Source organism: Terasakiella sp. SH-1 (assembly GCF_004564135.1).
Classification (GTDB): domain Bacteria; phylum Pseudomonadota; class Alphaproteobacteria; order Rhodospirillales; family Terasakiellaceae; genus Terasakiella.
Map to the genome: position 1 here is coordinate 2078185 of NZ_CP038255.1, position 115343 is coordinate 2193527.

98 protein-coding genes, 1 tRNA gene and 1 pseudogene (2 of these 100 only partly in view) are annotated in these 115343 nt (G+C 47.5%); 37 read left to right on the forward strand and 63 right to left on the reverse strand.

The genetic code is table 11. The features are described from left to right. Together E4K71_RS09555 and E4K71_RS09560 are read right to left on the reverse strand one after the other, a co-directional pair. Nucleotides 1-1560, reverse strand: partial view of a transporter substrate-binding domain-containing protein gene (locus tag E4K71_RS09555; protein WP_135078989.1) — the 5' end (the start) only. The gene continues 4254 nt to the left of window position 1, outside the view; the window shows 1560 of its 5814 coding nt (coding positions 1-1560); it begins with the start codon at nt 1558-1560; its stop codon lies off the left edge, out of view. A gap of 35 nt (nt 1561-1595) precedes the next feature. Then, the gene (locus tag E4K71_RS09560) at nt 1596-2345 is read right to left on the reverse strand and encodes a transporter substrate-binding domain-containing protein (RefSeq protein WP_135078991.1); all 750 of its coding nucleotides are present in this window, start codon (nt 2343-2345) and stop codon (nt 1596-1598) included. 148 nt (nt 2346-2493) lie between these two features. Between E4K71_RS09560 and E4K71_RS09565 the strand changes: the two genes are divergently transcribed. From E4K71_RS09565 to E4K71_RS09590, 6 genes are all read left to right on the forward strand, one after another. Then, complete coding sequence (locus E4K71_RS09565) at nt 2494-3048, forward strand: SiaB family protein kinase (protein WP_135078993.1); 555 nt, start codon at nt 2494-2496, stop codon at nt 3046-3048. Nucleotides 3049-3063: 15 nt separating this feature from the next. Next, the gene (locus tag E4K71_RS09570) at nt 3064-3453 is read left to right on the forward strand and encodes a DUF1987 domain-containing protein (protein WP_135078995.1); all 390 of its coding nucleotides are present in this window, start codon (nt 3064-3066) and stop codon (nt 3451-3453) included. A 2-nt stretch (nt 3454-3455) separates the two neighbouring features. Next, nucleotides 3456-4484 (forward strand): adenylate/guanylate cyclase domain-containing protein, encoded by a 1029-nt coding sequence (locus E4K71_RS09575; RefSeq protein WP_135078997.1) that lies wholly within the window; start codon nt 3456-3458, stop codon nt 4482-4484. A 317-nt stretch (nt 4485-4801) separates the two neighbouring features. After that, a complete protein-coding gene (locus tag E4K71_RS09580) occupies nt 4802-5350 on the forward strand; it encodes a hypothetical protein (RefSeq protein WP_135078999.1) in 549 nt (182 codons plus the stop codon). Nucleotides 5351-5453: 103 nt separating this feature from the next. Further along, a complete protein-coding gene (locus tag E4K71_RS09585; protein ID WP_135079001.1) occupies nt 5454-6608 on the forward strand; it encodes a tetratricopeptide repeat protein in 1155 nt (384 codons plus the stop codon). 158 nt (nt 6609-6766) lie between these two features. Next, nucleotides 6767-7174 carry a hemerythrin domain-containing protein gene (locus E4K71_RS09590; RefSeq protein WP_135079003.1) on the forward strand — a complete coding sequence of 136 codons (408 nt, stop codon included), beginning with the start codon at nt 6767-6769 and terminating at the stop codon, nt 7172-7174. Here the strand turns inward: E4K71_RS09590 and E4K71_RS09595 are convergent. Beyond that, nucleotides 7171-8214, reverse strand: a complete 1044-nt coding sequence (locus tag E4K71_RS09595; RefSeq protein WP_135079005.1) for a response regulator — start codon at nt 8212-8214, stop codon at nt 7171-7173. The two genes, E4K71_RS09590 and E4K71_RS09595, sit on opposite strands and share 4 nt — an antisense overlap. A gap of 363 nt (nt 8215-8577) precedes the next feature. After that, nucleotides 8578-8952 carry a response regulator gene (locus E4K71_RS09600; RefSeq protein WP_135079007.1) on the reverse strand — a complete coding sequence of 125 codons (375 nt, stop codon included), beginning with the start codon at nt 8950-8952 and terminating at the stop codon, nt 8578-8580. Nucleotides 8953-9163: 211 nt separating this feature from the next. Between E4K71_RS09600 and E4K71_RS09605 the strand changes: the two genes are divergently transcribed. Further along, entirely contained in the window at nt 9164-10903 is a 1740-nt protein-coding gene (locus E4K71_RS09605) for an ATP-binding protein (RefSeq protein WP_135079009.1), read from the forward strand. A 10-nt stretch (nt 10904-10913) separates the two neighbouring features. Here E4K71_RS09605 and E4K71_RS09610 read toward each other — a convergent pair whose 3' ends face one another. From E4K71_RS09610 to E4K71_RS09645, 8 genes are all read right to left on the reverse strand, one after another. After that, entirely contained in the window at nt 10914-11117 is a 204-nt protein-coding gene (locus tag E4K71_RS09610; protein ID WP_135079011.1) for a hypothetical protein, read from the reverse strand. Next, nucleotides 11114-11557 (reverse strand): FliM/FliN family flagellar motor switch protein, encoded by a 444-nt coding sequence (locus tag E4K71_RS09615; RefSeq protein WP_240796784.1) that lies wholly within the window; start codon nt 11555-11557, stop codon nt 11114-11116. Before E4K71_RS09615 ends, E4K71_RS09610 begins: the two co-directional genes overlap by 4 nt. Before the next feature lie 159 nt (nt 11558-11716). Beyond that, a complete protein-coding gene (locus E4K71_RS09620; protein ID WP_135079013.1) occupies nt 11717-13036 on the reverse strand; it encodes a dihydroorotase in 1320 nt (439 codons plus the stop codon). 14 nt (nt 13037-13050) lie between these two features. Further along, the gene (gene asnB / locus E4K71_RS09625; RefSeq protein WP_135079015.1) at nt 13051-14811 is read right to left on the reverse strand and encodes an asparagine synthase (glutamine-hydrolyzing); all 1761 of its coding nucleotides are present in this window, start codon (nt 14809-14811) and stop codon (nt 13051-13053) included. Nucleotides 14812-14900: 89 nt separating this feature from the next. Continuing rightward, nucleotides 14901-15938: a glycosyltransferase gene (locus tag E4K71_RS09630; RefSeq protein WP_135079017.1), complete on the reverse strand. Its 1038-nt coding sequence runs from the start codon at nt 15936-15938 to the stop codon at nt 14901-14903. Then, nucleotides 15938-16972, reverse strand: a complete 1035-nt coding sequence (locus E4K71_RS09635) for a glycosyltransferase (RefSeq protein WP_135079019.1) — start codon at nt 16970-16972, stop codon at nt 15938-15940. The genes E4K71_RS09630 and E4K71_RS09635 overlap by 1 nt, the downstream gene beginning before the upstream one ends. After that, entirely contained in the window at nt 16973-17725 is a 753-nt protein-coding gene (locus tag E4K71_RS09640) for a glycosyltransferase family 2 protein (RefSeq protein WP_135079021.1), read from the reverse strand. 1 nt (nt 17726) lies between these two features. Further along, nucleotides 17727-18755, reverse strand: a complete 1029-nt coding sequence (locus E4K71_RS09645; RefSeq protein ID WP_135079023.1) for a glycosyltransferase — start codon at nt 18753-18755, stop codon at nt 17727-17729. A gap of 144 nt (nt 18756-18899) precedes the next feature. On the opposite strand from E4K71_RS09645, the gene E4K71_RS09650 reads away from it, so the two are divergent. Together E4K71_RS09650 and E4K71_RS09655 are read left to right on the forward strand one after the other, a co-directional pair. Further along, nucleotides 18900-19733, forward strand: coding sequence for a folate-binding protein YgfZ (locus E4K71_RS09650; RefSeq protein WP_135079025.1), 834 nt, complete (start codon nt 18900-18902; stop codon nt 19731-19733). Between the two features lie 106 nt (nt 19734-19839). Then, nucleotides 19840-20571 carry a transporter substrate-binding domain-containing protein gene (locus E4K71_RS09655; RefSeq protein WP_135079027.1) on the forward strand — a complete coding sequence of 244 codons (732 nt, stop codon included), beginning with the start codon at nt 19840-19842 and terminating at the stop codon, nt 20569-20571. Nucleotides 20572-20617: 46 nt separating this feature from the next. Here E4K71_RS09655 and E4K71_RS09660 read toward each other — a convergent pair whose 3' ends face one another. From E4K71_RS09660 to E4K71_RS09690, 7 genes are all read right to left on the reverse strand, one after another. Continuing rightward, nucleotides 20618-21946 carry a sodium-dependent transporter gene (locus E4K71_RS09660; protein WP_135079029.1) on the reverse strand — a complete coding sequence of 443 codons (1329 nt, stop codon included), beginning with the start codon at nt 21944-21946 and terminating at the stop codon, nt 20618-20620. A 337-nt stretch (nt 21947-22283) separates the two neighbouring features. Beyond that, the gene (locus tag E4K71_RS09665; RefSeq protein ID WP_135079031.1) at nt 22284-23222 is read right to left on the reverse strand and encodes an ATP/GTP-binding protein; all 939 of its coding nucleotides are present in this window, start codon (nt 23220-23222) and stop codon (nt 22284-22286) included. Between the two features lie 3 nt (nt 23223-23225). Next, nucleotides 23226-25907, reverse strand: a complete 2682-nt coding sequence (ppdK, locus tag E4K71_RS09670; RefSeq protein WP_135079033.1) for a pyruvate, phosphate dikinase — start codon at nt 25905-25907, stop codon at nt 23226-23228. Nucleotides 25908-26014: 107 nt separating this feature from the next. Continuing rightward, complete coding sequence (gene glyS, locus E4K71_RS09675) at nt 26015-28102, reverse strand: glycine--tRNA ligase subunit beta (protein WP_135079035.1); 2088 nt, start codon at nt 28100-28102, stop codon at nt 26015-26017. A 3-nt stretch (nt 28103-28105) separates the two neighbouring features. Next, nucleotides 28106-28993, reverse strand: coding sequence for a glycine--tRNA ligase subunit alpha (locus tag E4K71_RS09680; protein WP_135079037.1), 888 nt, complete (start codon nt 28991-28993; stop codon nt 28106-28108). Between the two features lie 87 nt (nt 28994-29080). Then, nucleotides 29081-29350, reverse strand: a complete 270-nt coding sequence (locus E4K71_RS09685; RefSeq protein ID WP_135079039.1) for a hypothetical protein — start codon at nt 29348-29350, stop codon at nt 29081-29083. An 83-nt stretch (nt 29351-29433) separates the two neighbouring features. Continuing rightward, the gene (locus E4K71_RS09690) at nt 29434-30117 is read right to left on the reverse strand and encodes a hypothetical protein (RefSeq protein WP_135079041.1); all 684 of its coding nucleotides are present in this window, start codon (nt 30115-30117) and stop codon (nt 29434-29436) included. A gap of 230 nt (nt 30118-30347) precedes the next feature. On the opposite strand from E4K71_RS09690, the gene E4K71_RS09695 reads away from it, so the two are divergent. Further along, a complete protein-coding gene (locus E4K71_RS09695; protein WP_135079043.1) occupies nt 30348-32501 on the forward strand; it encodes a diguanylate cyclase in 2154 nt (717 codons plus the stop codon). Nucleotides 32502-32510: 9 nt separating this feature from the next. On the opposite strand, the gene E4K71_RS09700 is transcribed toward E4K71_RS09695, so the two are convergent. Together E4K71_RS09700 and E4K71_RS09705 are read right to left on the reverse strand one after the other, a co-directional pair. Next, nucleotides 32511-33278, reverse strand: a complete 768-nt coding sequence (locus E4K71_RS09700) for a methyltransferase domain-containing protein (protein ID WP_135079045.1) — start codon at nt 33276-33278, stop codon at nt 32511-32513. After that, on the reverse strand, nt 33271-33495 hold the full coding sequence (locus tag E4K71_RS09705; RefSeq protein ID WP_135079047.1) for a DUF2007 domain-containing protein: 225 nt from the start codon (nt 33493-33495) through the stop codon (nt 33271-33273). The genes E4K71_RS09700 and E4K71_RS09705 overlap by 8 nt, the downstream gene beginning before the upstream one ends. A gap of 120 nt (nt 33496-33615) precedes the next feature. Here E4K71_RS09705 and E4K71_RS09710 point away from each other — a divergent pair, with 120 nt between their 5' ends. Continuing rightward, on the forward strand, nt 33616-34614 hold the full coding sequence (locus E4K71_RS09710) for a polyprenyl synthetase family protein (protein ID WP_135079049.1): 999 nt from the start codon (nt 33616-33618) through the stop codon (nt 34612-34614). A 108-nt stretch (nt 34615-34722) separates the two neighbouring features. Further along, nucleotides 34723-34799 (forward strand) — tRNA-Pro (locus E4K71_RS09715). A 164-nt stretch (nt 34800-34963) separates the two neighbouring features. Here E4K71_RS09715 and E4K71_RS09720 read toward each other — a convergent pair. Continuing rightward, nucleotides 34964-35584 (reverse strand): ATP-dependent endonuclease, encoded by a 621-nt coding sequence (locus E4K71_RS09720; protein ID WP_135079051.1) that lies wholly within the window; start codon nt 35582-35584, stop codon nt 34964-34966. Between the two features lie 202 nt (nt 35585-35786). Between E4K71_RS09720 and E4K71_RS09725 the strand changes: the two genes are divergently transcribed. Next, nucleotides 35787-36964, forward strand: a protein-coding gene (locus E4K71_RS09725; protein WP_240796785.1) for an IS3 family transposase whose coding sequence is annotated in 2 segments (ribosomal slippage) — nt 35787-36051 and nt 36051-36964 — 1179 coding nt in all. Because the reading frame shifts where the segments join, the coding sequence is not laid out codon by codon here. Here the strand turns inward: E4K71_RS09725 and E4K71_RS09730 are convergent. From E4K71_RS09730 to E4K71_RS09750, 5 genes are all read right to left on the reverse strand, one after another. After that, nucleotides 36912-38141: a hypothetical protein gene (locus tag E4K71_RS09730; protein WP_135079053.1), complete on the reverse strand. Its 1230-nt coding sequence runs from the start codon at nt 38139-38141 to the stop codon at nt 36912-36914. The two genes, E4K71_RS09725 and E4K71_RS09730, sit on opposite strands and share 53 nt — an antisense overlap. Next, nucleotides 38123-38725 carry a hypothetical protein gene (locus E4K71_RS09735; protein ID WP_167730421.1) on the reverse strand — a complete coding sequence of 201 codons (603 nt, stop codon included), beginning with the start codon at nt 38723-38725 and terminating at the stop codon, nt 38123-38125. The genes E4K71_RS09730 and E4K71_RS09735 overlap by 19 nt, the downstream gene beginning before the upstream one ends. After that, entirely contained in the window at nt 38625-39188 is a 564-nt protein-coding gene (locus E4K71_RS09740; RefSeq protein WP_135079056.1) for a hypothetical protein, read from the reverse strand. The genes E4K71_RS09735 and E4K71_RS09740 overlap by 101 nt, the downstream gene beginning before the upstream one ends. Next, nucleotides 39185-39775 (reverse strand): hypothetical protein, encoded by a 591-nt coding sequence (locus E4K71_RS09745; RefSeq protein ID WP_135079058.1) that lies wholly within the window; start codon nt 39773-39775, stop codon nt 39185-39187. Before E4K71_RS09745 ends, E4K71_RS09740 begins: the two co-directional genes overlap by 4 nt. A 232-nt stretch (nt 39776-40007) precedes the next feature. Beyond that, a complete protein-coding gene (locus E4K71_RS09750; RefSeq protein ID WP_135079060.1) occupies nt 40008-48536 on the reverse strand; it encodes a neuraminidase-like domain-containing protein in 8529 nt (2842 codons plus the stop codon). Between the two features lie 260 nt (nt 48537-48796). Between E4K71_RS09750 and E4K71_RS09755 the strand changes: the two genes are divergently transcribed. Together E4K71_RS09755 and E4K71_RS18370 are read left to right on the forward strand one after the other, a co-directional pair. Then, nucleotides 48797-56344: a SpvB/TcaC N-terminal domain-containing protein gene (locus E4K71_RS09755; RefSeq protein ID WP_135079062.1), complete on the forward strand. Its 7548-nt coding sequence runs from the start codon at nt 48797-48799 to the stop codon at nt 56342-56344. A 90-nt stretch (nt 56345-56434) separates the two neighbouring features. Continuing rightward, nucleotides 56435-56599, forward strand: a complete 165-nt coding sequence (locus E4K71_RS18370; protein ID WP_206201893.1) for a transposase — start codon at nt 56435-56437, stop codon at nt 56597-56599. Nucleotides 56600-56783: 184 nt separating this feature from the next. Here E4K71_RS18370 and E4K71_RS09765 read toward each other — a convergent pair whose 3' ends face one another. Next, nucleotides 56784-57299 carry a helix-turn-helix domain-containing protein gene (locus E4K71_RS09765; protein WP_135079064.1) on the reverse strand — a complete coding sequence of 172 codons (516 nt, stop codon included), beginning with the start codon at nt 57297-57299 and terminating at the stop codon, nt 56784-56786. Nucleotides 57300-57374: 75 nt separating this feature from the next. Continuing rightward, nucleotides 57375-57503, reverse strand: coding sequence for a hypothetical protein (locus E4K71_RS18565; RefSeq protein ID WP_276321839.1), 129 nt, complete (start codon nt 57501-57503; stop codon nt 57375-57377). A 22-nt stretch (nt 57504-57525) separates the two neighbouring features. Between E4K71_RS18565 and E4K71_RS09770 the strand changes: the two genes are divergently transcribed. Then, nucleotides 57526-58239, forward strand: coding sequence for a sel1 repeat family protein (locus E4K71_RS09770; protein ID WP_135079066.1), 714 nt, complete (start codon nt 57526-57528; stop codon nt 58237-58239). Nucleotides 58240-58424: 185 nt separating this feature from the next. On the opposite strand, the gene E4K71_RS09775 is transcribed toward E4K71_RS09770, so the two are convergent. From E4K71_RS09775 to amrS, 3 genes are all read right to left on the reverse strand, one after another. Then, a complete protein-coding gene (locus E4K71_RS09775; RefSeq protein ID WP_135079068.1) occupies nt 58425-58874 on the reverse strand; it encodes a DNA polymerase III subunit chi in 450 nt (149 codons plus the stop codon). Nucleotides 58875-58889: 15 nt separating this feature from the next. Then, nucleotides 58890-60395, reverse strand: coding sequence for a leucyl aminopeptidase (locus E4K71_RS09780; RefSeq protein ID WP_135079070.1), 1506 nt, complete (start codon nt 60393-60395; stop codon nt 58890-58892). 130 nt (nt 60396-60525) lie between these two features. Continuing rightward, on the reverse strand, nt 60526-61590 hold the full coding sequence (gene amrS, locus E4K71_RS09785) for an AmmeMemoRadiSam system radical SAM enzyme (RefSeq protein ID WP_135079072.1): 1065 nt from the start codon (nt 61588-61590) through the stop codon (nt 60526-60528). A 359-nt stretch (nt 61591-61949) separates the two neighbouring features. On the opposite strand from amrS, the gene E4K71_RS09790 reads away from it, so the two are divergent. Beyond that, a complete protein-coding gene (locus E4K71_RS09790; RefSeq protein ID WP_135079074.1) occupies nt 61950-62669 on the forward strand; it encodes a response regulator transcription factor in 720 nt (239 codons plus the stop codon). On the opposite strand, the gene E4K71_RS09795 is transcribed toward E4K71_RS09790, so the two are convergent. From E4K71_RS09795 to E4K71_RS09805, 3 genes are read right to left on the reverse strand one after another with little or no spacing between them, the layout of a single operon-like run. Further along, on the reverse strand, nt 62647-65220 hold the full coding sequence (locus tag E4K71_RS09795) for a hybrid sensor histidine kinase/response regulator (protein ID WP_135079076.1): 2574 nt from the start codon (nt 65218-65220) through the stop codon (nt 62647-62649). The genes E4K71_RS09790 and E4K71_RS09795 overlap by 23 nt on opposite strands. Beyond that, nucleotides 65217-65738: a BMP family ABC transporter substrate-binding protein gene (locus E4K71_RS09800; protein ID WP_240796916.1), complete on the reverse strand. Its 522-nt coding sequence runs from the start codon at nt 65736-65738 to the stop codon at nt 65217-65219. The genes E4K71_RS09795 and E4K71_RS09800 overlap by 4 nt, the downstream gene beginning before the upstream one ends. After that, entirely contained in the window at nt 65705-66247 is a 543-nt protein-coding gene (locus E4K71_RS09805; RefSeq protein WP_135079080.1) for a BMP family ABC transporter substrate-binding protein, read from the reverse strand. Before E4K71_RS09805 ends, E4K71_RS09800 begins: the two co-directional genes overlap by 34 nt. 208 nt (nt 66248-66455) lie before the next feature. Between E4K71_RS09805 and E4K71_RS09810 the strand changes: the two genes are divergently transcribed. Genes E4K71_RS09810 through E4K71_RS09830 form a run of 5 tightly spaced genes read left to right on the forward strand, consistent with a single transcriptional unit; the run spans nt 66456 to nt 72473 of the window. Further along, nucleotides 66456-67736: an imelysin family protein gene (locus tag E4K71_RS09810; RefSeq protein WP_135079082.1), complete on the forward strand. Its 1281-nt coding sequence runs from the start codon at nt 66456-66458 to the stop codon at nt 67734-67736. Nucleotides 67737-67777: 41 nt separating this feature from the next. After that, on the forward strand, nt 67778-69238 hold the full coding sequence (locus tag E4K71_RS09815; protein ID WP_135079084.1) for a multicopper oxidase family protein: 1461 nt from the start codon (nt 67778-67780) through the stop codon (nt 69236-69238). Beyond that, nucleotides 69238-70392 (forward strand): di-heme oxidoredictase family protein, encoded by a 1155-nt coding sequence (locus E4K71_RS09820; RefSeq protein WP_135079086.1) that lies wholly within the window; start codon nt 69238-69240, stop codon nt 70390-70392. Before E4K71_RS09815 ends, E4K71_RS09820 begins: the two co-directional genes overlap by 1 nt. Before the next feature lie 9 nt (nt 70393-70401). Then, the gene (locus E4K71_RS09825; protein ID WP_135079088.1) at nt 70402-71412 is read left to right on the forward strand and encodes an imelysin family protein; all 1011 of its coding nucleotides are present in this window, start codon (nt 70402-70404) and stop codon (nt 71410-71412) included. A 5-nt stretch (nt 71413-71417) separates the two neighbouring features. Further along, a complete protein-coding gene (locus E4K71_RS09830) occupies nt 71418-72473 on the forward strand; it encodes a DUF1513 domain-containing protein (RefSeq protein WP_135079090.1) in 1056 nt (351 codons plus the stop codon). Between the two features lie 83 nt (nt 72474-72556). On the opposite strand, the gene E4K71_RS09835 is transcribed toward E4K71_RS09830, so the two are convergent. Together E4K71_RS09835 and E4K71_RS09840 are read right to left on the reverse strand one after the other, a co-directional pair. Then, nucleotides 72557-73444 carry a CZB domain-containing protein gene (locus E4K71_RS09835; RefSeq protein WP_135079092.1) on the reverse strand — a complete coding sequence of 296 codons (888 nt, stop codon included), beginning with the start codon at nt 73442-73444 and terminating at the stop codon, nt 72557-72559. 77 nt (nt 73445-73521) lie between these two features. Then, nucleotides 73522-73791, reverse strand: coding sequence for a hypothetical protein (locus E4K71_RS09840; protein WP_135079094.1), 270 nt, complete (start codon nt 73789-73791; stop codon nt 73522-73524). A 136-nt stretch (nt 73792-73927) separates the two neighbouring features. On the opposite strand from E4K71_RS09840, the gene E4K71_RS09845 reads away from it, so the two are divergent. Next, on the forward strand, nt 73928-77272 hold the full coding sequence (locus E4K71_RS09845) for a response regulator (protein ID WP_167730426.1): 3345 nt from the start codon (nt 73928-73930) through the stop codon (nt 77270-77272). Between the two features lie 33 nt (nt 77273-77305). Here the strand turns inward: E4K71_RS09845 and E4K71_RS09850 are convergent. Further along, nucleotides 77306-78463: pseudogene (locus tag E4K71_RS09850) on the reverse strand (EAL domain-containing response regulator). Nucleotides 78464-78723: 260 nt separating this feature from the next. Here E4K71_RS09850 and E4K71_RS09855 point away from each other — a divergent pair. Beyond that, on the forward strand, nt 78724-79089 hold the full coding sequence (locus tag E4K71_RS09855; protein ID WP_135079098.1) for a response regulator: 366 nt from the start codon (nt 78724-78726) through the stop codon (nt 79087-79089). A gap of 73 nt (nt 79090-79162) precedes the next feature. On the opposite strand, the gene rpmG is transcribed toward E4K71_RS09855, so the two are convergent. The 11 genes from rpmG to ruvX all read right to left on the reverse strand — a co-directional run bounded on the left by rpmG (nt 79163) and on the right by ruvX (nt 92453). Then, nucleotides 79163-79330: a 50S ribosomal protein L33 gene (rpmG, locus tag E4K71_RS09860; protein WP_028877909.1), complete on the reverse strand. Its 168-nt coding sequence runs from the start codon at nt 79328-79330 to the stop codon at nt 79163-79165. 112 nt (nt 79331-79442) lie between these two features. Next, complete coding sequence (locus E4K71_RS09865) at nt 79443-80957, reverse strand: S41 family peptidase (protein WP_167730428.1); 1515 nt, start codon at nt 80955-80957, stop codon at nt 79443-79445. 120 nt (nt 80958-81077) lie between these two features. Beyond that, a complete protein-coding gene (gene rnr / locus E4K71_RS09870; protein WP_135079102.1) occupies nt 81078-83333 on the reverse strand; it encodes a ribonuclease R in 2256 nt (751 codons plus the stop codon). A gap of 209 nt (nt 83334-83542) precedes the next feature. Then, on the reverse strand, nt 83543-86176 hold the full coding sequence (gene topA, locus E4K71_RS09875; RefSeq protein ID WP_135079104.1) for a type I DNA topoisomerase: 2634 nt from the start codon (nt 86174-86176) through the stop codon (nt 83543-83545). A 54-nt stretch (nt 86177-86230) separates the two neighbouring features. Further along, on the reverse strand, nt 86231-87349 hold the full coding sequence (gene dprA, locus E4K71_RS09880; protein ID WP_135079106.1) for a DNA-processing protein DprA: 1119 nt from the start codon (nt 87347-87349) through the stop codon (nt 86231-86233). 54 nt (nt 87350-87403) lie between these two features. Then, nucleotides 87404-88015, reverse strand: a complete 612-nt coding sequence (gene plsY, locus E4K71_RS09885; protein WP_167730430.1) for a glycerol-3-phosphate 1-O-acyltransferase PlsY — start codon at nt 88013-88015, stop codon at nt 87404-87406. A gap of 11 nt (nt 88016-88026) precedes the next feature. Beyond that, nucleotides 88027-89343: a dihydroorotase gene (gene pyrC, locus E4K71_RS09890; RefSeq protein ID WP_135079108.1), complete on the reverse strand. Its 1317-nt coding sequence runs from the start codon at nt 89341-89343 to the stop codon at nt 88027-88029. Next, nucleotides 89340-90311: an aspartate carbamoyltransferase catalytic subunit gene (locus E4K71_RS09895; protein WP_135079110.1), complete on the reverse strand. Its 972-nt coding sequence runs from the start codon at nt 90309-90311 to the stop codon at nt 89340-89342. The genes pyrC and E4K71_RS09895 overlap by 4 nt, the downstream gene beginning before the upstream one ends. 71 nt (nt 90312-90382) lie before the next feature. Further along, complete coding sequence (locus E4K71_RS09900; RefSeq protein WP_135079112.1) at nt 90383-91312, reverse strand: AEC family transporter; 930 nt, start codon at nt 91310-91312, stop codon at nt 90383-90385. A gap of 9 nt (nt 91313-91321) precedes the next feature. Beyond that, nucleotides 91322-91987 (reverse strand): class I SAM-dependent methyltransferase, encoded by a 666-nt coding sequence (locus E4K71_RS09905; protein ID WP_135079114.1) that lies wholly within the window; start codon nt 91985-91987, stop codon nt 91322-91324. Next, complete coding sequence (ruvX, locus tag E4K71_RS09910; RefSeq protein WP_135079116.1) at nt 91980-92453, reverse strand: Holliday junction resolvase RuvX; 474 nt, start codon at nt 92451-92453, stop codon at nt 91980-91982. Before ruvX ends, E4K71_RS09905 begins: the two co-directional genes overlap by 8 nt. Nucleotides 92454-92588: 135 nt before the next feature. On the opposite strand from ruvX, the gene E4K71_RS09915 reads away from it, so the two are divergent. From E4K71_RS09915 to E4K71_RS09930, 4 genes are all read left to right on the forward strand, one after another. Continuing rightward, the gene (locus tag E4K71_RS09915; protein ID WP_206201894.1) at nt 92589-93404 is read left to right on the forward strand and encodes an SH3 domain-containing protein; all 816 of its coding nucleotides are present in this window, start codon (nt 92589-92591) and stop codon (nt 93402-93404) included. A 53-nt stretch (nt 93405-93457) separates the two neighbouring features. Next, nucleotides 93458-94645, forward strand: a complete 1188-nt coding sequence (locus E4K71_RS09920; protein ID WP_167730434.1) for a ChaN family lipoprotein — start codon at nt 93458-93460, stop codon at nt 94643-94645. 5 nt (nt 94646-94650) lie between these two features. Further along, the gene (locus E4K71_RS09925; protein ID WP_135079121.1) at nt 94651-96483 is read left to right on the forward strand and encodes a M1 family peptidase; all 1833 of its coding nucleotides are present in this window, start codon (nt 94651-94653) and stop codon (nt 96481-96483) included. 69 nt (nt 96484-96552) lie between these two features. Beyond that, on the forward strand, nt 96553-97020 hold the full coding sequence (locus tag E4K71_RS09930; RefSeq protein WP_135079123.1) for a copper chaperone PCu(A)C: 468 nt from the start codon (nt 96553-96555) through the stop codon (nt 97018-97020). Between the two features lie 48 nt (nt 97021-97068). On the opposite strand, the gene gmk is transcribed toward E4K71_RS09930, so the two are convergent. Together gmk and E4K71_RS09940 are read right to left on the reverse strand one after the other, a co-directional pair. Continuing rightward, nucleotides 97069-97704 carry a guanylate kinase gene (gmk, locus tag E4K71_RS09935; RefSeq protein WP_167730436.1) on the reverse strand — a complete coding sequence of 212 codons (636 nt, stop codon included), beginning with the start codon at nt 97702-97704 and terminating at the stop codon, nt 97069-97071. Nucleotides 97705-97745: 41 nt separating this feature from the next. Continuing rightward, nucleotides 97746-98636, reverse strand: a complete 891-nt coding sequence (locus E4K71_RS09940) for a YicC/YloC family endoribonuclease (RefSeq protein WP_167730438.1) — start codon at nt 98634-98636, stop codon at nt 97746-97748. A gap of 152 nt (nt 98637-98788) precedes the next feature. Here E4K71_RS09940 and E4K71_RS09945 point away from each other — a divergent pair, with 152 nt between their 5' ends. Continuing rightward, nucleotides 98789-99541: an SDR family NAD(P)-dependent oxidoreductase gene (locus E4K71_RS09945; RefSeq protein WP_240796786.1), complete on the forward strand. Its 753-nt coding sequence runs from the start codon at nt 98789-98791 to the stop codon at nt 99539-99541. An 85-nt stretch (nt 99542-99626) separates the two neighbouring features. Next, nucleotides 99627-99818: a hypothetical protein gene (locus E4K71_RS09950; protein ID WP_135079127.1), complete on the forward strand. Its 192-nt coding sequence runs from the start codon at nt 99627-99629 to the stop codon at nt 99816-99818. Between the two features lie 11 nt (nt 99819-99829). Here E4K71_RS09950 and E4K71_RS09955 read toward each other — a convergent pair whose 3' ends face one another. From E4K71_RS09955 to E4K71_RS10005, 11 genes are all read right to left on the reverse strand, one after another. Next, nucleotides 99830-101074: an EAL domain-containing protein gene (locus tag E4K71_RS09955; protein WP_135079129.1), complete on the reverse strand. Its 1245-nt coding sequence runs from the start codon at nt 101072-101074 to the stop codon at nt 99830-99832. Continuing rightward, nucleotides 101075-101506, reverse strand: a complete 432-nt coding sequence (locus tag E4K71_RS09960; protein ID WP_167730440.1) for a bacteriohemerythrin — start codon at nt 101504-101506, stop codon at nt 101075-101077. A 178-nt stretch (nt 101507-101684) separates the two neighbouring features. Then, nucleotides 101685-102722: an endolytic transglycosylase MltG gene (mltG, locus tag E4K71_RS09965; protein WP_135079133.1), complete on the reverse strand. Its 1038-nt coding sequence runs from the start codon at nt 102720-102722 to the stop codon at nt 101685-101687. Nucleotides 102723-102730: 8 nt separating this feature from the next. Further along, nucleotides 102731-103990: a beta-ketoacyl-ACP synthase II gene (gene fabF, locus E4K71_RS09970; protein WP_135079135.1), complete on the reverse strand. Its 1260-nt coding sequence runs from the start codon at nt 103988-103990 to the stop codon at nt 102731-102733. Nucleotides 103991-104093: 103 nt separating this feature from the next. Beyond that, nucleotides 104094-104327, reverse strand: coding sequence for an acyl carrier protein (locus tag E4K71_RS09975; protein WP_135079137.1), 234 nt, complete (start codon nt 104325-104327; stop codon nt 104094-104096). A gap of 236 nt (nt 104328-104563) precedes the next feature. Then, complete coding sequence (gene fabG, locus E4K71_RS09980) at nt 104564-105304, reverse strand: 3-oxoacyl-[acyl-carrier-protein] reductase (RefSeq protein WP_135079139.1); 741 nt, start codon at nt 105302-105304, stop codon at nt 104564-104566. Between the two features lie 23 nt (nt 105305-105327). Continuing rightward, nucleotides 105328-106269 (reverse strand): ACP S-malonyltransferase, encoded by a 942-nt coding sequence (gene fabD, locus E4K71_RS09985; RefSeq protein ID WP_135079141.1) that lies wholly within the window; start codon nt 106267-106269, stop codon nt 105328-105330. Nucleotides 106270-106362: 93 nt separating this feature from the next. Further along, nucleotides 106363-107400 (reverse strand): permease, encoded by a 1038-nt coding sequence (locus tag E4K71_RS09990; RefSeq protein ID WP_135079143.1) that lies wholly within the window; start codon nt 107398-107400, stop codon nt 106363-106365. A 69-nt stretch (nt 107401-107469) separates the two neighbouring features. Next, nucleotides 107470-107790, reverse strand: a complete 321-nt coding sequence (locus E4K71_RS09995; RefSeq protein WP_135079145.1) for a metalloregulator ArsR/SmtB family transcription factor — start codon at nt 107788-107790, stop codon at nt 107470-107472. Nucleotides 107791-107853: 63 nt separating this feature from the next. Continuing rightward, nucleotides 107854-108648 (reverse strand): iron export ABC transporter permease subunit FetB, encoded by a 795-nt coding sequence (fetB, locus tag E4K71_RS10000; RefSeq protein ID WP_135079147.1) that lies wholly within the window; start codon nt 108646-108648, stop codon nt 107854-107856. Next, the gene (locus E4K71_RS10005) at nt 108645-109256 is read right to left on the reverse strand and encodes an ATP-binding cassette domain-containing protein (RefSeq protein ID WP_135079149.1); all 612 of its coding nucleotides are present in this window, start codon (nt 109254-109256) and stop codon (nt 108645-108647) included. Before E4K71_RS10005 ends, fetB begins: the two co-directional genes overlap by 4 nt. A 221-nt stretch (nt 109257-109477) precedes the next feature. Between E4K71_RS10005 and rpsF the strand changes: the two genes are divergently transcribed. The 4 genes from rpsF to rplI are packed head-to-tail and all read left to right on the forward strand — an operon-like array spanning nt 109478 to nt 111698. Then, nucleotides 109478-109849, forward strand: coding sequence for a 30S ribosomal protein S6 (gene rpsF / locus E4K71_RS10010; RefSeq protein ID WP_135079151.1), 372 nt, complete (start codon nt 109478-109480; stop codon nt 109847-109849). Continuing rightward, nucleotides 109849-110082 carry a 30S ribosomal protein S18 gene (rpsR, locus tag E4K71_RS10015; RefSeq protein ID WP_069189576.1) on the forward strand — a complete coding sequence of 78 codons (234 nt, stop codon included), beginning with the start codon at nt 109849-109851 and terminating at the stop codon, nt 110080-110082. Before rpsF ends, rpsR begins: the two co-directional genes overlap by 1 nt. 60 nt (nt 110083-110142) lie before the next feature. Continuing rightward, nucleotides 110143-111114, forward strand: coding sequence for a DUF2232 domain-containing protein (locus tag E4K71_RS10020; protein WP_135079153.1), 972 nt, complete (start codon nt 110143-110145; stop codon nt 111112-111114). Continuing rightward, nucleotides 111114-111698 (forward strand): 50S ribosomal protein L9, encoded by a 585-nt coding sequence (rplI, locus tag E4K71_RS10025; protein ID WP_135079155.1) that lies wholly within the window; start codon nt 111114-111116, stop codon nt 111696-111698. The genes E4K71_RS10020 and rplI overlap by 1 nt, the downstream gene beginning before the upstream one ends. A gap of 116 nt (nt 111699-111814) precedes the next feature. On the opposite strand, the gene E4K71_RS10030 is transcribed toward rplI, so the two are convergent. Next, nucleotides 111815-112069, reverse strand: coding sequence for a GIY-YIG nuclease family protein (locus tag E4K71_RS10030; protein ID WP_240796787.1), 255 nt, complete (start codon nt 112067-112069; stop codon nt 111815-111817). Nucleotides 112070-112241: 172 nt separating this feature from the next. Between E4K71_RS10030 and E4K71_RS10035 the strand changes: the two genes are divergently transcribed. The 3 genes from E4K71_RS10035 to E4K71_RS10045 form a co-directional block, all read left to right on the forward strand. Continuing rightward, nucleotides 112242-113915 (forward strand): replicative DNA helicase, encoded by a 1674-nt coding sequence (locus E4K71_RS10035; protein WP_240796788.1) that lies wholly within the window; start codon nt 112242-112244, stop codon nt 113913-113915. Between the two features lie 77 nt (nt 113916-113992). Next, on the forward strand, nt 113993-115036 hold the full coding sequence (alr, locus tag E4K71_RS10040; protein WP_135079159.1) for an alanine racemase: 1044 nt from the start codon (nt 113993-113995) through the stop codon (nt 115034-115036). A gap of 15 nt (nt 115037-115051) precedes the next feature. Then, nucleotides 115052-115343, forward strand: the 5' end (the start) of a protein-coding gene (locus E4K71_RS10045) for an ABC transporter permease (protein ID WP_135079161.1). The gene runs 482 nt beyond the window's last position; 292 of the gene's 774 nt are visible here — the first part of the coding sequence; its start codon is at nt 115052-115054; the stop codon falls past the right edge of the window.

Here is a 115343-nt window from a genome sequence, read left to right on the forward strand (position 1 = left end):
GATATTGGGAAAATCCTGTTCCAGCAATTTATGCATAATGAAGTTGCGTTCAACAGCAACTTTCTTGCCGCTAAGATCTTCCATGGAAACAAACTTATCTGTTTGTTTGTTAAAAATGACCATGGGATATGACAAATAGTCATCCGTGAACAAAACATGACGTTCACGTTCCTTGCTATAGGCAATGGTTGGTAAAATATCAATTTTCTGAAGCTTTTCGATATTCTCCAAAGCTTCATTCCAACTGAGCGGAACGATCTCCATTTCCACATTCAGCTGATCAAACATCCACTTAAGATGGTCCAACGCCATACCTTGAGGCTGACCATTCTCCACGAAGTGGAAAGGAGCCCAGTCCCCGACCCGAACCCTGACTTTTTTATGTTTTGCCAGAAACGCAAGTTCCTCATCCGATAACAGTTTGACAAGATTATTACTTCTCGCCCTCAAGTCTGCGGTTTGAGAGGCAAGTGACATCCACTTTTCCCGCATTTTGCGAACCTCATCAACGGGGATCGTCTTTAACGTTTTTTCCAGAATTTCCCTAAATACCGGCCAGTCAGAGCGCACGCCAAAGGCCAATGGGGTGGACTTTAATTTAGTTGGTCCCGCGATTTTCAAATTCACAAGGCTATTTTCTGCAATTAAGTAGCCAACAACACCCAACGTATCAATAACCGCATCAATTTGCCCCGTAGAAGCCATTCGCAAACCTTCAAGAGTACTGGGAATTTCCACAATATTCATATCGGGATATTGCTTTTTGATAATTTCGGTAATTGCATATCCTTTTACAATCCCGACCTGTTCCCCTCTCACATCACCCAAGCCCTGAATATCACGATGATCCGTCTTGGTTACAACGACCCATTGGGTTGTAATCACGGGCGAGGTATAGTTCAAATACTTGGCTCGTTCAGGTGTTTCTTGCGACATAGAAACAAGGTCAACTTCACGCGCCTTTGCTTTTTCCTGCACCTCAGACCAACTTAATCCGGGCACAACTTCAAAAGAAATATTCAGTTTTTTCGATAGTGTCTGAAAATACTCATACGCCAAACCTTGGTGCTGCCCATTTTCCACAAAATCAAATGGGGGCCATGCAGGATCAACACCAATACGGATAACAGGGTGCTCTTTAAGCCAGGCCCGTTCTTGCGCAGTTAAGGGCAAATCGTCTTTATAATAAATGGTAATATTGCCGATATGCTCATCATCAAAATATGACTGCGCTTTAAAAGACGGGAGAAGTTTGATGTTTGAAGGGATTTCCTGATCAAAGACCCTTTGATCGTCTCGTTTATGGTAACGTAAAAGGACTTCGTTATCTATTGTCTCTTCAATCAAGAGACCTTTGACCTTGTCGTTTTCGAAAAGAAAACTTTCAAGAACAGCATAAAGCTGATCAATATCCAGATTATAGATCCCTCGAGACGTAAAAGAGGCAATCGTATCAGCAACTTTCTGACCATCTTTTGCATGAGAGACAGGCAACCATATAAAACTGGCCGTAAAAACCAGCATAATTAATAGACTTCTGACCAACGCCCTATAAATCATAACGAGCCTCCTAAAGACTTATTCAATGAACAGGATTAATGCTCATACTTCTTGATGATTTCAGCGATGACACCTTCCGTGCGCAATATATCCAGCGCGGATTGCCATTGATGTATGATTTTGTCGTCTGTCTCTTTATTCGCAGCGATATAAAGGTGGCCCGACATGATTTTAACATTGGGAATGACTTCGATCTGATCGGACACCCCCATTTTCTTGGCGCTATATGTTCCGGCGTAATAAACTGTCGGCCAAACATCGACCCTCTTTTTCAGCAAGCGCCTCAAATTTTTCTCATCTGCTCCACTTTGCATCACATCCAGATTGGTAAATCCCAGATTGACGAGAATTTCATGGGTTGCGACATTTTTTGTCACCCCTATTTTTTCTAATTTCTTCGCATCTTCCATGGAAGAAAGGGTGATATTGCTACCAGCCCGCTTAAAAAAAACCATCTCAAGGAATGCAAGGGGACCAATCCATTTATATTTATTTTCACGCTCTGGTGTACGTGCTGTTGAGAACAAAAGACTATTCTTTTTCTTTGCGAGTAATTTAAGCGCACGGTTCCATGGTAAGACCTTAATGGCATCTGTATTTCCGATCCTCTCTTGAATCGCCTGCACAATTTCATAGGAAATACCTTGGATTTGCTTGTGTCCCGACGTATCCGTTTCATAAAACTGATAAGGTGCAAATTCTTCTGTCATCAGCACCAAAGGCTCTTTAGCCTGCGCAGAAGTCACAAGAAGAAACGTGAATAGTGAAAAAACAAAAGCTCTCATCGCAGCCTCCAATCAAAACTTTACACAAACAGATAGTGCTGGCAACTTAATAAGTCTATTGATATGTGTAATGAAAAAACGTTATGATATTATCCAATAGGATGAAATAAACGATCCATTGTTCTTCATGTAATGGAGGTCGCAATATATGCTAGCTGAAGAAATGTATAAATTTCGAGATGTGCTTGCTGACAAGGGAATCATCTTTTGTTACAGCGGGTATATGACTGAAGACGTTTTAAGCGGTATAGGCCAAGCTATCCGGATGAAGATGGAACTGGAAGATGCTGATAAAAAAATCGCGCGCAGTGTTTTCTCTCTTTTTGTAGAGCAAGTTCAAAATGTCATCCGCTATTCCGCAGAAAAAGAAGAATTTATTTCAGGCGATATTCAAAAAGAGCTGCGATACGGTGTTTTAACCGTTGGTCAAAAAAATGGAAGTTTCTTCGTTTCTTGTTCAAACCTGATTGAAGATAGAGACGTCATTCGACTGGGTAAAAACCTTAAACATATTCAGCAGCTTGACTCTAATGGGTTGAAAAAACTCTACAAAGACACACTTAGAGGTGATGCCCCTGAGGGCAGCAAGGGCGCTGGTGTCGGTTTTATCGACATTGCCAGACGCGCTAAAAAGGGCTTTGAGTTTGACTTCATGCCTGTTGAGAACGACCGCAGCTATTTCTGCATCAAAGCCTACGTCTAATAAGAGAGTATAAAAATGGACAACATTCAAATAGAAGCCACAGAACGCTCGCCAGAGATTAATTTTAATTTTTCAGAAAACAACTTCTCAATCAAAGGGGAATCTTATCCCGAAGATGTAAATGAGTTTTTTGGCCCTATCATTGGGAAACTTGAAAACCATGTTCAAGAGCTGGAAGGCGGCAACATCAATTTCACCTTTGAATTGATTTACTTCAACAGTTCAACAGCGAAAATCCTGATGGGGTTATTTGACTTGTTAGATGAAGGCGCTGAAAAGGGAAACAATATTGCCATCAAATGGCTATTTGAAGAAGACGATGAGAACATGGAAGAATTAGGCGAAGAATATGGGGAAGACCTCGAACATGCTCAATTTGAACTTGTAGAAATAGCTGTGGAGTAAACATGTCTTTCGAAATTTTTAAGAAAGAAAAAACGGTTATCGAACGTGCCAAAGAAGGACTGAATAACGGCAAAATTCCTTCTGGTGCACATAAAGAGTTCGAACAACTTCTTAAAGATTACGAAAAGCTCTTTAAATCCACAAAACGCCTGGTTCGCCTAAGTGATCGCAACGAAGCAGAACTCAACAAGCTTGCCCATAGCTTGGATGAAAAAAACAAAATGCTGGAGGGGCTTTCAGAAAGTCTCTCTAAATATCTGTCACCGCAGATTTATGACTCTATTTTCTCCGGCGATACAGAAGTCCGTCTGGAAACACAACGCAAAAAACTTACGGTTTTTTTCAGTGACTTAAAAGATTTCACTGCAACCAGCGAAAACTTACAGCCCGAAGACCTGAATTACCTGTTAAACAAATACTTCACCGCCATGACAACCATTGCCCTTAAGCATGGGGCAACAATTGATAAATTCATTGGCGATGCCATGTTGATGTTTTTTGGCGATCCACAAAGCAATGGCGTTGTTGAAGACGCCAAAGCCTGTGTGCGGATGGCTATTGAAATGCAGCAAAAAATGGAAGACCTCAAAGATATGTGGCTCCACAAAGGTTTTGCCCAACCGTTTCGCATGCGTGTGGGGATTAACACAGGCTATTGTAACGTGGGTAATTTTGGCAGTGACCATCGCATGGATTATACAATCATTGGCGGTGAAGTAAACTTGGCAGCGCGTCTGGAACAATCCAGTGATACGGATGGGATACTACTGTCTGCTGAAACATACGCGCTGGTCAAAGATATTGTCGACGGCGAAGAACGTGAACCGATTCAGGTCAAAGGCATTGCCCGAGATGTGCGCACCTATGCCGTTAAAGGCATATACGATGACATTGAAGGTCAACGCAAATTCATTCATAAAGAGCGCCCAGGACTGACCTGCCTTCTCGATATTGAGAAAATTCCAAATGATCAAAAAGACGAAGTCGTAAGTGAACTAGAAGCCCTTATTGCCTGCGTGAAAAATAGGTAATGGGTTTTCGGCTTGTACTGAAAATTAGAGTGTGTCTCCTGAGTTAATTTTGCTAAACACCTAATAAGCATAAAGCCCAGTTGCAGATTGCAAGGACTATTGCACGGACTTTGGCAGCGGGTTTGGAATAATTATTCACTCTTTGTTCTTTTTTCCTTGCGCATATATTTCGATGAGTTAAATCAATAATCAGTCAACAGGAAAAGTGTGTCTAAAGGCAATCGGTTGACCAGTCAGGATAACCTAAAGCGGCCCTTTCTCTTTTTATATTAGAGAAAGAGCCGCTTTTTTTATGAATATAAAATGGAGTAAAAGAAATGAAATCTTTTGGAACAACACCGGGCGAGAAACGCTTGCGCAACCTAATGGAAGACCCGCGTTATTGGAAACAAAGAGATCCGGAATATGTGGCAATGATTCAGCAAGGGTTTGAAGTTTTGGCAAGACAACCATCACAAGAAGCACTTGCTGCTGAGGGTATGGTTGCAAACGAAATGGGGATCAATGGTCAACACCATGCCCAAGATAGCATGGTCGCCCATGTCACGCCGGGTGAAGTTGTTATTCCGTTGAGCGCACAAACACCTGAATTGATGAAGTATTTATCTCAAATGCTTGGGGACGATCTGTTGAAGTATACGGTTGGCTCAGGTCATGAGCAGGAAAACCCGACAAGTGGGCTACCTGCTTTTGCGGGTGAGACACTAATTTGCGATCAATGTGGTCCTTTGCATCCCATGGCATATGAGATTTCAGAAGATGGTACTCAGGCCACCAATGTGAGGAATGGTGAAATAATTTTTTGTAAAAAATATGATGATGGAAATTGTTATTGGGTAGATCGTAAAGGAAACATAAAAGGGTAAGTTGTATATTTACGAGCAGAGTAATTTTATGCCCTGCTCGTAAAAAAACTCTCTCTTCTATCCATAGGCTAGAACAGTGATTGTTAAAAAGGAGAAATGAGTAATGAATAAATCTGTAATTTTTTTTATGATTATTAGTTTTCTGTTCTTTTCATTCTCCTCAACCGCGAAAGAGCCAGATTATGCATCTGGTATTTTAAAGCGGATTTATAAGCCTATAAATAAGAACCTATCGATTGAAGAGTATGAGCGTAAAGCTGTAGAAGAAGAGAATGCTCTTCTTATGCTTAGTTTAATGGAAGATTATGAAGCTGGATTTAGTGTTCAGCGCAGCCGTGAAAAGGCATTGTATTGGCTGAAGAAAGCAGTTTCATTAAATAATTTAACAGCATTGTATATTTTAGATGGGGTGGAGCGAATAGGTGGTTCTCCTTCTTTTTTCGATATACCCAATTGGTTCGATCTTTATGAAAAAGCTGCCTATGAGGGGGACATTGAAGCGGCCTTTCGACGCTGCATATTTGGTCAAACAAAATCAACGGCAGGTCATATTCTAAGGTTTTGTAATGAGTTTTCACAAAAGGGGCATGGAGGGCTTTCTCACTATTTGGGCCAGATTTATGAATACTCTCAGTTCCTTAAATCTGATGAATTTGAAAGTCGGATTTTTTATCCCTTTATTTATGATTTTTCTTTGAAAGCCCCAACAGATATCCCAAGAGCTATTCAATATTACCAACGCGGTGCAAAAGAAGGACATAAGCATGCTCAAGCCGATTTTGCTTATTGGTTATATGTTGGTCGCGCCCCTCTTGAAGCAGACCCAAAGCAAGCTCAAGTTTTCGCGCAACTCAGCACAGATCAAGGTTCAATTCATGGCCAAACCCATTTGGGGCTAATTTTGTATAAAGAAAATCAAAAACAAAAAGCGGTGAAACTTTTAAAAGAAGCAGCCTATGAAGGGAATGGGACTGCTGCCTGTGGATTATCTTCGATCTATTTGTTTGACAATGAATTAAATGACGATGTGGAAGCTATAAAGTGGATTCATCTGGCATTCTGGAACCGCGATAAACTTGATATTTTATACCGTAAACCTATTGGGCTTGTCTATACGTGCCCTAAATTGAAAGAAATTTTTGAATTATGGGCGAGTGCAAATGATATGTTAGAAGGTAAAATGCGCGCAATTCGCTGGTTGAAGGATTTGCCAGAAGATAAAAAATTAAGACACGAAGCTGGTAAATTTGTTTGGTGATTTGAACAAAAATTCAGCTATACATTACAAAAACCCATCTAGGGTAAATTCCCTTGGGTAAATTCCCTTGGGTAATTGACCGGATTTTACCGATAGATTTCTGGTGATACCATTCTTCTCAACCATAAAGAACAAAATTCATAAATGGGAGAGATAAAATGAGGACTGACTTCACCTGGAATCAAGACGAACATAGCACCGGACATCCCCTACTGGATTGCAAAAACAAACGCATGATTGAGCTGATCAATCAACTGCATATTTTAGGTCGAGAAGATATTGATAATGATGTCGTTTTGACCATTCTTGGCGAACTGGTTGAATTTGCAGACGATCATCTTCTTGAAGAAACCTTGCTATCTGCTCACAACACCAGCGGGTTGGACCACCATAAACACAGCCATACTCTCTACCTTGAAGAGCTGTGCCATATTTGCGATATCTATGAAAAAGAAGGCACGAGCGTTTTTGAAAGAATTATCGTCTTTCTAGAAAACTGGTGGATGAATCATATCTTAAAAGAAGATGTTACCCACAAGCAGTTTTTAAGACCTGCGTTGGCTTAAGACGACTTGGCAAAACGTTTGGCTAATTCTTCTTGGGAAGACACAGATTGAACAGCTGTCTGGCTTTCAGGTAACTTGGCATCCATTTTTTGAAGTTGTCGGACCTTGTTTTCCGCCTGACAGGCTGGTTTTTCCTGACTTTTTTCTTCAGAAACAGGCTTCTTGGGCTGCACCACTTTGGGAGGAAAGATAATTTCCTGAACCGTCTGGTTTAATTTTTCGAGTTGAACCAAACTTTCAACGGACAGCACCAGTTTGCCAAGCTTTACTTGCATGATCATGTCCAGAATATCTGAACAGGGGCGTGCAGCATGGCCAAAATCTGATAAGCCCAGTTTGGATTTGAGACTGACGACGACCCTTTCCAGTTTGGCAAGCATGTCTGGCACTTCGTCCTGCTTATTATTATGCAGAAGTAGAGCGACATGCCCTGTCAGAAACTCTTGTTCGGTCGCATAGCGTTCAATGAATTGGTCATTGATCATTTTCTTCGTTTTTTCAATCTGATGCCTGACCTGAAAGGACGTCACCTTTACACCACCTTGTTCCAGTGGATTGGGGACCATAAACGTGCCAATTTGTTGTGCGCCAGAGTTACGTTTATCCTTGCGCCGGTCTGGGCCGAAATAGGTTTCTGTTACCAGAAACTGTTTACGGTGATGCGCCAGCATGTGCAGGTGCTTGTCCAAATTAAAGCCGCTCACAGGTTTCACCAAGATATCATCGACCCCAGCATTGACCAGCGCCCGGACCACTTCACTCTCAGCCTTAGCAATCAAGGCAATAATAACCATGAAGGGGTTTTTACCAATCCGGCCATGACGAATACCCTCAACAAGGTCACATAAAGACCCACCTTCAATATTATTGTCACAAATCAACAAATCCGCATTATGACTTTTGATACAGTCTTCAACGGCATCAATCGTCGAGGCATATTGTATCCCATGAAACCCTTTATGTCTTAGCATCGAAACCAATGCATGACGGGTTGAGATATTGCCTTCCCCCAAAATCAAACGGACTGAACTTACATCCATAAAATCACACCACGACAATAGCAAAACTTACTACATAGGTGTAATACGTCCGTAACAAACGTGATATTCCCATTTGGTAACTAAGAGCCAGACCCAAAAGTATTTGTTGCTTTTCATAGCCTTATGTTTGTTCGTCAGTAGAAAAGATTTGTGCGGTGATGCTGGAGGCATCATAAGCAAATCTTGACGCCCTGACGGGCGAACATAAGGCTACCCTTTGGGTCAACGCCTCAAGGGCAACTGTCGCGTCAACACGTTTAACCGATGCCCCGCATCGCTTTACACGTATTTCCTAACTTTTGCCCTTGAGTAAGTTGATGAAAAACAACAAATACTTTCGGGTCAGGCTCCAAGAGCCTGAGCTTAAACCATTTGTTCCATCAGTTTCATTTCAATGGCTGCCGTCAGGTCTTCTGCGGGGAAAGGTTTTTCAAAAAACATCACATTGCGTTTTTGGAATTCAGCACGGGCAAGATCGTCACATTGACCGGAAAGAACAAAGGGTGTGATCTCCGGGTGTTTTTTTTCCAGATAGGATAACAGACGAAAGCCATCAAAAACGGGCATGCGGATATCGGTTACACAAAACCCGACATCACCTTCTTTTTCAATAATTTCCACAGCATCTTCTGCACTTAATGCATAAAAGAAGATCCAGTCATCGCGCATTTTACGAAGGTTGCGCCGAACGCCTTCCAAAATAAATTCTTCGTCATCCACGAATAATACTTTTGGCATTTAGAAACACCCCAAACCCGCCCAAAAAGGTTGTATAGATGACAAAAGAAAAACCAGCTATCCCCACATGGTAACACTCATTTTGATGAGAAGAATAAGATAGCGACTTTAAGGTATTTGCCGTATAGAACCCGACAAACAAATTTGCTATTGTTTACAAACTTCTAACCAAGGGCAGTCTCATAGGCTGTTTCAGGAAACAGTATATTTAATGGGTAATCGGCTTCTCTTCATTATTTTGGCAATGGGCATCAGTGCCGTCGTTGGCACCTGGCTGATCGTTCAAAAGAACACAGACCAGATTTTGCAAGAACAAGCCCGCTCAGAAAGCCTTCACTGGGCTGAATTTGTTCAGGCTGACCTTGAAAATCTAGGCCGATTACTAGATGGTGCCCCGCCGACCATTCAAGATATTAAAACCTTGGGAACTGCCAAAAATGTCGGCAATGTCTTCTGGTTCAAAATATTTGACCATGACAGCACGGTCGTCTGGTCTGCCGATTATAAGGAAATCGGTGATGAAAATACGGCTGATTTTTTTGTTAAAAAGGTTCGACACGGGCAAAAAGTTGTTTTGATCAAACGGCAAAAAGAAGAAAAGCGTGTGATTGCAGATGCTTATCTTCCCATTATGGAAGAGGCAGAATTTCACGGTGCGATTGAAGTCACCCTTGATATGACCCATCTGGCCCAGGACATGGATAAATTATCCCATACCCTGATTTTAGGGGTGGCCTCCCTTTTCATTTTGTTACTGGTGATTACGGCCCTTTTTGCCCGCTATGAAATCAATAAGGAACGTGTTCTCAAATCCAAGGCTGTACAGGCAGCCAAGGCGCGCAATGATTTCATCGCCCTGGTCAGTCATGAACTCCGCACCCCGCTCAATGGGATTATCGGGGCGTTAGGTCTTTTAGATGAGGCCAAAGATAAACAAGAAGAACAACAGCTTATTCAAACAGCAACCCATTCAACCGAGCACCTTCAAGATATTATCAACGATATCATTGAATTTACACAAGCTGCCGGTCGCCGTGAAACCGTTACACTTGACACCATTAACCTCACCAGTTTTGCCAATGAGCTTGCCATCATGTTTAAACTGGATGCAGAAAACAAGGGGCTTACATATCGTGTCGAGCAACAATTCCCCAAAGAGTGCAGTGGCGACATCGACATTAAGAAACTGCGCCAGATTATATTCAACCTGACCAGCAATGCGCTGAAATTTACAGACCAAGGCCATGTGACTGTTATTTTCGAAGTCACAGAACAACCGACACGACGCTTAATTTGTCGCGTTATGGATAGCGGTATTGGCCTCAGTCCAGAAGATAAAAAAGAAGTCTTTGAGCGGTTCCATCAGGTTGATGATACCATGTCGCGCCAACATGGGGGCATTGGACTGGGCCTGAGTCTGTGTAAGGAATATGCTGAATTACAGGGCGGACAAGTCTTTGTAGAAAGCGAACTGTCCAAAGGCAGTACCTTTACCCTGGTTTTGCCCTTCCCCGAAAATGAGCCTGAAACAGCATGTGCTCCCAGTACACCACTTCAGGAAATCGGGGCTCTCAAACTCTTACTGACCGAAGATAATGCCGTTAACCAGAAAGTTCTCAGCACCGTTTTAAAAAATGCCGGTCACGATGTCATGATCGCTGAAAATGGGCAACATTGCCTCGAAATTGCAGAGCAGGAAAAATTTGACCTGATCTTGATGGATATTCAAATGCCCCTGATGACCGGGGAAGAAGCCACAATTGCCTTGCGTGCAGGCCAAAGCCCCAACAAAGACACCCCGATTATTGCGCTGAGTGCCAATATCATGCCCCAGCAGCAAGAGGCTTATCTTAAAGCAGGGATGCAGGCTTGCCTTGCCAAACCAATAAAACCGCAAGACTTGCGCCAAGCGGTTTCACAATATTATCAGGAATTCGGTACTTCAGCTTAGGGGCAGGCCCCTAATGCAGGACTGCAGTACGCGGACGTTCTGTTGTCAGCAACACTTCAACTGCTTTTGTAATGCGACGCCAGAGAACTTCGCCTTCATAATTGCCCAAACGCTGGAATTCATCCCCACGGATTGCTGCATACAGGGCCGCTTCATCACCAAAACGTTCGATAACTTTATTGGCTGTTTCATAAATTTCAGTTTCAGACTTCATAGGCTTCGCTTAGACCTCATAATATCCCCGATGCTTACGGCCAGCTTATCTTCAACCACCACAACCTCACCTTCGGCAATTTTCTGGTCTGAAGAATAGACATCAATAGGGTCGCCAACACCACGATCCAATTCTACAACCGCACCACGGCCCAGTTTTAGAATTTGGCTCATCGGCATGACAGCCATCCCCAAGACAGCACGGACACTGACTTCAACATCGTAAACGGCTTCAACGCTATCACCCAATCCCAAGGCATCACCAAGGGTTGGGCCACCAGCACCACCGCCGCCACCTGCGGCAGCAGCAGCCTGTTCGGCCTCAATATCAGCCAAAGCCGCCGCCATATCAGGATCTTCATCCAAGCCCGGAGCATTGTGGTCTTCAGCAAGTGCTGCACCCCAGTCTACGGAGAGATCGTCGTCTTCATCGTCCGCCATAAGCGCCTCTTAACTCTTACGGTTCATGTTGGAAAAACAGACATCTTTCCAACTGTGGTCAGTTAAACGTAAAAAGGTTAACAAAAAGTCTAACCCTCAATCTTTTCGCGATTTTTATCTGAAAGCTCAACCAGTTTATCACAATTATCGTTTTTTCCCTCAGAAACATTCTGCAAATCGAACTGCTTCACCTACCGGATCACCAATCAGCAGATCTTCATGCATAACCACATGGCCGCGCACGATTGTCGTAATCGGCCAGCCCTGAACTTTCATTCCATCATATGGGGTCCAGCCACAACGCGACGCGATCCATTGATCTGTGATTGTGCGTTCAGCCTTCATATCCACAATGGTGAAATCCGCATCATAGCCTTTTGCCATACGCCCCTTAGAAGCCACATTGTAAATGCGACACGGCCCCGCACTGCTCAGGTCAACAAAACGTTCCAGCGTCAAACGTCCTTCATTCACATGGTTCAACATGATGGGCACAAGCGTCTGCACCCCTGTCATACCCGATGGGCTGTTGGGATAGGCAGCAGACTTTTCTTCCAAGGTATGTGGTGCATGGTCAGAACCGATACAATCAACCACCCCTTGGTTTACCGCATGCCACAGGGCGTCCACATGGTGCTGGGCACGGATTGGCGGGTTCATTTGCGCCTTGGTACCGATTTTTTCATACCAGTCATCATTCAGGGTCAAGTGTTGGGGCGTACATTCAACAGTCGCAATATCCTTATATTGCGCCAATATTTCCATTTCATCAGCTGTTGTAACGTGCAGCACATGAATGCGGCGCCCCACCCCACGAGCCAAGCGTAAAATTCGTTTTGTCGCCAGCAGGGCTGTTTCAGCATCGCGCCATTGTGCATGCATTTTCACAAGTGCGCCATCTTTGACCATGGCAAAGCGTTCTGCCAGACGGTCTTCATCTTCACAGTGAACGGCCACACGGCGCTGACCAGACGCCAACACAGCCGACAAAGTGGCATCATCTTTCACCAACAAGCTCCCAGTGGAACTGCCCATAAAGATTTTCACCCCGGACACACCTTGTTGACGTTCCAGTTCCGGCAGTTTTTCCACGTTCTCGGCAGCTGCTCCAATAAAGAAAGCTACATCTGTCCAAACACGGTCTTTGGCACGGCGGCATTTATCGGCCATATCCTGGGCTGTAATGGTGGATGGCTTGGTATTGGGCATTTCAAACACCGCTGTCACCCCACCAAGGGCAGCAGCAGCCGTCCCTGTTGCCAAATCTTCCTTATGTTCCAGCCCCGGCTCACGGAAATGAACCTGACTGTCAATGACACCGGGCAGCACATGTAAGCCCGTCACATCCATCACGTCCTTTGCCTTGGTAACATCCAGATCACCCAGCTCGGCAATTTTGCCCTCTTTCAGCGCAACGTCGGTTTTCACGATCCCGGCAGGTGTGGCACACGTTCCACCTTTGAGAATCATATCATACATAAGGCGTGCCTCGTTTATGTCATGGACAGGGCATCAAACACATCCCCATCCGTTTTGAACCCGAGAATATGACGCTGATGCCACAAGGCATAGAATAACAGTGTCCAGGCTGCAAACCCTTCTTCTTTGCCATCAGATGTGAAAAGGTGTTTCACGGTTTTCTTGTCACAGAACTCCTCTATACCGGGCTGTTGTGCCACGAGAGGGCCAAGTTTCGCCCCGTGATTTTTAATCCAATGGCCGACAGGGACTGTAAACCCACGTTTTTTAGAAAACGGCTTGGCTTCGGGCAAACGTTTATTCAACCAATGGCGTAGCAAATATTTGCCCATCTTGTTATTGATCTTCATCTCATCAGGGAGATAGAAAACCGCATTTGCAACAACCGGGTCCAAAAAGGGCGTGCGCCCCTCCACCCCATTAGCCATCAAACAACGATCCAGCTTGATCAACAAATCATGGGGCAACCAGTCAATCAAGTCGATGCCTTGGGCACGTTGTAAGCGAGTGAAATCCATTTTTGAGACGAACTTTTCCGCCTTTTCAATGCCGCTATGCCAGCCCTTGCCGATATCTTTTTTAAAGACACCAAGCCCATCAAAGGTACCGCTATTGCGCATGGCTTTGCGCAGGGGCCAAGGGCGACAATAAGCACGATAACGGCCATATCCACCCAACAGTTCATCTGCACCTTCCCCACTGAGCACCACCTTGACATCCTTACGCGCTTCACGCGCAAGTTTGAAGGTCGGCAACACGGCATAATCGGCCACCGGGTCATCAATGGCTTCGGCCACACGGGGCAAGAGGGTCAGGAAATCATTTTCATCAAATTCCACTTCCATATGATCAGCCCCAACCTTTTGGGCGAGCATACGGGCGTGTTTGCGCTCATCCGGTACATCGGTGCCGCTAAAACCTGCGGTATAGGCCTTAATGGGTTGATCGTTCAATTCCGCCATCAAAGAAAGAAGAACAGACGAATCAATCCCGCCTGAGAGGAACAAACCATAAGGCACATCAGATCGCTGATGGACCTTGATACTGTCAATCAGGGCCTCTTCCATCTGTTGCATGGCCGTATCTTCAGCAATGGCTTTTGGCCCACCTTTTTCCAAGGCCAGTTTCATATGATGTTCCACCACAAGGCCACGTTCCACCACCAGCGTTTCACCGGGCAGCACCCGCTTGATCCCTTTATAAATGGTGTTGCGTCCCGTGGAAAATTGCAACTGCATGAAGGCATCACGGGCTTCTTCACGGACCTTGGGCTTAACCAACCCTGCCCCGATTAAGGCTTGGGGTTCTGATGCAAAGGCAAATCCGCGCTGTGTTTCCGCATAATAAAGCGGCTTGATGCCAAAAGGATCACGGCTCAGCACCAAACGCCCGCGTTCACGATCATAGATGGAAATGGCAAACATACCGCGTAAATCATGGACAAAAGCCAGACCTTTGCGCCCATAAAGATGTAACGGCGGTTCACAATCTGAGGCCGTTTTCATCACCTGATCGGGCAAAGATTGGCGCAATTCAACGAAGTTATAGACCTCGCCATTGGCGCTTAACACATTGCCCTTATCATCAATAATCGGCTGCTGACCTGTTTCCAGATCGATAATGGCAAGGCGGGTTTGAACAAGCCCCACATTACCTTCACGATAACGCCCTTGACCATCCGGTCCACGGTGGGCCAGACAATTGGCGAACGCATCCAACACCTCATCACTGGGGGAGGTGCCATCTATTGTCATAAAGCCTGCAATACCGCACATAAAAAACTTAACCCTTTTTCGTCGTCCTCGCGAATGCGGGGACCTTTGTCATCTAACCAAGCAGATCCCCGCCTGCGCGAGGATGACGATCAAGTCCTATCCTGAGTGATCTTTTCGAAGAATTCCAGATACTTCTGCACGACGACTTCTTCGGTAAAATCACGTTGATAACTTTCCCAAGCCTTCGTCGCGAGCTGATGGGCAAATTCCTCGTCACCAAAGACCCATTTGATGGCATCGCCCATGGCCTTGTCATCATCAACCGTACATAATACCCCATTCACGCCATGTTCAATCAAGGTACCGGGGCCAAGGCTGTCTGCGGCAATCACCGGGCGACCTTGCGCCCAGCCTTCCAAAACCACATTGCCCAACGGCTCATGGCGAGAAGGACAGATATAAACATCAGCGGCGGCAAAAAGCGCTGCGGTATCATTGCGCCAGCCCAAAAAACGCACACGCGGGCGAATGCCCAACTCTTCTGCCAGAAGTTCCAGCTCCTGACGTTTTGGTCCTTCACCAGCCAGCCAGAGATACACACCGGGCACACGGGCCAGCGCTTTTAACAACGTATCAAACGCCTTATTTTCATGCAGACGGCCCAGCGACAGCAAAAGAGGCGCATCTTCTGGTGTAGACAGCTCCATTCGCGACGCTGGCTCCATACGTTCAGAAGGCACAAAATTCGGCAGATAATGGGCTCGGTCTTCCGGCCAGCCTTCCTTGATGAGATAATCGACAATATCCTGCGTATTACCTACTAAATGATCGCAATCACGATAATATTTGAGATCATAATAGCCGCCCAATCGCGCCACCTTGACAAACTTGCCCTTACCCGCTGGCGTTTTCTTGGTCGCCCGGTTCATCCAGGTCAGCACCACATCGGGATTAAAACTTTTAATCTCCCGGCGCAGCATCATGCCTGTGCGCATGTCAAAAGTCCCACCAAAGGGCAGCTGCAACGGGTCAACCCCACCTTCGCGCAGCACGCGGGCACGTTGACCATTTTCACGAATGGCGACACGCTGTTCGATATCTGTTTTTTCTAAGGCAACGGCCAAGCGGGTGAAAAAGGCTTCTGCCCCGCCAAATTCTGCCCCTGCCATGGTCTGTAAAAGACGCATTAAGGTATTAACTCCTCAAAGGCAGCACACGCCTGTTCCCATCCCCAACTACGTTGGGTTTTCAGGCAGTTCTTATGCTGCTCAAACCAAAACTCATCTTCATTTAGAAGTTTGATCGCCCCTTGTGAAAAAGTTGCGTCGTCTTTTGCCACAGTCCCTGTTTTTCCGTCAATGACCCGTTCAGCCATCGACCCGAAATCCTGTACTACTGTCGGTGTGCCAAGCGCTTGGGCTTCAGCAACAGCGAGACAGAAAGTTTCGTTAATATCGCCCTGAAACGTCATGATACGTGCTTGTTGCAGCTCATCAATCAACTGCTGCTTTGTCGCAGGCCCGCGAATGACCACACCCTGATCGGCCATATGTTCAGCGCGATCAAAAACCTTTTGCATCAAAGCTGCTTTTTCCGCCCCAACCGAGCCATAAACCGCAGGCCCACCAAAAACATGGAGTTCGGCCTTGGGTGAAGCAGGGCGAATTTCTTTTTCCCAACGATCCAACAACCAATCAAGCCCACGCAACGGATTGGAGGTAAAGATCGCACGCGGGGCCGGAGCTTCTGTGCGTTCAACCGCATGGCGGAAAATATCAGGAATGCCATAAGGAATAACACGGCGCCCCCCATCAGGCACCCAGCCCGGCAGGGTTGTTTCGTGATAGGTCCCGATAAAAACAATCGTCGGGCGGACTTTCCAGAACTTTTTCAAATAGCGCCATTTGACCATATATTTACACGGATTATGGGTCCAAAATACCGTGCGCTTGGCCTTGGGCATCAAATCAATCAGCTTGTCCCCGCGATTGGCGATATAAAGGTCCGCCGTATCGGGCAAGCCCTGTTCAATCGGTGCCCAGTCCACGCCTTTATAGGTCATCGGGGCCTTACATTTATTGCGCACAATGACTTCATGGCCCCGCTTGGCAAACTCTTCCATCATCATGATGACAGAAGATTCCACCCCACCAAGAGCGCGTTCTTCCAGCGTCTTGCCGTCAAATTCAATACCGTCGTCTGCAAAAACGATTTTTGCCATTTATTCTTTTTCCAATGTGGCTTTAAGGTAGGACAATAAAGGATACATACCCGCAAACAGGGCAATCAGGAAGCCATATCCCCCTTCGCGATAGCCTTTGCGCGAGACATAGCACTTAAAGAAGCGCGAAAACAAGCGTCTTAAGTTATTGGCAAAACTTCCCGCCTTGCCCGTTTCGCGCAAATCCTTGGCACGTGCGGTGGAATAGCTATCAAGTCGACGGATCATGTCAGAAATATTGCGATCCACAAAATGCTTGATGCGGCCCTTTAACATAGGCCCTTTTTTGCCGGACCAGTTCAGGGAAGGATGCAGCCGTTCCGGCCCCCATTCCTTCACCCCTTTTTTAAATAATCCGGGATAAGCTGCCTTACCAAAAGACGCGCCCCAGCCATGGCGGACAAGACGATCACCAATATAATTATCGACCAAGACCTCATGCCAATCAAAGGAGGTTGTTTCAATAGTACGGCAAATTTCTTCGGCCAGTTCCGGCGTCATATGTTCATCGGCGTCAATTTCAAAGACCCAGTCACCTGTGCAATAAGAAATAGCCGTATTGCGTCTTTCGCCTTCCAGCTTCCATGCGCCCACAAACACCTTGTCGGTATATTTGCGTGCAATCTCTTCGGTACCATCACTACATTTATCACAAACAACGACGATCTCATCTGCAAAGCTGAGTGTTTCCAAACAACTTGCCAGACGGTCTTCTTCGTTATGAGCTGTGATGAGGGCAGACAGAGTGGGCATGTTAAAGCAATGCCTCAAATTCAGCCGCGGCCAAATCCCATGTCTGACCACGTTGCATCATGCGGCAATCTTTGCTCATATTTTCACGCGATGCTGATTTAGTCAGCAAATGCACGGTGACATTTGCCATAGACTCTACATCCGGCACCAAGAACCCCGTCTGGCCGTTTTTCACCCGTTCAGAACAAGCCCCAACCGGGCGAGCCACACAGGGCAAGCCAATGGCTTGCGTTTCAGCCAATGTGGAACAATACATTTCTGTTTCTACACCGGGGTAAATATGACAAGCCGCACTGCGATAGGCCAAGGCCATTTCAAGGTCTGATCCCGGTTTATGGACAATTACGCCATGTTCATGGGCCTTTTGCACTTTTTCAAACACTGGGCGTAACTTATCTGGCAGGGCCGCGCCATTTTGCGCTTTATAAAGGCCCGCAGAATAAATGTGTAAGGAAGCTTCGCCGCCAACTTGCTTGATAATGTCATCGCACCACAAATCAATGATCTGTTCCATCCCATGTAGCGGATTGGTCGTCATAATCGCACGGGGTGGTTTCACCGGATCATATTCAGCTTCAGTCAGATATTCCCGACGAACCCCGGGTGTGACAATGCCTTTGCGGAAATATTTCCATGGCTCCCACGATCGGAAATGGGTATCGCCCATAAAAACAACAATCGGGTTATGCTTTTCCATCAGAGCCTGATATTTCGGCTTATTCAGGATATTGGCCGGGGTCGCCAGCCACAGCAGCTTTTTTTCAATTTCCGGGAATTCTTCCAGCAATTGAGGCTTTTTCACACAGATCACCACATCTGTTTCCGGCGGACGTGGGGCATCAAAGGGCACCCAAGAGACCCCATCAATCATCGCCCCTTGCACAATACGATTGACCACACACACATCATGGCCGCGTTTTGCCAAGGCAGGTGCCAGCGAGGCCACGGCTTTTTCCGTCCCGCCCAAAGGCTGCGTCATCGGGCTGTTGCCGTCATAAGGAATGGAATCGTCAATGATTGTGATATGCATGATTTCCCCGAAAAACTTTACATGTTGCCTGTTGTTATAAGGTGATTTTTCTCATCTGCAAAGAGAAGAGGCTTGCGAAAAAGCGTTAAATATCCCACTTTCTAAAAAAACGAGGAAACCACGCTATAAAAGAAAGAGAAATTCATGCCCTTGAAATACAGTATTTTGCCAAACCGTGGTGTATTAAAAATCTCCGGCCCGGATCGTGTGGACTTCCTGCAAGGGCTCGTTTCCAACGATGTCAGCAAAGCGACAGATACCAAGGGGGTTTATGCCGCCTTCCTAACCCCGCAAGGCAAATATCTATGTGATTTCTTTATTCTGGCCTCAGAAAGTCACCAGTGCCTGATGCTTGATATCGCGGCAGATGCCCTACCCGCCTTTAAGAAAAAGCTGACCATGTACAAGCTGCGTGCAGATGTCGAAATCGAAGACGTCTCACAAGGCTATGACATTCTTGCATTTTTTGGGGATGCTAAAATGGAAATAACCCCCGGCCTTTATCAGGACCCACGTCTGGCTGAAGCGGGTTATCGTGCCTTTGTTTCCAAAGGAACAGGCTGGCAAAACGCTGAAGAAGTTGATTTTGACAGCTATGACCTTCACCGCCTCTTGCTTGGCCTGCCTGATGGGGCACGCGACATGATCGTTGAAAAATCAATTTTACTGGAAAATGGGTTTGACGAACTCAATGGCGTGGATTGGGATAAGGGCTGCTACATGGGGCAGGAATTAACCGCACGCACAAAATACCGGGGCCTGATCAAAAAACGCCTATTGCCCGTAGAAGTTCAAGGGCCACTCCCTGAAAACGGCACAGAAATCTATGCAGCAGATAAGCTGGTTGGTGAAGTCCGTTCCGGCCTTGAAAAAAAAGCTCTGGCTCTTTTAAAACTGGATTTCATTGAGGAACCCTTGCGCGCAGGTGAATCAACTTTGCGCGTTATTCAACCAGACTGGATAATTTTGACCAAATAGTCATATTTTTTGACTTTTCCCTTGCTTTCCACATAAACGACAATAGGTTTAGGAAAAGACTTTATTTTAGAAGAGCGTAATTTACATATGAAGATGAGATGAAATTGTGAAGAAAGCCCCTCTCATAAGTCTTGCCCTTGCAGGTGCGATATTCGCATCAACTGCAGCACAGGCAGTGACTTCCCTGAATTATTACAGTTCAGGTGGAGAGCTTCGTCCCTTTTACTGGACTGAAGACGGCATGCAACAAGGGATCATCCCTGATATCTTCGCAACTCTTCCTGAATATGAACTGAATTTCATCTCAGCCCCGCGCAAACGTATTGATCATTTCATCGAGAATAATCAAATAGACATCGTGATGATGCACCCCAAATATACCAAGGTGCCTCATCTGTTAAACTTTGTGCCCTTGCAATTCAGTCAAAGAAATACAATTTTCACCCGCAAGGATAATAAGCAAGAATTCTCCGGCTTAAACCGAATTACCCAAACATCCATCTGTGCACGAGATGGCTATGTCTATATTAATATGAAAGAACGCTGGAAAAGCCAGTCTTTACGCCGTGAGAACCTGCGCAGCAATATTAAAGTCCTGCAAATGCTGAACTTTAAACGGTGCGAATTTGCCATCGGCAGCGATCTCAGCCTGAGTTATCTCATTAAAAATCATCAATATGACAATATTGTTGATACCGGAATTACGGTGAATGAAGTCCCCCGTTTTCTTGCGATCTCCAAACGTTTCCCAAAGCTGAAAAGCACGTTGGAGAAACATATGGTTAAATTGAAAAAATCAGGAAAACTGGCCGAAATCATCAAAAAATATACCCCCTAAGCATAAAACTTAGAGGGTATTTTTTTAGGTATAAGATGACCTGAGCTTAAAGGCCGCTCACCAAAATCCAGGCCACCGCAACCGGGGCGATGAAACGGCAAATAAACAGCCATGCCCCAAGGAAGGGAAATGCCTTTTCCCCGTTATTGGTCACTTCCTCTTTCATCTTGTCAGCCAGCACCCAACCCACAAAAACAGAAATCAGAATGCCCCCCACAGGCAACAGAATATTAGAGGCAATATAATCCATGGAATCAAGGAAGCCTTTTTCCCCGATGATGTGGAAATCGCTCCACACACCAAGAGACAAGGAAGAGGGAATGCCAAGCGCAAAGATCACAACGCCGAAGACCACAGCGGCCACTTTCGGGTTCCAGCCCTTTTCATCACTGAAATAGGCAATAATCGGCTGCATCAAGGAAACCGCAGATGTAAGGGCTGCAACTGTCAGCAAGAAAAAGAACAAAATCCCAAAAAACGTCCCACCCGGCATCTGTGCAAAGACCGCAGGCAAGGTAATAAAGGTCAAGCCCGGCCCGGCTGATGGATCAAAGCCAAAGGCAAAAACCGCAGGCAAGATCAACAGGCCCGCCAGTACCGCCACACTGGAATCCAGTGAGCTCACCCACAAGGCTGATTTGCCAAGGTTTTCAGATTTGTTCAGGTAAGAGCCATAGGTAATCATCGCGCCCATACCAATGGATAAAGAGAAAAAGGCTTGCGAGAGTGCCCCGTTGAATGTTTCTGCCGTCACTTTGGAAAAATCAGGTGAAAGGAAAAATTCCAGCCCTTTTTCCGCCCCCGGCAACGTAATCGCCCGACCGATCAAGACCAACAACAAGATGAACAGCATCGGCATCAGCACCTTACACGCACGTTCAATCCCGCCGTGAACACCACCCAGCACAACAGCAACCGTCAGCCCCATGAACAGAGCGTGATAGATAATCGGCTGAACGGGGTCAGAAATAAAGGCCCCAAAAGCAGCCCCCAGTTCATCAGATGTCCCAACCAAAGCACCGCTTGCCATTTTAAAGATATAGGCGATGGTCCATCCAGCAACCACACTGTAAAACGATAGAATGATAAAAGCAGCCAAGACCCCCATAAAACCGACAATCGGCCATGCCTTGCCTTTCAATACGGCAAAAGCCCCGATTGGGTTGCGTTGTGCCGCACGGCCAATGGCAAATTCAGCCAGCATGACACTTAAGCCCACCGTAAAGACCAGTGCCAGATAAATCACCAAAAAGGCACCACCGCCATTTTGCCCTGTCATATAGGGGAACTTCCAAATATTACCCAGCCCAACAGCCGAGCCAGCCGCAGCCAGCACAAAGCCCAGACGGGAACCCCATTGTTCTCGTGAATTCATGAATTTTAAAATCCCAGTAACCAAGTTATGTGCGAAATTTGACATTTCTTGTGACGCACGTTGTAGCGTACGACCCTACATGGTTTTCAACGAAATGGGCTTTCGAAGTTTCAGATGAAATTAAAAGGAAAATATTGACCGTACGGTCAGTTTTGAAACTTTATTTCAGAACAATTCTCAATAGCCTCTCTCCCTACCCAGAGCTTCCTCTTGATAGGTTTGTATTGGGGCGGAGAATTTAAAGGGAAAAATAGTGACTAAAGATATTCCCGATCAAGCCGGGAATGACAGTAAGCCCGTCACCCTCGCACCTAATACGAGGGTCCAGTTTCTTGCTTTAGCCCCAGAGCTTTTCAAACTCTTGAGAAATATCAAACAAGCGCTCAAAGGGGGAATCTTCCGGCTGAATATCCAGCTGGTCCATCACCCGCCCCATACCAACACGACCAAATTTCTCACGCACGGCTTCTTCCAGCCATTGTTTGGCTTGCGTATGTCGTGCGCTTGCCAGAAAAGCATTTTCTTTCAGGAAAGCAAGGTGGGTATCAAAGGCTTCCACCAATTCAGCAATCCCTTGGCGTTGCATGGAAGACAGCAACAAGACCGGAATATCCCACGGGTCCGCCCCTTGGCGCCCCGCCAAATTCAAGGCCCCTTTCATATCCGCCATAGCCCGGCGCGCCGGTGCACCCATATCCGCCTTTGTCACCGCGACAATGTGGGGGATTTCCACAATTCCGGCCTTGATAAATTGCAAACTATCACCAGACCCCGGCTGCACACAAAACAGCACAGAATCAGCCACCCCGACAATATCGGTTTCAGACTGGCCCACACCAACAGTCTCAATCAGCACAATATCGTAAACCGCACGCATCAAGACCATGCCCGCCACCGTCAACCCGGCCAAGCCACCAAGACGGTCACGCGCCGCCATGGAGCGCACATAAATGCCCTGATCTTCCGGGTCCGTGGTAAAGCGTGTGCGATCCCCCAGTAAGGCCCCGCCTGTTCGACGGGAGCTGGGATCAACAGCAATCACGCCCACTGTGCGCCCCAAAGAGCGCCAGTGAGCGATCAACGCATTGGTTAATGTTGATTTTCCCACCCCCGGTGGACCAGTAATGCCAATCACATGGCCTTGGGGTTCCTGATAGGCGGCATTGAGCAAATCAAGCGTTTCCCGGCTATCGGGTTCGCGCTCCACCTGTGCCAAGGCGCGGGCCATGGCTGCTTTTTGTCCGCTTTTCAGTTTGGAAAAATCAACAGTCTTCATTCGTTATGCCTGTGAACTTGAGTCCTGTCCCAAGGCCGCCTGGGCCGCTGCCAAACGGGCAATCGGCACACGGAACGGGGAACAGGACACATAGGTCAATCCAATATTATGACAGAAGGTGACAGAGGCCGGATCCCCCCCATGCTCACCACAGATGCCCAGCTTGATATCGGCCCGCGTCTCACGACCGCGTTCAGCCCCCAGCTTGACCAGTTCGCCCACACCGTCTTGGTCAATGGAGACAAACGGGTCCACATCAATCACGCCTTTTTCCTGATAAACGCGTAAGAAACGCCCCGCATCATCGCGTGACAAGCCATAAGTCGTCTGGGTCAAATCGTTGGTGCCGAAGCTGAAAAATTCTGCGGTTTCAGCAATTTCACCAGCACGAAGGGCCGCACGGGGTAGTTCGATCATGGTCCCGACCATATAGTCGATCTCAACACCTTCTGCCTCACACACAGCCTTGGCCGTTTCATCCACCACGACTTTCAGCCGTTCCAGCTCTTTATTCATCGCAACCAGTGGGATCATAATTTCCGGCATGACCGGCTGACCGCCTGCCTTTGTTACCTTACAAGCTGCTTCAAAAATTGCACGGGTTTGCATCTCATAGATTTCAGGATAGGTAATGCCTAAACGACATCCCCGATGACCCAGCATCGGATTTTGTTCTGCCATTTCAGCAGCCCGTTCCTTCACCCCTTCAACCGACATATTAGCGATCTTAGCGACCTCTTCCATGTCATGTTCAGAATGGGGCAAAAACTCATGGAGCGGCGGGTCCAGCAGACGAATGGTGACAGGCAAGCCTTCCATGATTTTGAATAAATCTTCAAAGTCCTGACGCTGGAACGGCAAGATATGGCCCAAGGCTTCGCGACGTTTATATTCATCATCCGCCAAAATCATCTCACGCACATAATTGATGCGGGTATGATCAAAGAACATATGTTCGGTACGGCATAGGCCAATACCTTCGGCACCCAGTTTACGCGCCATTTCTGCATCTGCCGGCGTTTCTGCATTGGTACGCACCCCAAGAGCCCGAATTTCATCGGCCCAGCTCATCAGCTTGGCAAAATCACCGGAGAGTTCTGGCTGAATGGTCGGGACCGTCCCCACCATGACTTCCCCACTGGAGCCATCCAGCGTAATCACATCACCTTCGGCCAGAACCTTGCCATCAATGGACGTCAGCGTTTTGGCTTTATAATCCACACGCATATCACCTGCACCAGAGACACAAGGCGTGCCCATACCACGGGCCACCACCGCAGCATGTGACGTCATGCCACCACGGGTCGTCAAAATCCCTTCGGCCACATGCATGCCACCGATATCTTCCGGGCTGGTTTCTGTGCGCACCAAAATGACTTCTTCCTTACGCTTGACCCAGTTTTCCGCATCTTCGGCAGAAAAGACAATACGACCAGACGCCGCCCCTGGTGAGGCAGGCAATGCCCGGCTGATCACTTCGCGCGGGGCATTGGGGTCAAGTGTTGGGTGGAGCAATTGATCCAATGAATGAGGATCAAGGCGCATCACCGCCTCTTTCTTGTTGATCAAGCCCTCTTCGCACATATCAACGGCCATTTTCAGCGCCGCCTTGACCGTGCGCTTGCCAGTACGGGTTTGCAACATCCACAGCTTGCCTGTCTGGATGGTAAACTCCATATCCTGCATGTCTTTATAATGGGCTTCCAGTTTGTCGCGATACGCTACAAGCTCCTTATAGGTATCGGGCATAACTTCTTCCATGGCTGGCAGGCTGGAACCGCTTTCTTCTTTTTCAAAGATCGTCAGCGGCTGTGGTGTGCGAATGCCCGCGACCACATCTTCACCTTGAGCATTGATCAGATATTCCCCATAGAAATGATCGTCCCCAGTGGAAGGATTGCGCGAAAAACACACGCCAGTGGCACAATCTTCACCCATATTGCCAAAGACCATGGCCTGAATATTGACCGCTGTGCCCCATTCAGCCGGAATGTTATGTAGCGCACGATAGGTGATGGCCCGTGTGTTCATCCAGGATTTAAAGACCGCACCAATCGCCCCCCAAAGCTGAACCTTTGGATCTTGTGGGAATTCTTCATCCATTTCTTCAACAACTTTTTCCTTATATTGCTCACATAAGGATTTCCAGTCATCGCCTGTCAGGTCCGTATCAAGGGTGTAGTCTTTTTCGTCTTTGAAATATTCCAGAAGTTCTTCAAAAATATAGTGATCAACACCAAGGACCACATCGGAATACATCTGGATGAAACGACGATAGCTGTCATAAGCAAAACGCGCATCACCGGAAGCTGCTGCCAACCCTTCAACCGTTTCATCATTCAGACCAAGGTTAAGGACCGTATCCATCATACCAGGCATAGAAGCACGTGCACCACTGCGCACAGAAACCAACAACGGCTGGGCCGGATCACCAAATTTGGCATCCATCTGGGTTTCGATCTCAGCCAATGCGGTGAGAACCTGATCTTGCAGGTCAGCCGGATATTTCCGGTCATTATCAAAAAAATGGGTGCAGACTTCGGTGGTAATGGTAAAGCCTGCGGGAACGGGGATGCCCAGACTGCTCATTTCGGCCAGATTGGCCCCTTTGCCGCCCAGGAGTTCCTTCATATCAGCACGGCCTTCCGCCTTGCCTTTTGCGAAGGTATAAACCCATTTGGTCATGATCTTTTCGCCTCTCAAAGTTCGATCACAGATAACACCGTCACCCCGGACCAAAATCCGGGGCCTAGATCCCTATAAACACAGGGATGACGAACTTAAGGCGACGATTATCCCTCCAATTTGGAGAAATCTGCAATCCCGTCCAATGCATGGCCGATCTGCGACAACAGGCGCAGACGGTTGGCACGTACATCAGTGGATTCACAGTTTACCGTCACCTTATCGAAGAACGCATCAACCGGTCCCCGCAAGGTTGCAAGCGCAGCCATTGCCTCGGCAAAACGTTCTTCTTCAAGAGCAGTGACCAGAGTCCCCATGACTGGTTCCAGCTTCTCAAACAGCTTTTGTTCTTCATCTTGTTCCAAAAGAACCGCATCCACACGACCATCGTATTTGACACTGTCTTTTTTCTCTTCGATGCGAACAATATTCATGGCACGGCGATAGGCCGCGACCAAATTCGCCCCATCATCAGATGACAGGAATTCTTTCAAGGCTTTCACACGCGCCAGCAAACGCACGAAATCATCTTCCCCCCCTTTGGAGAAAACAGCCGTAATCAAATCATGCGCAATCCCTTCGTCTTTCAAATGAACTTTGAGACGATCAGCAAAGAAATCAAGCAGGTTTTGTTCATTTTCCACCGTATGGGCCGGAACGGAGCTCAGGCCATTCACAGTGGAATAAGCCGTATGGGCTTCTGAAAAGACCTTCAGCAGGTTCAGGCGCAGGCCGTTTTCAAGGATCAAACGGATCACACCCAAAGCGGCACGGCGCAGTGCAAACGGATCTTTTGATCCTGTTGGCTTTTCATCAATGGACCAGAAACCGACCAGCGTGTCGATCTTATCGGCCATGGAAACCGCAATGGAATTCGGTGCCGACGGGCAAGTATCACTTGGGCCTTGCGGGGCATAATGATCCGCAATGGCTTTTGCCACTTCCGCCTTTTCGCCTTTATGTTTGGCGTAATATTCCCCCATGATGCCTTGCAGTTCGGGGAATTCATAAACCATTTCTGAAACGAGGTCAGCTTTTGCCAAATGCGCTGCACGACAGGTCAGGCCCAGGTCTGCACCGTCAATCATTTCAGACAGTTCACCAGACAGTTTTTCCATACGGGCCACTTTTTGCCCCATGGACCCCAGCTTGGCATGGAACAACATGTCATCCAGTTTCGGCAACAAGTCTTCCAAATTCTTTTTCAAATCCTGATCCCAGAAGAATTTGGCATCGGACAAACGCGCACGCAACACACGCTCGTTCCCCGCCACAATGGCTTTGCCGCCATCAGGGGCCACTTTATTTGCCACCACGATAAAGCGTGGGGCGAGTGTGCCGTCGTCTTTCAGGCAGGAAAAATATTTCTGGTGCGAACGCATGGAAGTGATCAAACATTCCTGCGGCACTTCCATGAACTGATCATCAATCTGACCGGCATGAACCACCGGCCATTCCACCAGACCAGTGACTTCATTAAGCAGACCTTCATCGTCTTTCAGCACGTAGCCTTCTTCGCGTGCAACTTTTTCAGCCTGTTCTTTGATCGCCGCTTTACGCTCGTTTTGATCCAGCAGAACCTTATGTTCGCGCAACAATGTGCTGTAGCTTGCAAAATCATCAACGGAAAAATCTTTTGGTGCGAGGAAACGATGCCCACGTGTATAGCCACAAGACGTCACCGGACCAAAATCAAACGGCACAACAGCACCATCCAGAATACAAAGGATATTTTGCAACGGGCGCACCCAACGAAGGGAGTTTGCCCCCCATTTCATGGATTTCGGCCAAGGTAATGCGTTCAGGGCTGCTGTCAGAATTTCAGGCAAGACCGCAATGGTATCCTGACCTTTTTTCTCAATAACAGCCACATAGAAGCTGCCCTTTTTACCTTCTTGAACGTCACACTGATCAATGCTGTCCAGCCCAGCCGATTTCAAGAAACCATTGACCGCCTGTTCCGGCGCACCAACTTTCGGGCCTTTGCGTTCTTCACGAACATCCGGCTGTTTAACCGGCAAGCCGTCAACCACCAGCGCGAGACGACGCGGTGTAACGAAATTTTTCACATCAGAAAATTCCAGACCGGCTTTTTTCAACCCTTCTGTAACCAGACGTTTCAGGTCTTCAGAGGCACGGACCTGCATACGGGCCGGGATTTCTTCACTTAACAGTTCGAGTAACAGTTCAGCCATGATTTATGCCTCCTCACCGACTTGGGTCTTCATCCAGGCTTCACAGCAGCCTTTTGCCATTGTACGTACACGACCGATATAAGCCGCACGTTCCGTCACGGAAATCACGCCTCGGGCATCAAGAAGGTTAAAGGTATGGCTGGCACGCACACACTGTTCATAAGCAGGCAGGGCCAGCGGTTCATCCAGACTCAACAGATGGGAACATTGCGTTTCCGCATCACGGAAATGCTGGAACAAAATATCTGTATTGGCATGTTCGAAGTTAAAGGCGGATTGTTCGCGTTCATTTTGCAAGAACACATCACCGTAAGAAACGCCTTCACCGTTGAAGTCCAGATCATAGACATTTTCAACACCCTGAATATACATGGCGAGACGTTCCAGACCGTAAGTCAATTCAACAGCCACCGGGTCACATTCAATGCCCCCGACCTGTTGGAAATAAGTAAACTGGGTCACTTCCATGCCATCCAGCCAGACTTCCCAGCCCAGACCCCAGGCACCCAATGTCGGGCTTTCCCAGTCATCTTCCACAAAACGGATATCGTGTAGATCCGTATCAATACCCAAGTGTTTGAGCGATTCCAGATAGAGTTCCTGAGAATCAGCCGGAGACGGCTTCAAGATCACCTGAAACTGATAGTAATGCTGCAAGCGGTTTGGATTTTCCCCATAACGACCATCAACCGGACGGCGTGACGGCTGCACATAAGCCGTTTTCCACGGCTTTGGCCCCAGTGCACGCAACGTGGTTGCCGGGTGGAATGTACCAGCGCCAACTTCCATGTCATAAGGTTGCAGGATTACGCAGCCCTTTTCGGCCCAGAAATTCTGGAGCGAGAGGATCAAATTCTGAAAACAGGTTTTCTTATTGGGTGTCGTGCCCATGGTCATCACTATCTAGATCTTTTAAAAACGTTTTTGCAGTGCAGAAATTAGCGGAAAATCCAAGGTCTGGTCAAGCGCTCTTCCATATTATTTCTCGAAAGGACAGCCTGCTTTGCCACAAGCCGATTTTTTATCAGCAATCACATAATCCCCACATTTGGAACAAGCGACCAATTCTTCATAATCGGCCTCACTTGAAGATTGTTGGGCAGCTTGCGCACGTGTCTTTTCCTGTGGTGGGTTTGCACGGTTTTCTTCTTGTCTGGCCTGAAAACGACTAAACCATTTAAAACCATACCAAATCGCGGCAATCACAAGAACTGTGAACAAAAGTTTATTGGGACTAAAGCCAAACATGTGCGTAGGGTCTTCCAGCTATAAAAGGAGAAACTGTTTTAACAAAGCAAAGAACCAGAAGAAACCGATTTTTTGCACCAACCTTACTTACGCCCGGTTTTGAAATCTTCAGAAAACGAACCAAAACTTTCAAAAACATCAGGATCACGACGCTTTTTCTTTTTCTTTTTAGGCTTTTCTTCGCTAGAAGCACGCGCACCGGGCTGTTGCTGGGCAGACGATCTGGGCGGCGGTGGCGGTGTTGGCCTATCCTGCACCTTGTCTTCATTCTTTTTAATGGGCGCTGCCATATCCGGTGCTTCTTCACTTTCCGGCACACCTGTGCGGGCAACTTCAACATCGCCAATTTTGCGCGGCTCATTCCCGGTTTTGGGACGGTTTAACGGCGGGGCATCCATATTGACGCGCACGCCCTTGCCATCTTGGACGTTATTGATCTGCATCTGTAAAGAATTCACATCGGCGCGCAGACGTTCAATGGCCAGTTCCATTTCATGGAAGGTTTCTTCCATATGGCCTTCCATAATCTCTTTGAAACGCTTGCTTTCTTCTTTGTTTTCATCACGCATCCAGTTGATGCGCTGCTTGAAATCGTTGTCGATCCATTCCTGTAATTCTTTGACTTTTTTGTCAAAGTCTTTACGCACGCCGACCTTAATGTCGTAAATGGAGTTTGCGACATTGCCAAGATAGTAAACAATGAAAAAACCAACCAAAACCGCGACAGCAACGCCGACAGTAATGGCAACCGTGGCCGTTCCACTCATACCAATCCATTCCTCTTAAAGAGATTCAGCTTTATAATCAAAGCACTCAATCTAAACCCCAATCACACGGCATATAAAAAAGCAAGCTTCTACCATGTTTTACAAGATAGTCTACATGGACTTGAAAGAAACACCATAAAAAAAAGAAAAGGGATTGACGATTTTACTCATTACACGCCATACGATTGTGTTAGTATGAAAATAAATCCACAAAAAAGTGGAGAGCGCTCATGGCTCCGCGTTCAAAAAAAGAAATGGAACTTTCCGAACTACTCGCCTGGTCCCCCAATACAGGAACGGGTAAGTTCGTCTTAAACCCAGCCTATTGGCTTTTCCCTCTTGCCCTATGGGCCTTGATTGTCGGGGCATCCCTTTATCATAATGTGCGTGAAGTTGAACAGCACACCCTTGAAACTGCAACCAACAAGGGACGCTTTATTTTCGCTATGGTCGAAGATGTGCGCCTATGGAACGCCCGCCATGGCGGCACATACGTCCCTGAAACGGAACAAAGCCCATCCAACCCCTTTCTCAATGATCCCTCCAAGGATATTATTACTTTGGAAGGGCGCAAGCTGACCAAATTAAATCCGGCCTATATGACCCGTCAAATTGCCAGTGTCATTCAGGAAAACAGCCAGACCATCATCAACATCACCAGCCTGAAACCCCTAAATCCAAACAATATGGCTGACCCATGGGAACGTAATGCCCTCAGTGCCTTTGAACAAAAAAACAAGGAAATGTTTGCTTTCATCAACATGGGGGAGATTGATCTATTTCGCTATATGGCCCCCCTGATGGTGAAAAAATCCTGTCTTACCTGCCATGCTCATCAAGGCTATCAAACCGGTGATGTACGCGGCGGTATCAGCATTTCGTTCAGTGCAAATAGTTTTTTAAAAACCCAAAATGCCCAAATCCGCACCCATATCATTCTTCATACCGTCGCCTTTGCCGCTTTATGTGCCCTCACCTTGTTTGGCCTTACGAAAATGCGTCGCCAAATGACGTTACTGGCAACCTTGAACAAACGTCAGGAAGAAATCGTTCAGATCCGCACCCATGACTTACAGGAAGAATCACGCAAACGCCATGAAGCCGAAGCCCGCTTCCGCCTGTTTATTGATGCTTCTGCCGAAGGCATTGTCGCCCTGGATACAAAAGGCATCTGCACCTTTGCCAACCCCAAGGCTGCCAAGCTTCTTGACCTAAAGGATGCAGAAGAACTCATTGGCCGAAACTTTCATGAAGCCAGCGGTCATCACACCCATTGTGAAAAAGATATCGCCACTCATAATTGCCCCCTGTTTGAATGTACCAAACAAGGCAAAGAGCGATACAGCGACAAGGAGTTTTTCTGCACATCCAAAGGCATCCCCTTCCCGGTTGAATATTTCGCCTCTCCTGTTTATGACGACGGGGCCATTATTGGCATTATCCTGACCTTCGTCGATATTTCGGCACGTAAAGCCCATCAAAGCGAAATCACCAAACTTTCCACAGCCGTTGAACAGAGCCCGGCAACCACAATCATCACCGATCGCAACGGGGTGATTGAATTTGTCAACGAACGTTTTTGCGAAGTCACGGGCTATGGCAAGGAAGAAGTCATTGGGCGCACCCCCAGCCTGTTGAAATCCGGTCATACCGATAAAAACGTCTATCAAAGCATGTGGGCGACCTTGCTCAACGGCAAGGAATGGAAAGGTGAATTTCTCAATCGCAAAAAAGACGGTACCTTATTTTGGGAAGAAGCCCTGATCTCCCCCATCTCAAACGAATATAATGAAATCACCCATTTTGTGGCCGTCAAACGGGACATTACCGAATTTAAGCTGGAAATGGATGAAGTCTGGCGGCAAGCTAACTATGACCTTCTCACCAATTTGCCCAACCGCCACCTGTTTGAAGACCGCCTTGAAAACGCTGTTGCTCTGGCCTTGCGTGAAGATCGGCAACTGGCCTTACTCTTCATTGATCTTGACGGTTTCAAGGCTGTGAATGATACCTTTGGGCACGATGCTGGCGACCATGTGCTTAAAATCAGCGCACAACGCCTCAAAGGTCTGATCCGCCATAGCGATACGGCTGCGCGCTTGGGCGGAGATGAATTCGTCATCATCCTGCATGAACCGACCTCCCCTGACAATGTTGCCGTCATTGCCCAAAAAATTATTGATGAGGTCTCAACAGACATCAACTTTAAAGGAGACGACATGGCCGTTTCAGCTTCTATCGGCATTGCTATGATGCCCCATGACAGCACCGACCCGCACGAGCTGTTACGCTACGCCGATATCGCCATGTATGGTGCTAAACAAGATGGTAAAAACGGCTTTTGCTATTATGAACGCTATAAAGAGGGTATCAGTCAGGGTTAAGATCAGGCTCTATTGTTTTAAATCAAGCCCATCGCCATTTTTCAGAATGCCTGCTGCAATCGGGCTATAGTCTCCATTATCTTCATGCACGACGAGACCGCCTGAAATTTTCATCGGTGTCTTGATGGCTTTGCGCCCTTGTAACAAAAAGCGCTTGGCCCCCCGGCGCTGCATCCCGGTCGGGTTCATGGACCAAATAGGATAAAGGATCAACTCCCCCAAGCGCCCGTTCAAAGCAGCCAGAGTTTCTTCCAAACGTTCTGAGCGATTGATAAAGGTCACAGTTCCCTTGGGCTTGGTCATACGTAACATATAATCCACCCAATCCTGCAGGCAGCTGTCTTCTTCCATATGGGCACGCGCCTTAATCTCATTGGGGGGACGATGCCCCGACCCGGCCTCATAAAAAGGGGGATTTGCCATCACATGGTCAAATGAATTGGGTTCCGGGTCCATTGGCCGGTTTGTTAAATCAGCCTGCACCAAACGTACACGATCCGCCATATGGTTAAGTTGGCAGTTTTTCTCTCCAATCCGGATCAGGTCGTCCTGAATATCAAGACCGCACACTGTCACACCGGGCACACGTGCGGCCAAACAAAAAGTCGCAGCCCCCACACCGCACCCCACATCCAGCACCTTTTGACCTGCTTTGGCGGGGATGGACGCGGCCAAGAAAACCGGGTCTGTTGCCGCACGATAGCCCTCAACAGGTTGCAATAAGCGAACCTTACCACTTAAAAACAGGTCTTCGCTTAACTTGAGCAGGTCACTCACAGGCCATTTCTCCGTCTTGCAACTGCTTTAAAATACGTTGTGCCCGATAAAAATCTTCATCTGCCACCATAATCCGACTTGAAGCCACCGCCATATCACCGGGAAACAGGCTGGCGACATATCCATCAAATAGATCAAAGGCAATATCTTCACATTCAAGATGATATTTCAAAGCCGATAGAAAAACCGGATCGCCAGTGGCAACTAACTCTTTCATAAATGCGATATCCCCTTCCAACTCGCGCCTAAACCTGCTATTTGACTTGTGCCTTGTGATTTTCTGGTTGATTTCAGCATAAAATACAAGGTCAAACTATAATTATCGTTATGGAATAACATGGATAAGACGCCGTCAAGCCCCACCGCTGTTGAAGTGCTCACCAATCTGGTGGCCGATGACCTCAAAGCCGTAAATCTGGCCATTGTTGAAAGAATGCAAAGCCCGGTGGCCCTGATCCCACAACTGGCAGGTCATTTGATTGCCGCAGGTGGCAAACGTTTGCGCCCCATGCTGACACTGGCCAGTGCCCAGCTGCTGAATTATCAGGGGGACAAGCATATCGGCTTGGCTGCTTGTGTTGAATTTATCCATACCGCCACTTTGCTCCATGACGATGTGGTGGATGAAAGCGACCTGCGCCGCGGTCAAGACAGCGCCAATGCCATCTGGGGCAATAAACCCAGTGTTTTAGTCGGTGACTTCCTGTTCAGCCGTAGTTTTGAATTAATGGTTCAAGCAGATAGCCTGAAAGTCATGGAAATTCTTTCCCATGCCTCTTCCGTTATTGCACAAGGGGAAGTCCTGCAACTCATCACAGCCAATGATGCAGACACCACACAAGAAGCCTACCTCGAAGTCATTCAGGCCAAGACAGCACAACTTTTTGCCGCTGCCTGCCATGTCGGCGGTCTGGTTGCCGGGTCCACACCTGAAGAAGAAGAAGCCCTACAAGCCTATGGCAACAATCTCGGCATTGCGTTTCAGCTGATTGACGATGCTCTGGATTATTCCGCCAAGCAGGCTGAATTGGGCAAAGCCGTGGGCGATGATTTCCGCGACGGTAAAATGACCCTGCCCGTTATTTTGGCTGTTGCCCGTGGTGATGACGAAGAAAAAGCCTTCTGGAAACGCACACAGGAAGACCAGGAGTTCCGCGATGGCGACCTGGAACACGCCCTGAGCCTCCTCAACAAACATAACACGCTGGACGACACGGTTAGCCGTGCACGTGACTATGGTAATCAGGCGATTTCAGTCCTCGACATTTTCCCCGATAGCCCGGCCAAAGAAGCCTTAAAAGGCATCGTCACTTTCTGCATTGAGCGGGCCTATTAAAAAAATCAGATTAGGGCTTGCCACAGGTTTTCCAACAGGCTATATACCGCCCACACAAATTCAAGATGGTGTCCCGAACACAAAAAACGCCATCTTGATACATATGATCGGGAAGTAGCTCAGCCTGGTAGAGCACTGTCTTCGGGAGGCAGGGGCCGGAGGTTCGAATCCTCTCTTCCCGACCATTCAAAACCCCTTGATTTATCAAGGGGTTTTTTGTTTGTCTAATATACTGTGAAAAAGACCATGTGTCCATTTTGGGTCTTTTTTGGGTCCAACCTGTTTTGGTGGCAAGTGGCGTTGTGCGGGGAAAGTGACACCTAGCCTAACAGGTTTCATTTCTCTCCGTTCAGTCGGTTTCGGGCAACCCTAAATATTGGATTGCATTCCCTTCACCTATTCTCTGAGCCTCTTCCCTGGAAATTTGAAGAAGTGCAGACATGTAATCATTGTCATGTTCCAACAGAACTTCTTGAGAAATAGGGTCACTGTTTACCCCTGAACAAAGGAGGTTAAATAACTCTTGTCCCTTGGTTATAAGCGGCAAATTATTTGAAACACTACCGTATGTATTCAGCGGTTTATCCTTAGATACAGCTAGGATTTCTAACCAACGTTCAAAATCAGGAAAACTAACATGATGATTCACCGTTAAACCTTCTGATCGAGCAGCTTCAACCTCCAAACGAATTTTTTCATTCTCAGTCCATACACCATTTCTACCACCATTTTTGTTATAGGGTGTATCAGCATCATGCATTATACCAAAAGGCACTTTGAAGTGACGTAAAATTCTCGCCAATGGTGCTAAAAGCGCTTTACCCCGTGCTTTAACAATTGTTGCCTGCTGTGCTAATTGGTGATCCACTTCAATTACTGCCGCCAAAAACGCTGCATGCTCGGTATCACCTTCAACTAAGATAGGAAAGGAGCCGAAGAACATCTCGCTGACATTAGCATCAATCTGCATCAACGCTTTCAGTTTATTTATTGTTCCAGCATCTTCGAATGAAGCATTATCCGATTTATAAGTTCTTGTTGAAACACTACCTTCGGGGCCGCTACTTTCTAGCCGGACAATTGTTGTATGATTGGCGTAGCCCCCGAAAAGTGGTCCACATAAAATGTTAGTTTTTTTGGCTTATTCAAATCCATGAATAAGGAGAAAAGACATGGGAAAACAGAAACGTCCAACGCCTGAACAGATCATCATGAAGCTTCGTGAAGCTGAGGTTTTTATTGCTCAAAGGCATACCATTGCCGATGCTGCCCGCAAAATCGGTGTGACGGAACAGACCTATTATCGCTGGCGAAGCCAGTATGGCGGGATGAAAACCTCTCAGGCCAAAAAGATGAAAGCTTTGGAACAGGAAAACGCCCGTCTTAAAAAGGCGGTGGCCGAACTGACGTTAGACAAGCTGATCCTCAAGGAGGCAGCCGAGGGAAACTTCTGAGCCCAGCACGCCGTCGCAACTGTGTTGACCACGTCATGAACGTCCTTGCGATATCAGAACGTCGAGCTTGCAAGGTTCTTGGTCAGCACCGTTCGACCCAGCGAAAGAAGCCGACAAAGCAAGCAACGGATGCGGCTCTGACAGAAGCAATCACTGCACTGGCTGAATATTATGGGCGGTACGGTTATCGCATGATTGCGGGTCTGCTGCGTCTTGAAGGCTGGTTTGTTAATCATAAGCGGGTTGAACGCATCTGGCGACGTGAAGGGCTTAAAATACCAAAGCAACAACCCAAACGAGGACGACTTTGGATGAACGACGGTTCCTGTATCCGTTTACGTCCTTGCTGGAAGAACCATGTTTGGGCCTATGACTTTGTCATGGATCGCACGGCTGATGGCAAGGCGTTCAGAATGCTTACTGTCATTGATGAATTCAGCCGTGAATGTCTGGCAATTGAGGTTGAACGTAAACTGAAATCCGAAGATGTCTTGCATGTTTTAACTGAATTGTTTGCCACACGCGGTGTCCCCGATCATATTCGCTCTGACAACGGGTCGGAATTTACGGCTCAAGTGGTTCGCGACTGGCTTGGCAAGGTCGGTTGCAAGACGCTCTATATCGAGCCGGGGTCACCTTGGGAAAATGGCTATAACGAAAGCTTCAATGGCAAGCTTCGCAATGAGCTTTTAAATGGAGAAATATTCTACACTTTGCAGGAAGCAAAGGTACTGATTGAACGTTGGCGGCAATTTTACAACGAAGTTCGTCCGCACAGTTCATTGGGCTATAAGCCTCCGGCACCAAAAACAATCTTGCCTCGTCCTGATGTTCTGACTTACGCTACGCTCCAGTCGCCACATCAGGACGACATTGACCGCCAAAAACTAACATAGCGGTTGGACCACCAAAGTGGGGCACGTCACTGAGCCACTCATTAAAGAAGGCATTGTGATAACGCTCTGCCGTCTTCGGCACCCACGATTTATTATCGAGACTATAAATGTACCACTGTAAGATATAATAGACAGAAGGATGCGCATCTTGAGTTTTCAAAAATCCTTCCAACCCCGAAATTGCCACCTTTCGGCTCTTCGTATCCAAAAGTTTTCGCACCTGCTCATACAAACCAACAAAATTACAATCCGGTGCCTGCCAATCAATGAATTCATTTTCGGGCTCTTGCGCGTCCCTGTCTTTGCGAAGGATTATTTTCTGGGGACACGGCACTCGGAAAGCTTTGCTAAGAGGGACTGATGCTGTTTTCCCATTCATATAGCAAACAAGTGCCTCTGGAATGCGCACACCTTCCAGCCCTTCGATAACCGCGGGCATATGTTTGCATAACTCTCTTAAGTCCTTAAAAGGAAATGTCTCTTTCACAAGCTTGAAGGAAAACTTGCGGATCAGGTTTAGGCATTCACTACGGTTTTGTATTTCAAAAGCTTTTCTCTCTGATTGTTTGAACTGGAGATAGCGCTGCACAAGTCCCATAACCTGCGAGGACACGAACCAGGGACGAGACGTCCATTTCTTTTCACCGTCATAGGCGTTGGTCACCGAATGAGAATTCTGGAATTTCAGCTCAGCCCAAACCATCCCTTTCTCATCCATATAAAGCGGCTTATTCCCCGCAAGGACTGAAGGTATTTTTTCCAGAGCCTCGGCCTGACATAGACCGCCCCGTGCGGAAAAATACAGGACACCGCCCAAAATTTCATCACAGGTGAACTGTCTGAAATCGACGTTATCCAATCCCTTTATGAGTTCATAGTCGTATAGGCGTAATCTCCGTGCATTGTGAAAAAACTCACGATCTCGTAGACCAAGTGGGGCTTCTAACCTGACTGTCACATCAGGTGGTTCCAAATCCCAGCGCCCTTCAATATTACCTTCTTCGATTTCCTGCGCAACGGCATCCCAGGCGGTTTCTATATCTCTTTCTTTTTTTAAATTGGCGCAGATATCTTCACCAATTTTCTGCAGGCAAATATCATAAGAATTGGTCCCCATAGGTTCAGAAAGCAAATCACTGAAATGTTTACGGAAGATCGCTAAGGCTTTTTCACACACACGCTCTTTCTGACGTTCTCGCTTGAGTTTGCGCCCCTCAAAGCATCTACATCAGAATAGAGATCAAAAGGTGCAATTACTGGCCGATGCCCTGTCAAAACAGAAGCTGTTGCCCACAAACAGGCAACCACAGCATTGTGTTTTCCCTCCAAATTGCTTTGCCTTTCAGCAAACGCATGCAACTTGTCGATAAATGCTGAAACAGCTTCCAAAGTTGGCCGAATTCGTGTCCCAACATCGTCAGCAGACAGAAAATTTTCAGGCAACTTAAAGCCATCGCTCATATCCGTAATCTGATCCAAAAACTGCCGATAAGCTGGTTCAACGATACCATTCTGAAAAGCCGTATAATACAAGGCAGTCGTTTTTTGTTTTGTCCGCCCCGTCAGCAAAGCTGCAATGACTTCATCCACACCAAGCCATTGCATATGTGTAAAGGCAAATTGAGAAATATTTGACAGAGTCAGCTTGATTTCAAACTTCTCATTGATGTTTTCCAGAAGGCTTTGCGCTTGGTCTATGTACCCCTTGATCTTGTCGATATTTTTCGTTGTTTTCCTGTAAAATTTTGAGAAAGCGCTCAAAAGTCATATTTTTTGTGAACGTTTTTAATAACCGGGCATGGTTTCCCTTTTTAATTTGCCGAACAATGCGACAGGCATCTCGAATGGTTGTTGGCGCTTCAACCTGCCCACTCCACAAAACAGCGGTGTAGAAAACGTAAGCTTCGACCATTTGAAGAATTTCCGGATTTAAGCCATCGCCTTCCTGGACCGTCGCAATCATCCAAAGAACAGGGGCTTGTTTCTCGCTCACATCAAATGAGGGGATAAGCGAAACACCGTCATCATATTTAATTGGAAAAGCTGAACCTGGAGGAACGGTTTTGGAAAAGCTCTCCCAACCCCATGCAATTTGTTGCACTCCGAAGTTTCCAAGGTTAAGGGCAGCACCAATCTTCATAACCCTTCGCCAAAGAACCCCGCGTGTTGCCAAATCAATCGTTTCGGGGACCAATCCGGAGAAAGAGACTACGAAATCACTCATTTGGCGCCTCCATTTTTCTTGATCTTGTTAACTTGGCGCTGAATGGTTTGAGCAGAGACACTAAACCATTTCCCCATTGCAGGTTTGCTGAATGGGTGTAACCCAAACAACTCTTCCTGCTTTTGCATATCTAGAAAAAGTTGGCCAAAGCCCTTTTCACGGCATAGCTGAAGAGAAATATGATTAAGTGCAGATCCTAAAGAAATTTGCTGAATCTCTTTTTTATTAAGATCAGAAGTGATCACACATACAGGAACAAATTTATAGCCCTGACCATCTAAGACCTCTTGTTCGTCAAAATACGTCAAGTATTGAAAACCACCTATAATGTAGTCTTCTGTTTCGACAAAATCATCAGAGCTTCTTGTTATTTTCCTTTGGTTAGCTTCCTCCTTCTCAACCCTTAAAACAATCAACGGGTTCGCCCATAAAATTGCCTTTTGAATATTTGGATGAAGCGCCCGAAAATCCCCTGAAAAACTTAATCTTTTAAACAATCTATAGGATTGCTTAACAACTGGATGGAAGTCCAACCGCTCCAAATATGCTAGCGACAGTGAGCGAATAAAACCTTTGTACATAGCCATACCTCTTCAATAGAACATGGCTTATGCATACTAAAAAAATATGCCTTCCGACTCCCTTCCTAGATGGGTGTTTTACCCAAATAAGTGGGGGGTCGCCTATGTGGGTAAAATACCTAAATAGAGAAGGTGTCCTATAGGTAAAACGTCTTCCATAGAAAGTAATTTATAGATACAAAATTCCTTTTGGGGAAAGAAAGATAAGTACCAGTTTTCAGGCAAATCCACGGCTGGTCTAAAAAGAAGCCTCATAGATCAAAGTCATCACCATATTTTGTAGTTTTTGCCTGTCTTCTTCCTTTGCATTAGTGAATTCAAATTTCCACATGGAGAGAGGTCGAATTTCAGCGCCTGAAATTTTAATTGAACACTCCCCCGTTTTATTAAGGTTTCCCTTTCCGGCTGGAGCATTGTCTATGGATAGATTTATCCCGACCTTATCAGATAACTCGACACCATGATCCAGAACAAACGCTATATCAGCCTTCCTAGCCTTGTAACTGTGTAAATTAAGACGCAATTGGGATTGCCTGATTGCAACATCCAAAGTATCCCCACTCAGAATAAACTTTCGCCAGTTATCAGGATATTCCTGTGCAATCATGAAAGTCCGGTAACCGCTATAGGTTCCCAGTTCATTGAAAACTGATTTGCGGAAACTTTCACCACCGTGTTTAGCGCTATATTTGATGGTAACGATCACATCACTGAGTGCTTCATAATCGATCGGATTATGGGCTTTGGGCATTTCTAACCGCCAATCTGAAATGGCTCCGGTTCCTTCAAACGGCAGATATTTTGGGTCACTAAAGCTGAGCTCGAACATGCCGCTATCGTTTACCCCTTGACTGAGGGCAACCTGCTGGTTGGTACGAATATCAGAGCGCAACACATCCGCCCCAGGAACTTCCCCTTCCTTCGAATCAAGCAGGAACTTAACTCCCTTATGGTCTGGTTTCAGCAGGGTTTTATTTGTCACTTGCGTCAAGGTTGCATGAATATTCTGATACGGACCGATCAAAGCCGGAATACTAATCAACACGGTTTTGATTTGGCGGAAATAATGCCCTGGATAATCGTAATCGAAATCCTTTTCCGTCAACGAGAAATCACACACACCTTTTTCCATCAAATCCTGTAAAGCTTGTGGCGCGATCTGCCTTAGAGAAACAGTTTTGGTGATTTCCAGTCTTCTCTCCTCTTTCAGGTAACCGCTTTGCATTTGCTGTAAATTCAAAAGCAAGGCTTCACCGGCCAGCAAACCCTGATGCAGATTATCCCAGTGGTTTGGCTGAACCATGGAACGTTGCGTCCCCAATTCAAACTGCCAGGCGGCTTCAGCCTGACAGGCAAGTTCATAGGCTAGCTGGAAAGCTTGTGAATAAAGTGCAGACAGTCGTCCGACCATCCATTGATAAAGTTCCTGATTGGTAAATTTGGTCTTAAGAAACTTCTCGACCTTTTGTTCCTGTTCGATATTTTTCTGCAACAAGGCAGCTTCATTTCGTGCAACCTTCTGCTGGAATTGTGCTGCTTCGACTTGGTGCTTGATTTGGACCGTTTCGTGTTCAGCCATTTTAATTTGCAGGTCCCAATCCTCCTCCCTGCGTTGGTAACCTGCCTGAATTCCTGCAATATCGGAAATCGCAGACAGAATATTTGCATAAACATTAAAGCCTTGGGCTAACCCATGGGCTGGCGCAGCAAATTTGGATCCACCGACCGCTGCGCCAACAACATTTGGAATTAACTCCAAAGGAACAGCAGCCGTACTTGCAACCCCACTTAGTGCCGTAAATGTCGCCGATGAGGCTCGTGAATAAAGCTGTACATTCTCAAGTTCACTCACACCTCTGGATTTGAGCCAAGTATAATGTCCCAGCCGATCATGCGCATTGTTCAAACTCTCCGTCAGTCCTTCAATCTGCTTGCCAATTTCCTCGACTTGCCCCACCCGGCTGGCAGTTGTAATCGCAAGGATATTCTGCTGATTGACATTTTGTAGCAGTGCCATGGCCTCGGCGTCTTTTTTCTCTAGCGCAGACTGTAGAGACTGCCCCAGTTGAATGACGCTCTGGGTAACCTCCTTGGCTTTTTCAAGAATGACTTCGAAACGATAGTATGGGACTGCAACACTTAAACTGTTACGAATATCAGACAGACTTCCCCCTGACCCCACCTGTTGAACGATTTCCATAGGATCAAGGCGCGGATCAAACAGAGCCAGCTTCTGGCGCACACCATCAATATTCAAGCCATGTCGAATGTTATGAAGGCGTTGTTCAATTTTCTTGATTTGAGAGATAAACTGTTCATTTTCCGGCACCCCGAAAACATTGCCGAATACATAGTTGTGAGGCATCAAAGTCGCAGGCACCTTGATCGCCCCACCTATATATTGCTCTAATTCAACCATTTCCTGTGGTATCGGCTGCTTCCCCACATCCTCATAAGTCTTAGGATCGTCCAAAGACATAGGTCCAAGGTTAACCGGTTTTTTGCCAAATAAATTATAAGTCAGCATATAGAGGATAGATGCTTCAGCAATACTCTCTACCGTATATTCCCGAAACAGTTTATCACCCCAATCAAACAGATTCTGCATATAGCTCATCACCATTGTTTTTTGATAGGCAACCGGCCTGAATGCAGCAATGGCATGCGGATCAAATGGGTTATAGGCATGTTCATAGACCTGGGCAAAAATACGAGGATCAAAATCATTTCCTCCAACAGCCTGCTGTTTAGCCTGAGGAAGTGTCATATTCTGGCTGCGCAAACCGAGAAAACACCAATAACGATCATTAACCTGGTTTAAGGTATCGCCTTCTTCACAGGATGTAGGGTTGAAAATATACTCGTACCAATGCCTGGCTTCGGCAAAAAGTTGTTCATTCTGCAGTTTTTGAGCAACAAGGAAAGGCGCATGGAAAAACAGTTCCCAGAAGTAATTGCTTGTCGGCCCCATTGTTAAATCTATTATATCGGAGGGACGATAGATTTCCGAAACCATCTCTTCTTGAGGCCCTATGTCATCAAAACGTCTTTCCTTCATGCTCTGTGTCTCAGTGGAAAGCAAACCATCTGTCCCGGAGCGCATAAGGTGTTGGTGCAAATCTTCAGCAGCTCCCGAATTCAATCGATAAACCTGCAATTCATATTTATTTCCCTGAGTTGGCAAAGCCAGATAAGAAGCCCCGTTGTGTGAAATTCCATACCAATCCGGCTGATTGAGAATATGAACCTTGTCCCCATTTTTAAAAGCATCACCAAAGTGCGTAAACTTATTGATTTTCCTTCTGACAACTTTTTTACCAGCTTCATAAAGCCGTTTTCTTTCCTGTTGCGTTAAGGGCTTTTCATAAAAGACAATATCCTGAGCTTCTTTACAGAACTCAGGCAATTTCAGCAGCTCACCCTTCACCCCGGGAATGACAGTTTCATCATCTTTATAATAGGTACAGGCAACGTTAAAATCTGCCTTTACCTCTTCCTTACACAAACGCATGTAATGAACCTGTTTGCCCAAAACATAGCAGGAAGCAGGTTGTTCACTCTCCCAACTTTGATCAAACTCTCTTGTGCGCCCTGAAAGTATTTTCATATTATCAGCAAAACATCTGACAATGGCTTGCCTGACATTCACGAAATTATGATCATTCTTCTTATGATCATGTTGAGAAAAATATAATTCGTTATCCTGTACGGCAATCCTGTCATCGAGTTGATCAAACCCTTCCAGATAACGCTCACTTGCCAAAGGTAAATTCTGGTCTTTCCCCCCATCATATATACAGAATGCAACACTGATTGAAGAAGCGCCCTTCCTCTTAAAAGAAATGACCGTACTGCTGACATCCTTATTATAGGGAACAGCGCCAATATCCGGGGAAAGTGATTCAACTCCATCCAAAGCATTCACTTTTCCTTCCGCTATTTTATGACCGATGTCCGTATCCTTATGACACAGTCGTTGAACACATAAAGTATCTTGGTTAGACGACTTCCAGGCTGCGATTACCCCCGATGAATGCCCACAAATTGAAAGACGTCCCGCAATATTCTTAGTCGTAAATTCAAAAACTCCCTGGGTTTTCATCCCCTCTTTTTCTAGTAAAACACGTGCTAGTTTACCTTCATCATTTTCAATCCACGAAATATAGACACTCCCCCCGTGAAGACATAAATCAGCATGAGACCTCTGTGTAGATTTATGTGGTTCTATCACCGTCACATCGGGTTCGTGAACTCCGTCATTTCTCTGTCTGCGCAGTTTCAAGGCATTGTCGTGGTCAATCCAGACCATATAGAGGTTTTCATCTATAACTTCGAATACCGGTGTTTCCTTGGTCTTTATATTCTCGCCATCAAAAGCGTTGGCGATATTCTTTTTGACCTCCCCATAAAGGAAACGGTAGCGAGGTTCAGGTAAGTTCTCATCTAAATACCAAACTGTTAGTGAATTTCCGTTCGACCGGATCGGATTCTTGTCATCCTGTTTCCTGTAATATTGGAAATCAATTCCTGAACTGGCCTCTTCATCAAATGGCGTCGGTAACACATGAGAAATCCGTTCTTCTGATTGATATCGATAGGCTGCGACAATTCTTGCGTTCACCATCTTTGTATCCAAAAGGTGCACTCCATAGGCACTCGTTCCATTTGGATAGGCGATCATCAGAGCATCTTCACCAGAAAAATAGGTAGGATAAATTGTACATGGCTGTTGAGAGACATTCAGATTGGGAACACCTTCAACCTCTTGTGCCACAATCCAGTTCCCCGCTGCATCCATACAGGTATATTTTATAACCCCGCTATATTCAGGCGATGCAGCCTTCTCACCTCTGAGAGAAGCACCCTGCGTTCTTTTTTCAGCCCAGAACACATGCCAGGTTCCAAATGCAAAAACCGGTGTAGGTGCACTGCCTCCAAGAGGCTGTATTTCCTTGGACGTCTCTTTCCAGAAATCCCAATTGACGGGTAAGAATGCCTCATCTTTTGAATCAAAAAAGAATTGAGCCGTCATATAGGCATATTCGAATGGTGCCTTGCGGCTTTTCCCCAATATAAAGAGCTCTTTTAAGGTGACTTCACCCTCCAGGTAGTCCCGGGTTGCCATACTTTGAATATCAACATCTGCAACTCTGGCAAAACTCGTTAAATAATTTGCGAATATTTTATCAACAGCCGCTTGGTCCGGGGTTGCCTGTTGTTGCAATTCCTGCTCCAACTGCTCAAACTGTGCCGACTTCACCCGTCGCAGTTCCGGTTTGATATAATTTTCAGGGTACAAAAATACTTCCCGGTTAGCCTGCCAGACGCGATATCGTTCAGACCACTGCCAAACCTTTTCGAGTTCAGAGCTAACCCCCACACCTGCTTCAAGATTGCTAAGAGCGCGATTGATATAGTTTTGCACCGCCGACATAGCTTCACGCATCCGCGAGGTTTCAACCTCCGCACCAACTTCGACATCCAAGAGCAAATATGAGCTTAAATCGCCTTTGCTATGAATGGGGTTTGTTTTGCCCAGTTTTTCAATGACCAACCCCACCAGCACATCGCGAATACTTTCCTGAATTGACGATAATGCTTTCTCCGGCCCGTTCTTGGTCTTTGTCGCCAATCCCTGCAAAAGAGCATTCGTCATATTCTGATAATCTTGAAAACTCTGCTGTGGCTCTGCTTCAAAATCACGTAAAGTAAGTAGCCCCTTCACATCTAGACCAAGCTTGTCTTTTTGCCCCATCCAGCTAGCAAGTATCGCAATACCGTCAATCGTTCCACAATCTTTCCCAATACCGAGCATCTTGATTAACGTTTGAACATCATCAACTTCCCAACCGGTAATATTAGCCAGTTGTTCAGCATGTTGTTTGTCATCATCTGTTTTCTGAACAAAATCGAAATAATTCAGCAAATGATTTTGAGTATCCTGTAGTCGATACTGCAAAGCCTTCAGATCATACATCTGTCGAATTGCTTGAACCTTAATACCACCAACCTGGTTTGGATCAAGTTGAGGAAACAGATACAACGCCTCCTTTGCAGAGAGATGAAAACGCGAAATGATATATGCCAAACGCTGGCATTGAACGAGTTTACCCTGCAAACTCTCAAGATCAGGAACGATAAAATCTTCAATTTCGAGGGTGCTCTTCTCATGAAGAATTTCAATGATTTCTGACGACACACCTAACAATTCTGCAAGAGGCGGTATCAGGGTCTTTTCTTGACCCAAACGTGCCTTCACAACAATATCGGACAGGACTTTCGAGGTATGCTCTTTCCAAATGCCTCCCGTTTTTCCAAACTTTCCATATTTTTGGAGTTCGTCTTCTTTATCGGATTGCCCCAATTCTTTCGAAGGTATCAAAGGACAAGCCAATATTTCATCAATACATTGCCCAATATCATTCGATACAATTTTCTCAACCTTGCAACATTGAGAAGCGACTGCATGATATGGCGCAAAGATACGATGAGTTAGAGAAACAAATTTCTCTTCAGTTAACTTAAGGGGGTCAGGTGCGACCCTTTGAACTTCTTGAATGACGTTTCTAACATTGGGGCTTGTACTATCCGCTCCTTTCGGAAACACGGAAACAACGGCTTCCTCCAGCCCTATTTGCTTGTTCTTCAGAGTATCGTAGACAATCTCCGCTGCCTCGTTGCGATTTGGATAAAACAACCCGGCAGCTTTCTCATTGAAATAATCTTCGCTGAACAACGTTGCGTTCATGGTTTCTGAAGTTTGTTCAATAAAGTTTTTAATCGCTTCCTGACTCAAAGCTCTGTTTTGTAAGCTACTATCCCGACTTTCCCCAGTGAGCATATATTGCAATTCATAGAGCTTGATATCAGACGCCTTTAACCAACCAGACAATTCCGTCAAAACTAACAAAGCGTGCAAGACGTCTCTTGTACTTTCTCCCATAAGGCTCTTTACAGCATGATTGCCCAAAATTAGCAGTGCAGCGATTTCTATTTCATCAAATGAAAGACCGCACAATTCAGACATTTTACTGATGCGATACAGGACTGCTAAGTTGCCTTTTGTCAGTTTAAGAGAGCGGCTTGAGTCATTTTCTTCTCCCCCTTCCCCATTGCGAGGGGTAATATCCAGCAACCAGTTCGCCGCTTTCAACAGTTGCGCTTGGGACAGTTTCAAAGCGACAGCCAAGGCATTCTGAATTTTAATATCCTTGTCATCTACTTGTTCTGCATTAGCAACCTTTGGGACAGTCCATTGGGGGTGCGTATTCCAATCCGGATGCTCCGGTATATGAGGAGCATTATAAATCTGATCGAAAAAGGCGGGTTCATATTTTCTACCATTTTCTTTCAAGGTTCCAACGACAGCGCAAAGCTGATTGATGTCCCCCCCCTTGTCCACCTCAAGCATCTGCTTCATCCAAGCAATATATGGCAGAACAGTCTGATTGATTTTCGGTTCCCCCTTTCCAATCGTCCTCAATGCCCAATCCAGATCAATAACGCTAATCTTGGAGATATTCGACAAACGGATTAAGCCATTGATACGGCCTAAATTCTCTAGTGTCAGGTTCGTCAGCTGCGTTCCTGCCTCAATACCGATTGGCGAGTCACTTCCAGCATTAATGTAGAAGGACTTACACTCGCCATCATCAATTTCATTATCGTTCAGATTTTGGTAGATCAACTCCTGAATCTGCTGACGATTCAGACCTGTTTGTTTGAGAAATACTTTTACATCTGACAAGGCTGCAACGGGATCATCGACTTTATTGAGGCCATAACAGTCTTTAATGTCCTGAACCGTAGGTTCTTTTTCAGAAGTCTGAACAATCTTCCAATCCCCAGGCGTTAAATTCAGCGCCTCCTGCCAGGAACGAACGCGTTGTTCGTCGTCAAAGTCAATGGGTTTAATACGTAACTTTTCCCAAATTGCGGGGAGGGTCGTTTCAAGCGCACCAAGGTTCTGGCGCATCTGAACCAATGGCAAATGGAAGGGGAGATTGAAAGGGTAGACAACTTTTTCAGCCAACTCTTCAAAAACTTTCTCAGGATCAGCGCCGAGGTTTTGAACAAGTTTTTCATTAACGATTTGAAGAGAGGGAATAAGCTTGTTTGTATTCTCACAACTTAATAACAGCTTCCACAAATCCGGACGGCGGTTTTGCAGAGGAACAGCCCCTTCACCTTTCGCCTCAATGTACTTATCAGTCATATCCATGGCTTCGACGAAATAAGCTGCCGGAGAGAGGACAGAACGGCAATGTTCACATTGGCAATAGTCAAGGCGTCCAAACAGTTTTTGATAGCTGGGCACTCGGTTGAAGTTTTCTTGTGTCTGTACACTCTGATTATCAAAAGGCAGTGCTGTATAATGCGGGTCGTTATTCTGTAAAATTGCCGTATGGGTCAAGAGAACAACTGTTTTGGTGGCAAGGGCGTTTTTGTATATATCACCAGCTTTCTTCTCACCTGATTTTCCGCCTGCATCAAAAAGCTTACCAAAACGACCAACAAACTGCACCTCAGAGAGTTCAGCTATCTGAAAAGCGGAATTAAAACCGTTTTGAGAGAGAGTTTCAGCAGAAGTAAGATCGTTACCAGTGAGGCGAACAAGACGTTGCGCTGTTTTGAGTGCCTCTTTTTCATTAGGTGATATCTTTAATTTCTCACCTTCATTGAAAAAATCATGGTCAGCTAACTTAAAGTCAGGGTTCTTAGCCTGACATTGCTTTACCTGTTCACTCTTGAACGCTACATCAGTCATCACAAATTCCCCCCCGAATATTTCCTAACGAAATAGCCTAGGCATACTCAGTGTAAAAACACAACCTACAGAATCTTACAGAGATGGAAGCGCGCGTTTGAGGATAATTTATTATTATATAATTGATTTGGTGAAACATTAATATCTGTATAGCTTGTAACATCTCGTAGGTTGATTAGCCTATTTTCTTGCATTAGCCTTCATGAACCCAATCGTCACAACAACTCAAAAAAGATGGTTGCTTCTGGGGGGGCTGAAAAATGCGAGGGTTTGAAAAGCCGATACAAGAACAGAAAATTGACTTTCCGCAAGGTGGCGGAGCCATTAAATCTATTGGCGAAACGTTTGAACCCAACGGGTTTTCCGGTACAGGCAATTTTGCGATCCCCATTGCGGTGACACCGGCCAGAGGACTGGAGCCCCAACTTTCTCTCAGTTACAACTCCGGTGTGGGCAACGGTCCTTTTGGATTAGGATTTTCCCTGAACCTCTCCAAGTTCTCAATCCGAACAGAGAAAGGCCTGCCACGTTACGACGGCGTTTCAGATGTATTTCTTTTTGATTCAGAAGAACTGGTCTCTAAAAAATCAACAAAAAGGCGTGAGGGCGACTATACGGTTACAGAATATTTACCCCGCGTCGTTAGTGAGCTTTCCAGCATTCGGCACTATGTCTCAAACGACAACTCCTACTGGAAGGTTACCAGCGCCGACAATACCTGCATGATTTTCGGCAAGACACATGAAGCACAAATCAGTGATTGCGCCAATCCTTCCCGAATATTTGAATGGTTGATTGAAAGTGTAGAGGATTCCAACGGCAACAAAATTCTCTATTCCTATGCTCAGGAAAATGATCAGGGCATAGAAGGCAAATCATGGGAAAAAAACCGGGCTGAGACGAATAAATACATCCGATCCATCAAGTACGGCAATTTTCTGGATGACAACGACAAGGAGGAATTTGCCTTTGAAGTTCTATTCAACTATGGCCAGCACCAACTTCCAGACCAAAACCCAGAATGCAATCCGTACGATACAACAGATAACTGGCTTTACAGAGCGGATGCATTCTCTTCCTATAAAAGTACCTTTGAGGTTCGCACCCGACGGCTTTGTCGCAATATTTTAATGTTCCACCATTTCAAGAAAGAACTCGGCGATCCTTGCCTTGTGAAAGCTCTTTCATTTGAATATGAACAAACCAAACATAGCAAGTTATCCATCATCAAGTCCGTTACCGCGACAGGCTATACACGTCATGGTAAGAAACACGGGGATAGCTATACAGCTTTATCCTTGCCCAAGACGGATTTTAGCTATTCGAAATTCGCCCCTCCAAAAGAGCCTCGTTTCAACCAACTTCTTGAAGACCAAAGCGGCATTCCGGGATATCTGGATGCATCAGGTTTTCAGCCAATTGATTTAAATTGCGAAGGCATCGCAGGCCTATTGTACCAAACCGAAAATGGCCTGAAATATCTTGAGGCCGAAGGCGACGGGAAATACAGCCCTCCCACGGATGTTATACAGTTTCCCATAGATCAAAACTTTGAAGGTGCTCAGGCTTCCTTGGTAGACCTGGAAGGCCGGGGGCAGCTGGAACTGGTCGTCAATGACGGCAATCGAACGGGCTATTACGCCAAACGCCCCACAGGCAAGGTAACAGGCCAGCCACAATGGTCCAGCTTTGTCCCGTTTGAGACTTATCCGACAGATTACGCAGACCCCGCAATGGAAATGGTCGGGCTTGCCAATAACGGCATGACAGACCTTGTGATGTTTAGCGAGAGCGAAAACCTGCGATATCCGTCACGAGGTCGAAAGGGTTTTGAAAAGCGCCTTACAAGTCAGCGCAGCACGGACTTCCCATTGATCAAAAAAGGTGATCTGCAAGAATACGTTGGTTTCGCTAATATTTTAGGCGACGGTTTATCCCACCGGGTCAAAATCACCCGCAATACTGTCGAGGTCTGGCCCAATCTGGGGTATGGACAATTTGGCGAAGCTATCAGCCTTGGTGACACACCAGATTTTGGTGACGATTTCGATGCTTCCAGACTGCAACTGGCAGATACAGATGGTTCAGGTGTTGTTGACCTGATCTATATCACGCCAACCCATGTCAATTTATACGTAAATCAAAATGGCAACGGCTTTTCAGAAGCAATCTCAATCAAGCTGCCGGATCATTACTCAAATATCGACCGGATCAGTTTTGCCGATATCCTTGGCAATGGCACGAGTTGTCTGGTTTTAACCACCATTTCCCCCAAGCCCATCCACTGGTTTTATAATTTCGTCGGGATCAATACCCGGGAAGAGAGCTGTATCAAGCCCTATCTGCTCAATGAGATTGACAACAACATGGGTGGGCTGACCCAGATTGAGTATTGCAGTTCAACCAAATTTTATCTGGAAGACAAGAAAGCGCACAGACCATGGATGATGCCCCTTCCCTTCCCGGTGCAAGTTGTCGAGCGTGTTACCACCATCGACCAGATTACGGAGATGAAATTTTCCACCCGTCATGCCTATCATGAAGGCTATTACGATTATGTTGAAAGGGAGTTCCGGGGGTTTGGCTTTGTTGAAAGCTGGGATACGGAAACTTATGAAGAACTTCAGGCTCAAGACGAAGCCAGTTCCCCAAATCAGTCCCTACGCCATTACCTGCCGCCTGTTCATACAAAGACCTGGCATCATACAGGTGCAGCGCCGCATGACGTAGATTTTATGGGGCAATACAAAAGCCAGTTCTATCAAGGCGACAAGCAAGCCTATGATATGCCTGCCCCTGTTCTTGACGCAGATATTTGCACAACGAATATAGAAACCATCCGCCAAGCCCATGCCGCGTTAAAAGGATCCATCATCCGCAGCGAAGTCTATATGGATGATGCAAAACAAAACCCCGAATTGGCAAAACACCCTCTCAGGGTTGAACATTCCAACGGTAAGGTCTGCCTTGTTCAGGAAAAGCAAGAAGGCGCACCTTTCGCCATCTTCCGTCTGGAGGCCACCGAAAGCATCAGCTACCACTACGAACGCAATCCGAACGATCCGAGAGTTGAGCAACAGTTCACCCTGAGCACAGACGATTTCGGCAACGTGCTTAAATCCTGCCATGTCTCTTTGCCGCGCCGTGATGATCCTGCACAACACATCTACGCCGAACAGCAAAAAACAGTCGCTGTTCTGGAAGAGAATAAATATGTCAGCCCTGTCGCGAGCGATGCGCACAAGTCGCTTTATTACTATGTAAAATCAGAACAGCGCCAGTTTGAGATTCTAGGCCTTAAGCAGAAGAATTATTTCACATATGACGAGATCAAAAAGGCTGTAGCCTCCCTTGATCTAAACGACCCAAATGAAATCCTGACCCATGACCAGCCCTTCGTCCAAAATAAAAAGGAAGTAAAGTCCCGCTTGCTGGAATGGTATCGCAGCTATTTCTGGAATCCTGAACAAAGCAAAGCCTTGCCGCTGGGGCAACTTACCGAGAAAGGCTTGCAGCACCACCTTGAAGCAGCAGTCTTTACGCAAGACTACATCGACGACCTGCTTCTTAAGCGCCTGAGAAAAGACGACCTCAAGGACAAGGCTGGCTATATTTTTGACGCTGAAAACGGTTTCTGGTGGAACAAGGGGCTGGTACAGCATTACCGCCCGCACAATGACAAAAACGGCTTCTTCCTGCCCTTCATAACCGCCAACGTTTTCTTTGACAAAAGCTCACCTCTTTATGTGGAGTCTACCACTACATATGATGACTACGGCCTCTGCCCGATTGCAGCCGAACAATATATTGATGAAAAACATAGTCTAAAAACCAGCGTCAAATGGGATTATAGGGTGGGGCAGCCCTATGTCATGGTCGATGCCAACGCCAATGTTTCCGAAGCCCTGTTCGACGAATTGGGCCAGGCCTATGTCACCAGCCGCTGGGGTAATGAAACCGACATCAATGGCAAGGTCGCAGAGACCGGAGCCATGCGCCTGTATGATCATGGTAATAACAAAGCAGAATATCGTCCCCAACCCAAACCGACCTTTGACGATGTTCTGAAAAATCCCGGCACCTACCTTCAGGGCGCGGCGAGTTATTTCTTCTATGATTTTGCTTACGACAAGGCTACCCGCCAACCCGTCGCCACCATTCACCTGCAAGCCAAGAACCACTGGAAGCCGACAAAACCGAAACTGGATCATACAGCCGATTGCCTGACGACCCTGACCTATAGCGACGGGCACGGACAGGCCTTGGAGGTTAAACAGAAATACGGTCCGCGCGAATGTTTTATCCGTGATGAGAACGGCAAGCCCGTCCAGCGCATGGTCAAGGAAGCCTGGGCGGTCAACGGACGCACGGTCTATAACAACAAGGGCAACCCTGTTGAACGATATCAGCCCTATTTCACCAACACCCCGACTTATGAAGATCAACGCGACGTGCCTGTTCCCCCGCCAAGCCGGACCACCTACGATCCCTTAGGTCGGGCGATCCGCACAAATACGCCCAAGGGCTTTTTCTCAAAAGTCGAATTCACCCCTTGGCTTGAGCGTCATTATGACGAAAACGACACAGTGCTGGATTCAAAATACTTTATTGAGAATTATGCCAGCCTTAAAGGCGATGAGAAGGACGCAATTGATAAAGCGATTGCCAGTCACAACACGCCCTCGACGCAAATCTATGACAGCAAGGGAGCCGTTTTCCTAGGCATCGTCAATAATCTTGGTAATGTTCGTCCCAAGTTATTTAAAGGCTTAGGTGATAAAAAGGCCATTTTCACCACACTCAAGGATAAGGGCTATCTGCGCGAAAAAAAGAAATCCATCGGAGGGAAAGAACGCACCTTCAATTGGTTAACCGATAAATTCCGCCCCTATACAGAAGGCTTCAAGCTGGAAGGAATTACCGAAGACCACCATGATGAAATTGTGGAGCGCTTGCGCCAGAACTGCCTGACTTCACGACAGGATACCGACATTCAGGGGCGCAACATCCTAGCCGTAGATGCCCGGCTCTATTACAAAAACATCAAAAACGGCAATACCAACCTTTTTAACTTTAAATACCGCTACCCGATGAACTCAGGCAAGGAAAACGAAGATGGTGAAACCAGTCACAGTCCGATCCTGACAGACAGTGTCGATGAAGGTACTGTGCGCCATCTCGATAACGCTTTTGGCCAGCAACTCTGGTCATGGACGACGCGGGAATATTGCCAGTTGCTGTCTTATGATCGCCTGCAACGAAAATCAAAACTGAAAATCAAGAAGATGGAAGGGACACGCGGGCCTGTGGCGTCCTATGATGATTTTAATCTGGTTGAGGTCTTCAGTTATGGGGAGCAAAAGGGTCTGAGTGAACAAGAGCTTCAGGACCGCAACCTCAATGGCGCGCTTTATGAGCTTAAAGACCTGTCCGGCATCATCACCAATGACCTGTGCAGCCTGAACGGGGAGAACATCAAGGCGTCGCGCCAGATGGCTAGTGCCTATAAGGAACCTGCCGACTGGCGCAAGGATGTTGCTCTTGATGATGAAGTCCACACCACCATCACCACCTATAACGCGCTGGGACATCCCCTAAACCAGACAAGCCCGGATGGCTCCAAAACCAACAACCGCTATAACTTTACAGGGGCGTTAATCGGTATTGATGTGGATTTCAAGGATGAACCCTGCCAATCCATCATTAAAAACATCGACTATAACGCTCAGGGTCTGCGCTCAATGGTGCGTTATGGTAATGGGGTTGAAGTGCGCTACGTTTACGAAGACACCACGCTGCACCTCCTGTCCATGAAAAGTGACAACACTAATGCGGGCGCATCGGATACCCCAGTGCAGGATATTGTCTACACCTATGACCCGGTGGGCAACATTACCCGACTTCGTGACCATACCCATGAGACGGTCTTTTACAAAAACCAGAAAGTGGAGCCGTTAAGCGATTACCATTACGACCCGCTCAACCGTCTGATTCGTGCCACCGGGCGCAAACATCCCAAGCTGGGGGAACACAGTTATGAAAACGGCTTCAAACAGGCCGTCTTCAGCCAACTGCCCCATACAAACGACAACAAGGCGCTGGAAACCTACACAGAGGCCTATGCCTATGACGAGGCCGGAAACCTGCTGGAACAACGCCACACAGCAAGCAAGGGCTGGACACGCAAGATGGATGTTGCGGTCAATTCCAACCGTCTGGAAAAATATAACTATGACGCCCACGGCAATCTGCGTCAGATTGAACGTGGCAGCACCCTGAAACTGGATTACAACTGCTGCAACAATCTGGTCAGCGCCACGGTAATTGAACGCGACAACGCCGTAAATGATGCGGAATATTACGTTTATGACAGTGACGAGCTGCGCACCCGCAAGGTCAATGAGAAAATGATGGTCGCGGCTGTTTCCATTGAAGAAAAAATCTATCTCGGCAATTTTGAAATCAAACGCAGGAAGAAACGGGACGCTGTTGGGGAGACAGCCACAACACTGGAGCGCCACACCCTGCGCGTCATGGATGGCGATAAATGCGTTGCCATTATTCACCGCTGGGTCAAGGATGACAAGAAGGTCGAGACGTCGGACCTGACAAAACGCAAGCTGCGTTTCCAGATGGATAATCACCTCAATTCAGTATCATTGGAACTGGATGAAAAAGCGCAACTGATTTCCTACGAAGAATACCTGCCCTATGGCGGTACGGCGATCATTGCGGGCAAGAATGAGAAAGAGGTCAAGCTCAAGGATTACCGATACTCCGCCAAGGAATGCGACAATGCCACCGGGCTTTATTACTATGGGCGGAGATATTATGCACCGTGGCAAGGGCGCTGGCTAAATCCGGACCCGGCGGGGACTGTGGATGGGTTGAATGTGTTTGCCTTTGTGAAGGGGAATCCGGTGGGGTCTGTGGATTATATGGGGTTGATGGAAAATAATGCCTTTGTCTGTTTTGAATGTGGATATGCAAGTTTTGACAACCTTGGGAATACCATCAACACTCGTAACATTACTTATCTCATGGGGCTTGGTACTATCGAAGCATTTGATAACACCACTAATTCAGGACTCATAAGTACATTGGCACAATTAGTTGAAGGAATAGACAAAAAAGGAGGGGGGGATGTTCTTTTTATCGATGGCTCACATGGATCAAAAGGTGGATTAGGAGAGACATCCATTGATGCAACAAAATCCTTTCTAACCCAATCTGGGTGTAAAAAAGCTCATCCCCGAGACGTAACAAAACGTGATTTAATTAAAGAAGGTTATGATTTTGCCGAGGGTGACAAGATCTTAATTCATGATTTAACCACAGAATTTCCTAGCGTTAACATAGAACATTTAAATATAGCTGATAATTTTAAAGAGTATGCAGATGCAGAGTTTAAATCACCTAACCCTAAAACTTTAACAAAGGATCAGTTGTCGGAAATCCTTGCAACAGGGAAGTACAATGGGACTAATTATAATTACATAGTATTAGCTACATGCTTTAGCTTTGATCGTTTTAATCAAGCAGTGAAACATAGCTACACTGAAGAAATTAAAAAAGATGTAAAGATAAAACGTTCTGAAAAAAGAGAAAGAATAAACAAAATAAAACAGCATTACAGCTTGTTTATACAGAATAAACGCGCAGCTATACAATTCACAGGAGGCGCAAAAGCACACAAATTTTCAGAAGATCGTCACAATAAAGATCCTGCCAGTAAGGCCGTTTTCGCAAATAAAAAAAATGGATCCCAGTTTCATCATGGCACACAATTTAAGTTAACTCAGCTCTGATAAACAAGACCTTTCGGCTTCCGGGGACAGGCACGAGATTATATTTCAAGCCCCCTCTGCTTTATCATGGATCCCAGATCAAGGTCCGGGATGACGGTTTGGGTTGAAATCTGGGCCTACTGCCTGATGCCCAATCACACCCATGTTATCGCCGTTCCCAAATACGTTGACGGTCTCGCCAAGGTCATGGAACAGGTCCAGACAGCAACCGCCCCCTTGGCTCCGAAGAATTCGTCAAAAGATTGGAAGAACTGACCGAGCAGGCGTTACACCCCAAAAACAGGGACCGTAGTCTATAATGATCTACCTAAAACTTTAGCACAAACATTGATTTTTCCGACCACTTTCAAGATAATTTCTCCTTCCTCCAGCGCAACTTACCGAAGCGATCATCACTTGAAATTCCTGCCCTCCTTTTTATTCTTCCTGACCCTCTCTCTCACTCACCTGCCAGTGAATGCACAAAGCGTCGAACTGACGCAGAAAGAGAAAGCCTAACCGTTTCGCTTGTTGCGATGGCACGGCTAACATCAATAATTCGCTTACGAATAACAGGGTCGTGAATGGCATCAAATGTACGAACTAACTCAAGGGTTTGACGACGATGTAGGGTGAGCGTTTCTTCGCTCGCATCATCTGACGCTTCAAACCCACTCCAACCGGGATGAGCTTCTAAAATTGATGGTGACATTTCATCGAAGAAGTAAGAAACAGGCACATCCATACGATTACTTAAGTCCCAAATCTTCGATGCACTTATCCGGTTGGCCCCACGCTCATATTTTTGAATTTGTTGAAAAGTTAAGCCAATAGTTTCACCAAGTTGGCCTTGTGTCATGCCAGCCAAGGTACGGCGTAATTTGACACGCTGACCTACATGTACATCCACAGGGTGCGGGATATTACTCCCTCTTTGGCCCGGCAAAAGTGTGTTGTTTAATTTATCTAAAGGCATTAGATTTCTCCTACATTGTTAATGTTAACGGCCTGTTCGAAACTCCAAAAACCGGCAGGCCGTTTTCTTTGCTTATTAATCTTTCAACAAAGCTGCGACCGTCTTATCCAGATCACTATCAGCAGCTTTCACAAAAGCAGCATCACCACCACCACTGACAGAAACACCAATGGAACTTAACTCTTTACGTGCTAGGTCACCCATCGCGGTTTTAACGGGTTTGCGTTTGAAAGAACTTGAACAAATCCCTTCTTCTCAAAAATCAGCTGACATCTATATGGAAATGGCTGGTATTTACTTAATCTTGGAAGGTACTCAGGATAAAATCATTGAGGCTTATATCAATGCTTCCAACGCAGGAGACAGCAGAGCCACCTATAATTTAGCCGTTTTATCTGGATATGGAAAAAATGTAGGAAAACAGCTTCCTTCCTATGAAGTCCTCTTTGAGAAAGCCGCTCAACAAGGAAGCTTAAGCGCTGCTTTTACAATTAAGGCCCGTGATATATTAAAAACACCTCACATGCCGCCAAGTTATGAAGCTGCAGCTATACAGTTGGAAGGAGTAAGCAAAGATAATATAGAAGCAGCATTCGCCCTATGCTCTCACGGTAAAGAAGCCATTAGCAAAATATTTGCTGTAGGAAATATGAACTATTGCGAAGGGCCAATAAATGCGGGCTATGCGCCTGCACAATATTTTATGGGCCGTATGTATGAACAAAACCCAGCAGAATTTCACCCCGAAACATGGTCTAAAAACGGTTTAGAGCAAAACCTAGATAAGGCAAAAGAGTTTTATGAAAGGGCTGCAAGTCAATCTTACAGCCCGGCGATAAAACGCTTGGAATTGCTAAGCAAACAAGTTCCACTCACAATCATTAAAGCAAAAGACAAATATGCTTATCTTCCAGATATCAACCCAGATTGGTTTGACTAGGATATTCGAGGATAATTGAGCCTGTCAGATTAGCTGTATAAATGACCATCGCGTAAACTCCAATTTGGAGGTGTGAATCCGGCGCAAAATAACTGGGAACATGTCATCCCTTTCTTTGCCTATCCTGAAGAAATCCACAAAATAATCTATCGAGCCCTTTTACAGTCTTTTCTCTAACTCAATAACTAAGCCTTCTTCTCCCAGCCTCCGGCATCTGTTTGCTGCCAATAGGTCAGCTCATGGCCTGCATCTTTATAAGACTTCCACTGAGCACGCGCATGATGTACAGCCATCTCACTGCGCCCATCAAAAACAACAAAACAACGTTCAAAATTGCCAATATCGTTGCTGTCACTCCCATCACTGAGAAACAAAAATTGCGCCCCATTGGGGTTTTCCTGATCCGGTGTGATCAAAATCGGTTGTTTCTCTGCATGGCCGTCTTTTGCCGTTCCATGGGGCAACCAGCTATCAGCGCTGTATGTCCAGAGTTCGTTAGCCAGTGCTTCACTTCTTTCTTGGGAGCCCACTTGCACGACGGCACGCTTTCCCACCTGAAGCGTCTTTTCCAACAATTTGGGAAGAGCTTGCTCCAAGGAAAACTTGGTCAGATGGTAAAACGCAATATCCGTCACAATTCAAACCCGCCGTTATGCTTCGTAATATTTGGCGACCAGACGGTCCAGCAAACGCACACCATACCCTGTCCCGCCTTTGGGAATCGTCGGGCGATCTTTGTTCGACCAGGCCATCCCGGCAATATCAATATGCGCCCATTTTGTATCTGTGACAAAACGTTGGAGGAATTTGGCTGCACTAATACTGCCACCATAACGCCCGCCCGTGTTTTTCATATCGGCAATTTGGGATTTCAGCAACTCGTCATAGGCAGCATCCATGGGGAAAGGCCATACTTTTTCGCCCGTGTCATCACCACAAACCTTCAACTGATCGGCCAATTCCTCATCATTGGCAAAAACACCTGCGCGTTCCTGCCCCAAAGAAACCAGCATGGCCCCTGTCAAGGTTGCCAGGTTAATCATGGTTTTGGGTTCAAAATTTTGCTGCGTATAGGTCAGCGCATCAGCCAAGACCAAACGCCCTTCCGCATCCGTATTGATCACCTCAATGGTTTGACCGGACATGGAAGTCACCACATCACCAGGGCGCTGCGCCTTGCCATCAGGCATATTTTCCACAAGACCAATCACACCAACGGCATTAATTTCAGCTTTGCGCCCCGCCAGTGCTTTCATCAGGCCCGCAACCGTTCCAGCGCCGCCCATATCCCATTTCATGTCTTCCATGCCACCGGATGGCTTAATGCTGATCCCGCCACTGTCAAAAGTCACACCTTTCCCCACAAAGGCAATCTGTGTGGCTTGTGCCTTGCGCCCCCGCCCCTGAAGACCATTCCAGCGCATGGTCACAAGTTTGGATTCACGCTCACTGCCTTGACCGACACCCAGTAAAGCCCCCATCTTGAGCTTTTTCATATCCGCTTCGCCAAGGACATCAACCTCAACACCCAACTCACTCAGTTCCGTACAGATTTGTGCAAAACTTTCCGGATAGAGCACATTGGCAGGTTCTGACACCAAATTTCGGGTTAAAAAGATACCATCTGCCACGCGGGAAAGCTCATCAAAGGCTTTGCGTGCCCGTCCACCACTTGGTGTCATAATTTTAAGGGCACGAATGGATGGTTTCTGGTCGCTTTCTTCCTTTGTGCGATATTTATCAAAACGAAAAGAGCGCAACAACGCCCCAAACGCAAGATGGGCCGCCTGTTCCCAGACACGACCTTGTGCCTCTTCAATCGCATCATGAGCAATGGTCACCGTACGGGGCTGCTTGCCTGCCAACGCCATATAGATCGTCCCCCCCAGCTTTTCAGCTGCAAGAAGATCAATTTTCTTTTCCTTCCCGGCACCAATAAGCAGAACACGTTCAAGCTTTGTCCCTGCCGGTGATAAGAGGGAAACCATCTCCCCTAGTTTTCCCTTAAATTTCGCCACTTTAGCAGCACGTGACAAATTGCCATGCAACACCTTGTCAATGGCCTTAGCTGCTTCAGACAGTTCCCCACCATCAAAGCCTGTAACAACCAACACACCCGTTTCCGGCAACCCCGGTTTAGTGAACGAAATTTTCATCAAGAACCTCTTTTATTCCATATGCATTTTTTTCACAGGTTAGCGGGAAGTTTGCCTGAGGGGAACCATAAAAAACATAGGTTTATTGCATTTTTTATATTTATGATCAAAATTAGAACGCTTTGATATATCACTTAAATCGCAAAGGGACGCGCTTTCGCCCCCATTCCCCTGCCGGACCATCAAAGCGCCCGGCACAGGGCGTGCCACACTGAAGACAATTCCCGTCATCACTAAGCTGATAATCAGATAATTCATACCAATCACGTTTGATTAAAACAGCCTGACACTTGTGACAATATGTCGTGTCACCTTCTTCATGATGAACATTGCCAGTATAGGCATAACGCACGCCGTTTTTCAGGGCAATTTGACGCGCACGGATCAATGTTTCAGGTGGTGTGCGCGGCTTATCCAACATTTTCCAGTCAGGATGAAAGGCACTGAAATGCATCGGTACATCTGTCCCCAATTCTTTCACCACCCATTGGGTCATTTGATCAATTTCTTGCGGGCTGTCATTTTCACCAGGGATTAACAAGTCTGTAATTTCAAACCAGACGTTTGTTTCATGTTTTAAATAAACCAATGTCTCCAAAACATTATCCAGATGGGCGCTACACAGCTTGAAATAAAAATCCTCCTGAAAAGATTTTAAATCCACATTGGCGCCATCCATATGGGAGAAAAACTCCTTGCGGGCATCCGCATGAATATAACCTGCCGTCACAGCCACCGTCTTAATCCCAACAGCCCGGCACGCCTTGGCCACATCAATGGCATATTCCATAAAAATCACAGGATCATTATAGGTAAAGGCCACAGATTTACATTTGGTCTTCAAACAAGCCTGCGCAATCATTTCCGGGCTGGCCTGACTTTGTAACTTGTCAAACTCACGTGATTTTGAAATGTCATGATTCTGGCAGAATTTACAGGTCAGATTACACCCTGCTGTACCAAAAGACAGGATCGGCGTCCCCGGATAGAAATGGTTCAACGGTTTTTTCTCAACCGGATCAATACAAAACCCACTGGAACGCCCATAGGTGGTCAGCACCATTTGCCCATCAACATTAGCCCGCACAAAACAAAGCCCTCGTTGCCCCGGTTTGATTTTACAATCACGAGGACAAAGGTCACATTGAAGACGCCCATCTTCAAGCTCATGCCAATATCTACCATTTTTGAACATATAGACACTATACCACCGATATTCTATCTCGCACAGAGAACAGGCAAAAAGTTAACATCACTATTGAACAAAAACAAACACTTGAATTCTTTCTCTTTTCCTTTGTTCCAATGCACTCACACTTTTAATTAAATCCATTTCCTAAAACCAGCCCCCCTTCTGCTAAACTGAGATTTACAGACACACCAACACATACCAAAGGTGCATCATATCACAAAACGACAATCAGAAGATTAAACCATATTAACATCCCATTAACAGGAGCAAAAAAAACAAAAAGAAAATGTTTTTTTTGAAAGCATGAGGAGAAAGACTTATCTAAAATCACAGCTAATTCTATAAAACCAGACACAAGGTTAATGATGTCGGCAAGTGAAAAAAGTAAAATCCTCATTCTTGAAGATGAGGAAGTAGCGCGTTATCTCAATGAAAAAATCCTTACAAAAGAAGGGTATCAAACGACGGCAACCTATACCATTGAAAATGCAAAACAGCTTTTATTGTATGGTATTTTTGATTTACTTGTCCTTGACTTGAAGCTTCCCGATGGCTGTGGTCTTGATTTTATCAGCTGGGTGAAAAATCGACATCCGAACTTGCCCATTTTAGTTGTTTCCGTCTTACGTTCCCCAGATGAGCGAGCCAGGGGGCTCAATATCGGGGCCAATGATTATTTGATCAAACCCTTTCACCCTGATGAGCTTGTTCATCGAGTGAATAACCTTTTAAATCCCCCAAAGTCCCGTGAACACAGTATCGAGAAAGACCTGATGATGGGGGAAATTTGTCTGGATCGGAAAAACAGAAAACTGCTTTACGGTAACAACCAAATTCAACTGACCAGAGGGGAAAGCCATTTACTGGAAAGACTGTGGCGTTCTGTTGGAAAAGCAGTCAGCAGAGAAACACTTCAGGAAATGGTGGCACGCAATAAAGACGGGCACCCTCGCACGGTTGACGTTCTAGTTTCTCGACTGCGGACCAAACTGAAAAAACATGGTCTCAACAGCCTCCAGATCACCCCTATTCCAGAAATCGGCTATCAGCTGAACCTCCCTAAGGACGATCTTGTTCAATAAAGCTTAGAACCTGTTCATAGCGCTTTTGAATTTCAGGAAAAAGACTATCCAGCCGGTCCCAATCATGATGATTACTGCTTTCTTCCGCCTGTAAGCATAAATCGGCCAAAGACTTGCACCTGATACTTGCGGAAGCTGAATGAAGCTTATGGCTGAGTTCCCCGACTTGGCGCAAGTTTTTCTCTTGATACGCCTGCGTGAGACCATCCATAACAGCTTGTGAACTTTCTACAAATAACGCCAACACATCCTGAATATGATCATCGGTGGGGCCAAAAAATTCCTTAAGGACCGCTAAATCAATCAAGGAAGAAACCTTTTCTCCCCGATTTTTTTCATGTGGGGGCCATTGCGCCATAATCTGTTGTAATTCATCCAATTCAACAGGTTTTAACAAGACGCCTTGAATATCCAGCCCGTTAAAACGCGGGGAATGAATATCCGATGTGGCCGCTGTAATGACAAAAACGGGCAAGGAGGTCATTGCTTCTCCCTTTTGTTTTTCTAACTCACGCAATCTTGTCACCAGTTCATAGCCATCACAATCAGGCATATGCATATCTGTGAACATCATCCCATAGTGTTTACGTTCAATTGCACGCAGGGCCTCTTCACCATTGGAGACGACATCCACACTATAGCCCAACCATCTTAATTGACGGGCAAAAACCTCCTGATTCACAGGGTCATCTTCTGCAATCAGAACACGTTTCTCGTCTTGTTCTGCATTTTCAAGAGAGAATGAGAGAGAAGCCTTTTCAGAGTTTATTCCCTTAGTCTCACTCTTTTCAAACCGCCCCGTTAGCTGGCCCACAGCACAAAGAAGACCACTGCGTGTAAGCGGTGTTTCCTTAAAATAACGAACATTACTTTCTAAAGCAGGAGCTTCTTGCGGCTTATCAAGGCCAATCACAAGCGTAGGTATGCCGAGGCTACAATATTTCTGAAACTCCGCCAGGTTGCCCCCCAAGCCATCAATCAACAAAGCATCTCCTTTCAGAGCCTCTGGCTTGTCACAGAATGAAACGGTTCCCCCCCAATATTCCAGATATTCCTTTACGCCTTTTTCACGGGATGCCTCTCTGGAGATGAAGCAAAAAGACTGTCCTGAAAAATCATGACACTCCTCTTCATGAACTTCATCGCCCGTTTTGCCGTTCAGTTCCAGAGTGAAATAAAATCTGCTGCCTTCTTCCAGCTTGCTGTGTAATTCGATATTACCTCCCATCAAAGCAACAAGCTGTCGACAAATATATAACCCAAGGCCCGTGCCCCCATATTTACGCGTCGTGGAAATCTCAGCCTGTGCAAAAGGTTGAAAAAGCTTGTCTTGTGTCTCCTCAGAAATACCGATCCCATTGTCCTCAACAACAAAGCGAATATCATATTTCCCATCCGCTTTCTTTTGCTCCAGTTCAGCTTCAATGCGCAGACGCCCACCCCGTGGGGTAAATTTGATCCCATTGCTGGCAAGGTTTAATAAGATCTGGCGCAAACGCAAGGCATCACATTCCAACTGCTTGGGGATCGCTGGATCAATATAGAGCTGAAAATCAATTTCTTTATCCTCAGCCTCCATCCCTAGAGTATGCCCGACATCTTCAATCACATCACGCAAGCAGGTGTCTTCAATTTCCAGAATGATCTGATTGGCTTCGGCCTTGGATACATCCAAAATGGCATCAATAATTTTTCTCAGGTTCTTTGCAGAACGCCGGATGGTGCCAACCATCTTATCCTGATCTCTATTCAAACCTGATTTTTGAAGCAATTCTGCCATACTGACGACCCCAGTCATCGGGGTGCGTATTTCATGGCTCATGGTTGCCAGAAATTCAGATTTTGCATTATTGGCTTTTTCAGCTTCTTTTTTCTTTTCCTGTAATTTTGTCACCAGATCCACGATGGAAACACGTGCGATTTCCAATGTCTGCCCCAAGGTGGAAATCTCGTCAGAGCCTTTCCAGAAGACTGTTTCTTCCAGTTTGTTATCCCTGAAATCCGATGCCTGAGCTGTCAATCGACGCAGAGGCTGTAGCACCTTGATAAAAAGAAGAGGCAGCATAATCGCCAAAAGAAAAAGAGAGGTCAGAAGGAACACCACTTCAAGCAACCTCTGGCGCTCCAGAATTTCGGCCTGTAAGGCAGAATCATTATAGACAGCGAGTACCCTGCCAACTTCTTCCCCTTTTGCATTAAGTGCAATCGCCTTAAACTCATAGCGATTGCCAATTTCACGATCCGGCACCCGATAATGCAAAAAAGGCAAATCATTAAAAGTGTCATACACCTGAATTTCAGAAATCTGGGGATTTTTCTTGGGCAGCTCCAAAACAATTGACCCGCGACTAGGGTCAAAAATTTCAATGGGATAGCTCATCGCCAAAGCGATATTATCCGCCATAAGCTGGCCTTGCTCACGAAACTGGGCATAACGCTGTGTCTCATGTTGGCGAATAAGGAACCATTCGGCGAACCCCAAGGGAAGCGCTACAGAAACAAACAGTCCTAACAAGACCCAACTGGAAATCGAAGAAAACCGTTTTCTCATTTAAATAAAAGCCGCCCCTGAATCGAACATTCCCCCTTTTCTTCATAGTAGGGTACTTGAACTTTGCCAAGGATCACATCGGATTCCAGCTGTTCAATTTGCGACTTAAGGGCTTGAGGGATCAATCCGGCATTATGCTGATCAAAGGCCAGTTCCACCCCTTTTTCCTGGAGCCCCATGACTTTCTTTTGTTCTCCCCAGATATTGCGATGAGCCGTCATTAAGGCCCTATAGGCCGCATTATCCACCCTGACCATAACCGACGTTAACACACTGCCCGGATATAAATGGTTTTGGTTCATATCCACTCCAACCCCCAGTACCGATTGATCACGCGCCGCTTTTAGCGCCCCGACCGAACTGCCCCCGGCAGCGGCAAATACAATATCAGCTCCTTGTGCAATTTGGTCCACAGCAATGTCATAGGCTTTTTCAGGATTTGCCCAGGCATTATAATCCTGCCCTATATAAGCGTGGCTGATCTCTATTTTTTCATCATAATGTTTCGCCCCGGCAATATAGCCACAGAAGAAATTTTGATCGTCGGGATTTCCAGCCCCCCAATAAAACCAAGCTTTTTTGTTTTGCTTTTTGCCGCACTTAAATAGCCCGCCAGAAAAGAAGATTTATGATAGGCAAAGGAAAAGAAATAGGCATTTGGCAAATTAAACCGACCATTAAAAATAATGAACCGGGTTTTTGGATGATCAATCACCGCTTGCCTGATCTTTTTATGGGTTAATGTACTGCCACTTAATAAAATAGGGTTATAGCCCTGCACGGCAAAGGCATTCATCTTGCGGGTATGTTCATCATAACTATCTGCCGTTTCAATTTGGACAGAAACACCTGTGCGTTTTTCAAACTTTTGTATCCCGCGATAGATGGCCTCATTCCAGGAACCATCATTCACCACCTCAGTATCGTAAATAATGGCTGGACGAAAATTTTCCGCCTGTGCGGCCCCACCAAAAGCAATCATGACGAACAGAGTCGTACAATAAAAAACATAAAGCCACTTAGGCATAGGGTTTTCCCTTTTATAAAATTATGCACCGCCGAAGTTTAACACATCCCCTTACAAGGACAATATCAAGACATAATATTAGACCATCATTTCTATCTCTGATTCACAAAAAATAACCGTGATAATAATTCTTAATTGTGTTGACAATGATTCTCATTATCCATAAAACTGCACACATTAATAATCACTTTATTAGATAGGGTTTGAAATGAAGTTCCTTCATCTTCTTAAGACAACAGCCGCTGGGGCGGTTATGTTTGCAGCTGCTTCCACAGCACAGGCTGCGGCACCAAGCACAACAGAAATCGTTAAAAATTATTCTGACATCGCCCTGGCAATGTACACAGATGCTTATACAACAGCACAAAAACTCAAGGTTGCTGTTGATGCGCTGATCGCAAACCCGTCTGATGCTACCTTAAAAGCTGCACGTGATGCCTGGGTTGCTGCACGTGTTCCTTATCAGCAAACAGAAGGTTTCCGTTTTGGCAACACTGTTGTTGATGACTGGGAAGGTAAAGTTAACGCATGGCCGCTGGATGAAGGTCTGATTGATTATGTTGATGCCTCTTACGGGAAATCTTCTGATGAAAACCCGGCTTACACATTAAACGTGATTGCCAACAAAAAAGTTCGCATTGGCCCAGACGTCATTGATGCAACAAACATCACACCTCAACTGCTGGAAGGCAGCCTGCACGAAGCTCAAGAAGTTGAAGCCAACGTTGCAACTGGGTATCACGCCATTGAATTCCTGCTGTGGGGCCAAGATTTGAACGGAACAGAAGCAGGCGCAGGTAATCGTCCGGCATCTGATTTCGATACAAAAAACTGCACAAACGGCAACTGTGATCGTCGTGCACAATTCCTGACAGCAGCCACTGACCTGCTGATTTCAGACCTGCAATATATTGTGACAGCCTGGTCTGAAGGTGGCGAAGCACGCAAAGACATCGCCTCCAAAAGCGAAAACGATGCCCTTTCCACAATCCTGTCCGGTATCGGTTCTCTCTCTTATGGTGAACTGGGCGGTGAGCGTATGAAGCTTGGCGTACTGCTGCATGACCCGGAAGAAGAGCATGATTGTTTCTCTGACAACACGCATAACTCTCACTACTACAACCAAATCGGTATGAACGCGATTTACACAGGTAAATACCAGCGTGTTGACGGTTCCATGATTTCTGGTGCGAGTGTTGCCCAACTGGCAGAAGCCAAAGCTCCGGCTGCAAACAAGCGTCTGCAGGGTCTGCTGGATGCGACAACAGCTAAAATGCAAATCATGAAAGACACAGCTGACAGCGGCAAAATGGCATATGACCAAATGCTGGCAGAAAACAATGACGCGGGTAACAAAATCCTGCTCGACGTTGTTGATGGTCTTGTGAACCAAACACGTGGCATCGAACAGGTTGTATCCGAACTTGGCCTGAAAATCGAAGTTGAAGGTTCTGACAGTCTGGATAATCCGACGACTGTTGGTCACTAATCCAAAAACATCTCTTTTGGGGTATATAGGGGTAAACTATCATGCCTATTTCCAGAAGAAGTGTCATTGGCGGGAGCGCGGCCTTGGTCGCGCTTTCGGCATTTCCACTTCTGGCTAAACCAAGTCTCAGCACAACCCGCCCGGATGTGCCAAAAAGAAAAGAACCCGCACTGACTGATGCGGTTGTCGAAACAAACCTTGTGGCGAAAATCCGCCCGACACAATTATTTGAAGGTGGCCCAAAACTGCCGCTTTGGACCTATAGCGATGATCTGCTACCGATTATCCGTGTGCCCAAAGGCGGGCGTGTGCGCACCACATTGAAAAACGAACTCCCGGAACATACCTCCATTCACTGGCACGGCATCCGCCTGCCCAACCATATGGACGGGGTTCCTTATGTCACCCAGCAACCGATTGAGCCGGGTGAAAGCTATACTTACGATTTTACCGTACCGGATACGGGGCTTTTCCCCATGCACTCGCACTGTAACCTGTCCACCCAATTGGGCAAAGGTCTGGCCGGTGTCTTGATGGTCACGGGTGATGAAACCAAACCTTATGATGATGATGTTCTCTGTATCATCAAAGACTGGCGTCTTGGTGAAAATGGTGAATTCCTTGATTTCACCTCTGCTGCAGGGGCAAGTCGTGGCGGCACATTTGCCACAAAACGCAGCACCAACCTGAAAGAGCTTCCCATCATGGAAGTCCCCGCCGGTGGTGATGTGCGTGTCCGTATGATGAGTGTCAATAACTCACGCGTAAACCAAATCGGCATTGAAGGTGCCAATGGTGCGGCGATCATCGCCACAGATGGTCAGGCTGTCGCTCCCTTCCCGCTGAAAACGTGGCGTCTGGGGTCTGCCATGCGCATCGACGTGGTGGTGCGTACACCAGAACCGGGCAAAGAAGCCATCATTTATGATTATTTTGCCCCTGAGCCTGTGCCAATTGCCAAACTGAAATCGGTTGGCCCCATGCTGGATCGTGGTGAATTTGACCCAGCCCCGCTTTATGCCCCGGATATTGCCGAGCCTGATCTGTCAAATGCCATTCATGAACGTGTGGAATTTACCGCCACGGCCAAAGCCTCACCACCAGATATTAATCTGCCGGATGGTCAAACCCTGAAATTTGCCGATGCATTGTGCCTGTCAGATGAAACCTTTTGGGCGATCAATCAACGCACATGGCCGCAAGACGGGCACAAAACCCTGCCCGCCCCGCTGTTTAATCTGAAACGTGGGCGCACTTATGTGTTTGAACTGATCAACGCGACCCCGCATGTGCATCCCATTCATATTCACGGTCATACCTTCCTCTATTTAAAATCCAACAAGAAGTCCTTGCCCAAGCACTTTACGGACACGGTATTGATCCGTCCAAAAGAACGCGTGCACGTGGCTTTTGTTGCGGATAATCCAGGGGACTGGATGTTCCACTGTCATATTGTTGAACATGAAGAAACAGGAATGATGGGGATCATCAACGTCGCCTAATGAAAAAAGTAACTGCATTTTTTGGCTTGCTGCTGGCGACATCGCCAGCACAAGCTACAAATCTGGATTTTGCCCTGGGCAAAGCCCTGTTTGATCGCCCCTGGACATCGGCCCCTGCATCAACGCAAGCCACCGATGGTCTGGGGCCTTTGTTTAATGCCCGCTCCTGTGTCGCCTGCCACCCAAAGGCCGGACGCGGTAAAATTACCGTTGAATCTAATGGGGAAATCGGCGGTGTGGGTTATGTTCTGCGTCTGGGCAGTGCCACAGGTGAAGGCGACCCAACATATGGGCGCCAGCTTCAAACCAATGCCATTCATGGACAAAAGGCCGAAGGCCGGGTCTATCTGGAAAATGGCTATTACCGGATTGAAGATCTCGCCTATGGCGAAATGGCTGAAAAAACCAAATATGCCGGACGCCTTTCTCAACCCTTACACGGGCTTGGTCTGCTCGAAGAAATCCCGACAGAAGATATTCTTGCCTTGGCCGACCCGGATGATAAAAACGGAGATGGCATTTCCGGACGCGCCCATATGGTGAATGGACAACTGGGCCGTTTTGCCTGGAAAGCCACCGCCCCGACTTTACGCATTCAAGCTGGCAATGCGTTTTCAAATGATATTGGCATGTCTTCCCCAATCCATCGTCATCACCATGGCGATTGCACCAAAAACCAGCCTGATTGCCTGAAAGGCCCCCATGGTGACAGCGTGCAGTTTGAAAATCTGGAAATTGACACTCAGATGCTAGATCTGGTTGCCTATTACCTCAAACGCCTGCCAGCCCCTAAAAGCAAAGCAACAGAGCCCCTGCCCCTGTTCAGTCAGGTTGGCTGTGCGGACTGTCATACCCCACAGCTGAAAACAAAATCCGGGCAAAAAGTTGCCGCCTATAGTGATCTTCTTCTCCATGACATGGGCGAAGGGCTGGCCGATGGTATTAAAGAAAACAACGCCACAGGTCGTGAGTGGCGCACCCAACCTTTATGGGGCAGTGCGAACACAAAACGCTTTTTACATGATGGTCGTGCCCAAACAATCGAAGAAGCCATTAACTGGCATGGGGGCGAAGCGGCCAAAGCCAAAGCCAACTTCACCGCCCTGTCTGACACTGACAAACAACGCCTAATTAACTTTATAAACAGCCTGTAAGGAATAAAAATGAAGCGTCTCTTTCTCGCGTTCTGTCTTGTTGCCCTGACGCCGTTTACCGGCCATAGCCAAGATAAACTCCAACATGATATTTCATATAAGGTGACACATGATTTTGTTGTTCCTGCCTATGAAAATCTTGCCAAACAGGCTGAAGCACAGGCCGCAGCCTGGAAAAAATCCTGTAAAGCCGATGACCTGAAAGATGCCTATCAGAAAACGGCGGACGCCTGGGCGGCTGTGCAACATATTACCTTTGGTCCGGTTTCTCTCTTGATCCGTAAAGACCGTCTCTATCACTGGCCGGAACGTCGCAATGCGGTTGCCAAAGGCATGACCAAACTGCTGGCAAAAGAAGACGAAGCCCTGCTGGCACCCAAGAAATTTGCCCGCACCAGTGTTGCCGTTCAAGGTTTACCAGCATTGGAACGCCTGATTTATGGTGGCCTTCTGGATAGCGAATGGTCCTGTAAAGTTGGTAAAACCGTTGCCCAAAACGTCGCAACCATGACAAAAAACACAGCCCAAGACTGGAAAGCCTTGCAAGCTGTGATCCAAAAAGGCGAAGGACACCCGCTTTATTTCGAAACCATGAGCGAAGTCACCATCCGCCTGTTTACAGAATTGCTGGCCGGTTTCCAAATGATCAACGAACAGAAGATCGCCCTACCCATGAGTACCAGCATCAAAAAAGCCAATGGCCGTCGTGCAGAAGGCTGGCGCTCAAACCGTCCAAACCGTTTTGTAACCGAAAGTGCACATGCCCTGCGTAACATGGCAACGCCTTTCATGCACTTCCTGCCGAAAAAGGATCACGACGAACTGGCACAACAGTTTGAGACGTTCCTGAACGCGGCCAATAAACTGCCCACACTGACAACGGCTGTCAAAGACGTTGCCGGGCGTGAACAATTAAAAGATTTCCTTGCCATCAGTAAGGAAACACGTGCGCTGATCATTAAACAATTCACCCAACATCTCGGTATTCCGGTTGGGTTCAACAACCTTGATGGAGACTAATTCCCATGAACCGTCGTACATTTTTGAAAGCATCTCTTGGGGGGATGACTACTGTTGCTTTTTGCAAAAATGTAAAGGCTTCAACATTAAACAAAGGCTGGTTCAGCGGTATCAAAAATGCTGCTGACCAGTTTGGTGTGGTCCATATTTCTGAAGACTTTAACGTCACACCACTGTTCTTTACCAAACAACGCCTGCATGGGATTTCCAAACACCCGTTACGCGCCGAAGTCGTGGCTCCGGCCCGTCGCCCCGGTGTGGAACTGTTTGTTTTTGACCTGAAGGCAAAAGAGCTTAAAACCGTTGCAGCCTCCAAAGGGCGTCATTTCTTCGGTCATGGTCATTATTCCAATGATGGCAGTCGCTATTTCATTACCGAAAGCAACATGACAGAAGAAAAAGGGGTAATCGGGATTTATGATGCGCTGAATAATTACGAGCGTATTGGTGAATTCGACAGTGGCGGCATCGGCCCACATGAAAGCCGCATGAGCCCGGATGGCACAACCATCATCGTTTCCAATGGTGGTATTCTGACTCACCCGGACACAGGCCGTGCCAAACTGAACCTCGATACCATGGCCCCGAACCTGAGCTACATTGACGTGGCTTCCGGCCAGTTAATCAAACAGATTTCCCTGCCGGAAGACCTGCATAAACTGTCCATCCGCCATATGGATGTGGATACAGATGGCACAGCTTATGTGGGGACACAAGATCAGGAAAAAGGTCGCCGTAACCTGCCATTGGTCTGGAAAACGGTTGGAGACAAACTGGTTGCCATGGAAGAACCCGCTGAAGGCTGGAAAGCATTTGAAGGCTATATCGGCAGTGTGGTTGCCAATAACGGCTCCCTTTGTGTGTCTTCCCCACGTGGGAATGCGGTTTACCAATGGACGAAAGAAGGCAACCGCCTAATTGCCGAGGGTGATATCTGCGGTGTGGCTGAAATGCCGGGCCAAGGTTTCATGATGACCACAGGCCAAGGTAAAATCCTTGACGGTCAAGGGCGTGAAGCCACCCACGGCTATCGTTTTGATAACCACTGTACGATGGCTTAAAATAACTGTCGTCCTCGCGCAAGCGGGGACCTTTTTCCAAATGGATGGAGGTCCCCGATCAAGTCGAGGACGACAGTATTTTTTTACAACTGAAACGCCCGCATGCGCACAGAAGAGGTTTTACTGTCCTGCATCCGATATTCCAGATGGGTCAGGCGCGACACAATGTCATGGCTGGCCTGAATGACTTTCTGATAAGAGACATCAGCCCCCTCATAGTCATGACGATTTAATTCAGCCACCGTTTTATGGGATAGATCGTGAAACTGGCGGTGTGTTTCTTCCAGATGAATAAATTCATCATCTTTCAAATAATTATCCCGCCCCACAGAATTAATCCAAATCCCAAGACTGCATTCATCGGCATGCTGAATATTCTTCGGCTTTATATTGCGGTGAAAAGCTTTTCCCAAGTTTTGCACCCAGATCACATGATTGAGGCGCGCGGCGTTAATATCGAATACAGAGGCCAAACGAGCCATTTTCTTTTTGCGAAACGCATACCACGGCACCTTGGCACGATCCAAATACATCGGAAAAGGTTCTGTATCCTTGTTTCCCCCTAAAAAACGACCAATCATACCCTTTGCCTGATCAATCAAATCTTCACTGTCTTTTCGGGCGACATGTAGCTCCAAGGCCGTTAACAGATAAACCACATCACGACTGCTGGCACGCAAACGGTTAATCATCGCAGCCGCCCGCTTGGACTCTCCGCCAAGTTTCAAATCAATGATCTCATCCGCGATAGTATGGAACTTGGTATGTTCTTCCTTGAGTTTCCAGACCTCAGGGTACGGACCATATTTACGCAAGCCACTGGAAAAAATCCAATGGCCCAGCTCACAATTGGCATGGATCGGCGATTTGGTCGCAATGCCCCCACCCAAGGCCAAACGTTCCAGTTCCAGCTCCCAGCCCACATGGGCGAGACGGGCAACATTGGCATCTAATGTAATATCCAGAACCATTGTTTTTCCTTCTTATATATTTTGTGATCGTTTCTCACACCATATAAGCAGGCCCTAATAGTTCGAAATGATATCCATCAATCCTTTTGTATCGCCTTAAAAATTTTATATCCGGCAAAGCCGGCAAGCACAGCCAAGACCACAGGCCCACCAAAACCAGACAATCCCAGCCCCAGTTTCAACCCGCAAGCCTTCCCGGTCAAAAAACCACCCCCGGCAGACGCCATGCCTGCATGATGGGCTGCCCCTAATCCCGTTCCTTTCAAACTGACAAGCTGCTTTATGCCGGAGGAAAGATCAGGCAGGTTTTCGGTCCTTGCTTTGTCAGATTGATTTTCTTTAGCCATAATTCGCACCCATAGTTACACATATTTTTTCTAATATAATTTTTTTGGAGAAACAAGCACCCTGAAATGGATTTCTATGTTTCCTTCCTGTGGTTTGAGGGGTAGCATAGCAGGAATAAAAATAAGGCGATGGTTCATGTTAAAATCTTTATGGCGCAGATTGGAAATTTACAAATCTCCGCTGACACAAAAAGTTACGATTGGTGTTTTTCTGGGCATTATCCTGATCGAAATCATCATCCTTGTGCCATCCTATAACAATAAAGAAAAAGAACTGGTCAACGGGTTAACCTCAAAAATCGACCTGATTGCGACCTCAATCCTGCCCATCAGTGAACTCAACCTGAACCATCGCCTCAAACTCTTGCGCGAAGTGCCTGATATTATCCATCTCTATGAAAAAGATGCTGACAAAAGTAGCGATGAGCCGATTTATTCAAGCACAGCCCAAACCCTGACCCTCACCCATATTATTCCAGATGCGCCTGATAAAAAGCTGATTATCATTGCCAATGCATCCTTTATCCCCGGTGAGATGGAAGCCTATGTAGGCCGTATCGTCGGGCTGATTTTGATCATTTCCGCCTTTGTGACCGTATGTACCATGCTGGTGCTGGAACGTTTGCTGATCAACCCGTTGATGAAGCTGAACCGCGCCATCAATTCAGACAAGGATGACGTCGATATTGATGCCCTGTCACCAGATATGCTAGATCGTCGTGATGAATTGGGGGACCTTGCGCGTTCTTATCGTTCCTTGGGCCAAAATATTTCAGCAGCTTTTTCTGAGATTGAGGTTTTGGCCCGTTTTCCTTATGAAAACCCGAACCCAATCTTACGCTGTGGTGCTGATTATGAAATCATGTATTCCAACACAGTTGCCTGGAGCGAACCCGGTCTTTTTGCCGATGACAATAAAAACACTATCTGTGAAGAATTAAGACACAGCGTTCAAAGCGTACTGGAAGACAACCATACCGCAACCCCAACCATCAATTGCGATGGCAAGATTTATGCCTGTACACTGGTTCCCATTGCCGAATATGGGTATTGCAACCTTTATGCCCGTGACATTACCTCTCAGGTGCGTGCTGAAAAGGCCCTTCAAGCCCTCAATATGCAACTTGAGGACCTGATCCAAGAACGTACCGAAGAGCTGCAAAAACAAAAAAGCCAGCTCAGTGCCACCATCAGTGCCTCGCTGGATGCCATTGTCATTATGTCAGTTGATGGCAAGATCGTTGAATTCAGCAAATCTGCCGAAAGTGTCTTTGGGTATTCCATTATGGAAGTGATCGGGAAAAAACTTTCTGACAAGCTGATCCCTGAACGCTATCGTGCCTCTCATGATCAGGGGCTGGCGAATTTTGTGAAAAGCGGTGAAAGTCAGCTGCTGGGCAAGCGAATTGAAATTGACGCTCTTCATAAAGATGGGCATGAATTCCCCATTGAATTGGCCATCCATGTCACCGGTCATGGGAATGAGCGGCTGTTCATTGCCTATCTGCGTGATATCAGCAGCCGTAAAGAGCAAGAATTGGCCCTAATTCAAGCCAAGGAAACAGCCGAAGCCGCCAACAAGGCCAAATCCGAATTCCTCGCCACCATGAGCCACGAAATCCGCACCCCCATGAATGGGGTGATCGGCATGACAGGTTTATTGATGGATACAGGGCTGAATGAAGAACAACACCACTTTGCAGAAACCATCCGTCAATCTGGCGAAGCCCTGCTGCGCATCATTAACGATATTCTGGATTACACCAAAATCGAAATTGGCAAGCTGGAACTGGAAGAATCCCAGTTTGACATGGTGCAATTGTGTGAAAGTGTCGTAGACCTGATGACCTCCAAAGCCATGGAAAAGGGATTACACTTTGGCTCTGTCGTCTCCCCGAAATTAAGCGGAACATATAAGTCTGATCCGGGACGTATCCGTCAGGTATTGTTGAACTTCATCACCAATGCCATCAAGTTTACGCCGGAAGGTTCCGTCATCTTACGGGTGGAAGAAAACGCCAAGGGCATCCGCTTTGAAGTTCAAGACGACGGCATTGGCATCAGCCCCAAAGACGGGGAAAAGCTCTTTCAGAAATTTACCCAGGTTGATGCCTCAACCACCCGCAAATATGGCGGTACGGGCCTTGGCCTTGCCATTTCCAAACTCATTGTCGAAGCCCTAGGCGGTGAAATCGGTATGAGCAGTGAGGTCGGTAAAGGCAGTACTTTCTGGTTCACCCTCCCGCTTGAATGTCTTGAAACCACACCATTGCTTGATTTGGATGGGCAAGGCACCTTGCTTGCCAAACATGTCCTGATCATAGATGACAACACAATTAACCGCGAAATCTTTGATATCAACATGCTGGCCTGGGGGATGGAAACCACTCTGTGCCGTTCTGTTGAAGAAGGGCTGGACACGCTCAAAGAGAACAGCTTTGATGCGATTATTCTGGATTTCAATATGCCGGGTCTCAATGGTCAGGACTTTCTCAAGCGCTATCAAGGCAGCACCCCTGTGATCCTGTCAACGTCCTCCAATGATGTTGACCCGGATATACGCGCCCAAATCTCAGCGGTTTTGACCAAACCAATCCGTCAACAAACACTCAAGAATATTCTTATGGAATGTCTGGGCGGGCACAGGGAGACATTGAATAACGAAGGTGAAGAGGTCAAAGCCCCTGCACAGAACAGCAAACGGGCAGAAGCGCAACTACGCATCCTTGTGGCCGAAGACAATCAAGTCAATCAGATGGTTGCTCAGGGGATTTTAAAGAAACTGGGCCATTATGTTGATGTGGTCTCAAACGGGCTGGAAGCGATTAACGCGGTTGAAAACCTGCCTTACGATTTGGTGTTGATGGATATTCAGATGCCGGAATGCGATGGCTATCAGGCAACCCGTGACATCCGTTCCAAAACAGGCACGTTTGCCAATATTCCAATTGTCGCCATGACCGCCAATGCCATGGCAGGAGACCGGGAAAAATGTCTGCTCGCCGGGATGAATGACTATCTGTCCAAACCTGTCACCGCCGATAAGCTTGGCACCTGTATTGACAGTCTGCTGGGACGCTTTCAGGAAGAAACCGAAAAAGAGAGCCTGCCAACCGCTCAAGCGACAAAAACAGACGAACCAAACTTACAGGTCTGGAACGAAGAGATCGTTGAAACCATGATTAATGACCTGGACTTAGATGGCTATCAAATGCTGTTGCGGACCTATTTAAAGAATACGGTCTCGCGTATTGAAAAGATTGCAACCTGTATTGAGGAAAACAGCACGGGCCTTCTTAAAAAAGAAGCACACAGCCTGAAAGGGGCGTCAAACTCCATGGGGGCCAAACAAATTGCAGATCTCGCTATGCGCCTTGAAAAGCAAGATGAGAGCCCTCTTCCCACCAGTGAAGAGTTATACGCTGCCTTTGAACGTTTCAAGCAAGAAGCCACCCAAAGGTTCTTATCAGAAGAAGGCTAAGAGCCTATTCAGATTAGCTTGACTCGCATGGTCTCAATGCTGTGCCTGCCATTGCTGAACCCATGTGATGAATTCATCAGAACGCATGGGCTTGCCCATAAAATAACCCTGGGCAATATCACAGCCTGCGTTTTTCAGGAAATCCCAGTGGTCTTGTGTTTCAACACCTTCGGCAACCACCTTTAACCCCATCGCCTTGGCCTAGCCGAGGATCGCATTAATGATAATGCGGGAATCTTTATCCTCATGAGCATCCATAACAAAGGATCGGTCAATTTTCAGCTCGGAAAACGGCATGCGGTGTAGTTCCACCAAAGAGGAATAGCCCGTGCCAAAATCATCAATGGAAACGCTGATCCCCTTAATCCGCAAACGGGTTAAAATATCCAGCGTCTTGCGCGCATCGGTCATCGCGCTGCTTTCTGTCACTTCCAAAATCAATTGGGTTGCAGGGACACCATATTGATCCAGCGCTCTGGACACTTTGCTGGGAAAATCCAGATCCGTCAGGGAAGAGGCTGACAAATTAACTGCAACCGCAATATCAAGGCCACTTTCTTTCCACTTGGCCGCTTCCTGAACCGCAAGTTCCAATACCTGATAGGTCATAGGCTCAATCAAGCCCGTCTGTTCAGCCAGCGTAATAAATTCATCGGGGTAGATCAAACCACGGTTTGGTTCCTGCCAACGCACCAGCGCTTCGGCAGAGGTCACAGCCTGTGTATTCATGTCGACCTTAGGCTGAAAACTCAAAAACAAACGCCCTGCCTGTATCGCATGGTTCAAATCATTTTCGCGCACAGACTTAGTCACTTCAGGGGCGCGTTGTAGAACTTCACGCAACCCCGCACCAGTCACAGGCTTACGCAGGTTTCCAATAACTTCCAGGCCGAAGTCTGAGCCCAAATTCATCGCACTTTTCAACAGACGTTCATCAAAGCTACTGATCAGGGCAATTGAAGCTTTGCAATTGATGGACCCTAAATAGCGCAGCACCTCAATCCCGTCACAATCAGCCAGAGAAAGGTCCTGAATGATCACATCCGGTTTAATTTGATCAACCTTGGTCTTGAACTCTTCGAATTCAGCGGCAGTTTCAACATCAAACCCTTCCTTGGTCGCCAACAAGGAAATCAGCTGACGGATTTCTTCATCATCGTCAAAAATAATTAGGGAACGATTTGAAGACATGCACTTACCTTATTTCTTTAATTTTTATTTTCCGCAAAGCGATACTATAACCAATCTTTCGTATGACCGCCACAATCGATGCATAATAGATTAAATTTATGCAATATATAAACAAATTTTGAACAAAAAACACAATTTTGAGGTCAATGCTCTGCGTTTATTTTTCATCTGACAGTTTCATACAAATTTGACGTTCGTAATTTGACTTCCCTGCCCCTTTGGGTCATCTTTGTACATGCAACACGAATGAGCCGGAAAAAATGAATAAAACAGTCCTTATTGTTGAAGACAATGAAATGAACATGAAATTGTTCAATGACTTGTTGCAGGCCCATAGCTACAACACCGTACAAACCAACAGCGGCCATAATGTCAAAGAGCTGATTGCAAAACATCAGCCCGACCTGATCATTCTGGATATTCAATTGCCTGAAATTTCCGGCTTTGACATTGCCGCCATGCTTAAAAATGACGTTGCTTCCAAACAAATCCCCCTTATTGCCGTCACCGCTTTTGCCATGAAGGGGGATCAGGAGAAAATCCTGCAAGCCGGATGTGACGGCTATCTCTCCAAGCCCATCTCCGTGCCTTTGTTTCTGGAAACAGTTTCCAAATTTCTGGCATAACGGATAAACAAAAAAAGAGCCCCGAAATCTCAAGGGCTCTTTTTTTATAAGGTATACTTTAAAAAGCGTCAGATTATTTAATCTTAGCTTCTTTGAAAAGCACGTGCTTGCGTACCACCGGGTCGTATTTGCGGAATTCCAGCTTCTCGGTGATGTTACGCGGGTTTTTCTTCGTGACGTAGAAATAACCTGTGTCAGCGGTGCTTACCAGTCTAACCTGAATGGTGGTTGGCTTAGCCATCTTACTTAATCCTGTAGCAAAAAATTGCGTCTATGAGGGCCGGACAATACAAGCATTTTTGCCCATGTCAAGCAGGTTTCTAAATTTTTGTGACAATCGGCACAAACCCGCCCTATTGCGCCACTGTTGCAATGGTCGTAAAGCCCCTGAAACGTTGATATAAGCTGGAATCAAGAATGAGATTACGCGCAACATCCATATCGATTCTGTTTTTTTGATGATCTGGTGCACAAGATTGACGCAAGTTTTTACGCCCGGTGCGATCTTCAATTCCCACCGTTTGCCAATCTTTTCTCAAGCGTTGACCACTCACTTCCCATAAGGCTGGTCCCCGTTCACTATTGCTTTTGACCCCACTTGTACAAACCGACGGCCGCACACCCAATCCATGAAAGGCATAACCACTGGGCGCAATCAGGCGTGACCATGTCACCGTGACTTCCCCATCATTAGGCAAGCGCTGTACCGATTGCACAGTCCCCTTGCCATAAGAAGAACTGCCAACAACCACACCACGGGCACGGTCTTGCAAAGCTGCGGCCACAATTTCAGAGGCAGACGCACTTTTTCCATTCAGCAGCACCACAATAGGGCGTCCCTGCGCCACATCAATCAGGTCAGCCTCATAGGTTTCAAAACTATCGGGATGACGCCCCTGTGTGGAAATAATCCGCCCCCCAGCTACAAACAGGTCTGCAACCTGTACTGCCCGTTTCAGCAGTCCACCGGGGTTATTGCGCAAATCCAGTATAATCCCTTTAAAACGATGCCCATGCATCAAGGCATAATCCTGTACGTCCTGTGAAACCGTCCCCACGGTACGTTCATTAAAACCAGATAAACGGATGGAAAGAATCCCATCGTCATAGGTACTAAACACGGTTTGCGGGATCACCAGCTCACGCCAGATAAACACGGTTTGGCTGACACCTGTATCAGGGCGTTCAATCAAAAGAGACAGTTCTGTCTGAATTTTCCCACGCAGCAAGGCGTTGACTTCAAATAAAGACTTACCAATGACAGGTTCATCATTAACGCGTACCACCATGTCGCCTTGGCGAACCCCGGCTTTATAGGCAGGTCCTTGAACCTGAGCATGACTAATCAGGAAACGTTCATCAATTTTTTTAAGCGCCATCCCCACACCGCCAAACCCTTCACGGCGATCACGGTGACGTTCAGCCTCTTTCTTTCCGGCATAACGTGAGAAGATATCCAGATTGGACAGGGCTGCATCAAAAACCGCCTCATAGATGCGTTCAGCGTTCGTTGCAGCCAGATCATGGGAATGGGGCCAAAGCGCTTCCAGCACCTCGTAAACGGCGTCAGACCAGCTTTCACTATCATGGGCAAGAGGTTCCACCACTGCCTTGAGAAAGCGCTCTCCGTAATGAACCTCAATCACCCCGTTGTTTTCTTCAATGATAATTTCAGGGTCAATGGTCGCCAGCCCTCGCATGCCTTCCAGCCCTAAGGAGCGAACATCCACCGGGGTCAAGGCGCGTTCTGACACATTATAAAAACCCGAGGCTAAAACCGATGATACCTCATCTGCGGGCAGAACCTGATTAATCTGGTTGGCAAAATCCCCTAACCATGCCTGTTCAGCCGTGAGCTGAGGGGTCACGCAGCCGCTTAGGCTTAAAAGCCCGCTCATAAGCATTGATAAAGAAAGGGATGCCTGTTTCATGGGGCCATCATGCCAAATTCCCCACAAAACTGCGAGTCAATTCAACATGCAATCTATTCACCTTGTACGTCTTCTGCTTTTCGGTGCTTTTTTAAAGCCTTTGCGATGGCCTTTCTTGGGGCGACGTCCACCACCCCCCAGTTTTGCTGCCTTGGCAACATCCTTATCGCTCAGCACGATATTAAACACCATGCCACCTGTAACCACATCGGCTTCCATCAGCTTGACCTCTACGGTCTGCCCCAAACGGAAGGTGAAGCCACTGCGCTTACCCACTAATGTATGAAGCTGCTCATCATGATCGTAATAATCATGAGGCAAACTGCGGATCGGCACCAAGCCATCGGCACCTGTTTCATCCAGTGTGACAAACAGGCCAAAACGAGTCACCCCATTAATGCGCGCCCCAAAGCTCGCCCCGACACGATCAGCCATAAACAAGGTGGTGTAGCGATCCATGGCATCGCGTTCTGCCGCAGCCGCGCGACGTTCTGTTTTAGAGAGATGATCACCCATATCGGCAAAATCTTTGCCATCGCTTTCCAGCCCACCTTCCCCAAGGCCATAACCTCGAATCAGGGCGCGATGAACCAACAGGTCAGAATAGCGTCGAATGGGAGATGTGAAATGCGCATAACGGCTTAGCGCCAAGCCAAAGTGACCGATATTTTCCGGGTTATATTCCGCTTGGGATTGAGAACGCAGCACCACCTGATTGACCATATGGTTTTGATCGGTTTCACGCACATCATTCAAGATACGGTTAAAGATTTTCGGGCTCGGCTGCTGACCTTTTGCCAGCTTGATATCAAGAGAGCCAAGGAACTGACGCAAGGCTTCCATCTTTTCCAGACCCGGCGCATCGTGGATACGATACATGCAGGGCTGACGCTTCTGTTCCAAGGCTTCGGCTGCGGCCACATTGGCCGTGATCATGAATTCCTCAATCAGCTTGTGACTATCAAGGCGCTGACGTTTATCAATGGAAGCGACCTGACCTTCTTCGTTAAAAGCGATCTTTCGTTCCGGCACATCCAGTTCCAACACATTGCGTGCCTCGCGATAGCACAGGAAACTGTCATAGGCACCATAAAGCGGATTAATCACCGTTTCGATCAGCTGTTCTGTCACCTCGTCTGTCTGACCATCACGCGCAGCTTGGGCTTGTTCATAGGTCAGACGCGCATGGCTGCGCATCAGGCCACGGATAAATTTATGGCGCAGCAATTTGCCATCTTTATCAATCCACATATGAACGGCCAGACAACCACGGTCTTCATGAGGCACCAACGAGCACCAGCCATTTGACAGAGCTTCGGGCAGCATGGGCACCACACGATCCGGGAAATAGACTGAATTCCCCCTCTCGTAAGCTGAACGATCCAGATCATCACCACCGCGCACATAATGGGAGACATCGGCAATGGCGACAATAATATGCCAGCCGCCTTTGTTATTTTCATCCATATCGGCTTCGGCAAAGACCGCATCGTCAAAATCACGCGCATCCGGCCCATCAATAGTCACCAATGGGATTTCACGTAAATCCACCCGTTTGCCCAGCGGTACCGCCTTGGCATTTTCCGCTTGCTCAACCGCTTCGCTCGGGAATTCAGACGGGATGTCATGGGCATGAATGCATACCAGCGAAACCGCCTTGGGCTGATTGGTATCGCCCAGACGTTCCACCACACGGGCAGGCTTTAGGCCAAAGACCCGCCCCGGTAGCGGTTCACATAGCACCAGCTCGCCATTTTCGGCCTCCAAGGCATTTTCATGGGCAATGATGAATTCAGATTTTGCCCGGCGATCTGTCGGGATCAAGCGGCCCTGATCACCACCACTTTGATAAATCCCCAAGATGCGCGAGGGGGCTTCTGAAATCTGACGAATGACCTGAGCTTCATATTCCTTGGCCGAGATTTTGTGCATGCGACATAACACACGATCGCGCAGGCCATAGGCTGTGCGCCCGCCAGACTGGGCGACATAGACCTTGGGCGGTTCATCATCGCCTTGCCAGCTCAATGGTTTGGCCAGCAATTCACCATCCGTATCAATACCCGTAATTTCCAACACGGTCACATCGGGCATAGAACCCGGTGTGGCAAAACGGCGTTTACCGCCACGACCAATTTTGCCGTCTTTTTCCAGCTCTCTCAAAATCTTCTTAAGCTGAATTTTCGCAGGCCCTAGCAAGGCAAAAGCACGCGCAATTTCACGTTTGCCGACCTTGCCCGGTGACTCATTGATAAATTCCACGATCTGGGCTTTGGTCGGAAAAGGGACTGGTTTTCTGGTGTTGTCTGTCACGTCAGGTGCCTATAATGGAAAGCGTCATCGCTGGATTAATCCACGACTGTCCAATTCAAATAAATGTGTCATTCCCGACTTGATCGGGAATCCAGTAAAATCTTAAGACCACGCAATTCTGGATCCCCAGTCAAGCTGGGGATGACGAATATGTTTTGATCATAACAGATCCACGCGGGGGCGAGGATGACGTTTTTATGATCTGCAAATTACTCGCTTGCTGCCTTCTTTTTAGCAGGGGCTTTTTTCTTTGCTGTTGTTGTCTTCTTGGCCGCGGGCTTTTTTGCGGCCGTTTTTTTGGCCGCAGGTTTCTTTTTGGCAGGGGCTTTCTTCTTCTTTGCACCCGCGCCTTTCTTGTTCAGGGCTTCAATCGCCCATTCCAAGGTCACTTCTTCACGGTCCATGTCTTTTGGCAGGCGTACATTGATGCGGCCCACTTTCACAAACGGACCCCAACGGCCATTTTGCAGGATGATGTCTTTTTTCTCATCCGGATGTTGGCCCAAAACCACCATTTGCGTCTTTTCCATTTTTTCATGGATCAGGGCAATGGCGCGGTTTTCACCGATGGTATAAGGGCTATCTTCCTTGATAGACACAAAGGTCTTACCCACAGAAACATAAGGGCCGAAACGACCAATGCCCGCCTTAATCACTTCGCCTGTTTCCGGGAAAATCCCCACATTACGTGGCAAGGACAACAGCTTGAGTGCTGCCTGAAGGTCCACTTCCGCCGGGTTCATATCTGCGGTCAGCGATGCCCGCTTGGGCTTTTTCTTTTTGTCTTCCGGATCAATATCCCCGATCTGAACATAAAGCCCATAAGGCCCGCGACGCATGGTCACCATTTGATCAGTTTCAGGGTCAACACCCAACTCTTTGGGCCCGGAATCCAGATCAGGCAGTGCCTGATCGCCTTCATCCTTGACCAGCGGACGGGTGTAGTTACACTCAGGATAGTTAGAGCACCCAATAAAGGCGCCAAATTTTCCCAATTTCAAGCTCAAGCTGCCATCGGCGCAAGTCGGGCAAGAGCGTGGGTCTTTACCATCTTCGCGTTCGGTAAAGAAATGTTCTGCCAGTTCCTTGTTCAAGGTATCCAGTACATCGCGTACACGCAATTCCTTGGTATCATCCACCGCACCACTAAAGGCCACCCAGAATTCACGCAAGACTTTCTGCCAGTCTTCCTGACCATTGGAAATTTCATCCAGCTGATCTTCAAGGTTGGCGGTGAAATCATATTGGACATAACGTTCAAAGAAGTTCGCCAAGAAGGCTGTCACCAAACGGCCACGATCTTCCGGGATAAAGCGTTTTTTATCCAAACGCACATAATCGCGATCCTGAAGCACGGAAATGATGCTGGCATAAGTGGATGGACGACCGATGCCGAGCTCTTCCATCTTTTTCACCAGCGAGGCTTCCGAATAGCGCGGGGGCGGCTGGGTGAAATGCTGTTCTGCCTTGACCGGACCAAGGTTTAGCTTGTCACCAGTTTGAACATCCGGCAGCATCTTGCCACCTTTTTCATCATCATCAGCCGCATCATCACGACCTTCCTGATAAAGCGTCAGGAAACCATCAAAGACGATGACAGAACCGCTGGCACGCAACCAAGTCTGCTTATCTTCATTTTGGATGACCACGCCCACTTGATCCAGCACAGCGCTTTCCATCTGACAGGCAACGGTGCGTTTCCAGATCAGGGTATAAAGTTTCAGCTGGTCCGCATCGAGATATTGCGCCATGGCTTCCGGGCGACGGCTGACACCTGTCGGGCGGATCGCTTCGTGGGCTTCCTGTGCGTTCTTCTGTTTGGTCTTATAAGTGCGCGGTGCTTTCGGCAGATAGTTTTCACCATATTGATCTTTAATCAGATCACGCGCAGCAAAAATAGCTTCGTTTGACAGGCTCACCGCATCGGTACGCATATAGGTGATCAAACCAACGGTTTCCCCGCCGATATTGATCCCTTCATAAAGCTTCTGCGCCACCTGCATGGTGCGTTTGGCCCCAAAACCCAATTTGCGCGAGGCTTCTTGCTGCAAGGTTGATGTTGTAAATGGCGGGGCGGGATTGCGACGTGTTTTCTTACGTTCCACATCACCGACCGTATAGGTCCCGGCTTCCACAGTTGCAACCGCACCATTGGCCGCATTTTCATTGCCAATGGACAGTTTCGCCAGCTTTTCACCGTTTAAATGAGTGAGGTTTGCCGCCAGTGTCTTTTTCTTCGGTGTGGTGAATTTGGCATCCACCGTCCAATATTCATCAGACTTAAAGGCTTCAATCTCGGCCTCACGCTCACAAATCAGGCGCAGGGCAACAGACTGTACACGCCCGGCAGAACGCGAACCCGGCAATTTGCGCCACAACACAGGCGACAGGTTAAAGCCCACAAGATAATCCAGCGCACGGCGCGCAAGATAAGCTTCGACCAGTTCCTGATTGATCTCTCGCGGGGATGCAACCGCATCCAGAACAGCCTGTTTGGTAATTTCGTGGAAGACGATACGTTTAACATCGACCCCTTTAAGCAGACGTTTTTTCTCCAGCACTTCCTGAACATGCCATGAAATGGCCTCCCCTTCGCGATCGGGGTCAGTTGCGAGAAACAGTTTGTCTGCGCCCTTCATGGCGTCTGTAATTTCTTTGAACTGCTTTTTAGAACGCGCATCCATTTCCCAATCCATGGAGAATCCATCATCGGGGCGCACCGACCCATCTTTGGCCGGCAAGTCACGAATGTGACCATAAGAGGCAAAAACCTTATAATCCTTGCCCAGATATTTATTGATCGTTTTGGCCTTGGCTGGCGATTCTACGACAACAACGTTCATCTGTTACGTCTTCTAAAAGCTATTTCACTACAAATCTCAGTGCAGCTATACCATTCAAATGATTAAAGAAACCTTATTTCCGGGATGACGTTCCAGCTGCCCGGCAAGTTCCAGTTCCAAAAGAACGGTTTGCACAATTGAAGCAGAGATTTGGCATTGACGGATGATTTCGTCAACACAAACTGGCGTTACAGACAAACTTTCTGTGATCATTGTTCGTCCTTCAACCAGTTCGTCTTCTGCAGGCAAACCAGTCTTACCCCCCTGAAAATAGACATTTTTATCTTCTTTTAAGGGAATATTTTGAAGGTCATTAAGTACATTAAAAATATTTTCAGCCCCTTCCAGCAAATGTGCCCCATCGCGAATCAAAGCATTTGTCCCTTTGGAACGCGGGTCTAGCGGTGATCCAGGCACCGCAAAAACCTCGCGCCCCTGCTCCAGGGCCATACGCGCACTAATCAAAGAACCAGAACGTGGCGAGGCTTCCACCACCACAATCGCGCGACACATACCGGAAATAATCCGGTTGCGCCGTGGGAAATGGCGTGCCTGTGGCCGTGTGCCCATTTTCGATTCTGCAATGACACACCCACGTTCCACCATTTCATTATATAAAGTCGTGTTTTCTTTCGGGTAAATCACATCAACCCCACCGCCTTGCACCCCGACAGTGCCTGTTTCAAGGCTTGCCGCGTGGGCCGCACCATCCACGCCACGGGCCAGACCTGAGACAACCAGTAATCCGCCTTGGCCCAGCTCCCGTGCGATCTGGGCTGCAAACTTACAGCCATTGATCGAAGCATTACGCGCCCCGACAATGGCGACTGCCCGTTTTGTTAAAAGATGTTCATGACCGCGCACAGTCAAAATGGGAGGGGCATCTTCAACATGGGCCAACAAGGGGGGATAAGTTGCCTCATCACGCAACACCATTTTGGCCCCGATTTCATCAAGCTGTTCCAGCTCGTCCAACGCTTCGCGTCTGGAACAGATTTTAATCGCTTTTTTCCGTCCGCCCTTTTTCGCCAAATGAGGCACAGCATCCAGCGCCTCTTTCGCTGTTCCAAACTGTTCAAGTAAACGATAAAACGTCACAGGGCCGACATTTTCACTGCGAATCAAACGCAGCCATGCCAGCCGTTCATCAGATGTTAAAGAAGAAGAACCCATCACATACCTTCCTGATTTATGTTTCAAGAAAGCTATGGATGGGTTTGAAGGATTTTATTTCTTTTGGCCGATTTTTGGTTCTTCACCCGCCAAAATACGTTTAATATTTTCCTGATGGCGAATAAAACCCAACACTGCCAGCATAAAGGCAACCACAGCCAAACTCTCATTGCCAAGGAAGAACATATAAACCGGAGAGATCGCAAAAGCGACCAAAGCGGACAGGGATGACATTTTAAAGGTAAAGGCAATCAACAGCCATGTGGCACAGGCTGCCAAGCCCGCAGGCCAGCACAATGCAATCAACACACCCAACGTGGTTGCAACCCCTTTGCCGCCCTGAAACTTCAGCCACATGGGGAAGTTATGGCCGATCACCGCCATCATACCTGCAATCATGGCTTCTTCCGGTCCATAGTAGGCCCCGGCAATCAAAGCAGCGACTGCCCCTTTGCCACCATCTAAAATAAGCGTAGCAACAGCCAGCCCTTTACGACCGGTGCGCAGCACATTAGTTGCGCCAATATTGCCTGAACCGATGGAACGCAAATCGCCTGCCTGAAAGAATTTTGTCAGCAGCAAACCAAACGGAATTGCGCCCAGCAAATAGCCCAAAATAGCGGCCATTTGCCATGCATGCGTCACAACGACGGGTGTCATCCCCATAAGGTCAGCTCCTATTTCATTTCAAAGACGGTACGTCCGTCAATTACGGTGCGCAAACAACGCCCTTGCGCCAAACGGCCATCAAAGGGAGAGTTTTTGGATTTGGATGCCAGTTGGTCCGCATCAATTTTCCAGCCCAATTCCGGGTCAAATACACACAAATCTGCAGCCGCGCCTTTTTCCAAACGCCCTGCCGGCAAGCCGATAATATCAGCCGGGCTGCATGTCACCGTGCGCAAGCACTCTAATAGCGACATATGTTTGTTATGATAAAGTTCCAGCGTAATCGCCAAAAGCGTTTCCAACCCAACACCACCAAAAGCGGCCTGAGCAAACGGCAAGCGTTTTGAATCTTCATCTTCCGGGGCGTGGTCTGAGGCAATGGCATCAATTGTGCCATCTTTCAAACCTTCAATAATGGCTTGGCGATCTTCTTCACTGCGCAGTGGTGGAGACAGCTTGGCAAAGGTGCGATAATCCCCCACCGCCAACTCGTTTAATGAGAAATACGGCGGTGCTGTATCACACGTCACACGCACGCCACGCTCTTTGGCCCGGCGAATGATATCAATACTTTCTGCCGTGGAAATATGACCAAAATGCAAGCGCCCCCCTGTATCTTCGGCCAATCGGACATCACGGGCCACCATGATGGTTTCCGCCACGGTGGGAATACCAGCCAAGCCCATACGAATGGCAAGATCGCCTGCATTCATACAGCCACCTTCGGCCAAAGACGGTTCTTCGGCATGTTGCACCAACAACAGATCATAATTGCGTGCATAAGTCAGCGCCTTGCGCATCACCTTGGCAGAAGCCACCGCACGGGTCCCATCGGTAAAGGCCACCGCACCGGATTCCGCCAACATGCCCATTTCAGCCATGTCTTTCCCGTTCAGCCCCTTGGTAATGGCGCCATATGGGTAGACTTTGCTCAGGCCCAACAAACGGGCACGACGCGCAACAAATTCCACCACGCTCATATCATCAGTGACCGGATTGGTATTGGGCAGGCTGACCATGGAGGTCACACCGCCCTGGGTCGCCGCTTCACCGGCAGATTGCAATGTGCCTTTATGTTCTTCACCCGGTTCGCGGATTTGAACACGCATATCCACAAGGCCCGGCACCAGACAGGCCCCTTTACAATCCACCACGGTCGCTTCGCCGTAATGACCATTGGCTTTGGCATAGCCGGGGCCAAAATCGGCAATTTGTTCGCCTTCGGTTAAAACACCGCCCTGAATATCCAGATTACTGGCCGGATCAATCACACGGGCATTCACATAGGCAACACGGCCCAACGGCTTATCAAGTTTCACACTCATAGACCGTTCTCCTTGCGCCAAATATCCAGATTTTCTGTTACCACATCCAAGCACGCCATACGGGCGGCCACACCCATTTCCACCTGTTCCTGAATGGCGGAACGTTCAAAATCATCAGCCACATCAGAATCAATTTCCACCCCACGGTTCATGGGACCGGGGTGCATGATCAGGGCATCATCTTTGGCCACGGACAGTTTGTCATAATCCAGACCATAGAAATGGAAATATTCGCGCTGTGACGGCAAATAGGCCCCTTCCATACGTTCTTGTTGCAGGCGCAACATCATGACCACATCCACATCCTTGAGCCCTTCACGCATATCATGAAAGACTTCTGCGCCCAGTACACTCATGGATTTGGGCAACAAGGTGCTTGGGGCAACAAGACGGACTTGCGCACCCATGGCATTGAGCAAATGAATGTTGGAACGAGCCACACGTGAATGCAGGATGTCCCCACAGATCGCCACACTCAAATTCGTAATATTACCTTTGCGACGGCGAATGGTCAGCGCATCAAGCAAGGCTTGTGTGGGATGTTCGTGCGTGCCGTCCCCGGCATTCAGCACCGCGCAATTCATTTTTTGCGACAAGAGTTTTACCGCACCGGAATCCCCATGACGCACAACCAGCACATCAGGATGCATGGCATTCAGCGTGACCGCCGTATCAATCAGGGTTTCCCCCTTCTTAATTGAAGAGGTCGCCACGGACATATTAATCACATCGGCACCCAGACGTTTGGCTGCGCGTTCAAACGATGTACGGGTTCGTGTTGAATTTTCAAAAAAGAGATTGATGACTGTACGGCCTGCCAGTTTTTGCTCCACTTGGGTGCGCTGACGATTTGCCGCGGCGTAGGCTTCTGCCCGGTCCAGAATGTCGGTAATTTCGAAAGGGTATAACCCTTCGATGCCGAGAAGGTGCCGATGCGTAAAGCGTAATTCTCTGTCCTTGGTGCTCATAAGCGCGGACTATATGCATAGGTGAATGCCCCATGCAAGGGTGACTTCAAACACCAGCTTTTCTGCGCCTCTCAAAGGGCCTCTAAAAACAGAAGAAGCAGAGGCAGGCTTACCATCGCACATAGAGTCGTCAAAGTGATGATCGCTGACATGACTTCGCCATTGCCCCCCATCTTGCGTGCAAGCACATAAGAAGATGACGCTACAGGCAATCCGCAGAAGAAAATACATAAATCCCGCGTCAACCCTTCGACCCCAATCGCCACGCAACAGCCCCAACACACCAGTGGTAGAACCAACAGCTTGATCACATTGGCGGCAATGACCGTACGCCCAGCCTCACGAATGGTTTGGAAATGCAGCCCCGCACCGACACACAGCAAGCCCACAGGCAAGGCCGCACGGGCCAGAATTTCGACCAACGGACCAAAAACAGGAGGCAACGTAACATCCATGCCGTTCATGGATAAGCCGAGGATACAGGCCAAAATCAACGGATTGCGCAAAACCGACCTGACGAGAGAGCCAACTTGGGGCGGGCCGTCTGTGCGATGATCCCCATAGGTTTCCATCACAATGATACAAAGAACATTAACCAGCGGCACCGCAAAGGCCACAGCGATGGCAATCAAGGTCAGACCCGGCTGCCCCCACAAGGCGGAAGCTGCGGCAATCCCCACATAAGTGTTAAAACGAATAGAACCTTGAAAAAGGGACGTAAAAGTCGGCCCATCAATGTTGAGTAAAGGGCGGGCTTTCACAGTAATCGCCCCGACCAACACCATGGAAGACACAATAGCAAAGGCCATCGGGCCGATATCCAGTTCTCCCATATCCGCCGTTGATGTTGTGCGCAACAACAAGGCAGGAAAGAAAACATAATAAGTGAGCATTTCCGCTGGGTCCCAGAACCCTTCGGCAATATGATCTTTTTTACGCAGCCAATAGCCGATCAGGATCAGCAAAAAGATCGGCCCCAATGCGTAAAAAATTTCAATCATGCCCTCACCTTATCTTTTGCGTGCAATCGTCAGCCCATCCCCGACAGCCAACATGGTCATGTCCACACGATCATCATCAACAATATGTTTGTTAATCGCACGAATGGCTTCAGTTTGATGGGTTGTGTCAGCCTCGTCAATAACCCGACCATACCACAGCACATTATCCACCACGACAATCCCACCGGGGCGTACCAGCTCCAGTGATTTTTCATAATAATTCATATAGCTGGCCTTATCGGCATCAATAAAGGCCATATCGAAACTGCCCGGCCCGTTTTCTTCCAGCACTTTTTCGATCCCTTCATTGGCATCACACAAACGCAGGTCAATCTTGTGATCCACCCCGGCTTCTTCCCAATAGGGGCGTCCCACGGGAGGGAAACGTTCATCACGTTCCAAAGCCACAATATACCCATCATCTGGCAAAGCTTGGGCCAAGGCCAATGTGGAATAACCTGCATAGACGCCAATTTCGATAATACGCTTTGTCCCTGTCAGACGCACCAGCATGTCCAATAGTCCGGCTTCTTCCGGACGGATCGCCAGCTGGGCATTCACCAGCGTTTTTTTGGAATGTTCACGCAGATGGCGAAGCGGTTCGCTTTCACGCGTGCCCACCTCTCGAATATATGTATCCAGCCCCTCTGTTAAGCGCAGGGATTGATCAGCCATATTGATGCCCCAATGCGTCCAAAAGCCCTTGTAAAATATAAGCTGCCGCTGCACGATCGACAACTTCAGCGCGGCGTTTGCGCGTCAAATCAGCCTCCCCAATCAACACACGTTCCACCGCCACAGTCGAAAGGCGCTCATCCCACAGGAAAATCGGCAAATCAATTTCACGCGACAAGTTGGAGGCAAATGCTTTGGTCGCCTGGGCACGTTTGCCCTGTGTGCCATCCATTTCACGGGGCAGTCCCAAAACAATGGCATTGACTTCTTCTTTATCAATCAACTGCTTAAGCTTCACCACATCCTTGGAAAACTTACCTTTGGTCAAGGTTTCCAGCGGGCTTGCAATGGTGCGCATCACATCAGAAAGGGCCAGTCCAATCGTCTTGGTGCCCAAATCAATGCCCATCAGGCGATCATATTGCTTCAGGGTTTTGGCAAAATCTTCCAGTTCATGAATGACCATATTATATGCTCCATTTTTCCTCAGGCTGGCTTATGACGTAAATGTTATCCAAAGTCGAGAACTGATCGCATTGTATCTCTATCCACATTACGTTATGATGCGCCTCAATTAACGATAACTCTTGGAGGTTTCGTGGTGAAGCGCCTATCGTTCATCACCGCCGCATTCAGCGCTGTTTTTCTATCCCTGTCGTCCATAAACGTACAGGCAGCATCCCTGTTTCAAGGCATCTCACTGGAAGGCCATACAGGCCCCTTTCTGGTGACAAAAAAACACGTAAATGTGCGCGCCACACCGGGAAATAAAGGCAAAAAACTCTCTAAACTCGCCAAACGTGATATCGTGACGGTACTGGGCCGTGCCAAGGGAACACAATGGTTAGCGGTCTCGCGTCAGGGTGATGAGCTTGGCTTTGTCTATGCACCTTCCTTAACCCCAATGATTGATGCGTCCTTTACCGCCCCATTATTTGGCACCATTGATTTAAGTGAAAACCAAAAACCTGTTTGTGATTTTAAAGTCACCCATGAAGGGCGTGATGTGGAAGAAGAAATTATTTTTGTATCTTCTGACTATCTCGCCTCGTTTGACTGCAAACATAAGAGCGACACCTTCAAATTTGACGCCATGATGTTCATGTCAGAAGTACCCCATGATTTGGGGAATAAACCGATTTTCCAAATCACCCTGAACTTGACAGAAATTGCAACAGGTTATGAAGAATTCCTGTCGGCAACCTCCCTGTTTGATCTGATGAAACAAAAGGTCGTCATGGATGCGGTTTCACTCAAAGAGTTTAAAGAACAGGACTTGCGCCAGTCCAAAGACGCCCTAAATCCAAAAGAAGCAATTGAAGCAGCCTTAAACCTGCAACTGGACTCTTTCAATATGCGCGCCTGGCACACTATTGCTGGAAAAATTCCAACACCTGGTGAAAAAGAACCACAGTAAGGCTCTTTTTAAAACAGGGAAAACAACAAAAACGATAAATGACGAGCCTGATCATGTCCCTGAAAAAACAACTCCTCACCGCCGTTGCCTTTAGCCTTTTCCTTGTCACACACGCCCATGGCGAAGAAAGCGATACCTCCTGTATTCAACGCGCACAATGGATCTCCCCCCAAACAAAACAAGTTCTTGATCAACATGCCCTGATTAAACAGGCCGCACAGGAAAAGATCGTCTTGCTGGGGGAACAACACCCTGATGCCGTCCATCACCGCTGGCAGTTGCAGACCATCACCCAGCTTTATGCCCATAATTCCAACATCGTTATCGGATTTGAAATGTTCCCCCGTCGCATCCAGCCTGTTTTGGATGCCTGGGTACGCGGTGAATTAAGTGAAGAGGAATTTCTGGAACGTAGTGACTGGGATGAAGTCTGGAAACATGATGCTGACCTCTATATGCCGCTATTTCGTTTTGCCCGTATGAACCGCCTGCCCATTGTCGCCCTGAATGTGGATCGCACCTTGATTGGCGAAATTTCACAAAAAGGCTGGGACGGCGTTGAGGAAGAAAGGCGCGAAGGTGTACAGACCCCACGCCCGGCCAGCCCTGAATATCTCACGTCCTTAAAAGAAGTTTTCTCCTATCACACCCATGTTCATAGCGATGAAAAAAAGGATGATGAAAAATCAAAGGCCCGTTTCCAACGCTTTGTCGAGGCGCAACTCACCTGGGATGGGGCTATGGCGCAGGGTCTTGCCCATGTACAGCAACTGGGTGGCAACCCTTTGGTCATCGGTATTATGGGGAGTGGACATCTTGCCAATCGCCACGGTGTCCCCCATCAACTGGATGGATTGGGGCTAAATTCAACGGTCTTGCTGCCCTGGACATTGGGATGGAATTGCAACGACCTCACGCCCACCTACGGCGATGCAATTTTTGGGCTGGAGGCAATGGAGGAAAAACCGGCCCAACACAAGCCTATGCTTGGGGTGCGCATTGACAAGACAGAAGATGACTCGGGTGTTTTAATCATCCAGATCGTTGAAGAAAGTGTGGCAGAAGATGCGGGACTGGGTGAGGGGGATATCATCCGCAAGGCTGCAGGTTTAACAACCACAAGCCCGGCTGAACTGGTCCAGATCATACAGCGTCAAGCAGCGGGAACATGGCTTCCCCTTGAGGTTCAACGCGGTGACACCACCCTTGAAATCATTGCTAAATTCCCAACAGCCCCCTGATCTATATGAAATATCTGCACTTCCTTTTCGCTCTTATCCTGCTGGCCCTGCCCAAAGGGGCTGACGCGCTCGTTCATCTTGAACTTGAGGTGCGTATTGATATGGAAAAACGCAAACTGAATATTTCAGGAACGGCCAGTAAACCTGTTACGCTTCCCCTTAAAAATAAAACAGCTACAGAATTTTCCTACATCTGGCCCCTGCCTCCAGCCCATAGCCCGCACGACTGGCAAGGAGGGCCTTATGCCTCAAATCAGGCCCTTTACCTCCCCCATGGCTGGCATCCCCAAACAAATGAATTGATGACGTTTGATGTCACGCTGACATCACCACTCGTAAGCGTTATGCCCGGTCACATTCACGAAGAAAGCCAGACCGACACAACCTATCAGGCCCGTTTTGTGATGGACAAGCCGACAGAAGGTATTCCCCTGTTTGCCGGTCCCTATCACATTTCACAAATGAGCTATCAAAAGACAAAGCTGCGCAGCTATTTCTTTAAAGGAATGGAGCATTTGGCCAAAGGCTATCTGGAACGTACAGCCAAATATCTTAGCCGTTTTGAACAACAAATTGGCCCCTACCCCTTTGGCGGGTTTCATATCATTGCCGCCCCCATCCCTGCCGGATTTGGTTTTGCGGGACTGACCTATGTCGGGGCACGGGTCTTGCAGCTTCCCTTTATCAAGGAAACCTCCCTTGGGCATGAAATTTTGCATAATTACTGGGGGAACGGTGTCTTTCCCGATTATACCACGGGTAATTGGGCCGAAGGGTTAACCACCTATATGGCCGATTATATGACCGCTGAAAGGACCTCAACAGAAAAAGCTAAAGACATGCGGCTTTCCTGGTTGCGAGATTATAATGCCTTACCTGCGGACCAAGACTATCCTGTTATCGACTTTAAGGCCAAACACGGGCAGGCTTCTCAGGTGATCGGCTATCACAAGGTTGCCTTTATCTTTCACATGTTACGCCAGAAAATTGGAGAAGATGCTTTTTTTCAGGGCCTGCGAAGCTTCTGGTCACAGTATAAATTTAGCACGGCCAGCTGGCTGGATTTAAAACAGCATTTTACACAGGCAAGCGGGCAAGACCTCTCAGATTTTTTCGCCCAATGGACCACACGCACAGGGGCACCGGAATTTCAAAATATCTCGGCACGTACCCAACGTGAAAAAGGCATGGGATGGACGATCAAGACACGCCTGATGCAAGGCAACCCCTTCTATGAAACCCACCTGCCTGTTGCGGTGGGCACAGGAAATGGGGTTCTGGACAAGACCCTTCATGTAAAAGGACGCTTGACCCAGACAAATCTCCATATGGAGGAACGCCCCTTTGCCCTCAGCCTTGATCCCGACTTCAATATTTTCAGAAAGCTGGGAACAAACGAAGCTCCCCCGATTTTGCGTGATGTCATGTTGGCCGATCAGGTTGATTTAATTGCTATTGGTTCAGCCCCTTTTAAAAACACTGCCTTGAAACTTGCCAAACGGTTGGTTGATCAAAATGTATCACTCAGCCCAAGCGTCACCAACAAAGCCTTTATCCTAATAGCCACCCATGATGATATTGCTCAGCAGCTTACAAAATATGGCCTGACCCACGCCACCTTCCCAACCCATGAGAACACAACGGCCCTGATCTGGGCTGATAAAGTCACAGGCAACACGCCTTTCATGGTCATTTCCTTAACAGATGAACAGGCACTTGAAAGCCTCTTGCGTCCCCTGCCCCATTATGGCAAGCGTCATAAATTGATGTTTAACGGGGCAAAGGCCACCTTTAAATCCAACGGTCAAGCCCGTCCAATTTCCGTTCCTGTCCATTGACAAGCTGACTTAATCCTTGCACAAATAGCAGCCATAAGAGGTGGCCTTCTTATAAATGGAGTTTTTGACATGATGAAACAGATTGCATTGGCGAGTGCTGTTTTAATGGGTTTAAGCACACCGTCCTTTGCGGGCGATATCAGTGTTGAGGGCGTGTGGGCACGTGCTTCTGCCGGTATGGCACGCGCAGGTGCGGCCTTTATGACCATTAAAAATACCGGCACAGCCGATAAACTTGTTTCTGCAAAAGCTGATGTTTCAAAAACCGTTGAACTACACACACATCTTCACGAAGATGGCATCATGAAAATGCGTCAGGTGAAAAATATTGCCGTTAATAAAGGCATGACCATGCTGAAACCCGGCGGCCTGCACGTGATGTTCATGGGGCTGAACGAACCTTTAAAAGAAGGTTCAATATTCCCCCTGACGCTGGTCTTTGAAAAGGCCGGTGAAATGAATGTGACTGTCATGGTGAAAAAAGTTGGTGCCATGGGCATGGGCGACGCTCACAGCCACGGTAAAATGAAACATTAAGAAATCAAAACGCCATCTCCTCTTAAATCGGGGATGGCGTTTTATTTTCTACATATTTTCTACAAAGTCAGCCAATCCGGTGCGCCGTACACGTTTCAAGCGTTCGGCCTGCAGGATCGCCTTGACCTGCTTGGTGGCTTTTTCCAAATCATCATTAACCACCACATAATCGGCATCGACCCAATGGCTGGATTCACTTTCAGCTTCCAACATCCGTTTGGCGATGGTTTCTTCACTATCCTGACCGCGGGCACGCAGGCGATCTTCCAAAGATTGCTTGGTTGGTGGTAAAATACAAATCCATACCAAATCATCCGGGGCATTATTTTGCAGCTGTTCAGCCCCCTGCCAATCAATATCAAAGAACACATCCTTGCCCCCATTCAAGGCGGCTTCAACAGGTTCTTTCGGTGTGCCGTAAAAACGTCCAAAGACTTCTGCCCATTCAAGAAAGGCATGCTGATCCACCTTGCCCTTAAAGTCTTCAACACTCATGAAGTAATAATGTACCCCTTCTTCTTCTCCGGGGCGTGCCTCACGCGTTGTGGCAGAAACGGAAACCTCAATCGTCGGGTCCTCTTCCATAATCGCGCGGGTAATCGTACTTTTGCCGCAGCCACTAGGCGCTGTTAAAACCAGCAACAAACCACGACGTGCAACTTTATCATCTATGTTAGTCATCATATTTCACTTATATGTTAATAATCATATTATATATGCTTTGATTACTCTATATTCTGTACCTGTTCACGAAACTGCTCAATCACCGCTTTTAGGTTCAGGCCAATGCGGGTTAAGTCCACATCCTGTGACTTTGAACACAGCGTATTGGCTTCCCGGTTAAATTCCTGACACAGAAAATCAAGCTTGCGTCCACAAGGGCTCCCCGCCTTCAACAAATCCCGCGCCCCTTCAATATGGGCTTTCAGGCGGTCCAATTCTTCACGGATATCAGCCTTGGTCATAATAATCGCCGCTTCCTGTGAAATGCGTTCATGGTCCAGTTCTGGCAAATCAGCCATTACCGCTTTAAGCTGACGCAGCAGACGTTCCTTAATGGCTTCTGGCTGCACGGCGGCGCAGGCTTCGGCCTTTTGACACAGGTCCTGAATCTCATCAACATGGCCTTTCAGGACCGCTTCCATGCGTTGGCCTTCAGCCGAACGGTTTGATGCCATATCTGTTAACGCCTCTTGCAGGCTCGCCAGCATCTGAGCATGTGCATTCTCTTTTTCTTCTTCGCTTTCGGCTTCTTCCACAGGTTCAATAACACCACGCAAGCCCATCAAGCCATCCACGCTGGGAGCATTGGCACCGGGTACATCGGCTTCAACGGTTTTCATCACCTCAATCAATTGCTTTAACAGGTCATGGTTGACCCGATAGCCAGCCTGTTCCTGATTATGGCTGACATTCAACGACAGGGAAATATTACCCCGCTTAAACATTTTGGAAATGGCATTGCGTGCAGGCAGATCAAGCGCATCAAACCCCGAAGGGATGCGCACCCGCATATCCAGCCCCTTGCCATTTACGCTGCGAATTTCCCAGGTCCAGTTATAATTGCCTGCACTGGCACTGGAACGGGCAAATCCCGTCATTGAACTGATGCTCACGCTGTCATCTCCTTTGGTTTTATCGCTAAATCAATTGATCCAGCGATAACTCTTTGATTTTACGCAAATACGTCGCCGTAATTTTTAATCAAAATCACTCGGGATTTGCTATATTTGACACCTCTTATACCTTTCTTGCTATGGTGCTGTCCATGAAACATATCTTGATCACCGGGGCCTCAAGCGGTATTGGCCAAGCGCTTGCCCTTGAATATGCTGCCCCGAATGTCCGCCTGTCCCTCAGTGCCCGCAATCACGAACGCCTTGCCCATGTTGCAGATGCCTGTCGAAAAAAAGGGGCGCTGGTCAGTGAACATGTCCTTGATGTCATTGACCGCCCTGCCATGACCAAATGGTTACATACCTGTGACCAAGAACAGGAAATCGACCTGATTATCGCCAATGCGGGGATTTCCGGTGGCTCCAGCGGGGAAGACAACTGGGAAGAGGCAACCCGTGATATTTTCACCGTGAATATGGCAGGTGTTCTCAACACCATCCTTCCCCTTGTTCCCGTCATGGTCGAACGTGGAGGCGGGCAAATCGCTTTAATGAGTTCCCTTGCCGGCTTTCGCGGACTTGCCAGCTCGCCTGCCTATAGCGCATCAAAGGTCTGCGTTAAAGCCTATGGCGAAGCCCTGCGCATGCGCTATGCGCGCACAGGGTTGAAAGTCAACATCATCTGTCCGGGCTTTGTGAAAAGCCGAATCACCGATCAAAATAACTTTAAAATGCCCTTGTTGATGGAAAGTGATAAAGCAGCCAAAATCATCCGCAAGGGGCTGAGTAAGAATAAGGCAATCATTGCCTTCCCCGGTCCAATGGCTCTTGCTGCCCGCCTATTTGCCCTCTTGCCACTATGGCTGGTCGAACGTTTTACCAAGCTCATGCCGACAAAGGAATAATTTGACGGTGCTCTAATACCAACAGGTAATACCATCACCTTTCAAGTTCGGTTATAATCCCCTACAAATGCTAGGGAGAATACGAATGGAAAGACAAAGTGAGATTGGTCAGCACCTGAAACAAAGCATCCAAGATATCTTCGACAGCTGCCCCAATCCCAATAAAGGTCAAAAATGTCTGGATTACAGCAATCCCGATGATGTGCCCTGTGACTGCAAACACATTCGCGCCGCCCGCCAGCAACTGATGTTTATTGAGAAAAGCCTGCGTAAATAAGCCCCTCAGGCTTAAAAGCTCGTTTCCATCAACACTTCTTTTTTCGTCAGCATATAGGCTTTCACCGGTGCCTCTGTTTCCCATTTGACAGCACGCCCGCTGATATAGCGAAAACCGGCTTGAATTGCCATATTCAGGTCATCAATACGGTCCACCCCCCAAATGAAGGAACGTGTATTGGCATCACGGCATTGGCGGGCAAATAAAGAACAGGTGCGATAGGCATATTTACGCCCCAACTGGCTATCCAAAAGGCGATGTAAGTGAAGCCCATTGTAGCTGACATTATGGCGCTTACAAATATTGGTAAAATCATTATCCGGTCCGGCAATGACCGTCACATGACTGCCCAGCTTGGTCAGCACTTCAATCACATAATCCACCATTTTCGGGCTGAAGTCCTGATCCAGACCATGAAGTTCAAACCCGATTGTGGTTTTTGTCAGCGGTGAATTTCGAACCGATTTCACCAAAGCTTCAACAAAATGCTTGTTGAAGAAAGAAGCCACATTCACCCCAACCATATAGGCTGTTTTAGGACAGAAGTTTTCCTGAATATTATCGTACGTCTTCTTAATCACCATGGGTTTCAGTTCCGACCACAACGGGTCCTCACTTCCCCCCATCAGCACACGATCGCCCCACAGGGTATTTTTTAAATACATCCGTTTAGGTTTCACCCGATAGCCAACGACCATTTCATTTTTCGTATCCCAAATTGGGAAAAAAACGATATCAATGCTATCAAGAATTTTATCCTTTTCACTGGCCTCAGGCTTTTTCGCTGCAGCCAGTTTTTTCAACAGGATATTGCGGGCATCCGATGGAACCCCAGCGAGTTCTTCTTTTTGAATCGGTTTCTTTTCAAACTGAACCAGGTCTTCAACATTAATCGCCCCGGCCTGGATACCACTTTTGCCATTCACGGCATAATCTTTGCCGAGAATCTTCTTACCGATTTGTTCGGTAATCAATTCCATTTTGGCAGCGGCCTGATCTTCTGGCAAGGTGCCGAACAAAATCACAAAGGACAAACCATCAGAATAACGCATCACATTATCCTGCAGAGCAATGTTCCCCTTGATGATGGTTTCAGCGATGAACATGGCTTTCTTATGTACCTTGGTCCAGTCCTTGCCCATTTGCTTGACCACATACTCAAGGTTCACCGCATACATCTGCTTGACCGAATCCTCGCCTTCTTCTTCGACTTTTTCTTTGACGAGTTTAATAAAATCTTCCGGGCTTAATGCCATTTAGATGCGTTCCTTCACCATATCAATCAGTTCTTTGTTTGCCAGCAGCGTATCTTTATATTGATGATCCTCATTCAGGATATGGTTGGGTAACCAAGCCGCCAAAAACGACTGAAAACCATCAATATTCACCAAAGACGGGTTGGTCTGATAGATTTTGAACAGCCCCTGTACGGTGTCTGTAATCTGGCGGTGGATTGCTTTATGTTCCTCAATATTTTTATATCCGCAGATTTGCATGAGCACTTCTTCTCGTTTGAAATGTTCATCCACATAATCGACCAAACTTTCCAAAATTAGCGTAAGTTTCGTATCATCATCTTCCTGCTCAACATCAAACACCTGATTGATCAATCCCAACAGGATCTTGTGATCCATATCAATGACTGAAATTCCAGTACTTAAGTAGTCATCCCATTCTAATTTATGCATTGCTTTACTTCCCCTCGGCTTAGGATGAAGTGAGTATGCCATAAAAAAAAATGCGACGCCTCTTTTTCTATGCATTTCTGTGTACAATAGAATCGTTATACTTAAATCACCCAAATTAGTGATAGAAGACGCAAGAAATTCCCAACTTCAAATTGTTGAAAGGAAAACTATAGTGCCTTTACTTGCGGCTCTTTTCAATACGTCGCCATTTACGCACATTACGATTGTGCTCATTCAACGTTTTGGCAAATGCATGTCCACCTGAACCATCGGCAACGAAATAGAGAGAATCTGTTTCTTGCGGATTCATCACCGCCTCGATGGAAGCACGCCCCGGATTACAGATCGGGGTCGGAGGCAGGCCATAATTTGTATAGGTGTTATAAGGGGTCGGTGTTTTCAGGTCTTTTTTCGACAAGGGCCGTCCCAAGGGTTCTTGCCCCAAGGTAATCCCATAAGCAACCGTTGGGTCCGTTTGCAAGCGCATGCGTTTTTTCAAACGGTTGATAAAGACCCCGGCCACCTTGCCACGCTCGCTGCTGATGCCCGTTTCTTTTTCAACGATAGAGGCAAGGATCAGCGCTTCCTCTTTTGTTTTTAAGGGAAGGTCCAGCTGGCGTTTTTCCCAGGCAGTACTCAGGGTCCTGTCCATGGACGCCTGCATTTGAGCCACCAGCTTATCGCGGCTCATCCCTTTGGGATAACTATATGTTTCCGGCAACAGGCTTCCTTCTGCCGGAGTTTGCATCACAATGCCATCCATTCCCAGCTCACCATTAAGCAAGCCAATCATCTCTACAGATGTCAGCCCTTCTGCAAAGGTGATACGATGAAGAATACTTTTCCCATCACTTAGGATTTGCGCCACTTTTTTAGGTGTCACGCGAGCCGGGAACAGATACTCCCCAGCTTTAAGCCCTTTATCCAACTTGTTAAAACGCAACACCAGCCTGAAAGCCAAGGGATTGTTAATCACCCCTTCACGGGCCAGAATATCCGCAATTTTCGAAACCCCGGTCCCTGATGGAATTTCAACAACCTTATCTTCTAATAACACCCAGGATCGGGTGAAGTTTTTCGCCAGCCAGAAAGACACAGCCGATGCGGCAAAAACCGCAATCACGATAAAAGCCACAAGAAAAGCCGAAACCTTCTTAAAAGAAGATTTCGGCTTCTGCTTTTTACCTTTGGGCTGAGGCTTCTCAGTCTCGCTCATCAAGCACCTTAGTCAACAGACTTGAAGACCAAAGAAGCGTTTGTGCCCCCAAATCCAAAGGAGTTGGACAAGGCAACATTCACTTCACGTTCTTTTGCCTGTAACGGCGCCAGATCCATATCACAGCCCTCAGACGGGTTGTTCAGGTTCAAAGTCGGTGGCACCACATTGTTCTGAATAGACAGCAAAGAAAAGATGGCTTCAACCGCACCAGCCGCACCCAGCAAGTGACCGATGGCTGATTTTGTGGAAGACATGGTCGGGTTCTTATAGTGCGCACCCAACATACGTTTCACCGCACCATGCTCAATCTCATCACCCAACGGTGTAGAGGTACCGTGCGCATTGATATAGTCGATTTCTTCTACGTTGATACCCGCACGTTTGATAGAGGCTTGCATCGCACGGAAGCCACCATTGCCATCAGAAGCCGGGGCTGTAATATGATAGGCATCACCAGACATACCGTAGCCAACAACTTCGCCATAGATTGTCGCACCACGTGCTTTCGCACGCTCATATTCTTCCAGCACCACAACACCAGCGCCTTCGCCCATCACGAAACCATCGCGGCCTTCGTCCCAGGGACGTGAACCAGCCGTCGGGTCATCGTTATAAGATGTGGACAGAGCCTTGGCTTGTGCAAAACCTGCCATACCCAAGCGGCAACAGGCGGCTTCGGCACCACCAGCAACCATCACATCAGCATCATCAAGAGCGATGATGCGGGCTGCATCACCAATGGCGTGCGCACCCGTTGCACAGGCTGTCACCACCGCGTGGTTCGGGCCTTTGAAACCGTATTTGATGGACACATGACCCGATACCAGGTTGATCAGGGACGCCGGGATAAAGAACGGAGAGAGGCGACGAACAGAATTTGTTTCAACCGTTACCGCACCTTTTGAAATTTCAGGCAGACCACCAATACCAGAACCGATCATCACACCTGTGCGGCACAATGTTTCTTCATCGTCGCTTTGGATGCCAGCATCTTCAACCGCTTCAATGGCAGCAGCCAAACCGTAGACAATGAAGTCATCCATACGGCGACGGTCTTTTTTAGATACATAGTCTTCAAAGTTGAACAACCCTTCGCCTTCGCCCAGTGGCACTTGGCCCGCGATTTTGGCAGGGATATCTTCAACATTAAATGATTCGATTTTGTTGATGCCGGATTCGGCGTTCAAAAGTTTTTCCCAAGTCGGTTTTACCCCGTTTGCCAACGGTGAAACCATCCCCAGGCCAGTAACGACTACACGTCTCATGTCAGATCAAAATCCTAAGATGTAGTTAGGTCTATAAACAAGAAAGAGCGCGAACCGTTTTTCAGGTACGACGCTCACTTCTCGTTTTTACTCGATTAAGGAATTAACCGTTGGCTTCGATGAAGTCGATAGCGTCCTTAAACGTCAAGATTTTTTCAGCTGCATCGTCCGGGATTTCACAACCGAACTCTTCTTCAAAAGCCATAACCAGCTCAACAGTGTCCAAGCTGTCAGCGCCCAGATCGTCGATGAAAGAAGCGTTTTCAGTAACTTTAGCTTCTTCTACACCGAGGTGTTCAACTACGATTTTCTTTACGCGCTCTGCGACATCGCTCATCTTAATAATTCCCTTAACGGTTTTGAACTTTGGGTCAATACGCCAGATGCGCCCTGCCCCATACTTTATAAAATTCTCTCACAAACTTCATATGAAGTCTGAATTGAGGTTTGGTAGCACAATTTTTCTAAAGGTGGAAGCCTTTAATTGCACAGGAAATCGTCATCCTCGCGAAAGCGGGGATCTCCTTAAAACAGGACAAAGGTCCCCGCATACGCGAGGACGACATATCCCGCTTAAATCATTGCCATACCGCCATTGATATGCAGGGTCTGACCTGTCACATACTGCGCTTCATTAGAGGCGAGATAGACAACACCAGCTGCAATTTCATCCGGGTTCCCCATGCGACCTGCCGGAATTTTTGTCAGCATGCCATCTTTGACATCATCAGACAGCTCATCCGTCATGGCTGTGGCAATATAGCCCGGTGCCACACAATTCACTGTAATTCCACGAGAACCGACTTCATAAGCCAGTGACTTGGAATAACCGATCATCCCCGCCTTGGAGGCTGCATAGTTTGCTTGCCCTGCATTGCCGGTTACACCAACGATAGACGTAATTCCAATAATACGGCCCCAGCGTTTTTTCATCATGCCACGCAGAACCGCCTTGGACAGTTTAAACGCTGCTGTCAGGTTGACATTAAGGACGGTATCCCAGTCATCTTCTTTCAAACGCATGGCAAGGTTATCACGGGTCAAACCGGCATTATTCACCAAAATATCCAGAGAGCCCATCGCTTCTTCTGCCTGTTTCGGCAGCGCGGCCAATGCCTCGTCATCAGAAAGATTACACGGCAAAATATGAACACGTTCTTCGCCGATTTCAGCAGCAACCTTTTCCAGTGCTTCCACACGCGTGCCCGTCAGGCCCACGGTTGCACCCTGAGCGTGAAGGGCTTTGGCGATCTCAGCACCAATACCACCGGATGCACCTGTCACCAGCGCACATTTACCTGTTAAATCAAACATATCTTTTTCCTATCTCTTTACTCTTAGAGGGAGCCCAAGAAGCTTTCAATATCGGCCGGACCATTTACCGCCACACCAGTCAGCGAACGGTCAATACGACGCGCCAGACCGGACAAGACTTTACCAGAGCCCACTTCAACCAACTGCTCAACGCCTTGTTCTTTCATATAAAGAACACCTTCGCGCCAGCGTACAGAGCCACACACCTGTTCAACCAACAGCTTGCGAATTTCTTCCGGGTCCGTCACTTTTTGCGCTGCCACGTTGGCAACAACCGGGACAGCAGGGGCATTGATCGTCACACCGGCCAACGCCTCAGCCATCGCATCAGCAGCGGGCTGCATTAATGCACAATGGAAGGGGGCAGATACAGGCAGCAGCACAGAACGTTTCGCGCCTTTTTCCTTCGCCAAATCAATGGCCCGTTCAATCGCGCCCTTGGAACCAGACAGAACCACCTGACCCGGTGCATTATCATTTGCGGCTGTACACACTTCACCTTGCGCCGCTTCTTCAGCAACAGCCTGAGCATCTTCAAGAGACAGGCCAAGACAAGCCGCCATTGCACCTTCACCAACAGGAACAGCAGCCTGCATGGCTTTACCACGTGTTTTGAGCAAACGCGCCGTATCTGCCAAGGAGAATGCGCCCATAGCAGCAAGGGCCGAATATTCACCCAAGGAATGACCGGCAACCATGTCACAGTGATCAGCCAATTTGATGTTGCCTTCTGTTTCCAGAACGCGTGCAACCGCAATTGAAACTGCCATCAAGGCTGGCTGTGCATTTTCCGTCAGGACCAGCTCGTCATCCGGGCCTTCGAACATGATTTTGGACAGGTTCTGAGACAGGGCCTCATCAACTTCTTGAAAGACTTCACGTGCGACAGAAAAAGCGTCAGCGAGGTCTTTCCCCATACCGACAGCTTGCGACCCCTGACCGGGAAATACAAATGCGCGAGACATTGTGGCAAATTCCTTACAATTAAATTTCTGATAAACACAAATAAAGCCTTGCTGCTATTAGTCAAGCAACAAGGCTCCATTTAACAGGCTTTTTTATAAAGAGAGATAGCCCCAATAGGCAAAACTGGCGACCAGCGCCCCCCCGATCCCAAGGGCAAGATACAGGATAAAGACATCTTTCCTAAGCAACCCATACATCCCAATGGCCGCCGGGATACACGTCACCCCGCCACCGACCATAAAGCCAAGGGCTGCAGCCGGTGTCATTCCTAATTCCATCAAACCGGAAACCGTTGGGATCGCCGCATACCCATTTAAATAAGTTGGGATACCCACAAAAACCGCCAGTGGCACGGTCCACCACGCATCATTACCCAAAAACTGCCCAATCTCATCAGCAGGTACATAGGTCAACATCAACCCTTCAAAGAAAAAAGCGAGACTGAGCCACTTGAGCAGAAAATACCCTGTCGCCGTGAAGGTGTCGTTCCAATCCTTGCGTCGCCGATCTTCCTGCCAAAATTTCCACGCGACCTTTTCCACTTTCAAAGACATGGTGGACGTGCAGCTACAGCTTGAACAGCCTGTTGTTGCCTTTAGCGGATTGGCAAAGAACCCCTTTTTCATGAACAGATGGGTTGCAAAACCACCGCCTGCCCCCATAGCAAAAGCTGAAAGCGTTTTAACCAGTGTCAGCTCCATACCAAAGACACCAAGCATCAGCACAAACATTTCTGGGTCCATGATGGGCGAAGCAATACAAAACGCCAAAACCGGTGCCAGCGGCACACCCGCACCCAGCAACCCCGCAATAATGGGGATAACACCGCAAGAACAAAAAGGAGACAAGGCCCCAAAGGCAGCTGCCAGAACAATCGCTTGTGTCGGGTTTCCGCTAAACACACGTGCCACCTGATTATCCAGCCCCGATGCTTTGGCATAAGCGGCAAAAAGGACGGAAACCAAAATGAACGGTGCAATATCCCACAGAGATTTAACGGTAAATTCCACCCCCGGCATAAATTGTGCCTGATCAAGAATGAAAAGAAGCGCCAAACTTATGATCAATGTCAGCCAGACTTTATCCAGTCGGGAAATGAAATCTGACTTTTTTAATACTGCCGTTACCATAAATAAAATCCTATAATTCCAGAATTATCGAACTTTAAAAACACACCAAACCACATCATTTTTTCAAAACTATACGTGTTTACAAGGAACCTTGTGCAAGCCTTCGCAACAATCTTCCATCAGGAAGTTCAACACTGTATGAACATGGGCAAATTCAAGAGTACAGCGCAATACACGCCCTTCCCTTGTTTGTTTCAGCAAGCCCGCCTTCATCATATGTTGGAGATGATGCGACAATGTGGATTTGGGTATTTCCAAATGTTGTTGAATTTCCCCGACACTTAAACCGTCATCACCGGCACGCACCAACAGGCGAAAAATCATCAAACGATTTTTGTGACCTAATTCGGCCAGAGCCAATGACGTTTGTTCAAGCATGGTGTCATTCATTTTTTTAACCTTATTCCCAAATCCCGCATTCGTCAAACTATATTTCCAGAACTATAGAACTATTTATAATCTGGCAGAAAGTCGATCCAGTCTTAAACGATGGCGCTGATCCGTCAAGCGATAGACACCTAAAAACACTGCCAACGTCGTACCAATCGCCACACCACCAGCAATCAAAAACATCACCAGCGCCTGATATTTTGCTGCCTCAATAGGATCAGCCCCAGCCATTAATTGCCCGGTCATCATCCCCGGAATAAAAACCAAGCCAGCTGCGGACATGGAATTCACAATGGAAATCATCCCGGTATGAAGGGACTGACGGATTAGGGTTTCACAAGCCTGCCATTTGCTGTGCCCGAGAGCAAGACGGGCCTCAATAGCATTTTGTTCCTGCTTTAAAGATGTGGTCAGGGTGGCCAGACCGATACTGATCCCGGTCATGGTATTGCCCAACACCATCCCTAATAAAGGCACAAGATAACGCGCCTCATACCATGGGTCCGGCTTGATCTGGACAAACAGGCCAAAAACAGTCACCACGGTCGCCGACATAAAAATGCTACCGACCCCGATTCCATAGCCCCATCCCCCACCAATCGGACGTTTTTGCCGTGCCATAATTTCATAGCCCGCAAAAACAATCATCACGCTCACCGCCAGTAAGGTCCATAACGGAAACTGACTTGCAAACAAAAAGCGAAGCACATAGGCCATCAAACCCAACTGCACCACCATACGCACTGCAGCAATAAGAAGCGACGTTGCGACCCCTGTGCGATACCACAGCGAAATCGCCCCATGCATCACCAACAACAAGCTGCCCAGCGCCAGCTCCAAATATCCAATTGAAATCATGACGCCACCTCCTGCACACGGCGATCATAAATTTGCCAGTGCTTGTGGGCGAAACGTTCCACCTGACGCTCATCATGACTGATAAAGAGAATCCCCATCTGCTCTGCCGTCACAAAACGGTTAAGCAACTCCTCCACCATGGATTGACGCCCCCCATCAAGGGCAGATGTTGGCTCATCCAGCAAAAGATAACGCACATCCCCATCCACAGAAGCCTCCAAGGCCCGCAACAGGGCAAAACGTTGGGCTTCCCCACTGGACAATCGCGAGACATTGGCCCGGATCAATTTTGGGGATAAATCTACATATTCAACAACCTCTTCCAGCCAGGCCGGATCAGCAAAATGCTCTTCCACCTTATCATACCACCAAGCGGGTTGCGCACTCACATAAGTGATTTGCCTGCGCCATTGCGGGGCAGGCAGGTCAAAACGCCCCACCCCATTCACACTAATATGCCCCCGGTTCATCACCAGATCAGCCACCCCTTTCATGAAAAGGGACTTACCCATGCCAGAGGCCCCGGACAGGGAAATAATCTCACCGGGGCGCAAAGTTAGATTCTGCGCCACAATACCTTTAACTTCCAGTTTGCTGATATGAAGCATTCTCACCACATGGCCGTTTCATCACCTTATAAAGATTATCCTGCAACAGCTGTGCAATGGCAAGAACCCTTAAAAGCCTTGCATTGAGTCAATTTTTCTGTATATTGCCGCCTTTCAAACTGCCTCCTTGCCGTGGCCGTACAGGCTTTGGCTATGCCTACAAGGAAAGGTCGAGGTGACTTTTCCAAAGGGCTGAGACAATCCATAGGGAGATTATATCTATGGCGTTTTACGAAAGCGTATTTATTGCGCGTCAAGACGCTTCTGCATCCCAAGTTGAGGGTTTGCAAGACTCTTTAGCTGCCGTGATCCAAGAGAACGGTGGCAAGGTCGAGAAGCGTGAATATTGGGGTCTGCGTAACATTGCTTACCGCATGAAGAAAAACCGCAAGGGCCACTACGTACTTTTCAACATTGATGCTCCATCTGCTGCAATTGACGAGTTTGACCGTCAGCTGCGCCTGAACGAAGACGTGATCCGTCACCTCGTTGTTCGTGTAGATGAACTTGATGAAGAACAATCTATCATGATGCAAAAAGGTCGCGATCGCGACGACCGTCCGCGTCGTGGCAGAAAAGAGGGAGATTCCTAATGGCTGGTCGTCGTCCTTTCTTCCGTCGTCGTAAGTCTTGCCCCTTCACAGGCGAGAATGCACCGAAAATCGACTATAAAGATGTAAAGCTGCTGTCACGCTATACATCTGAGCGCGGGAAAATTGTCCCAAGCCGTATCACAGCTGTTTCTGCAAAGAAACAACGTGAGCTGTCTCGTGCGATCAAACGTGCCCGTTTCCTGGGTCTGATGCCGTACGTAAGCAGCAACTAAGTTTTTTAAACTTGGTTTTTTGTGGGGAGTTTCTTCTCACGATAAAAGGAGCGCACGGAAATGCAATTGGGTGAAGATGAAAGCTTGCAGTTAAATGCAAAAATCGTCCTCTTTGCCATTGGTGCCGGGGCCTTAAGTTCTTTACTGGCAATTTCGCTGGTAACTGGATCGGGTCTGGCTCTTATCCTTGCATATCTGGCGCCTTTCCCACTTTTTTTAGTGGGATTGGGAAACGGAGGCAAACCAGCCGCCATCGCCGCCTTTTCAGGCATTGTATTCGCCATTTTATTTGGTGGCCCCCTTTCGGGTTCCGCCTTTGCGGTGATGAATACATTTCCCTGTTGGTTGGCAATTCGGTTGGCACTCACGTCCCGCACTGTGGATGGCCGCGAGGAATGGTTCCCCATCGGGAATATTCTGGTAACATTCGCAGGCTACGGTAGCGCACTGTTCTTGATGGCTTTGCTTTTCTTGCTGACCCCATCAGACAGTCTCGTAGACATGGTCAGAGGCTTTTTGTCCGCGGTCATTGATACGGTTGCCGCTTCACTTCCGGTGAAGCAAAAGGAAATTTTCGTCAATCAAATGACGCATTTCTTCCCGGCAATGGTTCTGGTTTCGTGGATGTTGATGACCTGTATAAACGCCGTTCTGGCACAGGGTGTTTTAGCCAAATCGGGTAAAGCACTGCGTCCGCGCCCCAATTATGGGGACATGACCCTGCCGGATTTTGCTTCTTGGGCGTTTATCGCATGTGCGAGTGTGACTGTGTTGGCTGACGGCGATCTTGAATATATCGCACGCAACCTCACAATCGTCATGGCTTTGCCGTTCCTGGCTTTGGGCCTGTGTGTGGTTCACAAGCTGGTGCGTATGACACGTTTTTCCGGGGCCTTATTGGCTGCCTTTTATTTGCTGTTGCTCTTATCCATATGGGTGGCCCTGCCAGTCATTGGATTGGGATTAATTGAACAATGGATCGGTTTGCGTAAGAAAATCCTTGCGCTAACACCATCACAGGAGAATGACTAATGCAAGTTATCCTGCTTGAACGCGTGGAAAAACTGGGCCAAATGGGTGACATGGTCACTGTTAAGCCTGGCTACGCTCGTAACTTCCTGCTTCCGCAGAAAAAAGCTATGCGCGCCTCTAAAGAAAACATCGCTTTCTTTGATGCACAAAAAGCACAACTGGAAGCAGCTAACCTGAAAGCCAAAGACGAAGCTGAAGCAGTTGCTGCCAAGCTTGAGGGCCTCAAAGTTGCGGTTATCCGCCAAGCCGGCGATATGGGTCAGCTGTACGGTTCTGTTTCCACTCGCGATATCGCGACTGGCATCACCGCTGCTGGTTTCACAGTGTCTCGTCAGCAAATCATCCTCGATCGTGCACTGAAGACCGTTGGTCTGCACGACGTTATCGTTAAGCTTCACCCGGAAGTGTCTGTTGACGTAATCGTTAACATCGCACGGACGGACGAAGAAGCTCAAATTCAGGCTGAAACTGGTTCCGTACTGGCTCAATCTGATGAAGACGAAGCTGAGGAAGAAGTTGTTGAAGAAGCGGCTGCTGAAGAAGCAGAAGCTGAAGCACCGGCTGAAGAAGAAGCATCTGAATAAGATCGCTGATTTTTCATCACAGCTTAAAAAAGGCGTATCCCTGTTTTTACGGGATGCGCCTTTTTTCTTGTTCAAAAGGTCCCCGCATTCGCAAGGACGACATCGACCCTTTTGCGTCATTTCCAACTTGATTGGAAATCTCCCTCCAACAAATCACACCATTCTGGGTTCGCCTCTTCAATCAAAGCCAATTTCCACTGCCTATTCCATTTTTTAAGCTGTTTTTCTCGAGCAATTGCCTCAGTAATCTTGTCATAAGATTCGGCATAGACCAACTTATCCAGATTATAGTTTTTCGCAAACTTGCTCCCAAAACCATTACGATGCTCCCATACTCTTTTCTCTATATGACTTGTGACACCGATATACAAAGAACCTTGCGGCCTGTTCGTTAAAATATAAACGTAATTTACTATGTGTCTCTCCTCCTCACTTAAAATGGACAAAGGTCCCCGCATGCGCGAGGACGACTGTTTGCTATTTTTATGAAAACATCAGAGACAAAAATATTCCCTCTCCAATCAATCATGCTATAACACCCCCATGGTTACTTCTGATGACGATATCCCCTTTGGCGGGGCTGATGAGCCACCGTTGGCAAACCCGGACGATTATGCTGCAGGTCCGGCCGATGAACCTGTGGATATGGTTGAAGTTGAGGTCGAAGCCGAACCCGTTCCGGACCAAGAACTGCAAATGGCAGAGGCCGAAACCCTGCCCCCGGCAACCAAGATCGAATGGTTGCCTGCGAAGAAATCAAATGGCACGGAATTAGAGGGTTTTCGCACCCCACCTTGTAACTTTGAAGCCGAAAAAGCCCTGCTTGGCGCGCTCATGGCGAACAATAAAGCCTATGATAAAGTTTCTGAATTCCTGCGCCCGGAACATTTCGCCGACCCGATCCATACCAAAGTTTTTGGGGCCTGTATTGCCTTGATGGAACGCGGCCAAATTGCCGACCCCATCACCCTGTCCAACTTCTTTGATCGCGACCAACAGCTTTCAGAAATTGGCGGAAATGAATATCTGGTGGAACTGGCAGCTTCGGCTGTAACCATCATCAACGCGGCAGAATATGGTCGCATCATTTACGACCTCTATATCAAGCGTGAACTGATCCACCTTGGCACCGAAATGGTCAACAAGGCCCATAGCGGTGATGTGGACGCCGATGCGCTGTTGCAAATCCAGTCTGCCGAACAGGCCCTGTTTAACCTGGCTTCCATGGGTGAAGTTGAAGGTGGTTTCAAAACCTTCCATGAATCCCTGTTTGAAGCCATCCAACAGGCCCAGATCGCCCACCAACGCGGGGGTGGTCTTGCTGGTGTAACTACAGGTCTTCGTGATCTGGATAAGGCCCTGGGTGGCTTGCACCGTTCTGACCTTCTCATCCTTGCCGGTCGTCCCTCCATGGGGAAAACAGCGCTTGTGACCTGTATCGCCTATAACGCGGCCTATGCCTATAAGGTCAGTGGCGGTAAAGAAGGCGGCGTGGTCGGCTTTTTCTCCTTGGAGATGTCCGCCGAACAGTTGGCTGGACGTATTTTGTCCCAAGCTTGTGCGGTCAATTCCAGCGCCATGCGTAAAGGGGAAATGTCTAACGAAGAGTTTGAACGCACAGTGGCTGGTGCGCAAACCCTGATGGATACCCCACTTCATATTGACGATACACCGGGTCTGACCATTAGTGCCTTGCGTACACGCGCACGCCGCTTGCAACGCCAACATGGGCTGCATTGTATCATCGTTGACTATTTGCAGCTGGTCTCTGGTAGCCCGGAAACCAAGAACAACCGTGTAAACGAGATTTCAGAAATTACCCGTGGCATGAAAATGCTGGCTAAGGAACTGGACGTTCCGGTGATTGCCCTGTCCCAGCTTTCGCGTGCGGTGGAACAGCGTGAAGATAAACGTCCGCAACTTTCTGACCTTCGTGAATCCGGTTCTATTGAGCAAGACGCCGATGTGGTGATGTTCATCTATCGTGAATTCTATTACCTTGATCGATCTGAACCGACTAAGCGCGAAAGCGAAGGCGATGATAAATTCGCTGAACGCTACCAGCAGTGGGAGCAGCGCAAGGACGAGATGGAAAACCGTTCCGAAGTGGTCATTGCCAAACAACGTCATGGCCCTCTAGCTAACATTCCACTGTTCTTCCGCGGCGAATTCACCCAATTCGGTGATCTGGATATTGAACATGAGCCGGATTATTAAGAATAACGTCGTCCTCGCGTATGCGGGGACCTCTCAAAAACTGGGAAAAAGGTCCCCGCATTCGCGAGGACGACAATATGGATAATTTCTCCTCGGCCCTCCTCACCATTGATCTGAACATCATCAAATCCAACTATCAGCGCCTGCGCGATCAGCTTGGTGGCAAGGATTGCGCCGCTGTAGTCAAAGCGGATGCCTATGGTCTTGGGATTAAACCTGTTTCCAAAACCCTGTGGGAGTCAGGTGCACGGACCTTTTTTGTTGCTTTGCCCGAAGAAGGCATTGAACTGCGCCAAATTTTACCGGACGCCGATATCCATGTGCTTGTTGGCGTTATGCCAGAAACAGAAGAAATATACCTCCAACATGAATTGGTCCCTGTTCTGAACAGCCTGGAACAGATTGAACGTTGGGGCCACCGTGGGCGGTGTGACCTGCATATTGATACGGGCATGACCCGTCTTGGCCTTGCACCCAAGGATATCTCCAAGGTCCCGGCCACGTTAGATGTCGATATCTTAATGTCGCATTTTGCCTGCGCAGATGAAAAAGACCATTTACTCAATAACGAACAAATTGCTGCCTTTCAAAATGCCTGTCACGCCATCGCCCATAAACGGGCCAGCCTTGCCAATTCCTCAGGTATTTTCTTAAATGAAGACGCCCAGTTTGATCTTGGGCGACCGGGCTGTGCCCTTTATGGCATCAACCCCACACCAGATCAGGCCAACCCCATGGGCAATCCGGTGCGCTTGCAAGGTAAAATCGTGCAAGTACATGAGATTGACACCCAACACAGCGTTGGATATGGTGCCACACATGCTTTACAGGCAGGACAAAAACTGGCAACCATTGCCTTGGGCTATGCCGATGGCTATTTGCGCAGCTTAAGTTCATCCGGTGTTGTCTATGTTGATGAGGCCCCCGCCCCGGTGGTGGGTCGGGTTTCAATGGATTTAATCACCATTGATGTCACAGACATAGAGGCTCGCGAAGGACAGCTTGTTGATGTCATTGGTCCGCATAATCCACCGGATCAAATTGCCAAACAGGCAGGCACCATTGGCTATGAGATTTTGACCAGCTTGGGCAGGCGCTATAAACGCATCTATAAGGGATAGGGGCAAAAAGAAAAAATGAATATCCTTCAACCCATCGGGCATTATGTCCTGAAATTTTTCAAATCGGTTGGGCGACTGGTTCTGTTTACCTTTACCACCTTGTCCCATTGTGTGCGCCCCCCCTTTTACCCCCGCGCAATTTTACGCCAAATGGTTGAAATCGGCTATTTCTCCCTACCCGTGGTTGGTCTGACAACCATCTTTGCCGGGATGGTTCTTGCCTTGCAAAGTTACACAGGCTTTTCACGTTTTTCTGCCGAAGGCGCCATTGCCAATGTGGTGGTTCTATCTATCACGCGCGAGCTTG

Coding starts and splice junctions, on each gene's coding strand:
- E4K71_RS09805 (WP_135079080.1), bottom strand. CDS start 66,247: ATGCCTAAGTGGCTTTATGTTTTTTATTGTACGACTCTGTTCGTCATG.
- ppdK (WP_135079033.1), bottom strand. CDS start 25,907: ATGACCAAATGGGTTTATACCTTCGCAAAAGGCAAGGCGGAAGGCCGT.
- E4K71_RS09855 (WP_135079098.1), top strand. CDS start 78,724: ATGAATAAAACAGTCCTTATTGTTGAAGACAATGAAATGAACATGAAA.
- E4K71_RS09790 (WP_135079074.1), top strand. CDS start 61,950: ATGATGTCGGCAAGTGAAAAAAGTAAAATCCTCATTCTTGAAGATGAG.
- E4K71_RS09620 (WP_135079013.1), bottom strand. CDS start 13,036: ATGTATGATATGATTCTCAAAGGTGGAACGTGTGCCACACCTGCCGGG.
- E4K71_RS09640 (WP_135079021.1), bottom strand. CDS start 17,725: ATGCCCACTCTGTCTGCCCTCATCACAGCTCATAACGAAGAAGACCGT.
- E4K71_RS09600 (WP_135079007.1), bottom strand. CDS start 8,952: ATGCCAAAAGTATTATTCGTGGATGACGAAGAATTTATTTTGGAAGGC.
- E4K71_RS09610 (WP_135079011.1), bottom strand. CDS start 11,117: ATGAAGTCTGAAACTGAAATTTATGAAACAGCCAATAAAGTTATCGAA.
- E4K71_RS09975 (WP_135079137.1), bottom strand. CDS start 104,327: ATGAGCGATGTCGCAGAGCGCGTAAAGAAAATCGTAGTTGAACACCTC.
- E4K71_RS09645 (WP_135079023.1), bottom strand. CDS start 18,755: ATGCATATCACAATCATTGACGATTCCATTCCTTATGACGGCAACAGC.
- E4K71_RS09930 (WP_135079123.1), top strand. CDS start 96,553: ATGATGAAACAGATTGCATTGGCGAGTGCTGTTTTAATGGGTTTAAGC.
- E4K71_RS09830 (WP_135079090.1), top strand. CDS start 71,418: ATGAACCGTCGTACATTTTTGAAAGCATCTCTTGGGGGGATGACTACT.
- E4K71_RS18565 (WP_276321839.1), bottom strand. CDS start 57,503: ATGGGTGACCTAGCACGTAAAGAGTTAAGTTCCATTGGTGTTTCTGTC.
- E4K71_RS18370 (WP_206201893.1), top strand. CDS start 56,435: ATGACGGTTTGGGTTGAAATCTGGGCCTACTGCCTGATGCCCAATCAC.
- E4K71_RS09990 (WP_135079143.1), bottom strand. CDS start 107,400: ATGGTAACGGCAGTATTAAAAAAGTCAGATTTCATTTCCCGACTGGAT.
- E4K71_RS09575 (WP_135078997.1), top strand. CDS start 3,456: ATGTCTTTCGAAATTTTTAAGAAAGAAAAAACGGTTATCGAACGTGCC.
- E4K71_RS09825 (WP_135079088.1), top strand. CDS start 70,402: ATGAAGCGTCTCTTTCTCGCGTTCTGTCTTGTTGCCCTGACGCCGTTT.
- E4K71_RS09815 (WP_135079084.1), top strand. CDS start 67,778: ATGCCTATTTCCAGAAGAAGTGTCATTGGCGGGAGCGCGGCCTTGGTC.
- topA (WP_135079104.1), bottom strand. CDS start 86,176: ATGAACGTTGTTGTCGTAGAATCGCCAGCCAAGGCCAAAACGATCAAT.
- E4K71_RS09705 (WP_135079047.1), bottom strand. CDS start 33,495: ATGAAAGAGTTAGTTGCCACTGGCGATCCGGTTTTTCTATCGGCTTTG.
- E4K71_RS09840 (WP_135079094.1), bottom strand. CDS start 73,791: ATGGCTAAAGAAAATCAATCTGACAAAGCAAGGACCGAAAACCTGCCT.
- E4K71_RS09695 (WP_135079043.1), top strand. CDS start 30,348: ATGGCTCCGCGTTCAAAAAAAGAAATGGAACTTTCCGAACTACTCGCC.
- E4K71_RS09905 (WP_135079114.1), bottom strand. CDS start 91,987: ATGGCTGATCAATCCCTGCGCTTAACAGAGGGGCTGGATACATATATT.
- E4K71_RS09835 (WP_135079092.1), bottom strand. CDS start 73,444: ATGGTTCTGGATATTACATTAGATGCCAATGTTGCCCGTCTCGCCCAT.
- E4K71_RS09710 (WP_135079049.1), top strand. CDS start 33,616: ATGGATAAGACGCCGTCAAGCCCCACCGCTGTTGAAGTGCTCACCAAT.
- fabD (WP_135079141.1), bottom strand. CDS start 106,269: ATGTCTCGCGCATTTGTATTTCCCGGTCAGGGGTCGCAAGCTGTCGGT.
- E4K71_RS09745 (WP_135079058.1), bottom strand. CDS start 39,775: ATGGCTATGTACAAAGGTTTTATTCGCTCACTGTCGCTAGCATATTTG.
- E4K71_RS09945 (WP_240796786.1), top strand. CDS start 98,789: ATGAAACATATCTTGATCACCGGGGCCTCAAGCGGTATTGGCCAAGCG.
- rplI (WP_135079155.1), top strand. CDS start 111,114: ATGCAAGTTATCCTGCTTGAACGCGTGGAAAAACTGGGCCAAATGGGT.
- E4K71_RS09650 (WP_135079025.1), top strand. CDS start 18,900: ATGCCCTTGAAATACAGTATTTTGCCAAACCGTGGTGTATTAAAAATC.
- E4K71_RS09690 (WP_135079041.1), bottom strand. CDS start 30,117: ATGAGTGGAACGGCCACGGTTGCCATTACTGTCGGCGTTGCTGTCGCG.
- E4K71_RS09565 (WP_135078993.1), top strand. CDS start 2,494: ATGCTAGCTGAAGAAATGTATAAATTTCGAGATGTGCTTGCTGACAAG.
- E4K71_RS09685 (WP_135079039.1), bottom strand. CDS start 29,350: ATGTTTGGCTTTAGTCCCAATAAACTTTTGTTCACAGTTCTTGTGATT.
- E4K71_RS09590 (WP_135079003.1), top strand. CDS start 6,767: ATGAGGACTGACTTCACCTGGAATCAAGACGAACATAGCACCGGACAT.
- E4K71_RS09605 (WP_135079009.1), top strand. CDS start 9,164: ATGGGTAATCGGCTTCTCTTCATTATTTTGGCAATGGGCATCAGTGCC.
- E4K71_RS09925 (WP_135079121.1), top strand. CDS start 94,651: ATGAAATATCTGCACTTCCTTTTCGCTCTTATCCTGCTGGCCCTGCCC.
- E4K71_RS09820 (WP_135079086.1), top strand. CDS start 69,238: ATGAAAAAAGTAACTGCATTTTTTGGCTTGCTGCTGGCGACATCGCCA.
- E4K71_RS09960 (WP_167730440.1), bottom strand. CDS start 101,506: ATGCATAAATTAGAATGGGATGACTACTTAAGTACTGGAATTTCAGTC.
- E4K71_RS09660 (WP_135079029.1), bottom strand. CDS start 21,946: ATGAATTCACGAGAACAATGGGGTTCCCGTCTGGGCTTTGTGCTGGCT.
- alr (WP_135079159.1), top strand. CDS start 113,993: ATGGATAATTTCTCCTCGGCCCTCCTCACCATTGATCTGAACATCATC.
- plsY (WP_167730430.1), bottom strand. CDS start 88,015: ATGGGGATGACACCCGTCGTTGTGACGCATGCATGGCAAATGGCCGCT.
- gmk (WP_167730436.1), bottom strand. CDS start 97,704: ATGATGACTAACATAGATGATAAAGTTGCACGTCGTGGTTTGTTGCTG.
- E4K71_RS09615 (WP_240796784.1), bottom strand. CDS start 11,557: ATGGCGGACGATGAAGACGACGATCTCTCCGTAGACTGGGGTGCAGCA.
- E4K71_RS09665 (WP_135079031.1), bottom strand. CDS start 23,222: ATGAAGACTGTTGATTTTTCCAAACTGAAAAGCGGACAAAAAGCAGCC.
- E4K71_RS10020 (WP_135079153.1), top strand. CDS start 110,143: ATGCAATTGGGTGAAGATGAAAGCTTGCAGTTAAATGCAAAAATCGTC.
- E4K71_RS09755 (WP_135079062.1), top strand. CDS start 48,797: ATGCGAGGGTTTGAAAAGCCGATACAAGAACAGAAAATTGACTTTCCG.
- E4K71_RS09595 (WP_135079005.1), bottom strand. CDS start 8,214: ATGGATGTAAGTTCAGTCCGTTTGATTTTGGGGGAAGGCAATATCTCA.
- asnB (WP_135079015.1), bottom strand. CDS start 14,811: ATGTGCGGTATTGCAGGCTTTATGACAATAGATGGCACCTCCCCCAGT.
- E4K71_RS10005 (WP_135079149.1), bottom strand. CDS start 109,256: ATGCTTCATATCAGCAAACTGGAAGTTAAAGGTATTGTGGCGCAGAAT.
- E4K71_RS09895 (WP_135079110.1), bottom strand. CDS start 90,311: ATGAGCACCAAGGACAGAGAATTACGCTTTACGCATCGGCACCTTCTC.
- amrS (WP_135079072.1), bottom strand. CDS start 61,590: ATGTTCAAAAATGGTAGATATTGGCATGAGCTTGAAGATGGGCGTCTT.
- E4K71_RS09950 (WP_135079127.1), top strand. CDS start 99,627: ATGGAAAGACAAAGTGAGATTGGTCAGCACCTGAAACAAAGCATCCAA.
- E4K71_RS09580 (WP_135078999.1), top strand. CDS start 4,802: ATGAAATCTTTTGGAACAACACCGGGCGAGAAACGCTTGCGCAACCTA.
- glyS (WP_135079035.1), bottom strand. CDS start 28,102: ATGGCTGAACTGTTACTCGAACTGTTAAGTGAAGAAATCCCGGCCCGT.
- rpmG (WP_028877909.1), bottom strand. CDS start 79,330: ATGGCTAAGCCAACCACCATTCAGGTTAGACTGGTAAGCACCGCTGAC.
- E4K71_RS10035 (WP_240796788.1), top strand. CDS start 112,242: ATGGTTACTTCTGATGACGATATCCCCTTTGGCGGGGCTGATGAGCCA.
- mltG (WP_135079133.1), bottom strand. CDS start 102,722: ATGAGCGAGACTGAGAAGCCTCAGCCCAAAGGTAAAAAGCAGAAGCCG.
- E4K71_RS09845 (WP_167730426.1), top strand. CDS start 73,928: ATGTTAAAATCTTTATGGCGCAGATTGGAAATTTACAAATCTCCGCTG.
- E4K71_RS09955 (WP_135079129.1), bottom strand. CDS start 101,074: ATGGCATTAAGCCCGGAAGATTTTATTAAACTCGTCAAAGAAAAAGTC.
- fetB (WP_135079147.1), bottom strand. CDS start 108,648: ATGATTTCAATTGGATATTTGGAGCTGGCGCTGGGCAGCTTGTTGTTG.
- fabF (WP_135079135.1), bottom strand. CDS start 103,990: ATGAGACGTGTAGTCGTTACTGGCCTGGGGATGGTTTCACCGTTGGCA.
- E4K71_RS09810 (WP_135079082.1), top strand. CDS start 66,456: ATGAAGTTCCTTCATCTTCTTAAGACAACAGCCGCTGGGGCGGTTATG.
- fabG (WP_135079139.1), bottom strand. CDS start 105,304: ATGTTTGATTTAACAGGTAAATGTGCGCTGGTGACAGGTGCATCCGGT.
- rpsR (WP_069189576.1), top strand. CDS start 109,849: ATGGCTGGTCGTCGTCCTTTCTTCCGTCGTCGTAAGTCTTGCCCCTTC.
- E4K71_RS09720 (WP_135079051.1), bottom strand. CDS start 35,584: ATGCAGATTGATGCTAATGTCAGCGAGATGTTCTTCGGCTCCTTTCCT.
- dprA (WP_135079106.1), bottom strand. CDS start 87,349: ATGGGTTCTTCTTCTTTAACATCTGATGAACGGCTGGCATGGCTGCGT.
- E4K71_RS09560 (WP_135078991.1), bottom strand. CDS start 2,345: ATGAGAGCTTTTGTTTTTTCACTATTCACGTTTCTTCTTGTGACTTCT.
- E4K71_RS09585 (WP_135079001.1), top strand. CDS start 5,454: ATGAATAAATCTGTAATTTTTTTTATGATTATTAGTTTTCTGTTCTTT.
- rpsF (WP_135079151.1), top strand. CDS start 109,478: ATGGCGTTTTACGAAAGCGTATTTATTGCGCGTCAAGACGCTTCTGCA.
- E4K71_RS09920 (WP_167730434.1), top strand. CDS start 93,458: ATGTCCCTGAAAAAACAACTCCTCACCGCCGTTGCCTTTAGCCTTTTC.
- E4K71_RS09995 (WP_135079145.1), bottom strand. CDS start 107,790: ATGAATGACACCATGCTTGAACAAACGTCATTGGCTCTGGCCGAATTA.
- pyrC (WP_135079108.1), bottom strand. CDS start 89,343: ATGAGTGTGAAACTTGATAAGCCGTTGGGCCGTGTTGCCTATGTGAAT.
- ruvX (WP_135079116.1), bottom strand. CDS start 92,453: ATGGTCATTCATGAACTGGAAGATTTTGCCAAAACCCTGAAGCAATAT.
- E4K71_RS09765 (WP_135079064.1), bottom strand. CDS start 57,299: ATGCCTTTAGATAAATTAAACAACACACTTTTGCCGGGCCAAAGAGGG.
- E4K71_RS09570 (WP_135078995.1), top strand. CDS start 3,064: ATGGACAACATTCAAATAGAAGCCACAGAACGCTCGCCAGAGATTAAT.
- E4K71_RS09630 (WP_135079017.1), bottom strand. CDS start 15,938: ATGCGTCTTTTACAGACCATGGCAGGGGCAGAATTTGGCGGGGCAGAA.
- E4K71_RS09740 (WP_135079056.1), bottom strand. CDS start 39,188: ATGAGTGATTTCGTAGTCTCTTTCTCCGGATTGGTCCCCGAAACGATT.
- E4K71_RS09750 (WP_135079060.1), bottom strand. CDS start 48,536: ATGACTGATGTAGCGTTCAAGAGTGAACAGGTAAAGCAATGTCAGGCT.
- E4K71_RS09795 (WP_135079076.1), bottom strand. CDS start 65,220: ATGAGAAAACGGTTTTCTTCGATTTCCAGTTGGGTCTTGTTAGGACTG.
- E4K71_RS09900 (WP_135079112.1), bottom strand. CDS start 91,312: ATGATTGAAATTTTTTACGCATTGGGGCCGATCTTTTTGCTGATCCTG.
- E4K71_RS09635 (WP_135079019.1), bottom strand. CDS start 16,972: ATGGCAAAAATCGTTTTTGCAGACGACGGTATTGAATTTGACGGCAAG.
- E4K71_RS09780 (WP_135079070.1), bottom strand. CDS start 60,395: ATGAAAATTTCGTTCACTAAACCGGGGTTGCCGGAAACGGGTGTGTTG.
- E4K71_RS09680 (WP_135079037.1), bottom strand. CDS start 28,993: ATGGGCACGACACCCAATAAGAAAACCTGTTTTCAGAATTTGATCCTC.